Here is an 87122-nt window from a genome sequence, read left to right on the forward strand (position 1 = left end):
CGGGCCGCCGAAGGTCCAGATGCCGGCCGGGAACGCGGTCAGGCGGTCCTCCGCCACCGCGGGGAGCGAGGTCCAGGCGGGGTTGTCGGCGAGGGCGTCGACGAAGCTCTCCGAATCCGGATCCGCGGTGCCGGTGTAGAAGAGGTTCGCGTCGCCGACCGTGGTCATGCCCTCGACATCGGTCTGCCCGAGGCCGTACACGGGGTCGACCTCGCCGGTCCAGGCGTTCGTCAGCCCGAGCTCCTCGCCCACCTCGCCGACGAGCGAGCCCTGGCCGAACGGACGCAGCGCCACGTTGCCGCCGTCGACCCAGCCGTCGAAGAACACGAAGTCGGTCGTGGCGAGGTCGCGGTCGGCGAGCTCGGCCTTCGCGGTGTCGAGGTGCTCCTGGAACTCCTCGGTGACGACCTCGGCGCGCTCCTCGCGACCGGTGACCTGCGCGATGAGGTCGAAGGTGTTCAGCATCTTGGCGATCGGGTCCTTCGCATCGGCGCCGATCGTCGCGAGCACGGGCACGTCGTAGGCCTCCAGCTGCGCGACGATGGGGTCGTCCGCGGCCCTCACCTCGACGATCACGAGGTCCGGGTCGGTGCCGAACAGCGTCTCCAGGTTCGGCTCCTGACGGGTGCCCACGTCGACGACGCCCTCCGGCAGCTCCTCCGCGGTGACCCAGGTGCTGTAGCCCTCGGCGTCGGCCACCGCGACCGGCGTCACGCACAGCGACAGGGCGTCCTCGATCTGCTGCCACTCGAGCACCGCGATGCGCTCGGCCGGCTTGTCGAGCTCGACCGTGCGGCCGAGGTCGTCGGTGACGGAGACCGCCCCGGTCGAGGTGCTCGTGGCGTCGTCCGTGCAGCCCGCGCTCGTCGAGGTCGGGGAGTCCGATCCCTGGGCGGACGGCGTCTGCGTGGTGCCGCAGCCGGCGAGCGCGAGGGTGAGAGCGCCGCCGAGGGCGAGCACGGCGAGGGAGGTCTTCTTCATCGGTGGTTCCTTCAGAGGTCGGGATCAGGAGGCGGAAGGAGTGCGGAGGCGACCGTGGTGGCGGCCGCGCGGACGCACCCGCACCAGGCCGGTCTCCTCGTCGAGGGCGGTGTCGATGCACAGGCCGTACACGTGCGACAGGTTCTCGCCGGTGAGGACCTCGGCGGGCGCCCCCGCCGCGTGCACCCGGCCGCGGTGCATCAGCACGACGTCGTCGGCGACCGAGGCGGCGTGGTCGAGGTCGTGCAGCACGACGCCGAGCGCGGTGCCGTGGTCGTCGGCGAGCTCCCGCACCAGGTCGAGGGTCTCCACCTGGTAGCGCAGGTCGAGGTGGTTGGTCGGCTCGTCGAGCAGCAGCACCCCGGTGTCCTGGGCGAGTGCGGTCGCCAGCCAGACGCGCTGCAGCTCGCCGCCGGAGAGCTGGTCGACCGGACGGGCGGCCATCGCGGACAGCCCGGTGAGGGCGAGGGCACGCGCCACGGCGGAACGATCGGCGTCGCTCACGCCGGAGAAGCGTCCGCGGTGCGGGTGCCGGCCGTAGGCGACGACGTCGGAGACCTCGATCCCGGAGGGGTGCGGCCGGGACTGCGAGAGCATCGCGACGGTCTTCGCGAACTCCTTGGCGGAGAGCGTGGCGGCGTCGCGCGGCTCCGCGCCGCCGATGCGCACGGTCCCGGCCTCGATGCGGTGCAGCCGCGCGAGGGCGCGGAGGACGGTCGACTTGCCGCTGCCGTTCGGTCCGATCAGCGCGGTCACCCGGCCCGGCGCGAGGCGCAGGGAGACGTCGTGCACGACGCGCGTGCGGCCGTAGCCGAGAACGAGGGATTCCCCCGCGAGGCTGTGGCGATCGATGGCGTCGGTCATCTCAGCCCCGCATCGCGACGCCGCGGCGCCAGTAGCCCATGAACGCGACCTGCGCGCGGTCGATCCCGAGGTCCTTCACGAGGTGCCGACGCAGCGTCGTCACGACACCGCTCTCGCCCGCGATCCAGAAGTAGCGGCCGGCGGCGTCGTCGGGCGCGATCTCCTCCCCCAGGCTCGAGTACTCGGGGGTCTCCCAGAGGAGGTCCTCCCCCTCGATGTCGGTGACGCGGATCTCGTCCCCGGCATCATCGTCGCCCAGGTGCTCGAGCACCGCGGGGATGAGTCGGAGGCCGTGCGGCTCGCCGGCGTCGCGCGGCAGCCAGTGCACGTCCACCCCGTCCGGCGCGTCGATCGCGAGCACGTCGGCGGGCGACGGCACCTCGATGAACGCCGTGCCGCGGAGGTCGCGCGGGGCATCCTCCAGGATGCGGGCGATGGCGGGGGCCGCGGTCTCATCCCCGACGAGGACCACCGAGGTCGCCACCCCCGGCGCGTACTCGGCTCCTCCGTGCGCCACGACGCCCCGACGCGGGCCGACCAGCCACAGCTCCTGGCCCACCGCGGCCGTGCTCGCCCACCGAGAGGCCGGACCGGTGAGCCCCGGCTCCAGGTGCAGCACGAAGTCGATGTCGACCTCGGTGCGGCCGTCGCCGTCGACCCGCAGGTCCCGGACGGAGTAGGTGCGCATCGAGCCGCGCTCCTCCTCGGGGACGGCCAGGTACGAACCCCACCAGTCGTGCGTCGACCGGTCGATCTCGGCGAGCACGCCGGACGCGGGCGGGAAGACGAGCTTGACCCGGCTGTCGTACACCTCCCCTGGCGTCCCCAGCTCGCTGAGCTCCTCGCCGCCGAGCGTCACCCGCACGAACGACGGGGAGACGCGGGAGACGGCGCGCACCTCGGCGCGGGTGAGGATGTAGGTCGGGCGCTCGGTCGTGGTGGATTCAGCGGACATGATGCCTTCCGATGGGGGTGACCATCGGCTTGCCGGAGACCGGGTCGATGGTGATCTGGTTGGGGAGGCCGAAGACCTCCTGCACGAGCTCGGCGGTGACGATCTCCTGCGGGGCGCCGGTCGCGTGCACGCGGCCGTCCTTCATGGCGACCAGCTCGTCGGCGTAGCGCGCGGCGAGGTTGAGGTCGTGCAGCACCATGACGATCGTGGTGCCGCGGGCGACGCTGAGGTCGGTGAGCAGGTCGAGCACCTCGACCTGGTGGGCGACGTCGAGGAAGGTCGTCGGCTCGTCCAGCAGCAGGATGTCGGTCTCCTGCGCGAGGGCCATCGCGATCCAGACCCGCTGCCGCTGGCCGCCGGAGAGCTCGTCCACACTGCGGTCGGCGAGGTCGCTGATGCCGGTCGCGTCCAGGGCGTCGGCGACGACCTCGTAGTCATGCGCGCTCCACCTCGACAGCGCCCGCTGATGGGGATGACGCCCGCGACCGACGAGGTCGGCGACGGCGATGCCCTCGGGGGCGACGGGCGACTGGGGCAGGAGGCCGAGGATGCGCGCGACCTCCTTCGTCGGACGGGCGTGGATCGACTTCCCGTCGAGCACGACCTCCCCGTCCCCCGGGGACAGCAGGCGGGCGAGGGCGCGCAGCAGCGTCGACTTGCCGCAGCCGTTCGCGCCGACGATCGTCGTGATCTTCCCCGGCGCGATCTGCAGGTCGAGGCCCTCGACCACGGTGCGGTCGCCGTACGAGAGGGTGACCCCCTCGGCGGACAGGCGGTGGGCGGCGGTCACAGCGAGCCTCCGGTGCGGTTGGTGCGGATGAGCAGATAGATGAGGTACGGCGCGCCGACGACGCCGGTGACCACGCCGACCGGGTAGCGCGCGCCGAGCGCGAACTGGGCGATGAGGTCGCCGCTGAGCACGAGCACCGCCCCGACGAGACCGCTGGGCAGCAGCAGCGTGGCGCCGGGACCGGTGAGCCGCGCGGCGATGGGTCCGGCCATGAACGCGACGAACGCGATCGGCCCGGTGGCGGCGGTCGCGAAGGCGAGGAGGGCCACGGCGCCGAGGATGAAGACGAGGCGCGTGGCGGTGACCCGCACGCCGAGCCCCGCGGCCGAGTCGTCGCCGAGCTGGAGTGTTCCCAGCGCCCGCCCCTGCGAGAGCAGCAGCGGCACGAGGATCGCGGCGGCGATCGCCATCGGCAGCACCCGCTCCCAGGACGCGTTGTTGAGGCTGCCGGTGAGCCACTGCATCGCGGTCTGGATGTCCCAGTTCGCGGCCCGGGACAGCAGGTAGGAGATGACGCTCTGCAGCATCGCCGCGACGCCGATCCCGATCAGGATGAGGCGGGTGCCCGCGAAGCCGCCCTTGATGGCGAGGAGGTAGATCGCCAGCGCCGTCACGAGGGCGCCGACGAGCGCGAGGAGGGAGACGGCCGGGCCGTTGAGCGAGAGCACGACGATGCCGAACACCGCGGCGGCGCCGGCGCCGTTCGAGATGCCGATGATGTCCGGCGAGGCGAGCGGATTGCGCAGCATGGTCTGGAAGGTGACGCCCGCCATGCCGAACGCGAGGCCCGTGAGGATCGCGAGGACCGCACGGGGGAGCCGCAGGTCGCCGACCGTGAACGAGGCGCCGGGCACCGTCTCACCGAGGATCACGCGGATGACCTCGTCGAGCGGGTAGAACGTGTTGCCGACCATGAGCGCCACCGTGAACAGCACGATCACGACGGCCCCGAGGGCGAGGGTGACCACCGCGTGACGGCGGTGGCGTGCCCGGCGACCGGCGATGATGCGCGCGGTGCGGGCGGCGGCGGACTCGTCGCCGCGGACGAGGGTGTGCTCGGTCGTGCTCACAGCTCCCGCACCTTCTGCCGGCGGACGATCCAGATGAAGAACGGCGCCCCGATGATCGCGGTGATGATGCCGACCTGGATCTCCTCGGACGACGGCGAGATCACGCGTCCGACGATGTCGCTCGCGGTGAGCAGCGCGGCGCCGGCGAGGGCCGAGAAGGGCAGCAGCCACCGGTGGTCGGTCCCCACGAGCATCCGGCACATGTGCGGGACGATGAGCCCGACGAACCCGATCGGCCCCGCGATGGCCGTCGCCGCGCCGGCGAGGATGACCGCCCCGAGCGCCGACAGCATCCGGGTGCGCAGCACGTGCTCGCCGAGACCCTTGGCCATGTCGTCGCCGAGCGCGAGGGAGTTCATGCCCCGGGCGCACAGGAAGCAGATGAGGGCGCCGACCGCGAGGACGGGAGCGGTGATCGCGATCCGCGGCCACTCCGCCCCGCCGACGCCGCCGATCTGCCACGACTGGAACGTCTGCAGCAGGTCGACCCGCGGCAGCATGACCGCGCTGATGAGCGAGGCGAACGCCGCGGAGGTCGCCGCCCCCGCGAGGGCCAGCTTGAGCGGCGTGGCCCCGCCGCGGCCGAGGGAGCCGACGGTGTACACGAAGACGGCCGCCGCCGCGGCGCCCACGATCGCGAAGGCCATCTGCCCGTAGGGGTTGCTCAGCCCGAAGAACGCGATGCCGAGGACGACCGCGAACGAGGCGCCGTTCGAGACCCCGAGGATGCCGGGGTCGGCCACGGGGTTGCGCGTGACGGCCTGCATGGTCGCTCCGGCGAGGGCGAGGGCCGCCCCCACGAGGAGCGCGAGCACGGTGCGGGGGATGCGCTTGACGACCGCGGCCTGGGCGATCGTGTCGGTCTGGCCGGAGAGCGCCGCGAGGATGTCGTCGAGCGTGACCGCGCGCACCCCGAACGACACCGAGAGCACGACGAGCACGAGGATCACACCGACTCCGGCGAGCAGCCAGAGGGTGCGCACCACCGTCGGACGCCGCAGGGTGGCGGCGTCCGACGCGAGGACGGGTGCTGGGATCACGACGGCTCTCCGCTGGGGGGCGGACGCGGAGCTTACTTCGCGAGCGGCGCGGCGAGGATGGCCAGGTAGTCCTCGAGACCCCACGGGATCGACAGCGCCGACGGGTTCGCCGCTGCGGCGATGGGGGTGGCGTCCGGGAGGATCGCGACGCGGCCCTCCGCGATGGCGGGGATCTTCGACAGCAGCGGGTCGGCCTGCAGCGTGGCCAGGGTGGAGTCGTCGCCGTAGGTCACCAGCACGTCCACGTCGTCGAACTTCTGCGCCTCCTCGGCGCTCACCTGCAGGTAGAACTGGTCGCTGTCCGCGTTCTCCTCGACGATCGCGGGGAGCGGCAGGCCGAGGTCGTGCAGGTACCCGGGGCGCGTGTCGGCCGCGGTGTAGTAGCCGATCTGGCTCAGGTCGCTCGGGTCGAAGTAGGCGAAGAGCACCTTCTTGTCCTTCAGGATGCTGTACTTCTCCAGGGCGGCGTCGGCGTCGGCGTGCAGGTCCTCGATCAGGGACTCGCCCTCGGCCTCAAGCCCCAGGGCCTTGGCGTTCATCTCGACCATGTCGTCGACGGACGTGCCCCACGCGACATCGGGGTAGGCGACGACCGGCGCGATCTTGGAGAGCGTGTCGTACTCCTCCTGCGTGAGGCCGGAGTAGGCGGCGAGGATCACGTCGGGCTCGGTGTCGGCCACGGCCTCGTAGTCGATGCCGTCGGTCTCGTCGAAGAGCACCGGGGTCTCCCCGCCGAGCTCGTCGAGCTTCTCCTCGACCCACGGGAGGATGCCGTTGTCGTCGTCGTCGCCCCAGGTGGCCTTGCTCATGCCGACCGGGACGATGCCGAGGGCGAGCGGCACCTCGTGGTTCGCCCACGCGACGGTCGCCACGCGCTCGGGCTTCTCGTCGATGGTCGTCTCGCCGTAGACGTGCTCGATGGTCACGGGGAACGCGTCGTCGGAGGCCGGGTTGCCGCCGGTGGTCGCGGTCGACTCCGGCGCGGAGGACGAGCAGGCGGAGAGCGTCACGGCGAGCGCGGCGGCCGCGCCGAGGGCGAGGAGTCGAGAGGTGCGCACAGGCGTTCCCTTCGGGATGGGAGATGGGGTGTCGACGCGAGAGCGTCCGGCCTTTGGTAAGCCTCGCCTAATCTAACACGGAGGTTAGGGCGCCCTCACTCCCGTTTCGAATCGCTCACCTTGCCCCATCCGGCGCCCAGATGCCGCAAAGTGGGCGATTCGAAAGTGCCGGGGCAGCGAAAAGCCGGCCGGACCCGTACGGATCCGGCCGGCTTCAGGAAGTCAGCGCACGCTCAGAGAGCGCGGATGTTCGCCGCCTGCATGCCCTTGGGGCCACGCTCAGCGTCGAATTCGACCTTCTGGTTCTCGCGGAGCTCCTTGAAACCGGAGCCGGCGATAGCCGAGTAGTGGGCGAAGAGGTCTTCGGTGCCGTCATCGGGAGCGATGAAGCCGAAGCCCTTCTCTGCGTTGAACCATTTCACAGTGCCAGTGGCCATGTGTTTTCTACTTTCTGTTGACCGGCCGCTCACGCGGCCTGCACCATGCCGATGATCCGACATGCATGCTCGGTCACGCTACCACGGCGGACTGACGGGCCTCCCCTTCTTCGGCCGTGCGATGGGCGAGCGCCGCCTCGGTGCGCGTGCTCACGCCGAGCTTCCGCAGCACCGCCGAGACGTGGACGCTCACGGTCTTCACGCTGATGAACAGGCGCTCCCCGATCTGGCGGTTGCTCAGCCCCTCCGCGATGAGGGCGAGCACCTGCCGTTCTCTGGCCGTCAGCTGCTCCGTGGCGGCGACCTCGCGGGGCCCGGACGACCGCAGCCCGGCCGCCTCGCCGAACCGCGCCAACGTCTGCTGCAGCGGCACATGACCGAGCCCCTCTGCAGTCGTCGTCGCCGCGGCGAGCAGGGCAGCCGCCTCGGCGCGCTCTCCGGCGGCGACGTGCAGCCGGGCGCGCTCAAGCCGCAGCACCACGCGGAAGGTCGCCGGAACGTCGTCGCCGTCCGCGCACCGCAGCGCCTCGTCGACCCCGGCCGGACTCGGGTCGAGCAGGGCATGCAGCACCGCCGACCACGCGTCGTCCTGGAGTTCCGGCGGCTGCGCCTCCCACGCCTCCCGGACCGCCGCGACCGTCGCTCCGACGTCGACGCCGCCCGCCCGCAGCGCCGTCACGAGAGCACCCGCCTCCAGGAGCAGCCGCCGCTGATGCAGCAGTGCCGGCCTGTCGTCGCGCAGCATCTCCCCGATCACGTCGAGCGCGCCGCGCAGGTCGCCCCGGCTCTCTGCCACGGCGACCTGCATCGTGATCCGGTCGTACCAGATCTGCCGCTCCGAGACCCCGGTCTCCTCGAACGCCGGGAGCCACTCCTGCAGGGTCTCCGCCGCCTCCGCCGCTCGACCTCGCCAGGCGAGCACCCGCACCCTGGTCATGCTCACGTACATCCGGAACACCCGCAGCGTGCCCTGCAGGAAGTCCCGGGCGAGCATGTCCTCGACCTGACCGATCTCGCCGAGCTCGAGCAGCGGCACGATCATGTTCTGCGCCATGATCGAGCCCGAGGTGCGCTCGACGCGGAGCTCACGGGCTCGCCGCAGGCCCTCCTCCGCGACGGCGACCGCCTCCCGGTAGCGGCCCAGCAGCGTCAGCAGGTCGGAGTAGTTGACGCGGTAGCGCATCTCCGCGGTCGATCCGGCGGCGAGGTCGCGCGCCCGTCCGTACTCGCGCACCCCCTCCTCGACCCGGCCGAGGTGGGCCAGCGACCCGCCGCGGACGTTCGCGGCGATCGAGAGCTGATCCGTCGTGGACGCGCCCGCCGCGCGACGCTCGGCCTCGTCGGCGAGCCGGATAGCCTCTTCGCGGTCGCCCGCGATCATGCGGCGACTCGCGAGCTGGTTCAGCAGTTCGGCGCGGAACACGTCGTCGTCGACGCGCTCCGCGAGCGCGAGCGCCTCCTGGAGGAGCGGGATGGCCCCGAGGCGACCGAGGTTGACGAGGTACAGCGCCTTGTTCCGCAGCAGCCGCGCGTGCAGCCGCGGGTCGACCGCCGCCGGATCGACCTCACTCAGCGCGACGTTGGCGACCGCCAGGGCCCGCTCGCCGTCGCCGGCGTTGCGCAGGACGGAACCGAGCACATGGAGCAGGTCGAGGCGTGCGAACCCCGTCGCCTCCGTCGCGTCCGGCACGAGGGGCCAGAGTTCGAGGACGAGCTCGCCGAACCGCGCCGCGCTGGCGAAGGCGTACTGGGCCTTGGCCTGGCGCATGGCGTCGGCGGCGGCCGCGATGGCACGACGGTCGTCCTGTGCGAGCTGCCAGTGGTACGCCAGGGCCGCCGCGTCGTCGCCACCGCCCTCCTCCAGCGCCTCGGCGTACGCGCGATGCAGGCGGGCCCGCTCGCCCGGCAGCAGATCGTCGTGCACGGCCTCGCGCAGCAGCGCGTGCCGGAACCCGTAGTCGTCTTCGCCGACGACGATGATGCCGCTGCGCACGGCCTCGCGGACGGCGTTCTCGACGCGATCCTCCGGGAGTTCGACGAGGCGCAGCAGCAGAGGATCCGTGAGCGGTCGCTCCGCGCCGGACATGACCTGCACCACGCGGCGCGCGTCGTCCCCGAGGCGGTCGAAGCGGGCGAGCAGGAGGTCGCGCAGGCTCTCCGGCAGGGGACCCTGGGCGCACCCGGCGATCTCCTCGACGAAGAAGGGCACGCCCTCGGCACGCACCTGCAGCCGCTCCAGCGCCGTCGCCGTCGGTGCGCGGCCCGTGATCTGGGCCACGAGTTCGCGAACCGCATCGTCGTCGAGGCGCGACACCGTCATCCGCTCGAGCAGCCGCGCGCGCGTCGCCTCGCCGATGAAGCGACTCACCGCATCGCCCCGGCGTACGTCGTCGGTGCGGCACGTGATGAGCAGCAGGAGCCGGCCGTGGTCGAGCGTGCGGAGCAGGAAGGAGAGGATCGCGAGCGTGGAATCGTCGGCCCAGTGCAGGTCTTCGATGAGGACCACCTGCGGCGCCAGCTCCGTGGCGGCCTCGATGAGGGACGCGATCGCGTCGCGCAGGCGTTCGGGACTCGTGCGGTCGCGGGGCGCGGGTGCGTCGACGAGTTCGGGCAGCAGCATGCCGAGCGCCTCGACGCCCACGCCGACCGCCTCGCGCACGCGGTCCGCGCCCATGCGCTCCACGATGGAGCGGAGGATGCCGGCGAGCGGCCCGAACGGGGCACGCGAGGTGCCGAGGTCGAGGCACCACCCGACGTGCACGTCGGCAGCATCGGCGACCCCGGTGGCGAACTCCCGCACCAGCCGGGACTTGCCGATCCCCGCCTCCCCTTCGACCAGCAGCGCGGCGGGCACGCCGTCGCGCACGCCGTCGAACAGGCGGCGCATCTCGGCGAGCTCGGCGTCACGCCCGACCATCGCGGCGGTGGGGGCTGGGGCCATGGACCCATCGTGCCACTCCCCTCGGACATCCGAAGGGCCCGAGGGGAAGGACAGCACGACGCCGTCGGTCATCGCGCGAGAGCCGGATCGCATGCTCCCGTCTGGGAGGCCCGCGGTGCCGGCGTTCCGCGTCCGTGGCGGCGCAGCCACCGGCGCAGCGGACCCGCCGGTCGCGGCACGATCTGATCCGCGTGCTCCAGGAGCATCCGGCGCCGGGCGACCGCGCGTTCGATCTGCTCCTGCTCGAAGACGGTGACCTGGTGGCTGAGATAGGGGTGCTCGAACATGGTGTCTCCTCGACGGTTCGGTGTATCCCTACACTCCGCTCTGAGGTGTCCCCTCGGCATCGGACGGATGCCCTATCTTCCGCGCCCCCTCCGCCCCTTCTTCCTTAGGCTGACGCAGGCCTCCACGCCGCATCAGGCTCCTGGCGCGCGAACCCGCCTGAGCTCGCGCGACCGCCTGCCCTGCCAGAGCGAGGGCCGCGCGGACGGACGGGTCCCCTCCGGCACGAGGATCGCGAGCACCCGGACGAGCGTCGTGATCCACAGCAGCCCGAGCCCGACGACGACCGCCTCCACCGCGGTCACCGGGAAGAAGCCGAGCGGCCACCACAGCAGCACGGCCGCGACCACGAGCACCCCCACCGCGACGGAGGTCACCACGAGGGCCAGGGGTCGGCCGGGGACGGTCAGCGTCGTCGCGGCGGCAGCCCCGAGGAAGAGGAGTAGCGCCGCGACGGCCGCGATATCGTGCGGAACGGGGGCCCGATACAGCGGCAGGAGCCCGACGGCGGCGAGCGCGAGTCCGGCCGCGGCCCACAGCACGACCACGGTCGCGATCCTGGACAGCGCGTCGTCGCCGCGCAGCCGATGCAGGTCGCGGCCGATGTACGCGCCGACGGTGGCGACCAGCAGCCCGGCCACGACGAGGGTGCCGTTGAACGCCCAGCCCACCCCGAGCTGCGAGAAGTTCTCCGCCCACCACCGGGGGTCGACGGCGGTCACCATCGCGAACAGCGTGCCGATCACGAGGAACCCGAACAGGAGTCCGGCGAGATCGGCGGTCCGGAGACCGATCCCCGCACCGAACGCGAGTCGTCCGCCGACCGCCGCCGCGACCCCCGTGAGCAGCCCGCCGCCGATCGCTCCGAGCGCGAGACCGCGCAGGCCCGCCGCGAGCACCTCCGCGGTGAGCAGCACGCCCATCGCCGTCACGGCCCCGAGCGCCACGGTGAGAGCGGCGGCGGAGAGGCGGGACACGACCCGCTGCCAGCGCGGCATCCCCGTCGCCTCCCCCCGACGGTGCAGAAGCGTGCTGATGACGAAGGCCAGCGCCGCGATGCCGCCGGCGACTCCCGCGGCGGGCAACGCGAGACCTCCCTCACCGGTCAGCGGCCGCGGCGGACCGGCGAGGAGCAGCGCCCCGGCGAGGGCTCCCCCGACTAAGCAGACGACGGTCGCGAGGACGGCCCGCCCCTCGCCGCGCAGACGCTCCGTCGTGTCCATGCGCCCATGCAAGCACGCGCGTCCGACGTCCGCAGCCCCACACGCGACGAGGCCCGGGCCACAGACTGCGGTCCCGGGCCTCGAAGCAGAGGCGTCAGGCGTCCACGTCACCGCGCCAGGCGTCGGTCTCGACGCCGCGGCCCTCGATGAACTCCTTGAAGTTCTTCAGATCCTTCTTCACCGCGTGGGATCCCGCGCCGACCAGAGCGCCGACCTTCTCCAGCAGCCCCTCCGGCGCCCAGTCGAGCTGGACGGTCACCCGCGTGGTGTTGTCGTCGAGCTTGTGGAACGTCACGACGCCCGCGTGCTCGGTCTCCCCGCCGACGCTGTTCCACGCGACACGCTCATCCGGGTGCTGCTCGGTGATCTCGGCGTCGAACTCACGCTCCGCGCCCCCCACGTTCACCTTCCAGTGCGTGCGGGTCTCGTCGATCTGCGTGATGGAGACGACCTCGTCGAGGAACTTCGGGAAGCTCTCGAACTGCGTCCACTGGTTGTACGCCGTGCGGACGGGAACGTCGACGTCGATGGTCTCGATGATCTGCACCATGGGGATGCTCCTCACTTGTTCGTCGTTCGTGTGCCTCCATTCAGCCTGCTCCGCGCGAGAAGGGCGATGGGGTTGACATCGGCGCGACTACCGTGGAGGTCATGCGCATCCCCGCCGCGATCCGCGCCTCCCAGCGCTCCCCCCTGCTGCAGGTGGTGAAGTCGGCCGCGGCGACCATCGCCGCGTGGCTGATCGCGGGCTGGGTCTTCCCGGGGCAGCTGCCGGTGTTCGCCGCCATCGCCGCGCTCCTGGTCGTGCAGCCGAGCGTCAACCAGTCGCTGTCGAAGGCGCTCGAGCGCAGCATAGGCGTGATCGTCGGGGTCGTCATCGCGGTCGGTCTCGGCCTGCTCCTCGGCTCGCCGAGCTGGATCGTGCTGCTGGCGATCGTCGTCGCGATGCTCGTGGCGTGGATCTTCCGGGCGTCCCCCGGCACCGGCAATCAGGTCGCGATCTCGGCGATGCTCGTGCTGGCGCTCGGGTCGTCGAGTCCGGAGTATGCGGTCGCGCGGATCGGGGAGACCCTGATCGGGGTGGTCATCGGGATCGTCGTGAACGCGCTGATCGTGCCGCCGGTGCTCGTCGAGCCGGCGCGGCGGAACGTGGGGCTGCTGGGGCGGGAGCTCGCCGCGAGCCTCGACCGCCTGGCGGACGCCCTGCCCTCCCCGCAGACGCCGGCGCGGCTGCAGGAGCTCATGCTCGAGGTGCGGCTGCTGCGGCCCATGAAGGATGCCGCGGACGCCGCCATCGCCGCCGGAGAGGAATCGCTCACGCTGAATCCGCGGCGTTCGACCCATCGCGCCGACCTGCAGGAGCTGAAGGCGCTGCTCGACCGGCTCTCGCCCATCGTCACGCAGACCATCGGCATGACCCGCGCCTACTTCGACCACTACGACGACCGGCTCGGCGAGGAGCCCGCGGTGGCCGCCATCGCCGAGCAGCTCCGCCGGGCCGGACACGACGTGCGTCTCGCGGTGCAGACCACGGCGCCCTCCGCGGAGCCCGAGACGCTGACCTCTGCCATCCCCGCACTGACCGCTCCGCTCGTGATCCGTCCGCCGTCCTCGCAGCACTGGATCCTCGTCGGCTCCCTCATGGAAGACCTCCGTCGCATCCGCGGCGAACTGCTCGACGAGGACTGACCTCCCGCCGACCCACCCCTTTTCGCGCCTCCCGGCCCCGTAGGTGCGTCCGCAACGGGCCGGGACGCACCGAAAGGGGTGGGTCGACGGGGGTTACCCTGGCGGGATGACAGTGGAGGAGGCGCTGGCGGAGCTCGCGGCGCTGGAAGACCCGAAGCAGCGCGCGGCGAACGAGAAGCGCGGCGACGACCACGGCATCAACCTGAGTCGGATGCGCGCTCTCGCGAAGCGCATCAAGACCGACCAGCCCCTCGCCCGGGAGCTCTGGGCGACGGGCGAGACGTCCGCCCGGCTGCTGGCCCTGCTCGTGTGCCGCCCGGCCGATTTCACGGCCGACGAGCTCGACACGATGCTGCGCGAGACGCGTCCGCCCAAGGTGAACGACTGGTTCGTGAACTATGTGCTCAAGAAGTCGCCCCTCGCCGAGGAACTGCGCCGGCGCTGGTTCGACGACGCCGATCCCACCGTCGCCGCGGCCGCGTGGTCGCTCACGACGGTCCGGGTGACGAAGGACGCCGACGGCCTCGACCTGTCGCACCTCCTCGACCTCATCGAACGCGACCTGCAGCAGGCCCCACCGCGCCTGCAGTGGGCCATGAACGAGACCCTCGCGAACATCGGCATCTTCCATCCGGACCTGCGAGCGCGGGCGGTGGAGATCGGCGAGCGGCTCCAGGTCCTGGCCGACTACCCCACGGCCCCGGGCTGCACCTCCCCCTTCGCGCCCCTCTGGATCGGGGAGATCGTCCGCCGTCGCGAGGGCTGAGTACGCTGAGCGGATGAGCACCCACATCGCCGCGGAACCCGGTCAGATCGCCCCCATCGTGCTGTTCCCCGGCGACCCGCTGCGGGCGAGGTGGATCGCCGAGACCTTCCTCGACGACGCCGAGCTGTACTCCGAGACGCGCGGGATGCTGGGCTTCACCGGCACCTGGGAGGGGCACCGGGTCTCCGTCCAGGGCTCGGGCATGGGGCAGCCGTCGATGGCGATCTACGCGACGGAGCTGTTCACGGAGTACGACGTGCAGACGATCGTCCGCGTGGGGTCCTGCGGCGCGCTGACCGAGAGGCTCGCGGTGCGCGACATCATCATCGCGAACGGCGCGAGCACCGACTCCGGGATCAACCGCGTGCGCTTCCACGGCCTCGACTACGCCCCGCTCGCCGACTTCGCCCTGCTGCGCGCGGCGGTGGAGGCCAGCGAGACCGAGCCCCTCTCGTCCACCGTGCACGTGGGGCCGCTGTTCTCGAGCGATCAGTTCTACAGCACCCGGCCGGAGCTCACCGCGCCCTTCGTGCAGCACGGCATCCTCGGCGTGGAGATGGAGGCGGCAGGGCTCTACACGCTCGCCGCCTTCCACGGACGCCGCGCCCTCGCGATCTGCACCGTCAGCGACCACATCGTCACGGGTGAGGAGACCACGGCCCAGGAGCGCGAGCAGACGTTCGGCGACATGGTCCGCATCGCCCTCCGCGCGGCGACCTCGGTCTGAGATTGGCCCGCCCCCCAAGTAACGTTATACACTTCACAGGTCGCGCGGCGCTGGGGACGACCGCACAGGGCGGTCGCTGCTGCGCGCGACGAAGACGACTGGGGAGAACCATGGCCACGCAAGATCAGCTCAACGCGCTGCTGGCGGACATCGAACGCGACATCAACGGATTCATCGGGGCGTCGATCGTCGACCTCGAATCAGGGCTGCCGCTCGCCTCGAGCTCCGTCCGCCCGGACTTCGACCTCGAGGTCGCGAGCGCGTTCAACAGCGAGATCGTGAAGAACAAGAAGCGCACGATCGACGCCCTCGGCATCGACGGCGAGCTCGAGGACATGCTGCTGACGCTGAACACGCAGCTGCACCTGCTCAAGATGCTCGACGACGACCTGTTCATCTACCTGGCCGCCGATCGCCAGGCCACGAACCTCGCCCTGCTGCGCTCCTCGGTGAACCGCCGGGTCGCCGCCCTCGGCGCGTGATCCATGGGGCCGTGGGGAGCGGCCTCGGGAGAGGGCGACAGCGGAAGAGCGGTCCCGTGGAGCGGACGATGAGGCGCCCGCGTCGGCGACGGACCGACCTGCCTCAGCGGTACCGGGTGATCTTCGCCGGTCCGGTGGGCGCTGGCAAGACGACCGCGGTCCGCGCCCTGAGCGACGTGCCGCCGGTGGACACCGACGTGCCGATGTCGCTCGCGAGCGGGGACGGGAAGACCACCACGACCGTCGGGCTCGACTACGGGACGTGGCGGCCGACGCCGGAGGTCTCCATCGCACTCATCGGCATCCCGGGGCAGGAGCGGTTCGCCTCGGCACGACAGCGCGTCTCGATCCCCGGCACCCGGGTGCTGCTCTGGCTGCGCGGCGACCGCGACACCCTCGTCGCCGACGCCGAGGAGTGGCTCGGCGTGTTCGCGGGTGAGGAGCATCGCGTCGCGATCGCCGTCAGCCACGCGGCAGGACGCACGATCGGCGACATCCGCCGCGATCTCGCCCCCGTGCTCGCGCGACACGGCATCCCGGCCTCGCGCGTGCTCGCGGCCGACGCGCGCGACCGCGACAGCGTGATGCGCGTCGCCGGTGCCGCTCTCGATCTTCCGGAGGAGAAGCCATGACCGGACCCGCCGGGCGGCAGGACGCCGCCACGACGCCCGATCCGTCCCGCATGCACCCCGACGTCGCCGGCAACTGGGCGCTGTGGTCGCGGATCGTCGGCCCCTCGGCCCAGACCCGGCTGCAGCAGTTGGAGGAGCGCTTCCCGGAGCTGACGACCGCGGTCCTCGGCACCGCGGACGGCCTCCACATCGCCTCCCTCGGCGTCGACCAGGACGGCGGCGAGCAGCTCGCAGCGATGAACGGCTCGCTGTTCGGGGTCGCGCGGGCCGAAGCCGAGATCATCGCGGGAGGGACGGAGCCGACGCTGTCGGCCATCGTGTCGCTGTCCATCGGCGAGAACCAGATGGCCCTGCTGAGCTTCATCCTCGCGCCGTACGGCCAGCTCCTGCTCTCGGTGTCGGCCTCGTCGTCGCAGCTCGGCACCGTGATCGTGCATGCGCGTTCCACGGCGTACGAGCTGCTCACCGCGCTCGGGGTGACGGGATCGTCGACATGACGCAGATGGGATGATCGAAGGACCATGACTCCCTCGCCGCGGCTCGAACCCTCGCTCGTTCCCGACGCGGCGGACGCCGATGCGGTGTACCTGACCTTCGTGGAGTGGGCGGAGTCGACCGGCATCCGCCTCTACCCGGCGCAGGACGAGGCGCTCATCGAGATCGTCTCCGGCGCGAACGTCATCCTGTCCACGCCGACGGGCACCGGGAAGTCGCTCGTCGCGGTCGGCGCCCACTTCGCGGCGATGGTCGGCGGACGCCGCAGCTACTACACGGCGCCGATCAAGGCCCTCGTCAGCGAGAAGTTCTTCGCGCTGGCAGACGTGTTCGGCGCCGAGAACGTGGGGATGGTCACGGGAGACTCCGCCGTGAACGCCGATGCCCCCATCATCTGCTGCACCGCGGAGATCCTCGCGAACCTGGCCCTGCGCCAGGGCGATGCCGCCGACGTCGGCCTCGTCGTCATGGACGAGTTCCACTTCTACGCCGACCCCGACCGCGGCTGGGCCTGGCAGGTGCCGCTCCTCGAGCTCCCACAGGCGCAGTTCGTGCTGATGTCGGCCACCCTCGGCGACGTCACCACCCTCGCCGCCGACCTGACGCGCCGCACCGGACGGGAGACCGCCTCGGTCACGGGGGTCGAGCGCCCCGTCCCCTTGCACTTCTTCTACGAGACGACGCCCATCCACGAGACCATCGACGACCTGCTCAACACGGGACAGGCCCCGATCTACATCGTGCACTTCTCGCAGGCGGCGGCCATGGAGCGGGCGCAGGCCCTGTCGAGCACGAAGGTCGCCACGCGTGAACAGCGCGACGAGATCGCCGCCCTCATCGGCGGCTTCCGCTTCACGACGGCGTTCGGCAAGACGCTCTCGCGCTTCCTCCGGGCCGGCATCGGCGTGCACCACGCCGGCATGCTGCCGAAGTACCGCCGACTCGTGGAGCAGCTCGCCCAGCGCGGTCTCCTCCGGGTCATCTGCGGCACCGACACCCTGGGCGTGGGCATCAACGTCCCGATCCGGACCGTGCTGCTCACCGCGCTGACGAAGTTCGACGGCACGCGGATGCGGCAGCTCAACGCTCGGGAGTTCCACCAGATCGCGGGCCGGGCCGGGCGCGCCGGCTACGACACCGCTGGTACCGTCGTCGCCCAGGCCCCGGAGCACGAGACGGAGAACCTCGCCGCGATCCGCAAGGCCGGCGACGACCCGAAGAAGAAGCGGAAGATCATCCGCAAGAAGGCCCCCGACGGCTTCGTGTCGTGGGGCGAGCCGTCGTTCCGGAAGCTCATCGATGCGACGCCGGAGACCCTGACCTCGCACATGCAGATCACCAGCGCGATGCTGCTCAATGTGATCGCCCGGGGCGGGGATGTGTTCGGGAACGTCCGCCGGCTCGTCTTCGACAACCACGAGCCGCGCACCCGGCAGCGCGCGCTCGCCCTCCGCGCCCTCGCGATCTTCCGCACGCTCCGGGAATCGGGCGTCGTGGAGACGTTCGACACGGGCGTGCCCGGAGCGCCGAAGGGCGTCCGGCTCACGGTCGACCTGCAGCCCAACTTCGCGCTCAACCAGCCGCTGTCGCCGTTCGCCCTCGCGGCGTTCGACCTGCTGGACCCTTCGACAAGCTCAGGGACCCAGGCGCGTTCGGGAGACCAGGCGGGCTCGGGGGACCAGGGGGTCGGGACGGGGTCGTACGCGCTCGACATGATCTCGATCGTCGAGGCGACGCTCGACGATCCCCGCGCCGTGCTCAGCCAGCAGCAGTTCCTCGCGCGGGGCGAGGCCGTCGCCGCGATGAAGCGCGAGGGCATCGAGTACGACGAGCGCATGGAGCTCCTCGAGGCGATCACCTACCCGAAGCCCCTGGAGGAGCTCCTCGACGCGGCCTTCGAGACCTTCAGCGCCGCGCAGCCCTGGATCCGCGACTTCGCGCTGCACCCGAAGTCCGTCGTCCGCGACATGTACGAGCGGGCCATGTCGTTCGGCGAGTACGTCGCGTTCTACAAGATCGCCCGCTCCGAGGGCGTCGTCCTGCGCTACCTGTCGGACGCGTACCGCGCCGCCTCCCAGACGATCCCCGAGGAGCGGAAGGACGAGGACCTCCACGACCTCATCGCCTGGCTCGGCGAGCTCGTGCGCCAGATCGACTCCAGCCTGCTCGACGAGTGGAGCGAGCTGACCGCCGGGACCGCCGCCCGCGGCGAGACCGACGAGCCGATCGTGCCGCCGGCGCCGAAGCGCCTCACGAGCAACACCCGCGCCTTCCGCACGCTCGTCCGCAACGAGCTCTTCCGGCGGGTGCAGCTCGCCGCCCGCGAGGACGTGGACGCGCTGGCCGAGCTCGACCCGTCGTTCGGCGCCGCCGCCTGGTCGGACGCGCTGGACGCGTACTTCGCGGAGCACGACGACATCGGCACCGGCCCGGACGCCCGGAGCTCCCGCATGCTGCTGCTCACGGAGGGGCCGACCGCGTGGACGGCGCGGCAGATCATCGACGACCCTGCCGGCGACCACGACTGGGGCATCAGCGCCACGGTCGACCTCGCCGCGTCGGACGAGGCCGGCGAGGCGGTCGTGACGGTGACGGCGGTCGACCGGCTGTGAGCGAGGCGGGCCCCGTCAGGCCTGCATGACGGCGAGCACGTTGCCCGCCGGGTCGCGGAACCACGCGATGTCCGGTCCCTGCCCGTTCCCGCGGACGATGCCGCGGGAGTCCGACGGGAACTCGTCGTCGCCGTAGATCTTGGTCTGCACCCCGCGCTCGTTGAGCTCCTCGACGGCGGCATCGACGTCCGCCACCGGGAAGTTCAGGATCGTGAAGCTCGCCGGGGTGTGGTTCGGCTTCGCGTAGACGAGGACCGACCCGCCGCGGGGCAGACGCAGGTCGAGGAACCCCATCGCGTTGACCTCGACATCGAGCCCGAGGGTCGTGCCGTAGAACTCTCTCGCCGCGTCGATGTCGTCGACGCTGAAACCGCTGAACGCGTTCTCCGCTGTGAAGGCTGCCATGTCCCCAGCATCCGCCTCCGCGGGCGCCGTGTCGAGGCCTTCTCACACGGCCGCGCGCACGAGCCGGCCCACGAGGTCGACGTAGTCCACCCCGGTCGCCGCGAACATCCGCGGCACCTGGGAGGCCGCGGTCAGCCCCGGCATCGTGTTGACCTCGTTGAGCACGGGGCCGTCGTCCGTGAGGAAGAAGTCCATGCGGGCGACCCCGTCGCACCCCAGGGCGTCGAACATCGCGATCGCGGCTCTCTTGAGCGCCGACGTGGCGGCCGCATCGAGCTGCGCCGGGACCGTGAACCGGGCCGTGCCGTCGTACTTCGTCGCGGTGTCGAAGAGCCCGGGGGCGTGGATCTCCAGGGGCGGGGCGGCCCACCGCACCCCGCCCTTCTCCCGCAGCACGGCGACGTCGATCTCCCGCGCGTGCACGACCTCCTCGACCAGGATCCGCCGGTCGAAGCGCGCCGCCCCCCGCAGCGCCATGAGCAGGTCGCCCTCCTCCGTCACCAGGCTCACGCCGTGGCTCGAGCCGGCCGTCACCGGCTTGACCACGACGGCGCCCTCGAACTCCACGTCGCCGATGTCCTCCGCGGCGACCAGCCGCCCCCGGGCGGTGCGCAGCCCCACGGCCTCGGCCACGAGCTTCGTGGCCCACTTGTCCATGCCGATCGCCCCCGCCCCCAGCGCGGAGCCGACGACCGGCACCCCGGCGAGCGCACACAGCGCCGCGAGGGCGCCGTCCTCCCCCAGCGCACCGTGCACCGCGGGGAACACGACGTCGCTCGCCGCGAGCAGCGGCAGGGCCTGCTGCAACGATGCCGCCGGACTCACGCCGGGCGGGATGCCGTCGGCCCGCCACACGCCGTCGCGGTCGATCGTCGCGGTCGTGACGGCATGTCCCCCCAACCGCAGCGCCGCGGCGACCGCGGCCGCCGAGGCGAGCGACACCTCGTGCTCGGGATTCTGTCCCCCTCCGATGACCAGGACCTTCATCGTCATGCCACGCTCCTCTTCACCCGCGGGCCGATGCCCGTGACGACGGTGTGCGGGATGGTGCCCGCCCACCGTGCCCACTCCTGCACCGACGGCACCGCGCCGCCGTCCGGCCCGAACACCGTCGCGACCGCTCCTCGGGGGAACGCCCTCCCCCCGGTGTCGACGACGATCTGATCCATCGACACCCGGCCGACGATCGGATGCCGTTCCCCTCCGATCTCCACGCCCGCTCCCGGCGCGATCTCCCGCGGGATGCCGTCGGCGTATCCGACCCCCACCACGCTCAGGTGCGTGGCCGCTGCCGTCGTGTGCGTCCCGCCGTAGCCCACGACGGTGCCGGCCGGCACGGCGGCGCTGTGCACGACCGGGGCGGTGAAACGCGAAGCCCCGACCAGAGAGACCGTCTCGGACGGGTCGATCCCTACAAGCGCGGCCCCCACGCGCACCATGTCGAAGTGCGTCGCGGGATCGGTCAGGGCACCCGAGGTAGCCGCGAGGTGCACGAGCAGCGGTCCGAAGCCGGCGCGCAGGACCGCGTCCCTCCCCTGGCGCATCCGCAGCACCGCGGCCGCGTTCGCCCGCGGATCCGCGGCGTCGGCGCGGGGGAGGTGTCCCATCACCCCGACGACCTCGATCCGGCTCCGGGCCGCCCGCGCCGTGCGCAGCAGCGCATCCCAGTCCTCCACAGGGCACCCTCCCCGCGCCATCCCGGTGTCGAGATGCAGATGCACGCGCACCGGAGCCGCGGCATCGGCCGCGAGCTGACGCAGCTCCTCGACGGAACCCACGGCCACGTCGACCCCGGCGGCGGCCGCGCGCGGCGCGTCGATGCCCGCGGGGTGCAGCCAGGCGAGGATCGGCACGCGCAGTCCGGCCTCGCGCAGCGCGACCCCCTCGGCGACGTCGGTGACCCCGAGCCACTCGGCCCCCGCGGCCACGGCGGCGGTCGCCACGGCCACCATGCCATGACCGTAGGCGTCGGCCTTCACCACGGCCATGACGGGCACCGCGGCGGCGGTCCGCACACGACAGAGGTTCTCGGCCACGGCGGCCGGAAGGGTGGACAGTGTCGGTGCGTGGAGGCGGGACAGGGTCATCCCCTCCGCGAGCAGAGCCGTCATCGCTGCATCCTCGGGTCTTCGGTGGGGTCGGCGTACGGTGCGGGACAGCCGTCCTCGACGGCCTCCGGTCGCAGCTCGTAGTGCCAGGATTCGTTGCCGTAGGTCTGGCAGAGGCCGTAGCGCCATCCGCGCTGCGTGAGCCAGTCGAGGGTCGGGAGCGGACCGAGGTCGACCGCGTCACCGGAGACGTGCGCCGAGGTCTCGGCGGTCGCCACCCAGCGGCGCGCCTCCTCCTCCGAGCCGTAGTCGTCGATCGCGTCGCGCAGCAGCTGCTCCTGCAGCGCCGCCGAACGCCATCCGCTGTTCACGAGGAACGTCACCCCGTCGGCCTCCGCATCGGAGGCGGCGCGCTGGAGGGCGTCGAGCAGGGCGGGGTCGAGGTTGCCGACGGCGACCCTGTCGACGTCGAACACCGTGGGCTGGTCGCCGTCGCGGATCACGCCGTCGGCCTCGCTCGGGGCGAGCACCGACCCGGTCGGCGCGTGCGGCTCGGGATCGGAACCCGTGGTGGCGGGCGCGACGATCGGGGCGGTCTCGGCGAACGCGGCCGACAGCGACTGCTGCACGGCGAGGGCGGCGACCACGGCGAGCGCCAGCACGGACACCGTGGCGGCGATCCGCCGACGGCGCCGGGCGCGGACGGCTCGGGGGGTGTGGAGGTCGTTCATGCTTCCAGTGAAGAGAGGCCGCGGTTGCCACGGCGTATGGCCTTTTCCATACACCGGCGATATGCCGCACTGCGTAGGATCGCTGCCATGCGTGTGCTGATCGTCGAGGACGAGCCCTACCTCGCCGAGGCGGTCCGCGACGGACTGCGACTGGAGGCGATCGCAGCCGACATCGCCGGCGACGGCGACACCGCGCTCGAGCTCCTGAGCATCAACGCGTACGACATCGCGATCCTCGACCGCGACGTGCCCGGTCCGTCCGGTGACGACATCGCGCGGTGGATCGTCGCCTCGGGCAGCGGCATCCCCATCCTCATGCTCACGGCCGCCGACCGCCTCGACGACAAGGCCTCCGGGTTCGAGCTCGGTGCCGACGACTACCTCACCAAGCCCTTCGAGCTGCGGGAGCTGGTGCTGCGGCTGCGTGCCCTCGACCGCCGCCGACAGCGCGCGCGGCCGCCGGTGCTGGAGATCGCGGGGCTGCGCCTCGACCCGTTCCGCCGCGAGGTCTACCGCGACGGCCGCTACGTCGCCCTCACCCGCAAGCAGTTCGCCGTGCTGGAGGTGCTCGTCGATGCCGGGGGCGGGGTGGTCAGCGCCGAGGAGCTGCTGGAGCGGGCGTGGGACGAGAACGCCGACCCGTTCACGAACGCCGTCCGCATCACCGTCTCCTCGCTGCGCAAGCGCCTCGGCGAGCCGTGGCTGATCCTCACGGTGCCCGGCGTCGGCTACCGGATCGGGGCCGACGCGGATGCCTAGGCGGCGGGGGCTGAGCGTCCGCTTCAAGCTGACGCTGAGCTACGCGGGCATCGTCGTCGTCTCCGGGCTCCTGCTGCTCGGGGCCGTGGCGCTCTACCTCCTCAGGTACGTGCCGGATGTGCAGATCCCCGTCGTCGAGTTCTTCGTCCCCAACCGCTCGGATCTGATCCGGGCGTTCGTGCCGGTCGCCGTGCTGGTGATGGTCGCCCTGCTCGCGATCGGTCTCGGCGGCGGCTGGCTGCTCGCCGGACGGATGCTGGCGCCTCTCGACCGCATCGGCGACGCCGCACGGCTCGCGGCGCAGGGCTCCCTGTCGCACCGGATCCGCATGGAGGGCCCGAGCGACGAGTTCCGCGACCTCGCCGACGTCTTCGACACGATGCTGGAGCAGCTGGAGGCACACGTCGCCGAGCAGCAGCGCTTCGCCGCGAACGCCTCGCACGAACTGCGGACACCCTTGGCCATCTCGCAGACGCTCCTCGACGTGGCCCGCACCGATCCCGACCGCGACGTCGACGCCCTGATCGACCGGCTCCGCGAGGTGAACACACGCGCGATCGACCTCACCGAGGCGCTGCTGCTGCTGAGCAGAGCGGATCAGCGTACCTTCCCGCGGACGCTCGTGGATCTGTCGCTCCTGGCCGAGGAATCCGTCGAGGCCCTCCTCCCGCTCGCCGACCGCCGCGGGGTCGAGGTGGAGGTGTCCGGCGTGCCGGCGACCGTGCTCGGCTCCTCCGCCCTGCTGCCGCAGCTCGTCATGAACCTCGTCGCCAACGCGATCGTCCACAACCGCGCGGACGGCGGCGGATCCGTCGCGGTGCGCACGCATTCCCTGCCGCACGCGGTGGCCCTCGTCGTGGAGAACACCGGGGCGGAACTGCACGCCTCCCAGGTCGCGACGCTCGTCGAGCCCTTCCAGCGCGGCACCGAGCGCACGCGCGGGGCGGAGCACGCCGGGGTGGGCCTCGGCCTCGCGATCGTCCAGCGCATCACCCAGACCCACGGCGGCACCCTCGTGCTGACGCCCCGCACCGGCGGAGGTCTCATCGTGACGGTCTGGTTCCCGCACCCCTACCCCGGCTGACCGCTTTCGAATCGCCCGATTGGCCCCTTTCCGGCTCCGGATGGAACCATTCAGGCGATTCGAACGGGCGTCACCAGGGGCTGGGCTCGTAGTCCTTGAGGAAGACGCCGTGGATGTCCTCGCCGGCCTCGCCGCGCACGATGGGGTCGTACACCCGGGCGGCGCCGTCGACCAGGTCGAGCGGGGCGTGGAAGCCCTCCTCCGCCAGTCGCACCTTCGTGTAGTGCGGGCGCTCGTCGGTGATCCAGCCGGTATCGACCGCGGTCATGAGGATGCCGTCCTTCTCCAGCATCTCTCCCGCGCTCGTGCGGGTCAGCATGTTCAGCGCGGCCTTCGCCATGTTCGTGTGCGGGTGGCCCGGGCCCTTGTAACGGCGGGAGAACTGCCCCTCCATGGCGGAGACGTTCACGACGTACTTCCGGCGCGACGACGACGCGGCCATCGACGCCCGCAGCCTGCTGATGAGCAGGAACGGCGCGGTGGTGTTGGCGAGCTGCACCTCGAGCATCTCCAGCGGATCGACCTGATCCACGGACTGCACCCAGCTGTTGACGCGGTTCACGTCCGGCACGAGGCCGCCCGCATCGATCGCCGTGCCGTCCGCGTGCTTCTCGAGCGAGGAGGAGCCGGGGGCCATCGCGAGCCGGGCGAGGTCTTCGGCCGTGAGCGCCTGTCCGCCTTGCTCCGCGACCGTGCCGCCGAGCGCCGCGACCGAGAGCAGCGGGTGCGCGTCGACCGACGCCTGCAGCGCCTGCGGGTGCGGGTCGACGGTGTGCCCGAAGGTCTCCATCTCCGGCAGCGGACCGTCCGGCAGCGGCTGGAGCTCCGCGTCGGCGAGCAGCGAGTACGCCCCGGGCGAGCGGCGGACCGTCTGCGCGGCGTTGTTGATGAGGATGTCGAGCGGGCCCTGCGCGGCGACCGAGTCGGCGAGCCCGATCACCTGGGCGGGGTCGCGGAGGTCGATGCCGACCACGCGCAGCCGGTGCAGCCAGTCGCCCGCATCCGGCAGGGCCGAGAACCGGCGCACGGCGTCCCGCGGGAACCGGGTGGTGATCGTGGTGTGCGCACCATCACGGAGGAGGCGCAGCGCGATGTGCATGCCGATCTTCGCGCGGCCGCCCGTGAGCAGGGCGCGCTTGCCGGTGAGGTCGGTGCGGGCGGTGCGCTTGCCGTGACTGAAGCGGGCGCAGTCCGGGCAGAGCTGGTGGTAGAAGGCGTCGACGAGCGTGTACGGCTGCTTGCAGATGTAGCAGTTGCGGGGCTTCAGGAGCTCGCCGGCGATGGGCGCGTCCACCACGCTCGTGGCGAGGTCGTTGCCGCGGGTCTCGTCGTCGATGCGGTCGGGGGCACCGGTGGCGGTGCGGGCGACGACGGCCTTGTCCGCCTCGGCGATCGCATCCCGGATCTCCTTGCGCCGCACGCGCTTGACCGCCTTGAACATGGCCGCGGTCGCGTGACGCACGGCCACGAAGTCGGGGTGCTCGTTGTCGATCGTGTGCAGCTCGGCGAGGACGCGCAGCGTCGTGGCGAGGTCGTCGGGGTCGATGCCGGGGCCCAGGTCGGGGGTGGCGTCGGGCGCGTCGGTCATTAGGCCGATTTTACGCGACCGTCCTGGGGGTCTCCTGCCGTGTCCGATCCCCGGCGTAGGGTCGACGCATGAGCAGCGCAGAATCCTTCCCGCATCCCGGCGTCGTCCCCTCCTACCTGCTCGCGCGCCTGGCGGAGTCGGGTCGGTTCCCGAAGGCCGCCGCCGCCGCCCGGCAGACGCTCACCGCGGGCCGCCCGCCGTTCCGCGCCCGCATCGACCTCTCGATCGACGAGAACGGCGACCTCGTCGCGCAGCTCTCGGATGCGCCGAACCGCACGATCAGCGACGCCGGCAACACGCAGCAGCTCCCGGGGGCCGTGGTCCGCACGGAAGACGACGAGCCCGTCGCCGACACCGCGGTCAACGAGGCGTTCGACGGCCTGGGCGCGACGTTCGAGATGCTGCTGTCCGCGTTCGGCCGCAACTCGCTCGACGACGCCGGCGCTCCTCTCGACGCGACCGTCCACTACGGCGTCGACTACGACAACGCCTTCTGGGACGGCGAGCGCATGGTGTTCGGCGACGGCGACGGCGAGGTGTTCCAGCACTTCACCGGCTCGCTCACCGTGATCGGGCATGAGCTCGCCCACGGCGTCGTGCAGCACACGGCGAACCTGGAGTATCAGGGCCAGCCGGGCGCACTGAACGAGTCCGTGGCCGACGTGTTCGGCGCCCTCACCGAGCAGTACGCCCTGGGGCAGTCCGCCGACAAGGCGAGCTGGCTCATCGGGGCGGAGATCTTCACGGATGCGGTGGAGGGGTCGGCCCTGCGCTCCATGATCGCGCCGGGCACGGCCTACGACGACGATGAACTCGGGAAAGACCCGCAGCCCGACCACATGAGCGGATTCGTGCGCACCACCGAGGACAACGGAGGCGTGCACATCAACTCCGGCATCCCGAACCGCGCCTTCGCCCTCTTCGCCCTCGACCTCGGCGGCAACGCCTGGGAGCGCGCCGGCATGGTCTGGTACCGGGCACTCACCGGCGGGCTGTCGAGCACCGCGACCTTCACCGCCTTCGCCGACGCCACAGTCGCCGCGGCAGCCACGGTCGATCAGGAGACCGTCGCCGCCGCTCGACGCGCGTGGACGACCGTGGGAGTCTATGAGGATGACCGAGGACCCGACGCCGCCTGACGCCCCCGTCGTCATCGCCGTCGTGCGCTCGGGAGGTCTCGCCGGCATCCGTCGCCAGTGGCGTGTGGAGGCCGAGCCGCCGGACGCCGAGGAATGGATCGGCCTCATCGACAGCTGCCCCTGGGACGACGACGTCGACACGGAGCCCGGGGCCGACCGGTTCGTGTGGAGCATCCGCGCCCGCACCCCGTCCGAGCGCCGGGAGCGGGAGCTGCCCGACTCCGCCGTGGACGGTCCGTGGCGCACCCTCGTCGACGCCGTGCGGGAGGCCGCGCGCGCGGAGTGAGCCGCGGTCGCAGAGTCGCACCCCCGTCGCAGGATGCCGCCCGATCCCTGCGACCTCGGTGGGAAACCGCGACCTCGCGCCGCCCTGGGGTGACAATGGAGACATGGGACTCTTCCAGCAGCGACCGGAGGAAGAAGAGAAGCAGTGGGGACTCCCCTCTGAGCCTCTCGAGACTTCGGCCGCAGACACGCTCGACGCCGCGCCGACGGTCGACCCGCTGACCCTCGGCCTCGACACCCCGTCCTCGGTGAGTTCCATCGTGTTCCCCGTCGCCCCGCCCGCTCCCGAGGCCGCGAGCACCGAGAACGCCGACCCCGAGGACTGACGCCCGCACGGCATCGCTGTTTCGCACTCCCGTCGCAGGTTCCGCGGGAATCCGTGCGACCGCGGCGCGAAAGGGCGTCCGCGGCCAGCGATACGGTGGACGGATGACCATCACCGCCGCCGCAGACGGCTCCGCCCTGGGCAACCCCGGCCCGAACGGCTGGGCCTGGTACATCGACGACGCGAACTGGGCGGCCGGCGGCTCCCCGCACGGCACGAACAACCAGGGCGAGCTCCGCGCCGTCCTCGAACTGCTCCGGGCGACGGCCGGCACCGACGAGAAGCTGTTGATCGAGTGCGACAGCCGCTACGTGATCGACTCCGTGACGAAGTGGATGCCGGGCTGGAAGCGCCGCGGATGGCGGAAGTCCGACGGCGGGCCCGTGCTGAACCGCGACCTCCTCGAAGGGATCGACGAGGCCCTGCGCGGTCGCGACGTCGAGTTCTCCTGGGTCAAGGGCCACGCCGGGCACCCGCTGAACGAAGCCGCCGACGAGCGCGCGAACGCCGCCGCCAAGGCCTATCAGCAGAAGCAGGAGCCGCGTCGAGGCCCCGGGTTCACCCGCGCGACCGATGCCGGAGCCGCCGTCGCCGCCTCCGCCCCTGTCGCCGCTGCCGCCGCGGAAGCCCCGGCATCCTCCGCGACGGCAGCCTCGTCCCGCACCCCGAACCCCGTCGCGGAGGCGGAGTTCGCCGCGCCGCTGTGGGCCGAGACCTCCGATCTCCTCGACGGACTCGACCTCGCGCAGGACGACCCCATCGTGCTGCAGGTGCCGCTGTCCCCCGACGAGCACGCCCGTCTCCGCGACCGCGCCGAGGCACAGGGAATCGCCTTGGAAGAAGCGCTCCGCCGCCTGATCTGACGGAGACCGCGAGGCGTACACTCGCACCATGTCGACTCCCCGCACCATCGGCTGGATCTTCCTCGGCGCCGCGCTCGTGTTCGCCGGCGTCTCCCACCTCACGGTCGCCCGCGAGGAGTTCCAGGCGCAGGTTCCGGAATCGCTGCCGCTCGATCCGGACACCACGGTGCTCGCGTCCGGCGTCGCGGAGGTCGCGCTCGGATCCGCGCTCCTCTTCACCCGTCGCCGCCGTCGCACGGTCGGCACCGTCGCCGCGCTCTTCTTCGCGGCGGTCTTCCCCGGCAACGTGGCGCAGTGGATGCATCATCGCGACGGCTTCGGCCTCGACACCGACATGAAGCGCTTCGTGCGACTGTTCTTCCAGCCGGGGCTCATCGCGCTGGCCCTGTGGTCGACGCGCGCCCCGCGCCGCTGACCCCCTCCGCCGCAGCAGGCCCTCGCGCGAGAACAGGCCCCCACGCCCACCCGCGCCTGAACCCGCGCGACGGCCTGATGCGGCGTCACCCCGGGTCGGCTCCGTAGACTCGGCGGATGGCGGAAAGGACGAGGCGACGGTGAGCAGGCGCACCGTCTTCGGCCTGCTCCGGCTCACCGCCGCCGCCGTCTGCCTCATCGCGCTGATCCACCGCCTCGCGTGGGGACTCGCGTCGAACACCATCGCGAGCCAGAACTTCTTCGCGTACCTGACGAACCAGTCGAACATCGCCTTCGTCGTCCTCCTCACCGTCGCCGGAGTCCTCGCACTGCGTCGGGCCCGCGACCCGCGGTGGCTCACGGTGGCGCTCGCCCTCGTGCTCACCTGGACCATCACGGCGGGGCTCGTGTTCGCGATCCTCGTCTGGCAGGCCGGAGTCCGGGGGATCCGCATCGACGTGCCGTGGTCGGATCAGGTGCTGCACTTCTGGCTGCCCGCAGTGACGGTCGCCGCCTGGGCCCTGGCCCCGGGACATCGGGCGGTGCCGTGGCGGGTGATCCCGGTGACGCTGGCCTACCCGGTGCTGTGGGGCGTCGCGACGCTCATCCGCGGACCGCTGATCGGCTGGTACCCGTACTACTTCCTCGACCCGCGGCAGGTGAGCGGTCCCGTCGAGTTCACCGTCTCCTGCGCGATCGCGCTGGCCACCTTCGCCACCGTGGCGACCGCGCTCGTGCTCATCAGCCGCCTGCCGGACCCGTGGGATCGCGCACCCACCGAGCCTCCGCCCGAGGAGCGTGCCCCGGCCGAGGCCGCACGCGAGACGGTTCAGGCGTAGAGCGCCAGCGACGCGAGCGCCGCCTCGACGGCCTCCGCGTCCCCGAGCTCCGCGAAGTCCCGCGCCGCCGCACCGCCCACGATCCCGACGAGCACGTTCTCGCCGGTCGAGGGGCGGAGGTTGATCCACGTGGGGATCGCGATGTCGTCGCCGACCGCGTGCCAGATCGCCTCGTCACCGTCCCAGAAGGGCTCGTCCCATCGCAGCCACACCGTCTCGACGGCACCCATGCCGAGCGCGGAGACGGCGCCGCGGTTGTCGAACGGCAGCGGCGGATCGAACTCGATGGCCTGCTCCTGCAGCACCCCGAGCGGCACCGTCAGCAGCACCCGGTCGAAGGAGAGGGCTTCCCCGGTGCCGAGGCGCACACTCACCCCGGTGTCGTCCCACGCGAGGCGCGTGACCGGCGAGCTGAGCCCGACCTTCACCCCGTCCAGGGCACTCTCGATGAACGGGGTCAGGTCGTCGCCGACTCCCTGCAGCGCTGCATCGGGAAGCGGCGGGGCGAACCAGCTCGACAGGTCGGCGGCGTCCGCACCCGTCCGTGCCGCGAGGAGCGCGAGGAGCGCGGCGGTCGCGGGGTCCTCCGGGTCGATGCCGGCCGCCACCAGGGCGTCCGCCACGGAAGAGTCCTGCGGGGCGGACTGCGCCGTGGTCACCGCGGCTTCCACGGGCTGCGGATCCACGGGGTCGACGTCACCCTCGGCCGAGCGCCACCGCGCGCCGTCGAGGTCGACGAGGTCCATGTCCCCTTCGTCGATCGTCTCGAGCAGCTCCGCGTCGGCCTCGCCGAACAGCCACGCGCCGAGCTGCACCGGAACCGGCCAGTCGTCTTCCGCGCGGGAGAGGATCCGACCGCCGACGCGGTCGCGCGCTTCGAACACCGTCACCTGCAGGCCGTCCTCCGCGAGCTGCGCGGCGGCGGTCGCCCCGGCGATCCCGGCGCCGATCACGGCCACCCGCTCGCCGTCCTCGGCGGCGACGATGAGCTCCCGCGCGGCACGGCGGCCCGAGCGCAGGGCTCCCCGGACGGTACCCGGCGCCTCGTCGTCGGTCGCCTCGCCCGCGAAGAAGAGCCGGTCGTCGACGGACTGCGCGAGCGCCGCGCGGGTCGCGGCGAGCACCCCGACAGGAGTGAAGCTCGCGGCGCCCCGGGCGAAGGGGTCGGTGGTCCAGGTGCTGCGGACGCTCCCGCTCGGGGCGGGGACGCCGGGCGGCGGCTCCGGTTCGCGCGTGCGGGTGGGGGTCGGCGTCGGTTCCGGCTCCGGGGTGCAGGAGGCGAGAAGCACCGAGACGGCACCGGCTCCGGCGCCGAGGAGCAGGGTACGGCGCGTGATCCTCATCGTGCCGCCACTTTATCCCGCTTTCGCACAGGCAGAAGCGCCGGAACAGGCGGCTCTCCACGAGAACCGCCTGTTCCGGCGCGAGTGCCTGGGTGTCAGACGGACAGCAGCTCCCGCTCCAGTCGCGCGAACGAGGCCTCCATGCCGTCGGCCATGCCGGTGGCGAGGATCATGTCGCGCGTCTCCTTGTCGGGGTACTCGATGAGCACCGTGACGAGGGTCGCGCCGTCCTCCTCGTAGAGGTTGAGGTCGTTGAGCGTCTCGGTCGGCATGCCCTGCATCCGCTCGGTGGTGACGGCGCGCTTCGGGGCGTCGATCAGCAGCGCCTCCCCCTCGAATCCGAACGGCTCACCCTCCGTGTCGCCCACGGGCGCCCAGGAGTTCCGGTACGACTGGCCGACCTCGGTCGCCGACACGCACTCGGTCATCTCCCACCCGTCCGGGCCGAGCATCCACTGCCGGATGAGGTCGGGCTCGAAGTGGGCGCGCCACACCAGCTCGCGCGGACCCTCGACGAGCCGGGTGATGCGCACGTGCGTGTCGTCCAGCAGCTCCACCCGCGTGCCCTTGCCCTGCGCGTAGTCGCGGAGGTCCTGCAGCACGGCGTCGAGCTGGGCCATGGCCATCCGGGTGCCCTCCACGGCGCCCATCGCGACGACCTGCTCGAGCGCCTCGGCGGACGCGAAGTGGCTCGTGTTGACCATGCGCGTGCCCTCGGCCGTCGGCTCGAACGTGAAGGTCATGCGCATGGAGGGGAGGTTCGCGTCCGGCGTGCCGTCCTCGTCGGCGAACGAGTCGAGCACCGTGAAGCTGCGCGGCGCGTCGATCTCCAGGAACTCCCAGGTGCCGGAGGCCTTCTCCCCGCGAGGGCCGTTCATCGTGTACACGGCTCGGCCGCCGACGGTGTGGTCCCACTGGGTGAAGGTGGCCGGCCAGCCGGGAGGACCCCAGAACCGCTCGAGCTGCTGCGGGTCGGTGTAGGCGGCCCAGACGCGCTCGACGGGCGCGGCGAGGTCGGCGACGACGGTCATGGTGAGGTTCTCGGCATCCGTGATGATGTCCGTGACAGGCATGTCAGTCTCCTTGCGATTCGTTGCGTTGACTGCTGGTGGGGTCGGTGGAGGCCGGCTTCCCCGCGGGCGGGGACGGCTCGGCCAGGAGATCGTCGAGCCGGGCGATACGCGAACGCCACAGCTCTTCGTATCGGGCGAGGAGCGCCCTGGCGCGGGCGATCATCTCGGGGTTCGCGCGGACGAGCCGCTCGCGTCCCTCGGCGCGCTTGACGATGAGGTTCGCCGCCTCCAGCACGGCCACGTGCTTCTGGACCGCGGCGAACGACATTTCGTACTCGGAGGCGAGTGTCGAGACGGACTGCTCCCGCTCGATCGTCCGGCGCAGGATGTCCCGCCGGGTCGACGTCGCCAGTGCGTGGAACACACGGTCGACCTCCGCTTCGCTCAACTCCGTTTGTGCAACCATTTGGTTGTACGTTAGACCCGCGTCGCGGGCGTGTCAAGAGTGCTTCGCGGCACTCACGCCCCAGCCCTGCCCGGCACCCACCCGGTCGCCCGCGCCCAGGCCTCCATCTCCCCCTGCGCCCGGTCGAACCAGTGGTCCTTCGCCCGCGCGTAGTCGTCGAAGTCGCGGTCGTCCCGGTGCGCGGAGGCCAGCGCGGTCTTGAGCGCCGCGTACTCGTCGCGCGCCTCCGGGTCCGCCCGCAGCCAGTCCCGGAACAGGAGGGCGTACCGCGCGTTCGACGCCTCGACGCGCCGCACATGCACGATCGCCCGCGCCCTGGCGTCCACGCTCGCGAACAGGCGTTTCGCCCACTCGTCCTGGTTGCCGCCGCACCGCGCGTTGTCGCGGGAGACGCCCGGCGCGTCCGGCACGATGCGCTGCACGTTCACGAAGCCGGCGTCCCCGAGGCGCTGCTCCGCGGCATCCGCGTCCGCGAGGTCGCGCACCCCCACCTGGAGGTCGATGATCGGTTTGGCGCGCAGCCCTGGCACGGCCGTCGAGCCGATGTGATCGACCCGCACCGGGACGCCGTCGAACGCCGAGGCGACGCGGGCGCCGAGGCGAGCGGCATCCGCCGCCCAGCGCGGCGACCACGACTCGAGGATCGGCGGCGTGTCTGGAGGGAGTCGCCGAGCCCTCCGGCGCTCCTCGACCTCCGCCGCTCGGGCGAGGAAGCGGGACAGGCCTTCCTCGTCGCCGTCCGCGAGAAGCCCGTCGCACCAGGCGGGGCCAGACACATCGCCGACGCCGAGCACGAGATGAGCCGTTGCGGAGGCGTGCGCCAGTGCAGCCGCATCGACGGGCCCGAGTCCCGTCACGACCGCATCGGGCCGCGCCGCACGCAGGCGGCGCACGACCGCGCCATGACCCTCCCCGACGACGACCAGAGCGAGGGGCGAGAACACGTCGACCCTCGGAGAGCCTTCCGAATCATCTGCAAGCGGGTGCACTGGTCGCCTCCTCGGGATTCGTCCCGCCGGAATCGGTCCTCCCGCGGCAGACGGTTCCCACAGCGTAGCCAGGCGGCCGAGCATCTCCATTCACATGAATCCACACCGGTATTCCGGGCGTAGGCTGGAGGGAAGGACGGACCGTCCGAGAAGATCTCCCGGCACCGCGCCCGCCCGGGAAGGAGCCCGAAAGTGGCTCAGTACGACGTCTCGAACCGCTCGGCGATCGTGACGGGAGCGGGCAGCGGCATCGGCCGCGCGGTCGCCCTGCTGCTGGCGCAGAACGGCGCGGCGGTGGTGGTGAACGACCTGAACGCGGAGCACGCGAACGCGGTCGTCGAGGAGATCCGCGCCGCCGGCGGCACCGCGGAGGCGTCGGTCGGCGACGCGACGGACCCGGCCTGGATCGCCTCGTCGGTCGAGCTCGCCAACTCGCTCGCTCCGCTCCGCATCGGCGTCAACAACGCCGGCATCGGCGGCGCGACGGCACCCACCGCGGACTACGAGGAAGACGCGTGGGACAAGGTGATCGCCATCAACCTCAACGCCGTGTTCCGCAACATGAAGGCGCAGATCCCGTCGATCCTCGCCAACGGCGGCGGCTCGGTCGTGAACATCGCCTCGATCCTCGGCAGCGTCGGCTTCGCAGGCTCCCCCGCCTACGTCACCGCCAAGCACGGCGTCGTCGGCATGACGAAGACCGCCGCCCTCGAGTACTCGGCGCAGGGCGTCCGCGTGAACTCGGTCGGCCCCGGCTTCATCGACACCCCGCTGCTGGCGAACATGGGCGACGAGGCGAAGGACTTCCTCGTGTCGAAGCACCCGATCGGGCGCCTCGGCCAGGCCGAGGAGGTCGCGAACCTCGTGGTGTTCCTCGCGAGCGACGCCGCGAGCTTCATCACCGGCAGCTACCACCTGGTCGACGGCGGTTACACCGCCCTCTGACGAAGAAACGGCATCCGGCTGCCGGGAACCCGAATCCCGGCGGCCGGATGCCGCGGTCGGCGATCGAGAGCCCCCGCTCCGTTCTCGCCGTAGCCGTCACCGTCCGGGAATCCGAGAGCCCTTGAAGAGGATCCCGAGGCGGTGAGGCAGGTCTGCACCCCTCCGTGATCAGGCGGACAGCGCGTGCAGTTCGCGCGATACCGCATCGAGCGCGAGCTCGGGGTCGGTGAGGTCGAGCCCGCCGGTCGAACCCGCGGCCTGCATGAGACGGGCCAGCAGCGGCCGCTGGAGGGTGACCGGTGTCTCGACGACGAAGCGGATCGGGATGGACGCGTGGATCCACAGCGTCTCGGTGCGGTCGGCGCCCGTCTGTACCGTGAGCGCGAACGGCTCGTTGCGACGCAACTTGGTGACGGTGGCCGCGCGAAGGTGGGCGAGCAGCTCGTCGTCGATCTCGATCGGCTCGGCGAGGTTCGCGTAAGTGAGGGTTCCCATGATCTTCTCCTCGTGGCAGAAAAGCTGGACGAGGATAGTTTACTAGTTTAACTAGTTAAATCAAATCGATCAGGGGAGATCGCCGAGTTCGTCGGTCAGGCGGCGCAGGAAGCGGGAGATCACGGTCGCCTCCTCTGCGGTGAACTCGCCTTCGATGGCGGCCACGCGCTGCGCCAGCTCGTCGCCCTGTCCGTGCAGATCGCGAAGGGACGGCCGGAGGACCTTGGACCGCGCATCCAGGGGGTGCGGCGCGACGACGATCTGCCCACGCTCGGACATCCGTCGCACGACGCTCGTGACGGCGGCCGTGCTGATGCCGAGGTAGGTGGCGAGTTCACGGGGAGTGACGGGCTTCTCGACGGGCGCGGTGCTGATGAAGTGCATCGCCGCACGGTCGGTATCGTTGGGTTCGCGCCGTGCGGCGAGACGGCGGTTCAACTGCGCGTCGGCGCGACGGAAGTCATCGACATCGCGCGCGAGCGCTGAGGTCGTGACGTCGGTGCTCGTGTTTCCCATGCAGAGTTCCTCCTTCCCCGAACCCCCATGGTACCTCGACAACCTGACAGTAAGGCTGTCTAGCGATATCGGGTGCGACCAGGGACTTCCGGAGGTGCGATGATGGAAACCCTGCCCCCGAAAGGATGCCATGCCCGAGCCACTGAGTCTCGAGGAGGCGTCGTACATCCGCTACGCCGATCTGCTCGCACGTCTGGAGGAACTGTTCCCCTCCGTCCCGCGACGACGGATCGAGCAGATCATCGGCGCCGAGACCGATGCGATCACGGGCGGGCTTCTGCGCATCGTCCCAGCCGAGGTCGAGACCGGCGCGATGGAGATGCTCGAGCGGGAGGCCGGTTCCAGCGACGAAGGAGAGGTCGCGTGACCGACAGCACCGGCGAGTTCCACGCCTCCGGGTACTGGTACCCCGACAGCGAGCGCGCCACCACGGTCGACGTGCTCAACATGCTGCGGCGGTACCGCAGCGCCGAGACGGCGATGCGCGCCCGCACGCGCGCGTCCATGGGGATGAACGAGACCGACCTCGTCGCCCTCCGGTTCCTGTTGCGCGAGCAGAAGGCCGGGCGCATCGTGCGGCCCATCGATCTGGCGCGCATGCTCGACATCTCCACCGCGTCGACGACCACGCTCATCGACCGGCTGGAGAAGGGCGGGCACGCCCGCCGCGAACCGCACCCGACCGACCGCCGCGCCGGGATCGTCGTGCCCACTGTCAGCAGCGACGACGAGGTGCGCGCGACACTCGGTGCGATGCACCGTCGGATGCTCTCCCTCGTGGACGACCTCTCCGATGAGGAGCGTGTGGTCGTCATGCGGTTCCTCGTCGGGATGACCGCCGCGATCCAGGAGGCCGCCGAGGCGGACGCCGTGCACGGTGGCGCCGACCTCGTGGACGAGCCGGCCTAGTCCGACGCTTTCCGCGGACGACGCGTGTCCAGGAAGCCCGCGACCATGTCGTGACGGCGACGCTCCGGGGCGCAAGCCCGTACCGCATGTCGGCCCCGGGATCTACGCTCGGAGCATGAGCGAGCTCACCCAGCCCACCGGTCGCGAAGACGCCCTGCGGGCGGTCCCCCGCGACGACGGCTCCGCGCCCCGCGCCCTCGTGCTCGGCGCCACCGGATACATCGGCGGCCGTCTGACCCCGCGTCTGCTGAACGCCGGCTACCGGGTCCGGGTCCTCGCGCGGGACGCCGTCCGCGCCGCCTCCTTCGGCTGGGGCGAGGAGTGCGAGATCGTCGAGGGGTCCGCCGACGACGAGCACGCCGTGGCCTCCGCGATGGACGAGGTCGATGTCGTGTACTACCTCATCCACTCCATGTCGGCCGGCAAGGGTTTCGAGGAGAGCGACGAGCGCGCGGCGACCACCGTCGCCACCGCGGCCGCCCGGGCCGGGGTGCGGCGGATCGTGTATCTCGGCGGCCTGCATCCAGACGACGTGAAGCTCTCCCCGCACCTGCGCTCCCGGGTCCACGTCGGCGAGATCTTCCTGGAGTCCGGGGTACCCACCCTCGTCCTGCAGGCGGGCGTGGTGATCGGCTCCGGGTCGGCGTCCTTCGAGATGATCCGACACCTCACCGATGTGCTGCCCTACATGCCGGCGCCGAAGTGGGTGCGCAACCGCATCCAGCCCATCGCCGTGCGCGACGTGCTGCACTACCTGCTCGGTGCGGCACGGGTCGACGACCGGGTGAATCGCGCGGTCGACATCGGCGGCCCGGACGTGCTGCGCTACGGCCAGATGATGAACGGGTACGCGGTGGAGGCCGGACTGCGGCAGCGCGCCATCGCGGCCCTTCCGGTGCTGACCCCAGAGCTCGCCTCGCACTGGGTGAACCTCGTGACGCCGGTGCCGCGCTCCATCGCCCGGCCCCTCGTCGCCTCGCTGCAGAACGAGTGCATCATGAAGGACCACGCCGTCGACGCGCTCATCCCGCGGCCCGAGGGCGGACTCACGCCGTATCGCCGCTCCGTGGCGCTGGCCCTCGGCCGGGTGGACGCGGACGCCGTGGAGACGAGCTGGCAGGACGCCGAGGTGACCGGCGCCCCGAGCGACCCGCTGCCGAGCGACCCGGACTGGGCCGGACGCACCGTGTTCACGGACAAGCGCTCCGTCGCGACCCGCGCGTCCGTCGCGGAGCTGTGGCGCGTCATCCTCGGGATCGGCGGCGAAAACGGGTGGTACTCGTCGCCGCTGCTCTGGGCGGTCCGGGGACTCATGGACCGCGTGGTCGGCGGCGTGGGGCTCCGCCGCGGACGCCGCAGCCGCACCGCCGCCCGGGTCGGGGATGCGATCGACTTCTGGCGCGTCGAGGCGGTCGATCAGACCGAGGACGGCCATCTGCTGCGGCTCCGCGCCGAGATGAAGGTGCCGGGCGAGGCGTGGCTGGAACTGCGCGCGGTGCCCGAAGGCGACGGTGCCCGCTACGAGCAGCGTGCCGTGTTCTTCCCCCGCGGGCTCCTCGGCCGGCTGTACTGGCTCGCCGTGCTGCCCTTCCACGGGCTCATCTTCTCCGGCATGGCCGCCCGGATCACCGCGGCCGCCGAGACAGGCGACCACGCCGCTTCAGGCGTCCTCCGTGAGGGAGTGCCTGACCCGGCGTGAGCGCCTGAGCTCTCGCGTTCAGTCCTTGTCGGCAGGGGCGTCCATCGCGGCATCGACGGCGGCGTCCACCTCGGCCGGCGGGATGATGTCGATCGCCTCGGTCGCGGCCTCGTACACCTCGGCGAGGGTGTCATCGACAGTGTCCTCGTCGATCCAGGCGAGGTCGTCCTCCGAGTGGTCGTACTCGACGGGCACGAGGGCGAAGTCGTCGCCGTACTCCTCGAGCCCGGCCATGACGCTGTGGCGGACGGCGGCCCGGGCGTAGCGGTCGCGCAGGATCAGCGGATCGCGTCGCAGGTCCTTCATGAACGCGATCATCATGAACGTCATGATGATCGCGAACGGCAGCGCCGCGATGATCGTGGCGTTCTGCAGCGACTGCAGTCCGCTGCCCTCGGCGCCGCTGACGAGCAGCACCGCCGCGATCACACCGACCAGCACACCCCAGACCACCGCGACCCAGCGGGACGGCTCCGGGCGGCCCTGCTGGGACAGCGTGCCCATGACGAGCGAGGCCGAGTCGGCGCCCGTGATGAAGAAGATCGCGATGAGGAGGATGAGGACGATGCTGGTGATGAGCGGGAACGGCAGGTTCTCCAACACCCCGAACAGCACCTCCTCCGGCGGGTCGACGGTGAGCCCTGCGCCGTCCATCTGCTGCTGGATCGCCGTGGTCCCGAAGATCGCGAACCACACGAGCGAGATGGCGGACGGCACCACGATGACGACCGACACGAACTGACGGAGGGTGCGTCCGCGGGAGATCTTCGCGATGAACATGCCGACGAACGGCGACCAGGAGATCCACCACGCCCAGTAGAAGATCGTCCAGCTCGACAGGAAGGCCTGCGCGGCCTCGCCCTGCGATGCGGAGCGGCCGATCATGGTCGGCAGATCGCCGAGGAACTGCACGGCGACCGACGGGATCACATTGAGGATCAGCAGCGTCGGACCGACGAAGAACACGAAGAACGCGAGCAGGATCGCGACGACGGCGTTGATGTTCGACAGCGCCCGGATGCCCTTGGAGACGCCGGAGACAGCGGAGGCGATGAAGCACGCCGTGAGCACCGCGATCACCGCGATGAGGATGCCGTTGCCGAGCGGGCCGATGCCGCTGACGAGCTCGACACCGTGGCCGATCTGCAGCGCCCCGAGACCGAGGGAGGCGGCCGTGCCGAACAGCGTCACGATGATGGAGAAGATGTCGATCGTGCGGCCGACCGGGCCCGTCGTGCGGTTCTCGCCGAGCAGCGGGGCGAAGATCGAGGAGATCAGCGGCGTGCGCCCGCGGCGGTAGGCGCCGTAGGCGATGGCGCCACCGACGAGCGCGTAGAACGCCCAGGCCTGCGGACCCCAGTGGTAGAGCACCTGGGCCTGCGCCGTGTGCATGGCCTCGAGGGTGTTCGCCTCGACGGTGCCCGGTGGCGGGTTCTCGAAGAACGTCAGCGGCTCGGCGGCGCCCCAGAACACCAGGCCGATGCCCATGCCCGCCGCGAAGAGCATGGAGATCCACGAGAACATCGAGAACTCGGGCTCCTCGTCGTCGCGGCCGAGCGGGATGCGCCCGTACTTGCTGAAGCCGACGAACAGCATGAATACGAGGATGATCGTGGCGATCGTCGTGAAGAAGAAGCCGAAGTACTCGACCACCCAGGCGAGGACCGTGCTCGTGGTGCCGGCGAGGTTGTCCCCCGCGAACACGCCCCACGCGATGAAGGCGAGGGCGAAGGCGGCGGCGACGCCGAAGACGAGCGGATCGGTGCGGTAGGTGCGTCCCGTCTCCTCGACCGACACCCCGGGAACCAGCGCCGGGTGCACGCTGCGCGGCGGGACCGTCGTGATGTCGCGGACGATCTTGCGCGCCGTCTCGGAGGCCTTCGCGGCTTGGCGGTGCGTCCCGGTCACGACGGCGTCGGTGCGCGGACGGGTCGGGGATCCTGCGGAGCGTTCGGTGGGCTTCTCGTCAGGCGTGTCCATGAGAGACCATCTTTCCACCTGCGCGGGCTCAGGCGAACGCGGCAGATCAGGCGCTCCCGCGCAGGAGCGCCTGATTCCGCGCGTTCGCCTGTTCCGGCGGGGCCGCCGGGCGGGGCCTGGCGGGGGTCAGCGGGGGCGGCGGCGGCCCAGGAAGAGGGCACCGAGGAGCGGGAGCACCGAGACCCACAGCAGGGTGATGCCCAGCGGCGGGAGCGGACCGACGAGCAGCGCCCCGCCGATGAGCATCGCGGCGAACAGCACGCCGGAGGCGATCCGCCGTGCGATGCCCTCCAGCCGGTCGAGGCGGCGCTCCAGACGCGAGGTGTCGAAGGAGACGTTGCCGTCGTCGACGCGGGTGATGATGTCGTCGATGCGCTTCGGGAGCCGCCAGGTCGTGGCCGCGTTCGCCATCGCCTGCTGCGCCATGTCCTGCATGAGGGTGCCGGACTCGTCGCGGAGCAGCCGCGCGGCATACGGCTCGGCCGCGTCCCACACGTTGAACGCGGGATCGAGGCTGCTGCACATGCCGGACGTGAGGGACACGGCCCGGATGAGGAGCAGCATGTCCTCGGGGAGCTGCAGCGGAAGCCGCCGCACCATGTCGCCGAACTCCTCGGCGAAGTCGGTGAACTCCCGCGGGTCGACCCGGCTCAGTTCCGCGAACCCCATCCCGCCGAAGCGCGCGAAGAGGGCGGTCAGCGCCCGCTCCAGCTCGCCCGTGTCGGCCGTGGGGAGCAGCACGCCGATCTCCTTCGCAGCGCGGACGAGGCCGCGGCTGTCCCGCGCTGTCACCGCGATGAGGAGGGTCCGCAGTCCCTGCCGGAGGTTGTCGGAGACCTCGGCCATCATGCCGAAGTCGATGAACGTCAGACGGAAGCCCCCCGGGGTCCCTGAGCCTGTCGAAGGGACGGGCGTGACGAAGATGTTGCCGGGGTGCGGGTCGGCGTGCACGAACCGGTGCGTGAAGACCTGGTCGAACATGACCTCGGCGAAGGCATCGGCGACCGCGGAGGGGTCGATGCCCGCCGCCCGGAGCGCCGCGGTGTCGTTGATCTTGATCGCCGTCACGTCGGACAGCGTGAGCACCCGGCGGGTCGTGCGCTCCCAGACGATCTCCGGAGCGGCCACGCGCGGGTCGTCGGCGAAGTTCTCGCGGAACCGCTCGGCACTGCGGGCTTCGTGGAGGTAATCGATCTCCTCGAGGCTCGTGACGGCGAACTCCTCCACGAGGGCGGGGGCGTCCACGCGGTCGGCCACGATCCGGACCCGCGTGAGCCATCGCGCGACCCGGCGGAGGGCGGCGAGGTCGACGGCGACGATCTCGTCGATGCCCGGGCGCTGCACCTTGACCACGACCTCGTCGAGCCCGGTGTCCTCCGCGTCGAGCGCGGAGAGGCGGGCACGGTGCACCTGGCCGAGGGAGGCGGCCGCGACGGGGGTGTCGTCGAACCAGGTGTACACACGCTCGAGCGGCATGCCCAGTTCGGCCTCCGCGAGCGCCCGGATCTGCGGGGTGGGCACGGCGGGAACCTCGTCCTGCAGCCCCTCCAGCTCGGCCGTGATCTCCGGCGGGAGCACATCGAGGCGCGAGGACATGAACTGCCCGACCTTGATCATGAGGCCGCCGAGCTCGATCGCGAGCGTGTGGAATCGGCGCGCGAACCGCTGCATGCGGCGGGCGCGCGTGCGATCCGCGACGGACGACAGCCCGAACCGCGGAAGGACGAGCTCGAACCACCAGATCTTGAGGAACTCACGGCTCGCGAACGACAGGATGCGGCGGTACCGGGCTCGGTGAGGACCCTGTGCCGCCGCTGCCGTCATCGCGTCATCCTTCCGCCGTTCCGCGCCGGAGACCGCACGACGCGGTCAGTCCTGAGCGAGGATCGTGTACAGCCTACGGCGGGCCTCGTCGAGCACCTCGATGGCCTGCTGCACCTGCTCCGGCGAGCCGCTGCGCCCGACCTGCGCGGCCGCGGCGGCAAGGTCGACCCCGGCCTTGGGCAGAGCGCTGTACCGGGCGTCGCGGCTGCGGTCCTTGTCGGAGGACGGCACCCACGGCGGGGTCTCGGTGCTCTCCGCGGCGACGGCCCGGCCGGCCTCGGTGAGGGCGTAGGTCTTGCGGCCGTTCTGCTCCTCGGCCTCGATCAGGCCCTCGTCGGCGAGGAGCTGGAGCGTCGGGTAGACGGAGCCGGCGCTCGGCTTCCAGGTGCCGCCGCTGCGCTCGGCGATCTCGTTGATGATCTGGTAGCCGTGCATCGGTCGCTCGGCGAGGAGCGAGAGGACGGCGGCGCGCACGTCGCCGCGGGCCATCCGGGACCCGCCGGACGGACGCGACTCGAACGACTTGCGGAGCTGGTCCATCGCCTCGAACAGCGCTCCGGCCGGACCCTGCGAGCCGCCGAAGAGGTTGCCGAGGCCGCCGGCGAAGTCGCCGCCGTTGCTGCCGTTGCCGCTGCCGCCGAACGGGGTGGAGGGGAATGCGTTGTTCATGATGACCTCCCAGTCGTGAACGATACTCAACGATATATCGTTAACGCTGAATGCGGGGTGGGAACCCGGACTCAGACCGGTGCCAGCACCGCGGCCCCGGTGACGGTCGCATCGACCCCGAGCTCCGCGGATCGCACCCTGGCTGTCGACGGCCCCGGCATCGCCGCCGCGCGGTAGGCGCGGGCGACCCCGGCGAGATACCGCTCCCCGATGGCCGCCACGCCGCCGCCGACGGCGACGACCTCCACGTCCAGGAGCGCCTGCGCCCCGGCGAGCGAGCGGCCGAGGAACGCCGCACCCTCCGCGATCACCTCCTCGGCGACCGCATCCCCGGCACGAGCGGCCGCGTCCACCTCCCGCAATGTGCGCGCCACGCCGGTGCGCTCGCGGTACGTCTGCTCCAATGCCGGACCGGAGGCCACGGCCTCGACGTGCCCGACCCCTCCGCAGCCGCAGCGACGCCCGGCCAGCTCCGGAGGGAGGGAGAGCTCGGTGTGCCCGACCGATCCCGCCGTGCCGGTCACACCCGCGCGGAGACCGTCCGGCAGGACGACGGCTCCCCCGATACCGGTGCCGACTGTGACCATCAGCAGACCGCGCGCTCCCCGACCCGCCCCTGCCGTGGCCTCCGCGACCGCCGCCGCGTGCACGTCGTTGACGACCGCCACCGGGGCATCGAGGGCTCGGACGAGCGCCGCACGCAGCGGGAAGCCCGCCCAGCCGCTGATCGCATCGGTCGCGGAGGTGATGCCGCCGTCCTGATCGACCACGCCCGCGGTGCCCACGCCGACCGCCGCGAGCCGCTCCCCGCCGCGGATCGCATCGATCGCCTCGACGACCGCCCGCACGATGGCCTCGCCACCCTCCCGGGCCGGCGTCGGCAGGGTGTGCACGGCGGTGGCGCGACGGCGCGCCCCGCCCGGCTCCGCACGGAACCCGGCGACGGCGATCTTCGTGCCGCCGATGTCGACCCCGACGATCACACCCGCTCCCGGGCGGCCGGCGTCGCCGCGACGAACCGACGCGTGAGGGCGATCGGGTCGGTGATCGCTCCGCCGACGACGACCGCGAAGGCCCCGGCGTCGAAGGCCGCGCGCACCTGCGCAGGGGTCTGGTAGCGCCCCTCGGCGATGGTCGGGATCCCCGCGGCGACGAGCGCGGCCACGAGGTCGAGGTCAGGGTCGTCCTGACGCGGCGAATGCGGGGTGTAGCCGGACAGGGTCGTGCCGACGACCGCCGCCCCCGCCGCCCAGGCGCGCTCGCCCTCCGCGACCGTCGACACGTCGGCCATCACCGGTCGCCCCGTCGCCGCGGCGACCTCCCCGATGAGCCGGAAGTCCGTGCCGAGCTGCTCCGTCGTGGCGTCCACCGCGATGATGTCGGCCCCGGCCTCTGCCAGCCCCGCGGCGAGCGCGCGTTCCGGGGTGATGACGTTGCGGACGCCGTTCCAGACCTTGTGAAGCCCGATGATCGGCGCATCGGTCACCGGTCGCACCCGACGGATGTCCTCCGGCCCGTTCAGCCGCAGGCCGCTCGCGCCGCCGAGCAGCGCCGACTCGGCGAGCGCGCCGATGACGTGGGTGTCTCTCGCGGGGGCACCAGCGGAGGCCTGGACCGAGGCGACGAGCCGGCCGCGGAGGAGGGCGAGGGATTCATGGGTCACTTGAGGGCTCCTGCACTGGCACCGCCGATGAAGAACTTCTGTCCGAGGAGGAAGATCGCCACGGCCGGGAGGGTGAACATCACGCACGCAGCCATGAGGGGCCCCCAGGCCACGTCGTTCTCCCCGAAGAAGGCGTACAGACCGATCGACAGCGTGTACGTGGACTGGTCGTTGAGGTAGATGAGGGGATTGAGGAAGTCGGTCCACGCCCAGACGAACTGGAAGATCGCGGCGGTCACGATGGCCGGACGCGCCAGCGGGAGCACGATCGTCGCGTAGGTGCGGAACTCGGAGGCACCGTCCAGACGGGCGGCCTCGATGAGCTCGTCCGGCACCGCGAGGAGGAACTGCCGGATCATGAAGATGAAGAACGGCGTGCCCAGGAACGCGGGGACGATGAGCGGGAGGTAGGTGTTCGTCGCCTCCAGCCCGTTCCACACGAGGAACAGCGGGATCAGCGTGACCTGCGGCGGCAGCATCATCGTGGCGAGCACGAGGATCAGGAGCGGACGGGCACCGCGCCACTTCACCTTCGCCAGCGCGTAGGCGACGAGGGGGCAGGAGATGACCGTGCCGAGGATGCTCATGCCCGAGACGAAGAGCGTGTTGGCGAGGTAGCGCCACACCGGGATCTGCGCGAACGCCTCGGCGAAGTTGGCCGTGGTCCACTCCGCGGGAAGCAGGGTGGGCGGGGAGGAGAAGACGTCGCCTGGTGTCTTGAACGCGGTCGACAGCATCACCAGCAGCGGGAACAGGAACAGCAGCGCGAGCAGCGTCACCGCGATCTGCTGCCGGACGCGGCGGAGCGTGCGCCGGGTGCGGCGGGGCCGGCGCACCGGTGCGGAGATGTCAGCGTGCACCATCGTGGACCCACTTCCTCGAGGTCGCGAGCACGATGAGGCTCACGGCGAGCGTGATGATGAACAGCGTCCACGCCATGGCGGAGGCGTAGCCCATCTTCAGGAACACGAACGCGTTCTGGTACAGGTACATCGCGTAGGAGAGCATCGACTGCCCCGGCCCCGAGCCCGCCTGGTTGAGGCGCTCCTGCGACAGGATGTAGGGCTGCGTGAAGATCTGCAGGAACCCGATGATGCTCACGATCACCTGGAACAGGGTGACCGGGGAGACCGTGGGCCAGGTGACGTTCGTGAAGCGACGCCAGGCCCCCGCGCCGTCGAGCTCGGCTGCCTCGTACAGCTCCTTCGGCACCTCCTGCAGGGCGGCGAGGTAGATGATCATGGTGCCGCCGACGGTCCACAGCGACATGAGGATGATGGCGGGCTTCGTCCACTCCGGCTGCTGCAGCCAGGCCGGCCCCTCGATGCCGAACCACGACAGGAAGTGGTTGATGAAGCCGTACTGGGCGTTCAGCAGCCAGCGCCACAGGTAGCCGCCGACGACGACCGGCACGATCGACGGGAGATACACGAGCGCGCGATAGAGCGGCTGGCCCCGCACGGGGGTGTTCAGCAGGTGCGCGCCGGCGAGCGCGATGCCGATCGCGAGCGGCACGCCGAACACCGTGAGCACGGCTGTGTTGGCGAGGGACTTCCAGAAGACCCCGTCGGCGAACATCTGGGTGTAGTTGTCCAGCCCCACCCACTCCGGCGCCTGGAACAGGTTGAAGTCCGTGAAGCTGTAGTACGCCGACGCCGCGATCGGATAGGCGAACAGGAACAGGAAGCCGACGATGAACGGCGACGCGAAGGCCAGGCCGATCAGCGTGGTCCGGCGGCTGCGGCGCCGCCGGACGGGAGCGCCGGGTCCGGCAGGAGCGTTCTCCTGCCGGACCCGGGGTGCTGTTGCCGTGGTCACGAGGACCGGCTCACTTCGAGGCGTAGGAGGCCATGCGCTCCTCGACGGTCGCGATCGCCTCCTCCGGGGTGGCGGTCAGTCGCACGACCTCGTCGAACGCGGTCGCGAGGTCGGTCGCGTACTCGGCGCTGTACGGACGGCTCGCCAGGGACTTCGCGTTCGGGGAGGACGCGGCCTCCGCCCAGACACCGAAGTCCTGCAGCTCGTCGAACGCGGCGCTGCCGGCGAGAGAGGAGCGGCCGGGGAGGTTGCCGAGGGCGACGGCGAACTTCTCCATGGGCTCGTCGCTCACGAGGTAGGCGAGGAAGGTGGCCGCCTCCTCCTTGTGCTTCGAGTTCGCGGGGATGAAGAGGGTGCTCGCGGTGACCTGCGTGCTGTTCTCCAGGTCGGGTGAGGCGGCGGGGATCGCGGTCACACCCCACTCGAAGTCGGGGGCGATCTTGGCGGCGCTGGCCGACCGCCACTCGCCGTCGATGATCATGGCGACCTGGCCGCTGAAGAAGGGGTCCTGCGCGGAGAGGTACTCGCCCTGACCGGACACGAACGTGGCCATGGCGTCGGCACCGACCGGCTCGATCACGTTGTCCTGATACCACTGCAGGGCCTCGATGTTCCCGTCTTCCGCGGGGGTCGGGCCGTCGTCGCCGTCCCAGCTCCCGCCGAACGCGTAGCCGAGGGTCGTGAGGGTGGTGCTGTCGTTCGCCGAGCCGAGTCCGAGCTGCGTGATCTTGCCCGACGCGTCCTTCTTGGTGAGCTTCGGGATGGCGGCGGCGAGCTCGTCCATCGTGGTCGGCGGGGTGACCCCGGCCTCCTCCAGGAGCTGCGGGTTGTAGAGCAGCTGGAAGCTGTGGATGGCGATCGGCAGCGAGTAGACCTTGCCGTCGTAGGTCATCTGCTCCATGGCGCTGGGGACGAAGTCGTCGACATCGATGTCCTCGGCGGCGATCGCCTCGTCGAGCGGTGCGAGGATGCCCTTCGAAGCCCAGGCGCCGACGGTGTTGCCGAAGTTGTCGGAGATGTCGAAGGAACCGTTCGACGACGACATCGACGTGAGCTGCTTCTGGGTGTCGGGGCTGGAGACACCCGTGACGACGATGTCGTCCTGGCTGGCGTTGAAGTCGGCGATGATCGCCTCCAGCGCCTTCGCCTCCTCCCCTCCCCACAGGTACGAGAACGTGATCTCGGTGGGGCCGTCCGCGTCACCGCCGCCGCCGGCGCAGCCGCTCAGGGCGACGATCGTCGCCGTGCCCACCGCCCCGGCGACCAGGACGCGTCGGCGCATGTTGTGCTTCACGTGCATGGGGATTCTCCGCTCATCGTTGACCGTGCAAAGGATTGGAATAGACCAATTAAGAACCGCTGAGAGGAGACATTGACACAATCCCGCGTGATCGTCAAGATTGGGTTAGTCCAAACGAGGGGGAACCATGGCGGCGATCGAGGGCGTCACGAAGCACGAACGCGTGAGGCGGCATCTGGAGGAGGTCATCGACCAGGGGCTCGCACCCCACGAGAAGCTGCCCACGGAGCGCGAGCTCGCGGAGTCGCTCGAGGTGAACCGGCAGACGGTGCGTCGCGCCCTCGACGAGCTCGAACGGGACGGCCTCGTGTACCGGCTTCAGGGGGCGGGCACCTTCGTGAGCGCCTCGCGGATCAGCAAGGCGTTCGAGCTGACCTCGTTCTCGGAGGACATGCTCGCCCGGAACATGAGACCAGGCTCCCTCTCCGTCGACGTCGGCACCGCGGCGGCCGGGCAGACCGCAGGATACGCCTTGAACCTCAGCCCGCAGTCGCCCGTCGTCCGGATCCGCCGGGTGCGGACCGCCGACGACATCCCGATCTGCCTGGAGGTGTGCTCGATCGCGGCCGACGCGGTGCCGGGCCTGGAGGACGGCATCGAGGGCGACTCGCTCTACGACGACCTGCGCACCCGTTTCGGCATCACCGCCGTGCGCGCCGACCAGGAGATCCACGCGGTCGTCCTCGACGAGGAGCAGGCTGCCGCGCTGCAGACGCCGCCGTTCTCCCCCGCCTTCCTCGTGAAGCGCACGACCTACGACGCCCGCAGCCGTCCGATCGAGTACGCCGAGTCGGTGTACCGCGGCGACCGCTACTCGTATCTCGTCTCCATCGCCCGCCCCTGATCCCCGATCTGCGACCCCTTCACCGACGAAAGGCTCCTCGTGTCCGACCCGATCCTCCGCCCGCGCATCGCGCTGCTGCCCCTCGACGACCGCCCAGTGAACGTCAAGCTCCCGGGAGACGTCGCGGCCGTTGCCGGGGTGACCCTCGACGTTCCGCCTGCCGCGATCCTCCCCTCCTACCGGACCACGGGCGACGCCGACGGGCTGGGTGCCTGGCTGCGCGAGCGTGCCGCGGACCCGGCCACGGTGCACCTGGTGGTGTCGGTGGACATGCTGCTCTACGGGGGACTCATCGCGAGCCGCACGAGTCACGACACCACCCGCGACGTGCTGGCGCGCCTGGACGTGCTGCGCGAGGTGCGGCGGATGCGTCCCGACCTGCCGATCTCGGCGGTGTCGCTGGTGACCCGGGCGAGCAACTCCTACTCCGCGGCCGAGGAGCCGACCTATTGGACGGAGCACGGCAAGGAGATCCACGCGCTCGGCGGCGACGCGCACCGGCTGCTCGGCGAGACCGAGGTGCTGCCGCTCGACGAACTGACCCCGGTGCCGGCCGATGTGGTCTCCGACTACTCGTCGCGGCGGCTGCGCAACCACATCGTGAACCTCTCCACGCTCGGCCTCGTGGAGGATGAGACCCTCGACTTCCTGGCGATCACCGCCGATGACACCGCGCCCTTCGCGGCGGGCAGTGCAGAGCAGGTATGGCTCCGGCACTGGATGCGGATGCTGCCGTCGGGCCGCCAGGTGCTGATGTACCCGGGGGCGGACGAAGTGGGCGCGGCGCTGGTCGCCCGGGCCCTCGCGGCGAACGCCGGGGTGACCGCCTCGTTCTCGGTCGCCTGCGCGGACGCCGCCGGCATGGAGCGCATCCCGCCCTACGAGAACATGTCGCTCGCGGCGTCGGCGAGCCGGCAGATCCGCGCGGCAGGCGCCGAGGAGGTCGCCGCGGGAGGCGATGTCACCCTCGTGCTGCACGCCCCGGACCCCGACCGGCACGACATGTTCCGCGGGCGCCCGGAGGTCGTCGACGCGGAGGCCGTCGCGGGGACGGTCGCGCTCGTGCGGGAGCGTCTGGACGCCGGGGAGCATGTGGCCCTGGCCGACGTGCGCTACCCGAACGGCGCGGATGAGGCGCTCGTGCGCGCGCTGTCCGAGGCCGGACTGCTCGGGCGCCTGGAGGCCTTCGGCGGGTGGAACACCGCCGGGAACACGCTCGGCAGCGTCGTCGCGGTGGCCGCCGCCGGAGTGGTGGGCCGGGCCACCGGCTCCTTCGACGAGCGCGCCGCGCGGATCGCCCTGCTCACGCGGCTGCTCGACGATTTCGCCTACCAGGCCGTGGTGCGCACCGATGCGGGCCCCTCCCTCTTCCCCGACATCTACCCGATGGCCGAGGATGCGCAGGTCGCGACGGCGGAGCGCGTCATCCGTGCGGAGCTCACGGCCCTGCTGGAGTCGATGCTGCCCGCCGATGACGTGCGGATCGCGGAGCTGACCCTCCCCTGGCGGCGCTCGTTCGAGATCGGCCTCACCCTGCACTGATCCTCCGCGGCGTCGGCATACACCCGGGACCACCGCGAGCCTGGCGCGCTCCACAGGAAGGGATGGTTGGCTGGAACCTCCGGCGGGGGAGATTCGGGCCAGCCATGATCACAGGGGGACGACGTCCATGAGCAGTGCGACCGGGGACGAGGCGGCCGGCGGCCGCGTGCGGGTGAGCGTGGTGGTGCCGGTGTTCCGGCCGAAGGCCTCGTTCGACGACCTGATCGCATCTCTCGACGCGCAGACACTGCCCGCGGGATCCTTCGAGGTCCTGCTCTGCGACGACGGCTCCGGGGAGGAGACGGCCGCGCGGCTCGAGAGCATCGCGAAGGATCGCCCCCATGTTCGCGTGCTCTCGCTGCCGCACTCCGGATGGCCGGGCACTCCGCGCAACCGAGGCGTCGAAGAGGCCAGGGGGACGTACGTGCAGTTCGTCGATCAGGACGACTGGCTCTACCCGCGGGCACTGGAGCGGCTGTGCGACTATGCGGATCAGCACGGATCCGATGTCGTGGCCGGCAAAGAGGTGGGCATCGGACGCAAGCTGCCCGCCAAGATCTTCCAGCGCGACATCCCGCACGCCGTGCTCGGGGAAGACCCGATCCTGGAGATGCTGACGCCGCACAAGATGTTCCGGACGGCGTTCCTGCGGGAGAACGGCATCCGCTTCCCCGACGGGAAGGTGCGACTCGAAGACCATCTCTTCGTGATGCAGGCGTACTTCGCCGCCGACACGATCTCGGTCCTGGCGAGCGAGCCCTGCTACGCATGGGTGAAGGAGCCGGGGAGCGCGAGCTCGGCCCGCATCGAGCCGGAGTCGTACTTCCCGCATCTGGAGACCGTGCTCGACGTGGTCGAGGCGAACACCGAACCGGGGAAGGTGCGGGATCGACTGCTCCGGCACTGGTTCCGCGGCAAGATCCTCAACCGGATCGCCGGGCGACGGATGGTGAAGTATCCGGCGGAGTACCGCGACCGCCTCCTGGACGTGGTGGTGCCGCTTGCGCAGCGCCGCTTCGGACCCGGCGTGGACGCGGGGCTGTCGTTCCCGCAGCGCATCCGCGCCGCTCTGCTGCGCGCCGATCGCCGAGATGACCTTCTCGCCTTCGCCGCCTTCGAAGCGGAGACGACCTGCACCGCCACCGTGACCGCGGCGCGCTGGTCGCGCGGCGGCCTGCAGCTCACGGTGCGCGTCCGTCTGCTCCGGGACGGCAAGGAGGCGTTCGTGTTCGAGACCGTCGGTTCCGCCGACCGGCTGGTGTCCCTCCCACTGTCGACGACGGAGGATCTTCCGCCTGGCCGCCTGAACGCCCGCAAGGAGCGTCGCGCCGACCGGGTCGACGTGGTCGCGCAGGACACCCCGGAGCCGGGCCAGGCCGCGGAGTCCACCGCGGGTTCGGAGCGCAAGGTCGGCGGGCGCCGACCGAAGCGCCTCGACGCGGTGCCGATCGCCGTGGACCCGATGAAGGTGTTCCGTGAGGACGGTGCGCGCGAAGCCGACCTCACCGTCGCCGTACGCTACGCCGGCTGGATGTTCACCGCTCCGCTGACAGCGGCTCCCGACGTGACGGCACACCTCGGCAGGTCGCCGCTCCTCGCGGGCCGGCGGGTCGAACTCGTGCGTAACGAGGACGGCAGTCTCCGGCTGCGCCGCGAGTGGCCGGGCGGCGCGTGGCGCGACGCCCTGGCGCGTGCCGCCCGCCGCGTCCGCTCCCGACTTCGCCGCTGACAGGCGAGCGCAGCGCACCCCTCCCCCTTCGGGCGCCGTTCGCCCGAGACCCCGACGCCCGGCATCGCGAGCAGCCGCTACCCACTCACGCCGCGACATCGAAGCGCGCCCGTCCGCCCAGCCGCGGCGTGCGCCGCGGGTCGACCCACCGCGGCGGAAGGAACCACGGCCGGCCGGCCACACCGGAACCCTCGATGACGATCTCCCACCCGTTGTCGTGGATGCGGTGATGGCAGGTCTCGCAGAGCAGGATCCCGTTCGCGAGATCGGTCGGACCTCGGTCGCGCTGCCACCAACGGAGGTGGTGAGCCTTCGTCATCCCCGGGGGAAGCCCGCACATCGCGCACCCGCCGTCCCGCTCGACCAGCGCCAGGCGTTGGGCTCGCGTGAAGAGGCGCTTCTCGCGACCCCAGTCGAGGACCTCGCTCGCCCCGCCGAGGACGCAGGGGATGACGCCGCCGCTGGCCGCCATCCGCCGCGCAGCGCCGATGTCGATCACCTGGTCGAGCCCGTCGATCGTCGCCGACCCGGTGCCGGCCTGCAGGTCCTCGAGGGACACGCGCACGACCACCGTCGCCCCGGCGAGCGGCACGCGATCGCCCTCGCACCCGAGCACATGCCCGCAGAAGAGGGCCAGCGCATCGGCCTGGATCATCGCGACAGTCCGCCGATCCGCGTCCGGCGCACCGGCGTCCGAGGCGTCGAGGCGGGCCGCGAAGACGGCGGACACGTGCCCCCGGATCGCGGTGACGACCGGCGCCGCGGTCTCGGCATCGAGCTGCGCGTGCAGGTGCACCATGCCGTCCCGTTCGAAGATGCGCAGTCCGCGCCGAGCGCGCTGCTCCTCCGCCCGTGGCGCCACGCCGTCGGGGTCGAGCCACGCTTCGGCGCGGAGAACGAGCTTGCGCACTGCATCGAGCTCAAGGCCCTCGGCTGCACCGGTCAGCACGCGCTCCGCCTCGGTGATGCGCTCCATCCCGGCGGCCACGCGGCAGCGATCCAGAAGGGCGACGAGGAGTGCCGCCGCCGGCGCACCGAGGGCACCTGACGCGAGCGCTTCCCGGAGGAGCGGGTACCGCGCGGGCAGCGGCGCTCCGAGCAGATCGCTCCGCGGTGACGTCGCCTCTCCCACCTTCACCAAGCGCTGAGCCTCTCCCGCCGAGATGCCCGTCACCGCGGCGATGAGCTTCGCCGCCGTGCGATACCCGCGCTGCTTGGCCAGGCTGTCGGCCCTGAGCTCCGCGCGCGACTCCCGAGCGATGCCGGCGGCCACGTCGACGTGCATCGCGTCGAGCCGGCGCTGCAGACGCCCGATCGCGTCGACGACGTCGACGAGTTGCGCGCGGGAGAGCTCTGTCGCCTCGTCCGCGGCGCCCCACGCCTCGTCGAGGCGATCCATCGCCTCGCGCAACCCGGACATTTTCGACATGCTTCATTATATCTCCGAGAGGCTCGACTTTCGAAGATTTGTTCTAATGAATGCCGGCATTCCGCGGGGTGGCAAAGGCCCTCGCGCCCGCACCGGGACTGCCCACGCCCGGTCACCTGGGCGTAAGCGGTCAGGAGGTCGCCGTCGATGTCGTCTCGACGTCGATCGAGCCGAACGGAAACGGACTGAAGACGGCCCAGGAGTCGCCGGTGAACTGATCGATCGGGATCAACGCGAACCACACGTGCGAGACGACGACCGCGACCACGACGGACAGTCCGACTCCGCGCAGCATCCACTCCAGTGTCCTCAGCGCCGCGCGCTCGCCGGCCACCTCATCACGCGACCGAGCGCGAGCAGCACCGTCATGAACACGGGGTAGAGGAACGCGGTGACCAGCCACCAGAGGAGGACGCGGCGGATCGCGGCGATGACCACGGCCCCGGGAAGTGCGGTGGATGCCATGTCCGGGGAGGCGGACGGGGCGAGCGTCGATGTGCGCGGCTCCTAGCGGGCGGTCGCGTTCATCCTGAGGGACGTGGGGGTGGGACGGAAAGCTCACAGGGTGACGACGCCTACGGCGTGAGCACTCTCGTCTTCGACTCGTCGTAGAGATAGCTCTTTCCGGATTCGATCTCGACCAGGGCGCCTCGCGTATCGCGGAACCACCACGCTCCCGCCGAGTCGCAGAACGTGAGCTCCACATACGGCGCGAGCTTCCGCGCGGGACCCTTTGCCCAGGTGAGCCAGCGCTCGAGCCCCCGCTCGGTGAGCCGGACCTCCATCGGGTTCCGCCCGCTCGGCGGAACCACTCGCGTCTTCGCCGCGTAAGAGCAGACGCTGCCGAGCTGTATGCCGAGCGTCACCTCGTACACCGGCGCGGACCCGAGGTTCTGAACCCGCAGTTCGACGTAGTTCTCACCATCCTCGTTCCGGCGGACCACGGTCCACGCCGAGACCATCTCAGCCTGCTGACGTTTCATCGCCGCTGACGCGCGATCCTCGCGGGCCCGCTCCAGCCTGTACGCGCGCCAAGCGGCCCAGCCCGCGAAGAATGCGGCCACTGACGCGAGCACCGTCATCATCGCCGCGAACGAGTCCGGATTCCAACCCCACTGCATGCTGAACACTCCTCCGATTTCGTAGCCGCCCGTTTCGAGGCTAGCGACGATGGCGCGGACGGCTTGCATCGGAGCGATATCTCGCAGGGGGTGCTGCTTTCAGCCGCATCGAGTGCGGCGGCGGGCCCTCCAACAACGGAGAGGACACCCGCCCGGAGCCCACCGCGCATATGGGTGGCATGTCGACCACATGGTTCCGCTTCCACCACATCATCACCTTCGTCGCCCCGCATGCTGAGCTGCTGTTCGACATCGGCATCGGGCTTCTTGAACTCACGTCACCTTCCGGACGCACGCTGGAGAGCTGCATTCCACTCGGCCTCGACATCCTGAAGCTGCTCTGCGAGATCGCGAAGGAAGCTCTCCCCGGCTATCAGCCGCCAGCGATGCCCTCGCCCCGTCGAGGCCGGACCGCCTGAACAACCACTCCCACGTCATGGAACGCCGCGTGCATGGCATCCGCATCGATACCCACCCCGATAAGCATGCTCGCGAACGGCGCCTCTCCCCGCGCCGTCGGTGCGGCGCCTCTCCCGGGCTCGAACCGCAGGCGGCCCGTCAGCTCGACCCGGGGATACCCGCGTTCGGTGAGATTCGCCACATACTCGGCGCCGAGACGGGCGGGCAAGAGAACGACGGCCCGTTCGACACGACCGGCATCGACCTCACGCAGAAGCCGCCGGACGAAGTGGGACGCTTTCGCCCAGGGCGGGTTCATCCAGAGTCGCGACGGAGAGACATCATCATTCGCTCCGTCCGTAGGCCCTAGCGTCGAGGCTGTCGGCGGATTGGCCCACGAGGCGACCGAGAGCGCATCATCCTCGGCCGTCAGATGCCACCGGGCGGGAACACTCCGCCCCGGTTCGGCCGCCACGTCTCCGTCGATCTGCCCCAGTACCGACTCCACGCGGCCGATGAGCCACGCTGGTGTGAGCCACTCATCCGTCGCTGACGTGCGGATGGTCTCCAATCGTGCTGCCGTTACGCCCGCACGGTCACGTCGGGCGCGCCGGCTGGCTTCCGTGACGGTCAGGTTCCCATCGAGAACCTCGCGGGTGAGCTCGGCATCGGCGAGGAAGGTCCGCGCCGCACGCACCAGCCGGACGCTCACGCCTGCCGCACGCGCCGCGGCGTCCTGGGTCATGCCGAGGCCTGCAGCATTGCCTTGCTGGCCGGTGGTTCGCGTCGCCAGAGCCGCGGCGACGGCCGCCCGCTGACTTGTGGAGAGATGGCGCCGAGTGACGTTGTTGGCGAGCACGAACGCTCGCGCCGCAGCTTCGTCACCTGCGAGCTTCTCCACCACGAGAGGGATTCCCAACCGCTCGCACGCGCGTGCGCGATGGCGACCGTCGATGAGGTACTCGACCCCATCGGCAGCGACCCAGGACGTCGCAGGCACGTACTGGCCGTTCTCGGCGATGCTCCGCGACAGTGCCTCGAACTCTTCCGCGGGAATCTCAGGAAGGAGTAGCGCGAGGTCGTGCAGCGGGAGGGTGGGAGCCGAGGCGCGCATCACACCAAAGTACAGAGACGCGTCGCCATCTCCTCTCATACCTCCGTCCGAACACGCGCCGAGAGGGTGAACAAGCAGGGCCACAGCCGAGGCCTTGAGGGCGCGCTCGACCGTCAACTCGGCGACGACGTAGAGGAGCGACGCCACCGCATTCAGGAGGTGTTCGTGGCTCAGGTCCAGGATGGCGCCTAGCATCCTTCTGCCTGACGATGTGTAGCAGCGTACCGGCCGGCCGGGTAGTAGCGGTCCAAGCGAGCGCAGGCTGGACGCGCGCTCTCCCCGACTCGCCACATCTAGCGCGAACCGGCGAACACCTCCGGTCTTCACGCCTAAGCCCCTCACCCTGCGCACTCGTGCGTTGTCTCTGCTCGATGGCCTTTCTGACCGAAGCGCCTTGAGCTCAGAATCCCGCCGGAGCGACACGGCAGTGTCTCGTTGGATAGCGCTCTTCGATGCGTAACTCTTCGAGCACCTTTCCACGAACGTAGCTACAGCAAGCGAGCTTCTTGATTTGGCACGCGAACCCCAAACCGCTCCCCCGAACTCACCTGCTGCGCCACCCGCCGCAACGCCAGCAACAACGGCTCCACCAACACCGACCCCAGCACCACGTACCGCACGGCCGCCTCCGCAGACTCCTCCGGCACCCCCGCGATCTCCGCATCCGCTATCCGCCGTGCACTTGCGAGGTACTCCGTCATCGCCGCCTCCGGAACCGTGAACCCGACGCGCTCCAGCCCCTGCAACGCTCGCGCGACCGCATGCAGCACCGCCGGGTCACACATCCCCGGCTTCCACCCGAGCCGGGTGGCGAGCGCCTCGGCGCCGGCGAGGTCCAACGAGTCATCGGCCGGCGGGGTGATCGCGGCGTGCGCGGTCCCCAGCAGCTCGTGTGGGTTCGAGGGCGGATCATCCAGCGCCGCGACCACCCGTCGCGTCTCGGCAATGCTCACGCCCGCGTCGAGCAGTGCTCGGATGACGCGCAGCCGCTCCACGTGCTTCTCGCCATAGACGGCCTGCGTCGCGGAGGTGCGCTCTCCCTCGGGCAGCAGGCCCTCGCGCAGGTAGTACTTGATCGTCGGCACGGTCACGCCGGTCTGCGCTGACAGTTCGGAAATCCTCATGGCCACCTCTTGACTTCGATAGTAGCGCTATCCATTATGGATAGCATCGCTATCTAGTTGAGGAGTCGCCATGTCGAAAGCCGTCACGGGCCGCATGACCCACCACCACGAGGGCGAGCTCGTCGTGTTCCACATCGGGATGCAGATCAACCGGTGGTGGCGCCCCGACCTGTGGCTGCCTGCGTTCGTGGCCATGCCGCGTATGCTCCGCGAGCTCAGCACCGAACCCGACTCGGGCCTGCTCGGCTACCAGCTCCTCCTCGGATCGGGCGGGCCCTACGTCGTGCAGTTCTGGTCGTCCGTCGACAAGCTCTACGCCTATGCGTCGAACCCGGACCAGCAGCATCGTCCGGCGTGGACCGCCTTCAACCGCGCCGCCCGCAAGGCTCCGGGAGCGGTCGGCGTGTGGCACGAGACGTTCCTCGTCGACACCGCCGAGAGCGTGTACGTCTCGACGAAGCGCATGGGCCTCGCAGCCGCGACGGAGCACGTTCCCGTACCGCGACGCCACCACCGTGCGCAGGCGCGATTCACGGATGGGCGGACGGCGGCCCCCGCGGCAGCGCCCGCGCACGACCCAACGGCGTGAGGCAGGTCGCGCTCAACGTCCGGACGGACGGCGAGGTGCGGATGGCATGCGCCCCCGGCCACGGCTCCGGCGACGCGCGATCACTCGCGCCACCGCGCGCACGAGCAGGAACGCGAGCACGAGGATCACGACCGCGACCGCTGCGGTGATGGCGAACCCGGTCCAGCTGAAGAACGACGCGTCCATGCCTGGATCCTAGCGCTCCGCATGCTCCTGGGCAGGCCCCTCGAATATATTGCATACGTCGTCGTATGAGGTCTTCAATTGGTCACAGGCGGGCAATTGATCTGATCGGAGAGAACGTGCGCAAACACCTCAGACTCGCCAGCCTGCTCACCGCTGCGATCGTCGGCTCATCATCCCTCGCAACCGTCCCGGCCGCCTCCGCGGATACCGGTGCGGACGGAACCGACCTCGCGACCGAGGAGATCGTCGCGCTGGTCACGGAGGTCGCGCCCGTGCCCATCACCGCTGCCCAAACGACCGAGAGTTCCGAGCAGATCGTGGCCACCCTCGACGGCGGCGGAAAGGCCACGATTGCCGCGGCACCGGACGACGGGATCTCCGTCCTCTTGCCCGACGGTGAGGAAACGATGTCCGTGTCGCTTCCCGGCGCTGGCCACCTTGATGACGCGACCGTCGGAGAGGACGGGTCAGTGACCTATCTCGGCGACGCGAACACGCCATCGATCAACGTCATCGCCGGCGAGGAGGAGATTCGCGCGAGCGCGATCATTAGCGATGCCTCGCAGACCGAGCGCTTCGAGTACGACTTCGGCGGAGGGGTGTCGGTCGAGGTCCAGCAGGACGGTAGTGCGATCGCCTATATGGCCGAAGAGGTCACCGACCCGGACACGGGCGCGACGTCCCTTGTCGAGAAGATCATCGCCGACGTCGCGGTGCCATGGGCGCGGGATGCCGCCGGCGTCAACGTGCCGACACGATACGAGTCATCCGGATCGGCTCTGATCCAGGTCGTCGAGCACCGCGGCGGCGACTACGCGTACCCGATCGTCGCGGACCCGACGTTCGACCGCCCCAACTTCTTCCAGTACCGCATGCGATTCAACCGAGCGGAGACGGCCATCATCTATGACAAAGGCCTTGGCGCACTCGGAGGGCTCGCGTGCGGGACCATGGCACCCGTCTGCCTCCTCGCCGCGGGATCACTGGTGTGGAACGCCGGCATCGCTGAGAAGTCCCGACCGAAGAAGTGTGTGCAGGTGACGGCGACCCAGCCCTATGTCGTCCCCGGTCTCGTCTGGTGGGTCGATACCTACCGCGGCGGACCTTGCCGGTGAGGAACAGACGATGAAGCCCACGTGGTTCTCAACGATCACACGCCCTCGAAGCCATCTCATCGCGACCCTGTGCGTATGGGGCTGGTTCCTTGCGGTGCTCGTGGGAGCGAACTCCGTGCCCCAGCTCGCTCCGGCGCTCGAAGCGACTGCGGCGGCGGGCGCCGCTGTGTGGTTCGGCGCGATGATGAAGCGATATCGCAACGCGCGCCGTCATACCTCTCCGCCCGGGCCCACACCGTGAGCCACGGCCGGGGCTCCTGTCAGAGAGCGCGACGATGCCGGACAGCCGCTCGCCCGCGCCGGTCATGGAACCTCGACGCTTGGCGGCCTGACGTAAGGTACAGCGACGTCTTAACGGCAGGATGCAACCCGTAGGAGCGATTGTGAAGCAACCAACGAGACGAGCGATGGTCAGCATAGGATTCGTCGGCGCTGGCGTCATCGTCCTCGCCATCGTCATGGCGATTGCTGAGGGCTACATTTCAGACGCGGAGCACACGACTGGCAACCTCGCACCTGCTGCTCTGACTGGCCTGCTCGGCGCATGCCTCATGCTCGTCGGCTTCGGAAGCATCCTCCTCCGAAAGGAGTGACCAAGGGTCTACAGCTCTGCTCGATCGGCCCCGCTACCCATCAGGGTGGCGGGTCGCCCATACCCGCACACCGCTCGTTGATTCCACGCATCCCGAGCGCAGCCGTGTAGTCCCGGACCCGCGAGTTTTCAGGAACATGAGCTTCATGCCCCAGATGGGGCCGTTCCAAATCCAGCTCGGATCAGCCGCCCTTGGGTACGCGGCGGTCTGGCTCGGGGCCACAACCTGGAACAGCTCATCCCCTCGCACCTGACACCGCGTTTGCACCCAGTCTCGCGGGCTGGTCTGCTCGCAGGTGGCGGAGGGCGACCTCTCAGCCCGCGCAGGTCAGACCGCGGCCGGCGGCTCCGTCAAGACGTCACCGCCACACTCGTCGCCGGCATCACACGCCGAGCGGGTCATGGCTTCCATCGTGAATTGCGCACGGACACGGAGCGATCGGCGAGGTTGACGCCGGTCATAAAGGCAAGGAGCCCGATCACGAGGTACACGGCAAGCGCATCTCCAGCCGGGCTGTCGAGGTTGCCCGACGAGCCGAACCACGCAAGGACCCCGAACCACACCAGAACGGGAACGATGGCGAGAAGAGTGCCGAGCCTGCTGCCGACCCGCCCCACCAACGCCCCCCAGAGGAGAAGAGCCACGCCCACCGCGACAAAAAGCATGATGTCCACCTCTAGCAGTTCCTCACCCACGGCCACCACACGCCCGCCGGCCCCGACACGATGCCGCGGGATCGGGTTCGCTGTGTCATGCGACACATGGAAGCATACATATGAGGTCACAACCGATATTCTCGCCTCGAGGTACCCGACGAGTGCAGCGTGGAGAACCGCAACCGTCGCGCCGCACAGCAATCCAGCGAGAGACTCAGCCCGCCGCAATCCCCCGCAGCAACCGCACCACCGTCTCCTCCACCCGCTCCGCACTCAACGGCTGCCCGATCAGGGCGGAGTACGAGGCGATCGCGATGAACTCGTCGGCGACTGCGGCGGCATCCACGTCGGCCCGTACGTCTCCGTCCGTGCGTCCGCGGGAGATCCGCTCCGCCACCCACTCCCGGATCGGCGCCGCCAGCCGCTCGTTCAAGACGAGCCCCAGCTCCGGATCAGCCGCCGTCACCTCGATGAGCGCCCGCGCGAGCGACACGCCCTCGGGTCGAGCGAGCCCCGCGGACACCGCTGTGAACCACGAACGCAGGTCCGCGCCGAGGTCGTCCGTTATCGGCACGACGACATCTGAACCGGGGATCGCCCCCTCGAGCAGCGCCTCCCCGAGGATCGTGGCCTTCGACGGCCACCACCGGTAGATCGTCTGCTTCGACACCTCCGCCTCCGCCGCGAGGCCCTCGATCGTCACGGCCTCATATCCGTCTGCGGCGAGCGCGCGACGCATCGCCTCCAGCACGGACTGGCGGGCCTTTTCACTGCGAGGACGGGGCACCTTTCGAGCGTACTCAGGCGTACACTGGAACATAAGTAGACGCATCGTTGCGAAACTACGACGGCACCCGAGCAAGGAGAAAGAGCATGGCCCTCACCGCACACTCCACCATCGGCGACTGGATGAACGACCCCACCGGCGGCCCGCTCATCCGGGGCCTCTTCGAGCAGACGGGCGCCGACCCCGAGCTCCTCACCCCCGTGCTCGGACTCCCCCTGCAGCAGCTCGTCGCCATGAGCCAGGGCCAGCTCCCGCAGTCGGTCGTCGACGACCTCGTGCGCGCCGCGAACAACGGCGAGATCCCCGAAGACGACGCCTCCGCGGGCTGGACCGAGAAGGTCACGGGGGGCCGCTTCGCCGGTAAGACCGTCATCGTCACGGGCGCCGCCTCCGGCATCGGCAAGGCCACCGCCTCGCGCATCGCCCGCGAAGGCGGACGCGTGATCGCCAGCGACATCGCGGCCGAGAAGCTCGATGCCCTCAAGGCCGAGCTGCCGGACGCCGACATCGTCACGGTCGCGGGCGACCTGACGAAGCAGGACGCGATCGACGCCGTCGTCGCCGCGGCGGGCGACCGCATCGACGGGCTCGCGAACGTCGCCGGCATCAACGACGACTTCTCACCCGCGGGCGAGACTCCCGATGCGGTGTGGGACCGCGTCATCGCGATCAACCTCACCGCGCCGTTCAAGCTCATGCGCGCGGTCATCCCCGTCATGGAGAAGGCCGGTCGCGGCGCGATCCTCAACGTGTCGAGCGAGGCGGGCCTGCGCGGCAACGCCTCGGGCAACGCCTACACGGCCAGCAAGCACGGCATCATCGGCGTCACCAAGTCGGCCGCGTTCATGTACGGGCCGAAGGGTATCCGCGTGAACTCCGTCGCCCCGGGCGGCGTCGCCACCGGCATCCCGATGCCCCCGCACATGTCCGAGTACGGCTCCGGCCGCCTCGCCCCGTTCCAGCAGGCCATCCCGACCGTCGCGACCGCTGAGCACCTGGCCGCATCGATCACGTTCCTGCTGTCGGACGACGCCGTGAACATCAACGGCGCCATCCTCGCCTCCGACGGCGGCTGGTCCGTGCAGTAACGCGACTCCATGGAACCGACGCCCCCGCCGACCCGAACGGCGGGGGCGTTCTCGGTCTGGGGTCAGCGCTTCTGCGTGAGGACCGTGGTGGCGAGGGCGGTGGCGATGACGCCGAGCGCACCGACGCCGAGGAGCACGAGACCCGCAGGCCAGACCTCGCGCCGGAAGACGTCGTAGCTGTCGCTGTACTCGACGATGTGCTCGGCCGTACCGACTCCCGTGAGGCTGATGCCGACGATCAGGGCGACGACGGACACACCCCACGCGACGATCCATCCGAAGCGGTTCGCAGCCAGCCGGCGCCGCTCCGCGCGCTCGGCCTCCTCCGCCTCGGGCGCGATCCCCGACCGCGCGTCGTCACCGGTGTCGTGGGTCACCTCGGATGTGGTCTCCATGGCCGCACCATATCGGACGGGATCGGTTCCCGCGGGATGCCGGTCACACGACTCCGCCACGGCGCCCACGGAGTGGGCTGCGGTCGCCCAGGGCGCTCGTGGCGCCGTCACCTCCACCGACCAGCACGGGCACGCCTCGGAGCGGGTGCTCGCGCCCCATGGCCCCGTTCCGGGAGCTGATCCCCCGCGGCGGCGCAAGCCCCTGCCCGGACACCCTCCCTCGCCGTACCCTCGCCGCATGTTGAAGATCGTGTCGATCGTGATCCGCGTGAACGACCTCGCCGCCCAGACCGCGTTCTGGAAGGCCGCCCTCGACTACGTCGAGCGAGACCCTGCGGAGGACGACTGGGTCGTCCTCACACCCCGCGACGCCGAAGCACCGTGCATCGCGCTGGACGCGCACCACTCGGAGCGTGTGCTGCCGCCGCGCATCCACCTCGACATCTACGCCGACGACCAGTCCGCCGAGGTGGAACGCCTCGCTGAGCTCGGTGCGCGCGAGGTGCACTGGGACGGCCGCCCCGACGACGCGGACTTCATCATCATGGAAGACCCCGAGGGCAACCGCTTCTGCATCGTGGACCGACCTGACTGGCGCGGGTGGAGTGCCGGGTGAGTCCGGGGCGCTCGCGTGGGATCCCGGGGGTGCGGATGCGGGTGCGGAGTGCGGAACGCTCCGGGGTGGGCGGTGGGAGGGACGTTTCTGCGCCCGCACCGGGGCAGAGTGGCGCGCACGCCGTTGGCGAGTTCGAGAACGCTCCGGGGTGGGCGAGACCAGGCACGTTTCTGCGCCCGCACCGGGGTCCGGGGCGCGACCCAGGCACGGAAGCGCAGAAACGTGCCGGAGCCGCGCCAGCGTGAGGAGCGGTTCTGCACCGGCACCCGGCGCCAGGGCGAGGCATGCGGCGCGCGGTCGCTGGAAGCGCAGGATCAGGGAGTATCCGGCGCGGTGGTGCGCTCCGCGGCGAGGGCGCGGCGATGCGCCGTCAGTGCCGCCCGGACCGCCGAGTAGATGATCAACCACAGGAGCAGCAGCGCGAGGAGCGGGACGACCACGTAGACGAGCAGGAAGTAGACGGAGGCACCGGCGAACATCGCTCCAGCGTAGGGGCGCTCGTACTCGCCGGGAAGGCCCTGACACGGTTCGGACCGCCGCCTCCCGAACAGAATGCGAGAACGCCCCGGAACCGGCGACGGGGGGTGCGGTTATGCACTATCACTCGAGGGGCAGGGGCAGCTCCGGCGGTGTGGAGTGCGAAAAGGGACCGGGAACCGCGGAAAGAGGGACGAATCTGCACCCGCACCGGTGCCATGCGACGGCAGGCGGGGTGGGGCGACGGGGCTAGGAACGGGGGAGGCGGGAGCGGGCGGCGCGGACGAGGGCGGCGTTGCTCGGAGCGGCGGCGCCGTCCGGCAGGAGGAGCGTGTCCTCCAGGCCGATGCGCGTGTCGAGTCCGCGCTCTGCGGCCAGATCGAGGGCGGGCCAGGCCGACAGGTCCTCCCCGTGCAGGAGGATCGGCAGGTCGGCCTCTTCGCGCGCCACGTGGGCGATCAGCCCCTCGGCGTGCGGGCGAACGATGTCGGCGGCCTCCGCCGGAAGCTCCACGAGCACGCGCAGGCACGCGCCGCGGACTGGGGAGACCCGCCACGCCTCGAGCCCCGCCGCGTCCCAGATGCCCGCTTCCACGCCGATCCCCCGTCGATGCAGCGCCGCGGCAACCCCGTCCGCTCCGGCCTCGTGCCAGTTCACGGAGGCGTAGTCGGGGAGTTCCGTCCAGCCCTCGATGGCCTCGATCCGGCGAGCCACATCGGGCTCGGCCCATGCTCCGGTCGTCACGCCCACGGGCACGCCCGGCGCCGCGGCCCGGACGGCACCCAGCCAGCGCTGCACGTCTTCGGGGGCGAGGGAATCGCGGCCGCCGCCATCCTTCGGGTGCACATGGATCTCGGTCGCGCCGGCGTCGACGGCCGCCGCGGCATCCTGGGCCACCACCGTCTCGTCGGCGCTCAGCCATGGATGCTCCGCGACGTCCCTGGCACCGTTCACGCAGGCCTGCAGGATCATCCGCGACTCACCACATGAGGTCGCGCGGGTGCGCCTCGTTCGGGGCCACGTCGTCGGACGGCCCCTCTTCCGTGCGCACGAAATGCTGCACCTGACGCGCCGTCGCCGCGCCACGGCCGACCTTCACCGCCTCCTCCATCGACTCGAAGCTGCTGCCCAGCGTGTGCGACTCGCCCTGGATCCGGTTGAACCAGATGCCGTTGCGCGAGAAGGTCTCGATGTCTCCTGCGGCCATGCCCTGCCTTTCGTCTCCTCCTTTCTACGGGAGGCACCCGACGACCAAGACCCCCTTGACATGCCGTGTCCCGCCACGCGGCGGCGCCGATCCACCCCCTTGCGTGCAGCCCGGCCCGTTGCGGACGAGCGCAGAGGGCCGGGTCGACCGCAAGGAGCCGGGTCGGCTGCAGGAGGCGCGCCGTTCGTTGACCCACCCCCTTCGGTGCAGCCCGGCCCGTTGCGGACGAGCGCAGAGGGCCGGGTCGACCGCAAGGGGGTGGGTCGAGCTTCCGACGGGATCAGGCGACGTCGAGGACCCAGGTCACGCCGAAGCGGTCGGTGAGCATGCCGAAACCGGCGGACCACGCGGAGGCGGCGAGAGGCTCGATCACGGTCGCACCCTCGGCGAGGACGTCCCAGACGGGGTGCAGCTCATCCAGGGAGTCCGCCCGCAGCGACTGGAAGAAGGAGCGGTCCGTGATCGTCATCCCGTTCTCGCGACGGGTGGTGCCGGCAGTCGCGGCGGCGTCGTCCGCGCCCGGGATGTCGTACGCCATCAGCCGCACGGGTCCGTCGAGCTGCCCGAAAACGAGCGTGTCGAACCCGGGGACCCCGTCCGGCATCCCGAACTGCCCGTAGGTCGCCGCGGTCACCTCGCCGCCGAAGACCGAGCGGTAGAAGTCGAGTGCCTGTCGAGCCGTGCCGTGGAAGTTGAGGTGGGTGGTGGTCGTGAGAGTCATGGTGTCCTCCGTGTCCCGGTCCGCCGATCGGACCGTGTGACCCCACCCTCACAGCAGTAGAGGTCGGCTTTTGTCCTCTTTCCGTCGCAGAATGGAGCCATGACCGGAAGCTCGTCGCGCATGCTCGCGCTGCTGTCGCTGCTGCAGGCGACGCGCGACTGGCCGGGCGGGGAACTCGCCGACCGTCTCGGCGTCACACCGCGCACGGTGCGCCGCGACGTCGATCGCCTGCGCGCGCTCGGCTACCGCATCGGATCGAGCAAGGGCCCGTACGGCGGCTACCGCCTCGAAGCGGGGTCGGATATGCCGCCGCTCCTGTTCGACGACGCGCAGGCCGTGGCGATCGCCGTGGCCCTGCAGAGTGCGAGCGCGACCGGGGTCGAGGTCACCGAGGCCGCCCAGCGCGCTCTCGCGACCGTCCGTCAGGTCATGCCCTCACGCCTGCGCCACCGCATCGACGGGATCCGCTTCACCGGAGCGCCCGCCGAGGTCCGCGCCGACCCGGCCGTGCTGGAGGCGGCGAGCGCGGCGGTACGCGACCGGAAGGTGCTCCGCTTCGACTACGGCTCCGAGCGGGACCGCCCGCCACGGCGCACCGAGCCCCATGCCGTCGTGGCGCGCGAGGGCCGCTGGTACCTGCTGGCCTGGGACCTCGACGCGGCCGACTGGCGCACGTATCGCCTCGATCGACTGCGACCACGGACACCGACCGGCCCCTCCTTCACGCCGCGACCTCTGCCCGCCGCGGATGCGCAGACCTTCCTCGCCGCCCGCGCCAAGGGCTCGACGACCGAGGACCGCTGGCCGTGCACGGGCGTGGTGGACATCGCCCTGCCCGCGCGGGACGTGGCGCCGTGGGCCGGAGACGGCGCCGTGGTGCCGCTGTCGGACGACTCGTGCCGCATCACGGTCGGCTCCTGGTCGTGGACGGGTGTGCTCGCCGCGGTGGCCCGGTTCGACGCACCGTTCACGGTCGTCGGGCCCGAGGCGCTGCGCGAAGCGGCGGGGATGCTGGCGCAGCGGTTCGCGGCAGCGCACTCCTCCTCCTGACGCCGCCCTGCGGGGGAGTTATCCAGAGTCTTCGGGGAGCTCCGTCCGTGCGGCCCCGCAATGTCGCCGAGCGATGGTTCACTGGACCCACTAATCCGAAAACTAGTAGTTCTACTACTTTGGATCTACCCTGAGGAGATGGGCACCGTGTCGAAGACCGAACTGAACCAGCAGACCGCGCGAGTGCTGGCGCGTGTCACCGCCGGCGAGCACCTGACGGTGACAGACCGCGGGCGCCCGATCGCCGAGCTGTCGCCGCCCGCCGAGACAGCCTGGACGCGCATGATCGCCAACGGGCGGGTGACGCTGCCCCGCGCCAGCGGTCCGCTCCGCCACGCCCCCGTGCCGGACCCGCCGTCCGTGACAGAGATCCTCGGCGACCTTCGGGCCGACCGGTCGTGATCTACCTCGACACCTCAGCGGCCGCGAAGGCACTCATCGAGGAAGAGGGGTCGGAAGCGGTCGTCCGCGCCTTCGCGAACGGCAGCGAGTTCGTCTCCTCGCGCCTGCTCGCCGTCGAGCTGCACGCGATCGCCGACCCCCGTTCCCTCGACCGCGAAGCCGTCGTCGACCTCCTCGACCGCGTCGCGCTCGTCTCCCTCGACGACGAGACGCTGACCGGGGCCATCCGGGCAGGCTCAGGGCTCCGCACTCTGGACGCTCTCCACCTCGCCGCCGCGCTCGAACTCGGCGACGTGGTCACTGCGCTCCTCACCTTCGACCGCGAGCTGGCCGCTGCCGCACGCGCGCAGGGCCTGACCATCGCCGAGCTGCCATGACGCCGCCGCCTCCCCGCCCCGACAACGTCCGACGGCACGCACGAGAGAACGGCCCCGACCGCGCCGGTAGACTGAAGACGCCCCGCCGGCCCCTTCCTTTGGAGTGCGCGTGACCACCGCCCCTGCACCTTCCCCCCAGCACGTCCCCGACTCCGTCGAGAACGCGATCGCGACGCCCGAGAAGGAGCAGCCGTACGGCGCCCTCGGGCTCAAGGACGACGAGTACGCGCGCATCAAGGAGATCCTCGGCCGCCGCCCCACCTCGGGCGAGCTGGCGATGTACTCGGTGATGTGGTCGGAGCACTGCTCCTACAAGTCGAGCAAGAACTACCTGCGCCGGTTCGGCCAGAAGGTCTCCGACGAGATGAAGGAACGCCTCATGGTGGGCATGGGCCAGAACGCGGGCGTCGTCGACGTCGGCGAGGGCTGGGCCGTCACCTTCAAGGCCGAGTCGCACAATCACCCGTCGTTCATCGAGCCCTTCCAGGGTGCGGCGACCGGTGTCGGCGGCATCGTCCGCGACATCATCTCGATGGGCGCCCGCCCGGTCGCCGTCATGGACGCGCTGCGCTTCGGCGCCATCGACCACCCGGACACCGCCCGCGTCGTGCACGGCGTGACCAGCGGCATCAGCTTCTACGGCAACTGCCTCGGCCTTCCGAACATCGGCGGCGAGACGGTCTTCGACAGCGTCTATCAGGCGAACCCGCTGGTCAACGCGCTCGCGGTGGGCGTGCTGCGGCACGAAGACCTCAAGCTCGCCAACGCGACCGGCGTCGGCAACAAGGTCGTGCTGTTCGGCGCCCGCACGGGTGGCGACGGCATCGGCGGTGCGAGCATCCTGGCCTCCGACACGTTCGCCGACGGCGGCCCGACCAAGCGCCCGGCGGTGCAGGTGGGCGACCCGTTCGCCGAGAAGGTGCTCATCGAGTGCTGCCTGGAGCTGTACCGCGGCGAGCTCGTCGAGGCGATCCAGGACCTCGGCGCCGCCGGCATCTCCTGCGCGACCAGCGAGCTCGCGGCCAACGGCAACAGCGGCATGCACGTCTCGCTCGACAACGTGCTGCTGCGCGACCCCACGCTCACGGCCGAGGAGATCCTCATGTCGGAGTCGCAGGAGCGCATGATGGCGATCGTCGCCCCCGAGAAGCTCGACGCCTTCCTGGCCGTCGTGAACAAGTGGGAGGTCGAGACCTCCGTGCTCGGCGAGGTCACCGGCGACGGACGACTCATCATCGACTGGCAGGGCGAGCGCATCGTCGACGTCGACCCGTCGACCGTCGCGGTCGACGGTCCCGTCTACGACCGCCCGGTCGCCTACCCGACCTGGATCGACGCCCTGCAGGCCGACGCCGCGGAGAACCTGCCGCGCGCGAACGACGCGGAGACGCTGCGCGAGCAGTTCCTCGCCCTCGTCGCCTCCCCGAACCTCGCCGACACGAGCTGGATCACCAACCAGTACGACTACTACGTGCTCGGCAACACGGCGCTGAGCTTCCCCGACGACGCCGGCATGATCCGCGTCGACGAGGAGTCCGGCCTGGGCTTCTCCATCGCGACCGACGCCAACGGCCGCTACTGCCAGCTCGATCCGTACGCCGGCGCACAGCTCGCGCTCGCCGAGGCCTACCGCAACGTCGCCGTCACGGGTGCCGTGCCGACCGCGATCACCGACTGCCTGAACTTCGGCTCTCCCGAGAACCCCGAGGTCATGTGGCAGTTCGGCCAGACCGTCGACGGCCTCGCTGACGGCTGCTACGAGCTGGGCACCCCCGTCACCGGCGGCAACGTCTCGTTCTACAACCAGACCGGCGACGTGCCGATCCACCCGACCCCGCTCGTCGGCGTGCTCGGCATCATCGACGACGTCTCCCGCCGCATCCCGTCCGGCTGGCAGGACGAGGGGCAGAACATCTACCTGCTCGGCACCACGTCGACCGAGCTCTCCGGCTCGGCATGGGCCGAGGTCGTGCACCAGCACCTCGGCGGCCGCCCGCCGAAGGTCGACCTCGCGGGCGAGAAGCGCCTCGCCGGACTGCTCGCCGCGGCCCGTGACGAGTGGCTCATCTCCTCCGCACACGATCTCTCCGAAGGTGGTCTCGCGCAGGCCCTCGCCGAGGGCGTCATGCGCTTCGGCGTCGGCGCCCGCGTCTGGCTCAACGAGATCATCGAGCGCGATGGCGTGGACGCCGCGACCGCTCTGTTCTCCGAGTCGACCGGCCGCGTGATCGTGACCGTGCCGCGCGAGGACGACGTGAAGTTCCGGGGCCTCTGCGAGGGACGCGGCTACCCCGTCGCCCGCATCGGCGTCACGGACAGCGAGCCGCAGCTCGAGGTGCAGGACGTCTTCACCGTCTCGGCCGCCGAGCTCCGCGAGCGCTCCCGGGCCACGCTGCCGTCGTACTTCGGTCCGACCGTCACCGAGCCGGTGGCCTGATGAGCAACGACGGCCTCAGCGAGGACTACGGCGACCTCGGCGAGAAGCGCAACCGGCGCATCCGCATCATCGCGTGGACCGTCATCGTGGCGCTGATCCTCGGCGGCGGCGGCGCGACCGTGCTCACTCTGCTCCTCGGCTGATCCGGGCCGCGTCGCAGATTCGCGCCCGGGTCGCGGGGATTCCCTGAATCCGTGCGACCTCGTGCGAATCCGCGACCTCAGTGAGCGAAGAGGTAGCGGGTCAGGGCCACGACGGAGCCCGGATCGTGGGCCTCGCGGCCGAGGGACTCCACGATGATGGCCCCGAGGATGGCGCGACCGAGCTGATCGACCGGGGCGTCCTCCGGCAGCTGACCGTCGCGGATGCCGCCGCGGAGACGCTCCGACAGGTACTTCTCCACCCCCAGGCTCTCGCCGAGGTGCGCGCCGACCGAGGCATCCTCCGTGGCCGCGGCCACGAGAGACCGCAGCAGCACACCGCCCTGGGGCTTCTCGAGGATCGACAGGACGCTCCGCAGCCAGGTCTCCACGTCGGCGGAGAGGTCTCCGGTGTCCGGCACGACGAAGTCCACGGGGATGAGGCGTCCCTCGGCCAGGCACTCCCCGATGAGGGCGCCGCGCGACGGCCACCAGCGGTAGATGGTCTGCTTGCCGACCTTGGCCTCCTTGGCGATGCCCTCGATCGTGAGCCGGTCGTATCCCTGATTGTGGAAGAGCCGGGCCGTCGCGTCGAGGATCGCCTCGCGGGCCGCCGTGCTGCGCACCGGGCCGCTGCGATGCTCGTTCACCATGCGTTCAGGATAGCCACAGATCCCTAGACGAGACGTGCCGTATGCTCTTTTCGTCTGAAGGAGATCACGTGGCTTCATTGCTGTTCCGTCTGGGTTCTTTCGCTGCGCGCAAGGCGTGGACGGTGATCGTCTCCTGGGTGCTGATCCTCGGGCTCGGCGTCGGCGCCTTCCTCACCTTCGGCGGCACGCTGAGCAACAGCTTCGACATCCCTGGCACCGCCTCCGGCGAGGTCACCGATCAGCTTGCCGACAAGCTGCCGGACACCGCCGGCGGCACCGGGACGGTGGTCTATCGGACGGACGACGGCGAGCCCTTCACCGACGAGCAGAAGCAGGCGATCTCCGACCTCGCCGCGAGCGCGGAAGACCTCGACGGCGTCGCCTCCGTCGTCGACCCGTTCGACGCCCAGCGGCAGCAGGACGAGCAGGCGAAGAAGCTGACCGACGGCCAGGCCCAGCTCCAGAACGGGCAGGCCCAGCTCGACGCCGGCCAGGCGCAGCTCGACGACGGTCGGACACAGCTCGAGGCCGGGATCACCCAGCTCGAAGGCGCGCGGGCTCAGGCCGAGGCCGCCGGCGCGCCGCCGGAGCAGACCGCCGCGCTCGACGCGCAGCTCGCGGAGCTGAACGCCCAGCTCGCGCAGCTCGAGGCCCAGCAGGCCACCATCGACGCGAACCGCGACGAGCTCGCCGACAACGCGGAGCAGCTCGAGCTCGGTACATCCCTCCTCGACCTCGCGGACGGCATCGGCGTCGTCTCGGAGGACGGCTCCACGGCCATCGTCAACGTCTCCTTCGTCGACCCGCGCCTGGAGCTCGCCGAGGAGACCAAGCAGAGCACCATCGCCCACTTCCAGGACGAGGAGATCGACGGCGTCACGGTCGACTTCGGCACCGACATCGCCCAGGGCGTGCCGGAGATCTTCGGTGTCGGCGAGGCCATCGGTCTCGCGTTCGCCGCGGTCGTGCTCATCGTCATGCTCGGTTCGCTGATCGGTGCGGCCCTGCCCATCGTCACCGCCGTGGTCGGCGTCGGCGTGGGCGTCACGGCGTCCCTCGCGTTCTCCGGCGTCGTCGACATGGCCTCGGTCACTCCCGTCCTCGGCGTGATGCTGGGGCTCGCGGTCGGCATCGACTACTCCCTCTTCATCGTGAACCGGCACCGCAAGCAGCTGCTGGCGGGGTCGCCCGTGCGCGAGTCCATCGGTCTCGCCACCGGCACCTCCGGGACCGCGGTGGTGTTCGCGGGGACCACGGTCATCGTCGCGCTCCTCGCGCTCAACGTGACGGGCGTGCCGTTCCTCGGCCTCATGGGCACGGTGGGCGCGGTCTGCGTCGCGGTCGCCGTGCTCGTGGCCGTGACCCTCGCCCCGGCGATCCTCGGCCTCGTCGGCACCCGTCTGATCGGCCGCACGGCGCGGGCGACCATCGGCCAGGAGCACGCGGCCGGGAAGCCCGTGCGCCGGATGTCGACGCTGCGCGCAGTCGTCACCGCCCTCGTCAGCGTCGTCGCGCTGCTCGTGATCGCGATCCCCGCGATGTCGATGCGCCTCGGCCTCCCGGACGGGTCGAGCGAACCCGCCGACTCCACCAGCTACCGCGCGTTCCAGACCGTCGACGAGCAGTTCGGCGAGGGCGCGAACGGGCCGCTCCTGGTGACCGCGACCCTCGACGACGCCGTGAGCGACGACGACCTGCTGGCCACGCAGGTGACCGTGGCGGAGAAGATCGCCGAGCAGGACGACGTGGTCGCGGTGGCCCCCGTCGCGACGTCGGACGACAACACGCTCCTCGCCTTCCAGGTGCTGCCCGCCGAAGGCCCGAACAGCACCTCCACCGAGAAGCTGGTGCAGGATCTGCGGGGTCTCCCCGAGATCGACGGCGGCATCACCCTCGGCGTCGCCGGTCAGGCCGCCACCAACATCGACATCTCCGAGGCTCTGGCGAGCGTGCTCCCGCTGTACCTCGTGGTCGTCGTGGGCCTGTCGCTGCTCATCATGATCGTCGTGTTCCGCTCGCTGCTCGTGCCGCTCATCGCCACGGGAGGGTTCGTGCTGTCACTCTTCGCGACGTACGGGCTCATCGTCGCGGTGTTCCAGTGGGGGTGGGGCGCCGACCTCATCGGGTTGCACAGCACCGGTCCGATCCTGAGCTTCCTGCCGGTGATCCTCGTCGGCATCCTGTTCGGGCTCGCGATGGACTACCAGCTCTTCCTCGCCTCGGGGATGCGGGAGGCCTATGTGCACGGCGCCTCCGCGCGCGATGCCGTGGCACAGGGCTTCCGGGCCGGGCGCTCGGTGGTCATCGCGGCCGCGCTCATCATGGTGTCGGTGTTCGGCGGGTTCGTGTTCTCGGAGTCGACCATCATCCGCTCCATCGGGTTCGGTCTCGCGTTCGGCGTGCTGCTCGACGCGTTCGTGGTACGGATGCTGCTGATGCCCGCGCTCATGCACCTGCTCGGACGCTCGGCCTGGTGGCTGCCGACCTGGCTCGACCGCATCATCCCGAACGTCGACATGGAGGGCGCGGCGCTGGAGCGGGACCACCCCAGCGTGCACACCGACTCCGTGCCCACCGTGGAGGCTCCGCGCACCCGCGGCTGAGTCTGGTTCGCGCGGGACAGGCATTCGCGCGGGTTCAGGCACCTGACACCAGGGTCGCCTGATCCCGCGCGGATGCCTGATCCTGCGCGAGCGGTCGCGGGGGCAGGCTGTCTGGCGAGGACAGGCAGGCGCGGGAGTTCAGGCACCTGCTGCCGATGTCGCCTGAATCCGCGGGGATGCCTGATCGGGGGGCGACGCCAGTGTCGCAGGGCGGGCCTAGAGTGGGCGGATGGATCTGCGAGCGCTGTTGGAAGAGCGCCGCGCCGAGGCCGAAGCCCGCGTCACGGCGACGGCGGCCACGCTCGCGGAGCTCATGCACGACCGCGAGGGCTCGAACGACGACGACGAGCACGACCCGGAAGGGGTGACGCTCTCGTCGGAGTGGTCCCGGCTGTCGGGGCTCGCCGAGGCGGCACAGGCGGAGCTCCGCCAGGTGGACGAGGCGCTGGTGCGGATGGACGCCGGGACCTACGGCATCTGCGCGAACTGCGGGCGACCTATCCCCCCGGAACGCCTGGAGGTGCGCCCGTTCGCGGAGTACTGCGTGGCCTGCGCCGAAAAGCGGGGTCGCTGACGCCGGAGTAGCATCGCGGACATGGCCATCGCCCTCGAGAACATCGGGATCGCCGTGCGCGACCTCGACGCCACCATCGCCTTCTTCACCGACCTGGGGCTCTCCGTGGTCGGACGGGACGAGGTCAGCGGCGAGTGGGCGTCCACCGCGGTCGGTCTCGACGGGAACCACGCGCGGATCGCCGTGCTGCAGACCCCGGACGGGCACGGGCAGATCGAGCTGTTCGAGTACATCCACCCCGAGGCGATCGAGACGGAGCCGACGCGGCCGAACGAGATCGGCATGCACCGGATCGCCTTCTCCGTCGACGACATCGACGCCTCCCTCGCCATCGCCGCCCGGCACGGATTCCATCCCCTGCGCGGCGTCGCGAACTACCGGGACATCTACCGGCTGACCTACCTCCGCGGCCCCAGCGGAATCATCCTCATGCTCGCGCAGGACCTCACGACGGCCTGATTCCGACCCCGGCACGGCTTCGGAGACCCGGAGGCGACACGCCGCCGCCCAGGGCCCGTCGACGGCGCGCCGGGCCCGATCTCCGAAGCTGTGCCCGGATCAGCGGGAGGCGAGGCCCTCAGCGACCTTCTCGAGCACGGCGATCGAAGCGCGCATCTCGGACCCGGGAACCGGAGGCTCGCCGGTCTCCAGCATCCGGGCGAAGGCGCGGACGCCGGGTCGTACATACCCGGGGCCGATCGGGATCTCCCGGCTCGCGATGCCCCGGCGGCCGACGACGGTCGCCCGGAACGGCACCTGCCGGTCGTCCTCCGGCCGGACGAACTCCAACGTCACCGGCACGCCGCCGACCCGGTAGCGGGCGACGACGCCGGCCGGCAGGAACTGCACCTCGACGTCCTCCGCGGTGCCGGGCCGCAGCACCTGGGCGAGATCGGCGAGGTGGATGCCGTAGAAGAAGATGCCGCTGTACGGGCCGTCCGGATCGGCCGGCCCCGTGACGGTGACCGCCTGGACTTCGCCGATGCGGTCCGCCTCCGCCACGAGTTCCGCGGTGTCGGCGAGCCAGCGGAGCGTGGACGAGGAGGTGACGGGCGCCCGCCCACGCTCCGCGGCGGCGAGGATCGCGTCGGCATCGGCAACGGTCGCCGCGAGCGGCTTGTCGACCCAGACCGGCACCCCGGCTTCCAGGAAGGGAACGGCGAGGGCGCGGTGATCGGCACCGTCGCGGGCGGTCACGATGAGCGCGTCCACCGTGCCGAGGAGCGCGGCCGCCTCGTCGACGACGCGGTCGATGCCGCCGAGTGCCGCCAGCTCCCGCGTGCGCTCCGGCTCCCCTGCCACGAGGGCGGTGATCCGCACCGGCACGTCCGTGGCCTCGGCGTTCAGGAAGCGGACGATCTCCGTGGCATGGCTGTTCTCGATCCCGACGATGCCGACGCTCTTCATGCGGCCGTCCTCCCTCTCGTGCGGGCCCCCGGCGACCCGCGGTCGCGCAGTAGGCTGAACCCATCATGGACGAGTTCATCCGGGGCTTCTGGAACTTCGCGGGTGACTACTGGTGGCTCGTCTTCCCGATCATGGGCATGGCCGGCGGGGTCGCCAAGGCCTGGGAGCGCGGCTCCAAGCGTCGGCACGAGCGCCGGCTGGAGGCCCTGCGTATGAAGGCGCAGGTCAAGACCGCCGAGATCGAGGCGCGCGCGGCCGCCCGGCAGGCGAAGCACGGGGGTCCTACCGTCGTCGACACCACGGCCTCCGCGGCGCCCGACGACCTGCTCGCCCGCCTCTTCGCCGAGCACGACGAGATCACCGCACGGTGGCTGGACTACGAGCTCGACGTCGCCAAGCTCATCGCCTTCCCTGCGATGAGCGACGGCCGCCAGCCGCTCACGGCCGCCTTCCTCCGCGCGAAGAAGACCGCGGACGCGCTGCGTCCGGCCTCCGCCGACGCGAAGCTCACGGAGCAGCAGATCGCAGAGTACCTGCAGGCCGTCGGCGACTACGCGGTCGCGTTCGAGATCGCGGAGAAGGACGCCCGGCGGCTGCGCGACTCGACGTTCACCGAGGCCGAGCGCAAGCGCCTCGACCGTGCGCAGCAGCTCCTCAAGGTCGCCGTGGACGAGTCGGCGACACAGTCCGAGCGGAACGTCGCGTACAAGCGGGTGCGCGAGGAACTCGACGGCCTCATCCTGCTCTCCGACGAGGCCGTGACCGTGCTGGAGAAGCAGGTGGCGAAGGAGCTCCCGTCCGCCCCTGCCGCCTCGGCGGATCATGCCGACCCCGTTCCGGAGCCGCTGCCCGTGACCGACCCGCGGCGGACGGCGGAGGGCGCATGACTCCCGAGAACGTGACCGGCCCGGTCGCCGTCCACGCCGAGGCCCCGGTCTGGTGGCCCGGGTGGGGTGGCCTGCGCTGGGTCGACGGCGACGCGGGCGACCTGCTCACCCTCCGCGGCGACGAGATCGTCCGCCAGCACGTCGACGACGAGTACCTCGCGTTCTTCCGTCCGCGGATGTCCGGGGGCTTCGTGGCGGTGGGCGCGCGCACTCTGTACCTTGCCGACGGCTCCGACGCGGAGGCCCGTCCCGTCGCGACCCTGCTCGATGACGGCCCGGTGCGCATGAACGACGGCTGCTGCGACCCTCGAGGGCGGCTCCTGGCCGGATCGATGTCCACGGACTCCACCGAAGGCGCCGGGACCGTGTTGCGCATCGACGCCGCCCTCGACGTGACCACGGTGCTCCCCCGGGTGACCTCGTCCAACGGCGTCAGCTACTCCCCGGACGGCCGCCGCGTCTACTACGTGGACACCGACACCGGCCGGATCGACGTGTTCGACGTGACCGAGGGCGACCTCCGCGGGCGCCGGGTGTTCGCGCACATCCCCGAAGACGACGGCGTGCCCGACGGCCTCACGGTCGCCGCAGACGGCAGTGTCTGGGTCGCCCTGTGGGGCGGGAGCCGCGTGCGGGGGTTCGAGCCGTCCGGGGCCGTGCGCGAGGACATCGTGCTGCCGGTGCCCCAGGTCAGTGCCTGTACGTTCGGTGGCGACGACCTCGGCACGCTCTTCATCACGACCTCCGCGCAGGGACTGCCGTCCGATCACGGCACCGCCGCGGGCTCGGTCTTCGCGGTGCGTCCCGGGGTGCACGGCCTCCCGGTCCTCCCCTTCGCCGGCTGACCCGCCCGCGGGTTCAGGCGCTCGCGCGGCATCAGGCACCTTTCCCCTCCCCTCGCCTGAGCCCGCGCGAATGCCTGAGTTCACGGGGAAGCCTGAGCCGCCGGGCGCTCGCGGCACCAGGCGCTCGCGCGAAAGCAGGCACCTTTCCCCTCCCCTCGCCTGAGCCCGCGCGGATGCCTGAGTTCGCGGACGACAGCGGTGGGAGAGGCCTCTACCCGGGACACGGTTGCACTCAGCGAAAGGAACCGTGCCCCGGGCACAGGCCTCACCCGAGACGGACCCGCTCCGTGCGCTGGTGCTGGCGGCCGAGCCGCTCGATCTCGATGGTCATCTCGTCGCCGTCCTGCAGGTACGGGAAGCGTCCGGACAGCGCGACACCCTGCGGGGTGCCGGTGTTGATGACGTCGCCGGGTTCGAGCACGAGGTAGTGACTGAGCTCGTGCACCAGCTGCAGCACGGGGAAGATCATGTCGGCGGTGGAGGAGTCCTGCCGCGGCTCGCCGTTCACGAAGGACCGGAGGCGCAGCGCCTGAGGGTCGACCTCGTCCGCGGGGACCAGTGCCGGGCCGAGGGGGTTGAACGTCTCGGAGCACTTCCCCTTCGACCACTGCCCGCCGGAGACCTCGAGCTGATACGCCCGCTCGGACACATCGTTCGAGATGGTGTAGCCGGCGATCACATCGCGCGCGGCCTCGACGGAGGGCAGGTACCGCGCGGTGCGGCCGATGACGACCGCGAGTTCGACCTCCCAGTCGACCTTCTCAGCTCCCGGCGGCAGGAGCACGACATCGTCCGGACCCACGACCGTGTTCGGGTGCTTGAAGAACACCACCGGGTGTGCGGGCGGCTCGGCGCCGGACTCCGCCGCGTGCGCCGCGTAGTTCTGGCCGATGCACATCACCGCGGTCGGCCGCGCCACAGGGGCACCGACGCGCAGCCCCGTGGTCTCCCCCTGCGGCAGGGAGCCGTCGGCGAGTGCCGCGCGCACGCGGGCGATGCCGTCCGCGGCGAGGAATGCGCCGTCGATGTCGCGGGTCAGGGAGCTGAGATCACGCACCACGCCCTGGTCATCGCGGACGTAGGGACGCTCCTGGCCGATCGCGCCGAGTCGCAGCAGTTCCATGGGAGTCCTCTCAGCGCGCGGCGGCGAAGGCCGGGTTGACGATGGGCACGGCCTCGCCGGCGAGCGAGCGGATCACGTTCTCGGCGGCGTGCACGGGAAGATCCGCCAGAGCCTCCGGGGAGTACCAGGCGGCGTGCGGCGTGAGCAGCACGGTGTCGAGCGCGCGCAGCGGGGAGCTGCCGGGGAGGGGCTCCTCCGCGAAGACGTCGAGAGCGGCACCGGCGAGCCGGTCGTCGCGGAGCGCCGCAGCCAGGGCGTCCTCGTCGATGAGCGGTCCCCGGCAGGTGTTCACGATCACGGCATCCCGCTTCATCGTCGCCAGGGCCGCCGCGTTGATCAGGTGGCGGGTCTCGTCCGTCAGCGGCACGTGCAGCGTGAGGACGTCGGCGCGGGCGATCGCCGACGGGATATCGACGGGCTCGCAGCCCGCGTCGCGCACGGCGTCGTCGGAGGCATACGGGTCGGCGACGAGCACGCGGAAGCCGAGCGCCCGGCACCCGCGGGCGACGATCGATCCGATGCGCCCGAACCCGAGCACGGACACCGTGGTGGAGGACGGCCGCACGGCGAGCGGCCGGGCGTCGACGGCCTTCCAGACGCCCTCCCGCACGGCCCGGTCGTAGGCGGAGAGGCCGCGGGCCTGGGTCATGATCATCGCGACCGTGTGTGCGGCGACCTCTTCGATGCAGTAGCTCGGCGTGTTCGCGACGGCGATGCCGCGGGCCGTGGCGGCCTCGACGTCGATCATGTCGTAGCCGATGCCGACGCGGCTGATGAAGCGGAGGTTCGGCAGGCGGTCCATGAGGGGGCCGTCGATGCGCGCCCACTGCACGACCAGCGCCTCGGCGTCGGCTCCGGCGGCGGCGATGTCGTCCGCACTCCCGGAGGCGGCCCGTTCGGCACGGAGGCCGGCGGCGCGGAGGGTGTCTTCGATGACGGTTCCCGGAAGGTCGCAGTCGGTGACGAGGATGAGCGGCGCGGTCATGGATGCGATGCTATAGCATCTAGCAAGCTCGCGTACAGCGCTGTCGCGAGACCGCTTCTTGCTATAGCGTTTAGGCATGACTGTTCGCCGCGCACTCGTCACGGGCGCCAGTTCCGGCATCGGAACCGCCGCCGCCCTCGAACTCGCCCGCGAGGGCGTCGCCCTCTGGATCACCTACGCCGGACGCGAGGCCGAAGCCGTCCGCGCGGCGGAGGAGTGCCGCGCGGCGGGCTCCCCGGACGTCCACGTGTCGCGCCTCGACCTCCGCGATCCCGACTCCATCGCGGCGCTCATCACCGAGATCACGGCGGCGTGGGACGACCTGCACGTCCTCGTCAACAACGGCGGCGTCTGCCCCTACACCCCGTACCCCGAGATCGACATCGAGGAGTGGGACTTCGTCCTGGAGACCAACGCCCGCGGCACCTTCCTGCTCACCCGCGCGGCGCTCCCCCTGCTCCGCGCCGCGGGCGGCGACCGCTCGGTCATCAACATCGCCTCGATCGCCGGGCAGGTCGGCGCACTGCAGACGGGCATCCACTACGCGGCCAGCAAGGGGGCGATCCTCGCGATCACCCGCAGCTTCGCCCGGCACCTCGCCGCCGAGGGCATCCGCGTCAACGCCGTCACGCCCGGCCCGGTCGCCAGCGCGATCACGGATCAGCTCCAGGGCGAGGGCCGCGCGAAGCTCGAGTCGGGCATCCCGCTCGGTGCGTTCGGGCAGCCGGAGGACGTCGCCTGGATCATCGCGTCGCTCGCCTCGGAGCGGGCCCGCTTCATCACCGGAGCCACCTACGACGTCAACGGAGGAGTTCGCATTGACTGACCGCACCGCCCAGGACCGTTCTGCCCTCGACACCGTGCAGGCGCAGCTCGACGCCTTCAACGCCCACGACCTCGACGCCTTCGTCGCGACCTATGCCGAGGATGCCGTGGTCACCGGGGTCGCGCCGGAGCCCCTCGTCGGGTCGGCCGCGATCCGCGCCTTCTACGAACCGCGGCTGCAGAACCCCGAGCTCTCCTGCGTGATCGACACGAGCGTCCTGTTCGGCTCCCGCTGGCTCGTCGCACAGGAGCGGGTCATCAACGCCGGCGTCGCCACGGAGACGATCGCGACCTTCGACGTGGTCGACGGCGTGATCTCGCGGGCGTCGATGCTCAAGGCCTGACCCGCTTCGAATCGCCCGATTGGCTGTGTTTCCGGCCGAAATGGGACCAGTCAAGCGATTCGAAAGGGGTCAATGGTGCTCCGGGAGGACCGGGGACGACCAACCGGGGTCGCGGCCGAGGTGGGTGGCACGGGAGACCGAGGCGGAGCCGTAGCGGTCGCGGAGCGTGTCGAGCACGGTGTCGAGGCGGGACTCGTCGCCCCAGTCGATCGGCAGCTCGGGCGGGACGCTGTCCGCCGCGTCGAGCTGGGTGAACGAGAGGCCGAGCAGGGTGATGCCGCGACCGCTGATCTCGGGCTGTGCCGCGGCGAGGAGCGTGCGGGCGACGGCGAGCAGCAGCGCGGTGCGATCGGTCGGCGCCCGCAGCGACCGGGAACGGGTGGCCTTCGTGAAGTCGCCGAAGCGCAGCCGCAGCACCACCGTGCGGCACACGCGGTCACCGTCGCGGAGACGCCGCGCGAGCCGGTCGACGATCTGGGTGAGGATCACGTCGAGCTCCTCCGGCGACCGCGGACGGACGCCGAGCGCTCTCTGCGACCCGATCGATCCCCGCCGCCTGGTCGTGTCCACGGGGCGGGGGTCCCGCAGGCGGGCGAGAGCATGGACGTGCGCTCCGGTCGCCTTTCCGAGCATGCGCTCCGCGGTCGCGGCCTCGAGCTCCGCGAGCTGTCCGACCGTGCGGATGCCGTAACGGTGCAGCTTCTCCGCCGTCACCGCGCCGACTCCCCACAGCCGCTCGACGGGAAGCGGCAGCAGGAACTCCTCCTCCCGGTCGGGCTCGACGACGAGGAGTCCGTCGGGCTTGCTCACCGCACTCGCCACCTTGGCGAGGAACTTCGTGCGGGCGACGCCGACCGAGATCGCGAGGCCCGCCTCGGCGCGCACGCGCTCCCGCAGCCCGACGGCGATGGCCTCGGGAGTGCCGGCGATGCGTCGCAGCCCGCCGACCTCGAGGAACGCCTCGTCGATGGAGAGCCCTTCCACCAGCGGGGTGGTGTCGCGGAAGATGCGGAAGACATCCCTGCTGGCCGCGGAGTAGGCCTCCATCCGCGGCGGCACGACGACGGCGTCGGGGCACAGTTCCCGCGCCTGCCGGCCGCCCATCGCGGTGCGGACGCCCCGCGCCTTCGCCTCGTAGCTCGCGGCCAGCACGACCCCGCCGCCGACGATCACCGGACGCCCGCGGAGCTCCGGCGCATCACGCTGCTCGACCGAGGCGTAGAACGCATCGAGATCGGCGTGCAGAACCGTCGCTTCCCCGCGCATCCCGTTCTCCCGTCGACGAGCGGATCGTCGCACGGACCGGGGACATCGGCGTGGCAGGCGCTCAGGAAGCGGGCGGCGCCGCAAACCGCTCCCGCAGCGCGGGGTCGAGGGTGATGTCCCCGAACGACGCCGTCCAGGCGCCGTCGACCGCGATGGACTGGCCCGAGAGGTAGGGGGCCTCGTCGGAGAGCAGGAACGCCGTCACCGCGGCGACCTCCTCCGCCCGGGCGATGCGTCCCATGGGCGGGCCCTCCGCGAGCAGGCGCTCCTCCGCCGCAGGATCGGCCGCCCGCGCGATCTGCGCCTCCAGATGCGGAGTGCGCACGCCGCCCGGTGCGACGGTGTTGGCCCGTATGCCCACTCCGCCATATGTCACGGCGACGCTGCGGCTGAGGGCATCGATGCCGCCCTTCGTGAACTCGTACGCGGCGTGATCGACGAAGCTCGAGCGACCGTGGATCGACCCGATGTTGACGATCGCCCCGGCCACGCCCTGATCGAGGAACGCGGACACGGCGGTCGAGCAGCCCCAGAGGTAGCCGAAGCCGTTGATGTCGACGATCTCGCGCACGACGGTCTCGTCGAGCTCGTGCAGCGGCGTGCGCTTCGTGATGCCGGCGTTGTTGACCCAGCCGGCCAGCGGAGCCCGGGCACGCGCCGCGGCCGCCGCGCGTTGATGGGCCGTGCGGTCCGAGGCGTCGCCGAGCACGACCTCGGCGACGATGCCCTCCTCCACGGTCCCGGAGCCGGGCGAGCGTTCGAGCCCGACCACGATCCAGCCGTCGGCGGTGAGCCGCGCGGCCACCGCGCGGCCGATGCCCTTGCCGCTGCCGGTGACGACGACGCTGCGCGGGGAAGGTGTCATGTCAGTCCCTCTCGAATCGGAAGACGGCGGGATCGAGGCCGAAGCCGAGCCCCGGAGCCGTGGGGGGCGTGACGGTGCCGGCGAACTGCGGCCCGCCGGTGACGAACGAGGGTGCGGGGTCGTAGGGATTCACCCCGCGGGCGAAGGTCTCCACCTGGATGCCGAGGTGGACCGTGACCTCGGGGTACACGTGTCCGGACACCGGGACGCCACGCTCCGCCGCCCAGGCGATGAGCTCGCGCGCGGGGGTGATGCCGCCGATCGCCACGACGTCGAGGCGCAGCGCGTCGACCTCGCCGACCTCGACGAGAGCCCGGAGCACCGCGGGGTCGGTCACCTCGTCGCCCACCGCCACCGGCAGCCCGGTCTCCCGGCGGATCCGGGCCACGCCCGCCGCGTCCTCCGGGAGCAGCGGATCCTCCAGCCAGGCCAGGCGCGGGTCGCCCCACTGCGCGACCTCCGCGACGGCGGCCTCCGCGTCGGGCCAGCCGAAGCCGACATCCACCACGAGTCCGGTCGACGACGGCAGCTCCGCGGTGAGGATCGCGAGCAGTTCGCGCATGTATGCCGGATCGAGAATGCGCGAGATCTTCACCTGCGCCCAGCCCTCCGCCTGTGCGAGCACCTCGTCCGCGACCTCCCGCGGAGTGCGCTGCGGAGACGGATACGCGGCGACGAGCATCCCCTCCCGCGGGGCGTCCCCCGTGCCGAGCAAGGCCCACAGCGGCACGCCGGCTCGACGGGCCGCGACGTCCCACAGGGCGATGTCGACGAGACCGATCGCCCGCCGCACGAGTCCCACCCGTCCGACGATCGCACTGCCGCGGAGCATCCGGTCCCACGCGGCCGCCGGGTCGTCGGCGTCGAGTCCCACGGCGTGCGGAGCCACCAGGCGTTCGACGATCTCCGCCATCGGCGCTTCGCGCGACAGGCAGTAGGCGACCCCGGTGGCGCCGTCGTCCGCCGTCACCCGAACCGCGGAATACTCCCGCCGCGTGACCGTCATCGCGCCGAGCTGCAGCGGCGCGGGAAGGGGGAGGACCGCCGTGGCCGTGTCGATCCGGGCGACGGCGGTCATTCGGGCTTCTTCGCGAGGGGCACGCCGTAGTCCACCATGAACCCGCCGTCGACGTACAGGGTCTGCCCGTTCATGTAGCGCGACTGGTCCGACACGAGGAAGCTCACGGCCGCGGCGATCTCACTCGCGTCGGCGAGGCGCTTCGCGGGGATGCGGGACAGGATCGTGTCGAGGCTCAGCGTGCCCTGCTCGACGCCTTGCCGGAACACCCCGGTGTCGACGTAGCCCGGGGCCACCGCGTTGACTCGGACACCGCGCGACGCCCACTCCGCTCCCGCCGTGGAGGTGAGTCCGATGACGGCGGCCTTGGTCGTGGCATACGGCGCCCGCCCCGCGGAGCCGCGCGAGGAGATGGAGGAGATGTTGACGATGCGGCCCTCGCCCCGGTCGAGCATGCGCTTCCCGGCGGCCTGGAGCGCGGAGAACACCCCGTGCAGGTTCACGTCCACGACCGCGGACCACTCGTCCCACGTGAGGTCTTCGATCCCGCGGTGCCGCTGGATGCCGGCGTTGTTCACGAGCACCTCGATGGGCCCGAGCTCCGCCTCGATCTCGCCGAAGACCCGGTCCACGGCGGCATGGTCGGTGACGTCGAGCTCCCGCCACAGGATCCCGGCGGGGTTCTCGCCCGCAGTGAGCCCGGGGACGCGGTCGGTCGCGACGACGAGGTAGCCGTCCGCGGAGAGTCGCTGTCCGATCTCCCAGCCGATGCCGGCCGAGCCTCCGGTGACGATGGCGACGGGGCGCGTGGTCATGTCTCTCCTCTACCTCGGGGATTTGCTATAGCAACTCTAGCCCGTTCGAATCGCGCAACTGGTTCGATTTCGGCCGGGAATGGAGCAAAGTGGGCGATTCGAACGGGGCTACCCGAGCAACCCGGCCACGACCGACACGGCGTGGGACTCCAGGAGCTCCAGGGCGCCGGGAGCCAAGGGCGTCTGCCAGGACTGATAGGCACCGCGGTCGTAGGCTTCGCGCGTCGGGAGATACACGAAGCCCGGGCCGTTCGTGAGGTTCATCACCACGATCGGCGTCTGGGGGAACCGCTCCCGCAGCGTCGTCTGCAGCCGCGAGTACGCCTCGCCCGGATGCCCCACGATCACGGCGTCTCCGAGCCGCCAGGCCCACACCGGATGCGACACGGTCGGACCGTCGATGTAGCCGTCACGGAGATTCCGCGCCCGTCCGAGGCGCTCCTCCCGCGACCGGGGGTCGATGTCCTTCCACTCCTCCGCGAGCTCGTCCAGGGTGGGCAGGTCGCGCAGCGGCAGCTCGACCGCCGAGACGAGTCCCGCCGCCCCGTCGCCGCCGTCCGCCGGGGTCCCGGTCCAGATCGCGAGCGGAGCCCCCGACTCCACGACCCCGTCCAGCGTCAGCTCCTCGCCGGGTACCGGGAGCCCGTCCAGCGCCGCGAGCACCGCGTGCCCGAGTGAGCGTCCGTGCCGGTCGGCCACCGCGACGTCGCCGGTGTACTGCTCCCGAGGGGCCAGCTCGCCCGAGGCCCCCTGCACGAAGAGGCACGGTGCGCCGGTCGCGGCCTCCACGATCTCGCGCATGGCGCCGACGTAGTCCGGAGACACCTCGCGGTGCTGCCAGGCCAGGGTGGTCGGGTGGCAGGCGTAGTTCACCAGCGTCGCCCGCACCTCCCCGTCGATGCTGATCCGGCCGATGGTCACCGTGTCGTCGGCGGTGCCCTGGGGGTTGTAGCCGACGAGCGCGCGGCCGTCGAGGTCGAGCTCGCGCTCCGCCGCGAGGGTGCAGGTGCCCGTGGTCCACTCGATCAGTCCCGGTCGCGCAGCCTCCAGCGCCTCCCGCCCGGCGGCGATGCCCGCGGCAGCAAGAGCCTCCAGGTACCCGGGGATGAGTTCGCCGCCCGGCAGATGCGCATCCGCGGCGCAGAGCACGGCCCCGGCGTGGGTGTGCGAGAGGGAGAGCATGAGCTGATCGGGCTCGAGGCCCAGACCGTCGAGGATCGCCCCGCGCACGCCCTGCTCATCGGCGACTCGGCGCCACCACGTGCCGTCCACGGCGAGCAGCACCCGGGGCCGCTCGTCCGCGGCCACCACCGCGAGCGCGGTCAGCGCGAACGGCCGATGCGCCCCCTCGGACCGCTCCCAGTCGGCCGGGCCCCAGTTCTTGGCGCGGATGCCGACGGGCGGGGTGATGTCGCGCCGGGCGACGCCGATGCGCGCCCGCGTGCGGGGGATGCGGATGCGGTCTCCGAGGTGCGTCGCCGCTGCGGTGTCGTTCACGCGTGGTCCTCCCTGATGTCCATGATGCCGTCCGTCACGCGCTCGCCAGCACGTCCGCGATGACGACGCGCGGTCCGGCTTCCGGCAGTGCGGTCTCGACGCCGCGCTCGACGGTGTCGCTGTACAGCAGCGTCGACGGCTCGGCGAACCCGTCCGCCAGCCGCAGTCCTCCGCCGACGAACTGGCTGCCGGTGACGCGGGCGTGGTTGATGCCGGTCCCGATATCGAGGTGCGCCGCGCCCTTCGGCACGGTCGAGGTCACCCCGCTCACCCGCCAGGTGACGACCCCGGCACCGGCAGCCCTGCTCAGCAGCGCGCCGTCCGTCCGCTCCGTGGAGAGGTCGACCCCGTCCAGGGCGACGAGCTGATCGCGCACCGCGGTCGCGGTCAGGCGCACGTCGCGCACGGAACCGCCGCGGATGGTGACCGTGGCAGCGCCGAGCTCGAAGGGCGCACCCGCCGCCGGGCCGCTGAGGCGGCAGTCCACGAACTCGACCGGCCCGGACCCACGGGCCTTGACCCCGTCGATCCCGGTGATCGTGCAGTCCACGAAGCGCACGGGAGCCGTGACCGGAGTCTGCACGAGCACCTGGTCCTTCGGCAGCGCGAAGGTGGAGTCCGCGATCACGGTCGGCCGCGACGAGCGCTGCGACCGCTGTCCGATCGCCAGAAGTCCCGCAGTGCAGCCGCGCACCTGGGCGCCGTCGGCGTTGATGGTCATGGTCGCCTGCGGGTCGAAGGTCGAGCGGCCGATGACCCGCACGTTCTCCAGCGTCAGATCGCTGATCTTGGTGCCGGCGACGAACCAGGAGCAGACGTGGTCGCGCACCGTGATGCGCTTGGCGGCGGTGCCCCACTGCGCCCCGGAGTTGGCGATGTCCATGAGCCCGGAGTTGCCGATGAAGGTGAGGTCGTGCTCGTACTGGCCGTGCGTGGTGAAGGGGTTGCCGCCCTGGTCGTCGCCGTCGCCGTGGCAGTTCTCGACGAGGCAGTAGGCGCTGGCAGTGAGGTCGTTCAGGTGCCGGGCGTTCGACGAGGTGCAGTCGCTCACGCGCCCGTAGAGGCTGTAGATCTGCTGCGTGAGGTAGCCCGCGCCGCCGTAGAACACGGTCGGCGGGTTCTCGACCGAGCAGCGTTCCGTCGTGAAGTGCGTGTTCCAGCGCCGCATGATGACGGGCCACCAGGTGCGGCTCGCGTGCACGTCGGCCACGTCGCAGTGGATCGCGTACTCGAAGGCGATGGGGTGGGAGCCGGTGAGCTCCCGAGAGTCGGGGAAGGAACCGTCGGTGGGACCGTCGAAGGGCCCGGCGCCGAGGAACCGCATGTTCGCGATGCGCACGCCCGCGACCGGTTCCATCTGCCGCCAGAGAAGCTTCCGTCCCTTGTCGAGCGGCCAGCCGTTGAGGTAGTCGATGCGGATGTGGGTGCCGTCGATCTGCTGCGTCACCTGCACGAAGCGCTGCAGCTCGCGCTCATCCGCCCCTCCTCCGGCGACGGGGTCGCACTGCACCGCCCACCAGGAGTCGACGGGGAACCGGGACGCATCCGGCACCGGCACCGCGTCGGTCAGCTCCGGCCAGGGTTCGGCCAGCGCGTGCTCGACCGTGACGTCTTTCGGCACTCCGGTGAAGAACATCACGGCGCCGAACGGGTTGTCGTGCGTGTTCTTCTCGATGCCGTCGGTCGTGATGAGGTGTCCGCCGAAGTCGATCTCGACGTACGACCGGGTGAAGCGGTGTCGGCGCCGGAACAGGAGATCGGTGCTCGCCTCGATCCGGCGGATGCGGGGATCGTTCACCATCGCGGCGAGCGCATCGTCGGCCGGCTTCTCCGGTCCCGTGATGCCGAAGACACGGAAGTCGACCGTCCCGTCGTGCTGCAGGACCCAGCGGGTGTCGTGCTTCCCCGCGATCACGGTGCCGCCATTGGGCGCGGTCTTCGCGTTCTCGCTGCCCACGTACACGAGCAGCCCGGCGTCGCCGGGCTTCCGGTACCCGGCGACGACCGCCAGCTCGCCGTCACGGGCCCGCAGGCGGCCGAGGTCGGCGACGGACTCCGCCCGCGTGACGTCCTTGGCGCCGGCGGCGACCGGGGCGGCCTGCGCCGGTGCCGTGCTCGCGA

At 71.1% G+C, this 87122-nt stretch carries 96 protein-coding genes; 41 read left to right on the plus strand and 55 right to left on the minus strand.

What is annotated here, in order from left to right; genetic code table 11:
* The 12 genes from B2W79_RS14135 to B2W79_RS14190 all read right to left on the minus strand — a co-directional run.
* Positions 1–981, minus strand: a 981-nt coding sequence (locus B2W79_RS14135; protein ID WP_292790371.1) for an iron-siderophore ABC transporter substrate-binding protein, incomplete at its 3' end; no start/stop codon positions are given.
* Between the two features lie 24 nt (positions 982–1005).
* On the minus strand, positions 1006–1845 hold the full coding sequence (locus B2W79_RS14140; RefSeq protein WP_292790373.1) for an ABC transporter ATP-binding protein: 840 nt from the start codon (positions 1843–1845) through the stop codon (positions 1006–1008).
* A gap of 1 nt (position 1846) precedes the next feature.
* Entirely contained in the window at positions 1847–2800 is a 954-nt protein-coding gene (locus B2W79_RS14145; protein WP_292790375.1) for a siderophore-interacting protein, read from the minus strand.
* Positions 2790–3590 (minus strand): ABC transporter ATP-binding protein, encoded by an 801-nt coding sequence (locus B2W79_RS14150; protein WP_071327850.1) that lies wholly within the window; start codon positions 3588–3590, stop codon positions 2790–2792. The genes B2W79_RS14145 and B2W79_RS14150 overlap by 11 nt, the downstream gene beginning before the upstream one ends.
* On the minus strand, positions 3587–4660 hold the full coding sequence (locus tag B2W79_RS14155; protein WP_292790377.1) for a FecCD family ABC transporter permease: 1074 nt from the start codon (positions 4658–4660) through the stop codon (positions 3587–3589). The genes B2W79_RS14150 and B2W79_RS14155 overlap by 4 nt, the downstream gene beginning before the upstream one ends.
* Positions 4657–5700, minus strand: coding sequence for a FecCD family ABC transporter permease (locus tag B2W79_RS14160; RefSeq protein ID WP_071327852.1), 1044 nt, complete (start codon positions 5698–5700; stop codon positions 4657–4659). The genes B2W79_RS14155 and B2W79_RS14160 overlap by 4 nt, the downstream gene beginning before the upstream one ends.
* Before the next feature lie 32 nt (positions 5701–5732).
* Positions 5733–6758: an iron-siderophore ABC transporter substrate-binding protein gene (locus tag B2W79_RS14165; RefSeq protein ID WP_292790382.1), complete on the minus strand. Its 1026-nt coding sequence runs from the start codon at positions 6756–6758 to the stop codon at positions 5733–5735.
* 233 nt (positions 6759–6991) lie between these two features.
* Positions 6992–7195 (minus strand): cold-shock protein, encoded by a 204-nt coding sequence (locus B2W79_RS14170; protein ID WP_025104028.1) that lies wholly within the window; start codon positions 7193–7195, stop codon positions 6992–6994.
* Between the two features lie 73 nt (positions 7196–7268).
* Positions 7269–10136, minus strand: a complete 2868-nt coding sequence (locus tag B2W79_RS14175) for a helix-turn-helix transcriptional regulator (protein WP_292790387.1) — start codon at positions 10134–10136, stop codon at positions 7269–7271.
* Positions 10137–10204: 68 nt separating this feature from the next.
* A complete protein-coding gene (locus B2W79_RS14180; protein WP_071327854.1) occupies positions 10205–10423 on the minus strand; it encodes a hypothetical protein in 219 nt (72 codons plus the stop codon).
* 132 nt (positions 10424–10555) lie between these two features.
* Positions 10556–11644: a hypothetical protein gene (locus tag B2W79_RS14185; protein ID WP_292790394.1), complete on the minus strand. Its 1089-nt coding sequence runs from the start codon at positions 11642–11644 to the stop codon at positions 10556–10558.
* Between the two features lie 94 nt (positions 11645–11738).
* The gene (locus B2W79_RS14190; protein ID WP_292790396.1) at positions 11739–12194 is read right to left on the minus strand and encodes an SRPBCC family protein; all 456 of its coding nucleotides are present in this window, start codon (positions 12192–12194) and stop codon (positions 11739–11741) included.
* A gap of 101 nt (positions 12195–12295) precedes the next feature.
* Here B2W79_RS14190 and B2W79_RS14195 point away from each other — a divergent pair, with 101 nt between their 5' ends.
* The 7 genes from B2W79_RS14195 to B2W79_RS14225 all read left to right on the plus strand — a co-directional run bounded on the left by B2W79_RS14195 (position 12296) and on the right by B2W79_RS14225 (position 19047).
* The gene (locus B2W79_RS14195) at positions 12296–13333 is read left to right on the plus strand and encodes an FUSC family protein (RefSeq protein WP_292790399.1); all 1038 of its coding nucleotides are present in this window, start codon (positions 12296–12298) and stop codon (positions 13331–13333) included.
* Positions 13334–13439: 106 nt separating this feature from the next.
* Positions 13440–14099, plus strand: coding sequence for a DNA alkylation repair protein (locus B2W79_RS14200; RefSeq protein ID WP_292790402.1), 660 nt, complete (start codon positions 13440–13442; stop codon positions 14097–14099).
* 13 nt (positions 14100–14112) lie between these two features.
* Positions 14113–14826, plus strand: a complete 714-nt coding sequence (deoD, locus tag B2W79_RS14205) for a purine-nucleoside phosphorylase (RefSeq protein WP_136051017.1) — start codon at positions 14113–14115, stop codon at positions 14824–14826.
* A gap of 110 nt (positions 14827–14936) precedes the next feature.
* Positions 14937–15308, plus strand: coding sequence for a hypothetical protein (locus tag B2W79_RS14210; RefSeq protein ID WP_071327859.1), 372 nt, complete (start codon positions 14937–14939; stop codon positions 15306–15308).
* Positions 15309–15376: 68 nt separating this feature from the next.
* Positions 15377–15940 carry a hypothetical protein gene (locus B2W79_RS14215; RefSeq protein ID WP_292790411.1) on the plus strand — a complete coding sequence of 188 codons (564 nt, stop codon included), beginning with the start codon at positions 15377–15379 and terminating at the stop codon, positions 15938–15940.
* Positions 15937–16437: a hypothetical protein gene (locus B2W79_RS14220; RefSeq protein ID WP_071327860.1), complete on the plus strand. Its 501-nt coding sequence runs from the start codon at positions 15937–15939 to the stop codon at positions 16435–16437. The genes B2W79_RS14215 and B2W79_RS14220 overlap by 4 nt, the downstream gene beginning before the upstream one ends.
* A 24-nt stretch (positions 16438–16461) precedes the next feature.
* Positions 16462–19047, plus strand: a complete 2586-nt coding sequence (locus B2W79_RS14225; protein WP_292790416.1) for a DEAD/DEAH box helicase — start codon at positions 16462–16464, stop codon at positions 19045–19047.
* 15 nt (positions 19048–19062) lie between these two features.
* Here B2W79_RS14225 and B2W79_RS14230 read toward each other — a convergent pair whose 3' ends face one another.
* From B2W79_RS14230 to B2W79_RS14245, 4 genes are read right to left on the minus strand one after another with little or no spacing between them, the layout of a single operon-like run.
* Positions 19063–19452 (minus strand): VOC family protein, encoded by a 390-nt coding sequence (locus B2W79_RS14230; RefSeq protein ID WP_025104040.1) that lies wholly within the window; start codon positions 19450–19452, stop codon positions 19063–19065.
* A 42-nt stretch (positions 19453–19494) separates the two neighbouring features.
* Positions 19495–20445 (minus strand): D-alanine--D-alanine ligase family protein, encoded by a 951-nt coding sequence (locus B2W79_RS14235; RefSeq protein WP_292790420.1) that lies wholly within the window; start codon positions 20443–20445, stop codon positions 19495–19497.
* Complete coding sequence (gene alr / locus B2W79_RS14240) at positions 20442–21563, minus strand: alanine racemase (protein ID WP_292790423.1); 1122 nt, start codon at positions 21561–21563, stop codon at positions 20442–20444. Before alr ends, B2W79_RS14235 begins: the two co-directional genes overlap by 4 nt.
* Complete coding sequence (locus B2W79_RS14245) at positions 21560–22231, minus strand: M15 family metallopeptidase (protein WP_292790426.1); 672 nt, start codon at positions 22229–22231, stop codon at positions 21560–21562. The genes alr and B2W79_RS14245 overlap by 4 nt, the downstream gene beginning before the upstream one ends.
* 87 nt (positions 22232–22318) lie before the next feature.
* Between B2W79_RS14245 and B2W79_RS14250 the strand changes: the two genes are divergently transcribed.
* Entirely contained in the window at positions 22319–22990 is a 672-nt protein-coding gene (locus B2W79_RS14250) for a response regulator transcription factor (RefSeq protein WP_292790429.1), read from the plus strand.
* Positions 22983–24074, plus strand: a complete 1092-nt coding sequence (locus tag B2W79_RS14255) for a sensor histidine kinase (protein ID WP_292790432.1) — start codon at positions 22983–22985, stop codon at positions 24072–24074. The genes B2W79_RS14250 and B2W79_RS14255 overlap by 8 nt, the downstream gene beginning before the upstream one ends.
* Before the next feature lie 70 nt (positions 24075–24144).
* On the opposite strand, the gene B2W79_RS14260 is transcribed toward B2W79_RS14255, so the two are convergent.
* Entirely contained in the window at positions 24145–25662 is a 1518-nt protein-coding gene (locus B2W79_RS14260; RefSeq protein WP_071327866.1) for an SDR family oxidoreductase, read from the minus strand.
* 68 nt (positions 25663–25730) lie between these two features.
* On the opposite strand from B2W79_RS14260, the gene B2W79_RS14265 reads away from it, so the two are divergent.
* The 6 genes from B2W79_RS14265 (at position 25731) to B2W79_RS14290 (ending at position 29527) form a co-directional block, all read left to right on the plus strand.
* Positions 25731–26801: a M4 family metallopeptidase gene (locus B2W79_RS14265; RefSeq protein WP_071327867.1), complete on the plus strand. Its 1071-nt coding sequence runs from the start codon at positions 25731–25733 to the stop codon at positions 26799–26801.
* On the plus strand, positions 26776–27087 hold the full coding sequence (locus B2W79_RS14270) for a protealysin inhibitor emfourin (RefSeq protein ID WP_071327868.1): 312 nt from the start codon (positions 26776–26778) through the stop codon (positions 27085–27087). The genes B2W79_RS14265 and B2W79_RS14270 overlap by 26 nt, the downstream gene beginning before the upstream one ends.
* Positions 27088–27190: 103 nt before the next feature.
* Positions 27191–27412, plus strand: a complete 222-nt coding sequence (locus tag B2W79_RS14275) for a hypothetical protein (protein ID WP_060923029.1) — start codon at positions 27191–27193, stop codon at positions 27410–27412.
* Positions 27413–27515: 103 nt separating this feature from the next.
* Entirely contained in the window at positions 27516–28274 is a 759-nt protein-coding gene (locus tag B2W79_RS14280; protein WP_071327870.1) for a ribonuclease H family protein, read from the plus strand.
* A 28-nt stretch (positions 28275–28302) separates the two neighbouring features.
* Positions 28303–28689, plus strand: a complete 387-nt coding sequence (locus tag B2W79_RS14285) for a DoxX family protein (RefSeq protein ID WP_292790439.1) — start codon at positions 28303–28305, stop codon at positions 28687–28689.
* Positions 28690–28828: 139 nt separating this feature from the next.
* Positions 28829–29527 (plus strand): Pr6Pr family membrane protein, encoded by a 699-nt coding sequence (locus B2W79_RS14290; protein WP_292790442.1) that lies wholly within the window; start codon positions 28829–28831, stop codon positions 29525–29527.
* Here the strand turns inward: B2W79_RS14290 and B2W79_RS14295 are convergent.
* The 4 genes from B2W79_RS14295 to B2W79_RS14310 all read right to left on the minus strand — a co-directional run bounded on the left by B2W79_RS14295 (position 29518) and on the right by B2W79_RS14310 (position 33293).
* Positions 29518–30870, minus strand: coding sequence for a flavin monoamine oxidase family protein (locus B2W79_RS14295; RefSeq protein WP_292790445.1), 1353 nt, complete (start codon positions 30868–30870; stop codon positions 29518–29520). The two genes, B2W79_RS14290 and B2W79_RS14295, sit on opposite strands and share 10 nt — an antisense overlap.
* Positions 30871–30965: 95 nt before the next feature.
* The gene (locus B2W79_RS14300; protein ID WP_292790448.1) at positions 30966–31943 is read right to left on the minus strand and encodes an SRPBCC family protein; all 978 of its coding nucleotides are present in this window, start codon (positions 31941–31943) and stop codon (positions 30966–30968) included.
* Between the two features lies 1 nt (position 31944).
* A complete protein-coding gene (locus tag B2W79_RS14305; RefSeq protein WP_060921761.1) occupies positions 31945–32349 on the minus strand; it encodes an ArsR/SmtB family transcription factor in 405 nt (134 codons plus the stop codon).
* A gap of 53 nt (positions 32350–32402) precedes the next feature.
* The gene (locus B2W79_RS14310) at positions 32403–33293 is read right to left on the minus strand and encodes a GrpB family protein (protein ID WP_256209355.1); all 891 of its coding nucleotides are present in this window, start codon (positions 33291–33293) and stop codon (positions 32403–32405) included.
* Between the two features lie 237 nt (positions 33294–33530).
* Here B2W79_RS14310 and B2W79_RS14315 point away from each other — a divergent pair, with 237 nt between their 5' ends.
* On the plus strand, positions 33531–34283 hold the full coding sequence (locus B2W79_RS14315) for an SDR family NAD(P)-dependent oxidoreductase (RefSeq protein WP_062633228.1): 753 nt from the start codon (positions 33531–33533) through the stop codon (positions 34281–34283).
* Positions 34284–34451: 168 nt separating this feature from the next.
* Here the strand turns inward: B2W79_RS14315 and B2W79_RS14320 are convergent, their stop codons facing one another.
* Positions 34452–34778: a hypothetical protein gene (locus B2W79_RS14320; protein ID WP_071327876.1), complete on the minus strand. Its 327-nt coding sequence runs from the start codon at positions 34776–34778 to the stop codon at positions 34452–34454.
* A 69-nt stretch (positions 34779–34847) separates the two neighbouring features.
* Positions 34848–35294 carry a MarR family winged helix-turn-helix transcriptional regulator gene (locus tag B2W79_RS14325; RefSeq protein ID WP_071327877.1) on the minus strand — a complete coding sequence of 149 codons (447 nt, stop codon included), beginning with the start codon at positions 35292–35294 and terminating at the stop codon, positions 34848–34850.
* Between the two features lie 130 nt (positions 35295–35424).
* Between B2W79_RS14325 and B2W79_RS14330 the strand changes: the two genes are divergently transcribed.
* The 3 genes from B2W79_RS14330 to B2W79_RS14340 all read left to right on the plus strand — a co-directional run bounded on the left by B2W79_RS14330 (position 35425) and on the right by B2W79_RS14340 (position 37902).
* On the plus strand, positions 35425–35661 hold the full coding sequence (locus tag B2W79_RS14330) for a hypothetical protein (RefSeq protein WP_071327878.1): 237 nt from the start codon (positions 35425–35427) through the stop codon (positions 35659–35661).
* Positions 35658–36203: a MarR family winged helix-turn-helix transcriptional regulator gene (locus tag B2W79_RS14335; RefSeq protein WP_292790458.1), complete on the plus strand. Its 546-nt coding sequence runs from the start codon at positions 35658–35660 to the stop codon at positions 36201–36203. Before B2W79_RS14330 ends, B2W79_RS14335 begins: the two co-directional genes overlap by 4 nt.
* Before the next feature lie 115 nt (positions 36204–36318).
* On the plus strand, positions 36319–37902 hold the full coding sequence (locus tag B2W79_RS14340; RefSeq protein WP_292790461.1) for an SDR family oxidoreductase: 1584 nt from the start codon (positions 36319–36321) through the stop codon (positions 37900–37902).
* A gap of 18 nt (positions 37903–37920) precedes the next feature.
* Here the strand turns inward: B2W79_RS14340 and B2W79_RS14345 are convergent, their stop codons facing one another.
* The 8 genes from B2W79_RS14345 to B2W79_RS14380 all read right to left on the minus strand — a co-directional run bounded on the left by B2W79_RS14345 (position 37921) and on the right by B2W79_RS14380 (position 47156).
* Positions 37921–39882, minus strand: coding sequence for a BCCT family transporter (locus B2W79_RS14345; RefSeq protein WP_071327881.1), 1962 nt, complete (start codon positions 39880–39882; stop codon positions 37921–37923).
* 126 nt (positions 39883–40008) lie between these two features.
* Positions 40009–41706, minus strand: a complete 1698-nt coding sequence (locus B2W79_RS14350) for an ABC1 kinase family protein (RefSeq protein ID WP_292790466.1) — start codon at positions 41704–41706, stop codon at positions 40009–40011.
* A 45-nt stretch (positions 41707–41751) separates the two neighbouring features.
* Complete coding sequence (locus tag B2W79_RS14355) at positions 41752–42375, minus strand: PadR family transcriptional regulator (RefSeq protein WP_071328078.1); 624 nt, start codon at positions 42373–42375, stop codon at positions 41752–41754.
* Between the two features lie 71 nt (positions 42376–42446).
* Entirely contained in the window at positions 42447–43358 is a 912-nt protein-coding gene (locus B2W79_RS14360) for an ROK family protein (RefSeq protein ID WP_292790469.1), read from the minus strand.
* Entirely contained in the window at positions 43355–44038 is a 684-nt protein-coding gene (locus B2W79_RS14365) for an N-acetylmannosamine-6-phosphate 2-epimerase (protein WP_292790472.1), read from the minus strand. Before B2W79_RS14365 ends, B2W79_RS14360 begins: the two co-directional genes overlap by 4 nt.
* Positions 44035–44901 carry a carbohydrate ABC transporter permease gene (locus tag B2W79_RS14370; RefSeq protein WP_025104068.1) on the minus strand — a complete coding sequence of 289 codons (867 nt, stop codon included), beginning with the start codon at positions 44899–44901 and terminating at the stop codon, positions 44035–44037. Before B2W79_RS14370 ends, B2W79_RS14365 begins: the two co-directional genes overlap by 4 nt.
* The gene (locus tag B2W79_RS14375) at positions 44888–45856 is read right to left on the minus strand and encodes a carbohydrate ABC transporter permease (protein WP_083391638.1); all 969 of its coding nucleotides are present in this window, start codon (positions 45854–45856) and stop codon (positions 44888–44890) included. The genes B2W79_RS14370 and B2W79_RS14375 overlap by 14 nt, the downstream gene beginning before the upstream one ends.
* A 10-nt stretch (positions 45857–45866) precedes the next feature.
* Positions 45867–47156, minus strand: a complete 1290-nt coding sequence (locus B2W79_RS14380; protein WP_292790477.1) for an ABC transporter substrate-binding protein — start codon at positions 47154–47156, stop codon at positions 45867–45869.
* 127 nt (positions 47157–47283) lie between these two features.
* Between B2W79_RS14380 and B2W79_RS14385 the strand changes: the two genes are divergently transcribed.
* From B2W79_RS14385 to B2W79_RS14395, 3 genes are all read left to right on the plus strand, one after another.
* Positions 47284–48000 (plus strand): GntR family transcriptional regulator, encoded by a 717-nt coding sequence (locus B2W79_RS14385; RefSeq protein WP_071327886.1) that lies wholly within the window; start codon positions 47284–47286, stop codon positions 47998–48000.
* A 39-nt stretch (positions 48001–48039) separates the two neighbouring features.
* Positions 48040–49542 (plus strand): DUF4127 family protein, encoded by a 1503-nt coding sequence (locus B2W79_RS14390; RefSeq protein WP_292790480.1) that lies wholly within the window; start codon positions 48040–48042, stop codon positions 49540–49542.
* Between the two features lie 127 nt (positions 49543–49669).
* Positions 49670–51271 (plus strand): glycosyltransferase family 2 protein, encoded by a 1602-nt coding sequence (locus B2W79_RS14395; protein WP_292790483.1) that lies wholly within the window; start codon positions 49670–49672, stop codon positions 51269–51271.
* A gap of 85 nt (positions 51272–51356) precedes the next feature.
* Here the strand turns inward: B2W79_RS14395 and B2W79_RS14400 are convergent, their stop codons facing one another.
* The 4 genes from B2W79_RS14400 to B2W79_RS14415 form a co-directional block, all read right to left on the minus strand.
* Complete coding sequence (locus B2W79_RS14400) at positions 51357–52700, minus strand: HNH endonuclease signature motif containing protein (protein ID WP_292790486.1); 1344 nt, start codon at positions 52698–52700, stop codon at positions 51357–51359.
* 130 nt (positions 52701–52830) lie between these two features.
* The gene (locus B2W79_RS14405; protein ID WP_292790489.1) at positions 52831–52995 is read right to left on the minus strand and encodes a hypothetical protein; all 165 of its coding nucleotides are present in this window, start codon (positions 52993–52995) and stop codon (positions 52831–52833) included.
* 14 nt (positions 52996–53009) lie between these two features.
* Positions 53010–53165 carry a hypothetical protein gene (locus tag B2W79_RS14410; protein ID WP_177173782.1) on the minus strand — a complete coding sequence of 52 codons (156 nt, stop codon included), beginning with the start codon at positions 53163–53165 and terminating at the stop codon, positions 53010–53012.
* A 110-nt stretch (positions 53166–53275) separates the two neighbouring features.
* Positions 53276–53890 carry a hypothetical protein gene (locus B2W79_RS14415; protein WP_292790492.1) on the minus strand — a complete coding sequence of 205 codons (615 nt, stop codon included), beginning with the start codon at positions 53888–53890 and terminating at the stop codon, positions 53276–53278.
* A gap of 110 nt (positions 53891–54000) precedes the next feature.
* On the opposite strand from B2W79_RS14415, the gene B2W79_RS14420 reads away from it, so the two are divergent.
* Entirely contained in the window at positions 54001–54240 is a 240-nt protein-coding gene (locus B2W79_RS14420; protein WP_292790495.1) for a hypothetical protein, read from the plus strand.
* Here B2W79_RS14420 and B2W79_RS14425 read toward each other — a convergent pair.
* Together B2W79_RS14425 and B2W79_RS14430 are read right to left on the minus strand one after the other, a co-directional pair.
* Positions 54195–55529: a ParB N-terminal domain-containing protein gene (locus B2W79_RS14425; RefSeq protein WP_292790498.1), complete on the minus strand. Its 1335-nt coding sequence runs from the start codon at positions 55527–55529 to the stop codon at positions 54195–54197. The genes B2W79_RS14420 and B2W79_RS14425 overlap by 46 nt on opposite strands.
* A gap of 293 nt (positions 55530–55822) precedes the next feature.
* Complete coding sequence (locus B2W79_RS14430) at positions 55823–56458, minus strand: MerR family transcriptional regulator (protein WP_292790500.1); 636 nt, start codon at positions 56456–56458, stop codon at positions 55823–55825.
* Between the two features lie 70 nt (positions 56459–56528).
* Between B2W79_RS14430 and B2W79_RS14435 the strand changes: the two genes are divergently transcribed.
* On the plus strand, positions 56529–57047 hold the full coding sequence (locus B2W79_RS14435) for a monooxygenase family protein (protein WP_292790503.1): 519 nt from the start codon (positions 56529–56531) through the stop codon (positions 57045–57047).
* 12 nt (positions 57048–57059) lie between these two features.
* Here B2W79_RS14435 and B2W79_RS14440 read toward each other — a convergent pair whose 3' ends face one another.
* Positions 57060–57233 (minus strand): hypothetical protein, encoded by a 174-nt coding sequence (locus B2W79_RS14440; protein ID WP_157544415.1) that lies wholly within the window; start codon positions 57231–57233, stop codon positions 57060–57062.
* A gap of 116 nt (positions 57234–57349) precedes the next feature.
* Between B2W79_RS14440 and B2W79_RS14445 the strand changes: the two genes are divergently transcribed.
* From B2W79_RS14445 to B2W79_RS14450, 3 genes are all read left to right on the plus strand, one after another.
* Complete coding sequence (locus tag B2W79_RS14445) at positions 57350–58348, plus strand: hypothetical protein (protein WP_292790509.1); 999 nt, start codon at positions 57350–57352, stop codon at positions 58346–58348.
* Between the two features lie 75 nt (positions 58349–58423).
* A complete protein-coding gene (locus tag B2W79_RS17670; RefSeq protein ID WP_081811583.1) occupies positions 58424–58723 on the plus strand; it encodes a DUF2599 domain-containing protein in 300 nt (99 codons plus the stop codon).
* Between the two features lie 32 nt (positions 58724–58755).
* Complete coding sequence (locus tag B2W79_RS14450) at positions 58756–58941, plus strand: hypothetical protein (RefSeq protein WP_025104093.1); 186 nt, start codon at positions 58756–58758, stop codon at positions 58939–58941.
* Positions 58942–59339: 398 nt separating this feature from the next.
* Here B2W79_RS14450 and B2W79_RS14455 read toward each other — a convergent pair whose 3' ends face one another.
* Positions 59340–59615 carry a hypothetical protein gene (locus B2W79_RS14455; RefSeq protein ID WP_162817552.1) on the minus strand — a complete coding sequence of 92 codons (276 nt, stop codon included), beginning with the start codon at positions 59613–59615 and terminating at the stop codon, positions 59340–59342.
* A gap of 196 nt (positions 59616–59811) precedes the next feature.
* A complete protein-coding gene (locus B2W79_RS14460) occupies positions 59812–60384 on the minus strand; it encodes a TetR/AcrR family transcriptional regulator (protein ID WP_292790517.1) in 573 nt (190 codons plus the stop codon).
* A gap of 86 nt (positions 60385–60470) precedes the next feature.
* On the opposite strand from B2W79_RS14460, the gene B2W79_RS14465 reads away from it, so the two are divergent.
* Positions 60471–61472 carry an SDR family NAD(P)-dependent oxidoreductase gene (locus B2W79_RS14465; RefSeq protein WP_292790520.1) on the plus strand — a complete coding sequence of 334 codons (1002 nt, stop codon included), beginning with the start codon at positions 60471–60473 and terminating at the stop codon, positions 61470–61472.
* Positions 61473–61534: 62 nt separating this feature from the next.
* On the opposite strand, the gene B2W79_RS14470 is transcribed toward B2W79_RS14465, so the two are convergent.
* A complete protein-coding gene (locus B2W79_RS14470; protein WP_292790523.1) occupies positions 61535–61867 on the minus strand; it encodes a hypothetical protein in 333 nt (110 codons plus the stop codon).
* 238 nt (positions 61868–62105) lie between these two features.
* Between B2W79_RS14470 and B2W79_RS14475 the strand changes: the two genes are divergently transcribed.
* Positions 62106–62483: a VOC family protein gene (locus B2W79_RS14475; RefSeq protein WP_292790526.1), complete on the plus strand. Its 378-nt coding sequence runs from the start codon at positions 62106–62108 to the stop codon at positions 62481–62483.
* Between the two features lie 314 nt (positions 62484–62797).
* On the opposite strand, the gene B2W79_RS14480 is transcribed toward B2W79_RS14475, so the two are convergent.
* The 4 genes from B2W79_RS14480 to B2W79_RS14495 form a co-directional block, all read right to left on the minus strand.
* Positions 62798–62962, minus strand: a complete 165-nt coding sequence (locus tag B2W79_RS14480) for a hypothetical protein (protein ID WP_158698493.1) — start codon at positions 62960–62962, stop codon at positions 62798–62800.
* Positions 62963–63209: 247 nt separating this feature from the next.
* Positions 63210–63932 (minus strand): 3-keto-5-aminohexanoate cleavage protein, encoded by a 723-nt coding sequence (locus B2W79_RS14485; RefSeq protein ID WP_292790532.1) that lies wholly within the window; start codon positions 63930–63932, stop codon positions 63210–63212.
* Between the two features lie 7 nt (positions 63933–63939).
* Positions 63940–64167: a hypothetical protein gene (locus tag B2W79_RS14490; RefSeq protein WP_025104100.1), complete on the minus strand. Its 228-nt coding sequence runs from the start codon at positions 64165–64167 to the stop codon at positions 63940–63942.
* A 280-nt stretch (positions 64168–64447) separates the two neighbouring features.
* Positions 64448–64888: a VOC family protein gene (locus B2W79_RS14495; RefSeq protein WP_292790537.1), complete on the minus strand. Its 441-nt coding sequence runs from the start codon at positions 64886–64888 to the stop codon at positions 64448–64450.
* A gap of 99 nt (positions 64889–64987) precedes the next feature.
* Between B2W79_RS14495 and B2W79_RS14500 the strand changes: the two genes are divergently transcribed.
* The 5 genes from B2W79_RS14500 to B2W79_RS14520 all read left to right on the plus strand — a co-directional run bounded on the left by B2W79_RS14500 (position 64988) and on the right by B2W79_RS14520 (position 69297).
* Positions 64988–65938: a helix-turn-helix transcriptional regulator gene (locus B2W79_RS14500; RefSeq protein WP_292790539.1), complete on the plus strand. Its 951-nt coding sequence runs from the start codon at positions 64988–64990 to the stop codon at positions 65936–65938.
* Between the two features lie 138 nt (positions 65939–66076).
* A complete protein-coding gene (locus tag B2W79_RS14505; protein ID WP_292790541.1) occupies positions 66077–66340 on the plus strand; it encodes a type II toxin-antitoxin system Phd/YefM family antitoxin in 264 nt (87 codons plus the stop codon).
* Complete coding sequence (locus B2W79_RS14510; RefSeq protein WP_292790544.1) at positions 66337–66717, plus strand: PIN domain-containing protein; 381 nt, start codon at positions 66337–66339, stop codon at positions 66715–66717. The genes B2W79_RS14505 and B2W79_RS14510 overlap by 4 nt, the downstream gene beginning before the upstream one ends.
* Before the next feature lie 109 nt (positions 66718–66826).
* Positions 66827–69154 carry a phosphoribosylformylglycinamidine synthase subunit PurL gene (gene purL, locus B2W79_RS14515; protein ID WP_292790547.1) on the plus strand — a complete coding sequence of 776 codons (2328 nt, stop codon included), beginning with the start codon at positions 66827–66829 and terminating at the stop codon, positions 69152–69154.
* Positions 69154–69297 (plus strand): hypothetical protein, encoded by a 144-nt coding sequence (locus tag B2W79_RS14520; RefSeq protein ID WP_168428964.1) that lies wholly within the window; start codon positions 69154–69156, stop codon positions 69295–69297. Before purL ends, B2W79_RS14520 begins: the two co-directional genes overlap by 1 nt.
* A gap of 77 nt (positions 69298–69374) precedes the next feature.
* Here the strand turns inward: B2W79_RS14520 and B2W79_RS14525 are convergent, their stop codons facing one another.
* Positions 69375–69947 carry a TetR/AcrR family transcriptional regulator gene (locus B2W79_RS14525; protein ID WP_292790555.1) on the minus strand — a complete coding sequence of 191 codons (573 nt, stop codon included), beginning with the start codon at positions 69945–69947 and terminating at the stop codon, positions 69375–69377.
* 68 nt (positions 69948–70015) lie between these two features.
* Here B2W79_RS14525 and B2W79_RS14530 point away from each other — a divergent pair, with 68 nt between their 5' ends.
* The 3 genes from B2W79_RS14530 (at position 70016) to B2W79_RS14540 (ending at position 73583) form a co-directional block, all read left to right on the plus strand.
* Positions 70016–72550: an MMPL family transporter gene (locus tag B2W79_RS14530; protein ID WP_292790558.1), complete on the plus strand. Its 2535-nt coding sequence runs from the start codon at positions 70016–70018 to the stop codon at positions 72548–72550.
* A gap of 229 nt (positions 72551–72779) precedes the next feature.
* Positions 72780–73124 (plus strand): TraR/DksA family transcriptional regulator, encoded by a 345-nt coding sequence (locus B2W79_RS14535; RefSeq protein WP_292790561.1) that lies wholly within the window; start codon positions 72780–72782, stop codon positions 73122–73124.
* A 21-nt stretch (positions 73125–73145) separates the two neighbouring features.
* Positions 73146–73583, plus strand: coding sequence for a VOC family protein (locus tag B2W79_RS14540; protein ID WP_292790564.1), 438 nt, complete (start codon positions 73146–73148; stop codon positions 73581–73583).
* A gap of 99 nt (positions 73584–73682) precedes the next feature.
* Here B2W79_RS14540 and B2W79_RS14545 read toward each other — a convergent pair whose 3' ends face one another.
* The gene (locus B2W79_RS14545) at positions 73683–74531 is read right to left on the minus strand and encodes a Gfo/Idh/MocA family oxidoreductase (RefSeq protein WP_292790567.1); all 849 of its coding nucleotides are present in this window, start codon (positions 74529–74531) and stop codon (positions 73683–73685) included.
* 65 nt (positions 74532–74596) lie between these two features.
* Here B2W79_RS14545 and B2W79_RS14550 point away from each other — a divergent pair, with 65 nt between their 5' ends.
* Together B2W79_RS14550 and B2W79_RS14555 are read left to right on the plus strand one after the other, a co-directional pair.
* The gene (locus tag B2W79_RS14550; RefSeq protein ID WP_292790570.1) at positions 74597–75418 is read left to right on the plus strand and encodes a hypothetical protein; all 822 of its coding nucleotides are present in this window, start codon (positions 74597–74599) and stop codon (positions 75416–75418) included.
* On the plus strand, positions 75415–76263 hold the full coding sequence (locus tag B2W79_RS14555; RefSeq protein WP_292790572.1) for an SMP-30/gluconolactonase/LRE family protein: 849 nt from the start codon (positions 75415–75417) through the stop codon (positions 76261–76263). The genes B2W79_RS14550 and B2W79_RS14555 overlap by 4 nt, the downstream gene beginning before the upstream one ends.
* Positions 76264–76528: 265 nt before the next feature.
* On the opposite strand, the gene B2W79_RS14560 is transcribed toward B2W79_RS14555, so the two are convergent.
* Together B2W79_RS14560 and B2W79_RS14565 are read right to left on the minus strand one after the other, a co-directional pair.
* On the minus strand, positions 76529–77386 hold the full coding sequence (locus tag B2W79_RS14560; protein WP_292790575.1) for a fumarylacetoacetate hydrolase family protein: 858 nt from the start codon (positions 77384–77386) through the stop codon (positions 76529–76531).
* Positions 77387–77396: 10 nt separating this feature from the next.
* Positions 77397–78371: a C-terminal binding protein gene (locus B2W79_RS14565; protein WP_292790578.1), complete on the minus strand. Its 975-nt coding sequence runs from the start codon at positions 78369–78371 to the stop codon at positions 77397–77399.
* Between the two features lie 76 nt (positions 78372–78447).
* On the opposite strand from B2W79_RS14565, the gene B2W79_RS14570 reads away from it, so the two are divergent.
* The gene (locus B2W79_RS14570) at positions 78448–79197 is read left to right on the plus strand and encodes an SDR family NAD(P)-dependent oxidoreductase (RefSeq protein WP_071327908.1); all 750 of its coding nucleotides are present in this window, start codon (positions 78448–78450) and stop codon (positions 79195–79197) included.
* Positions 79190–79540 carry a nuclear transport factor 2 family protein gene (locus B2W79_RS14575; RefSeq protein WP_071327909.1) on the plus strand — a complete coding sequence of 117 codons (351 nt, stop codon included), beginning with the start codon at positions 79190–79192 and terminating at the stop codon, positions 79538–79540. The genes B2W79_RS14570 and B2W79_RS14575 overlap by 8 nt, the downstream gene beginning before the upstream one ends.
* A 69-nt stretch (positions 79541–79609) precedes the next feature.
* Here B2W79_RS14575 and dinB read toward each other — a convergent pair whose 3' ends face one another.
* From dinB to B2W79_RS14605, 6 genes are all read right to left on the minus strand, one after another.
* A complete protein-coding gene (dinB, locus tag B2W79_RS14580) occupies positions 79610–80806 on the minus strand; it encodes a DNA polymerase IV (protein ID WP_292790584.1) in 1197 nt (398 codons plus the stop codon).
* A gap of 61 nt (positions 80807–80867) precedes the next feature.
* Positions 80868–81671 carry an SDR family NAD(P)-dependent oxidoreductase gene (locus B2W79_RS14585; protein ID WP_292790587.1) on the minus strand — a complete coding sequence of 268 codons (804 nt, stop codon included), beginning with the start codon at positions 81669–81671 and terminating at the stop codon, positions 80868–80870.
* Between the two features lies 1 nt (position 81672).
* Positions 81673–82749 carry an enolase C-terminal domain-like protein gene (locus tag B2W79_RS14590; protein ID WP_292790590.1) on the minus strand — a complete coding sequence of 359 codons (1077 nt, stop codon included), beginning with the start codon at positions 82747–82749 and terminating at the stop codon, positions 81673–81675.
* Positions 82746–83504, minus strand: a complete 759-nt coding sequence (locus tag B2W79_RS14595; protein ID WP_292790593.1) for an SDR family NAD(P)-dependent oxidoreductase — start codon at positions 83502–83504, stop codon at positions 82746–82748. Before B2W79_RS14595 ends, B2W79_RS14590 begins: the two co-directional genes overlap by 4 nt.
* Positions 83505–83612: 108 nt before the next feature.
* Positions 83613–85001 (minus strand): hypothetical protein, encoded by a 1389-nt coding sequence (locus B2W79_RS14600; protein WP_292790596.1) that lies wholly within the window; start codon positions 84999–85001, stop codon positions 83613–83615.
* Positions 85002–85035: 34 nt separating this feature from the next.
* Positions 85036–87122, minus strand: a 2087-nt coding sequence (locus tag B2W79_RS14605) for a peptidase C14 (protein WP_292790599.1), incomplete at its 5' end; no start/stop codon positions are given.

The sequence above is a fragment of the Microbacterium sp. UBA7513 genome, from assembly GCF_002478345.1.
Taxonomy (GTDB): domain Bacteria; phylum Actinomycetota; class Actinomycetes; order Actinomycetales; family Microbacteriaceae; genus Microbacterium.

What these genes read in the sequence shown, in the direction of transcription:
- B2W79_RS14140 (WP_292790373.1), bottom strand. Translation starts at nt 1,845, where the DNA reads ATGACCGACGCCATCGATCGCCACAGCCTCGCGGGGGAATCCCTCGTT.
- B2W79_RS14145 (WP_292790375.1), bottom strand. Translation starts at nt 2,800, where the DNA reads ATGTCCGCTGAATCCACCACGACCGAGCGCCCGACCTACATCCTCACC.
- B2W79_RS14170 (WP_025104028.1), bottom strand. Translation starts at nt 7,195, where the DNA reads ATGGCCACTGGCACTGTGAAATGGTTCAACGCAGAGAAGGGCTTCGGC.
- B2W79_RS14175 (WP_292790387.1), bottom strand. Translation starts at nt 10,136, where the DNA reads ATGGCCCCAGCCCCCACCGCCGCGATGGTCGGGCGTGACGCCGAGCTC.
- B2W79_RS14180 (WP_071327854.1), bottom strand. Translation starts at nt 10,423, where the DNA reads ATGTTCGAGCACCCCTATCTCAGCCACCAGGTCACCGTCTTCGAGCAG.
- B2W79_RS14185 (WP_292790394.1), bottom strand. Translation starts at nt 11,644, where the DNA reads ATGGACACGACGGAGCGTCTGCGCGGCGAGGGGCGGGCCGTCCTCGCG.
- B2W79_RS14190 (WP_292790396.1), bottom strand. Translation starts at nt 12,194, where the DNA reads ATGGTGCAGATCATCGAGACCATCGACGTCGACGTTCCCGTCCGCACG.
- B2W79_RS14195 (WP_292790399.1), top strand. Translation starts at nt 12,296, where the DNA reads ATGCGCATCCCCGCCGCGATCCGCGCCTCCCAGCGCTCCCCCCTGCTG.
- B2W79_RS14200 (WP_292790402.1), top strand. Translation starts at nt 13,440, where the DNA reads ATGACAGTGGAGGAGGCGCTGGCGGAGCTCGCGGCGCTGGAAGACCCG.
- deoD (WP_136051017.1), top strand. Translation starts at nt 14,113, where the DNA reads ATGAGCACCCACATCGCCGCGGAACCCGGTCAGATCGCCCCCATCGTG.
- B2W79_RS14210 (WP_071327859.1), top strand. Translation starts at nt 14,937, where the DNA reads ATGGCCACGCAAGATCAGCTCAACGCGCTGCTGGCGGACATCGAACGC.
- B2W79_RS14215 (WP_292790411.1), top strand. Translation starts at nt 15,377, where the DNA reads ATGAGGCGCCCGCGTCGGCGACGGACCGACCTGCCTCAGCGGTACCGG.
- B2W79_RS14220 (WP_071327860.1), top strand. Translation starts at nt 15,937, where the DNA reads ATGACCGGACCCGCCGGGCGGCAGGACGCCGCCACGACGCCCGATCCG.
- B2W79_RS14225 (WP_292790416.1), top strand. Translation starts at nt 16,462, where the DNA reads ATGACTCCCTCGCCGCGGCTCGAACCCTCGCTCGTTCCCGACGCGGCG.
- B2W79_RS14230 (WP_025104040.1), bottom strand. Translation starts at nt 19,452, where the DNA reads ATGGCAGCCTTCACAGCGGAGAACGCGTTCAGCGGTTTCAGCGTCGAC.
- B2W79_RS14235 (WP_292790420.1), bottom strand. Translation starts at nt 20,445, where the DNA reads ATGACGATGAAGGTCCTGGTCATCGGAGGGGGACAGAATCCCGAGCAC.
- alr (WP_292790423.1), bottom strand. Translation starts at nt 21,563, where the DNA reads ATGACGGCTCTGCTCGCGGAGGGGATGACCCTGTCCCGCCTCCACGCA.
- B2W79_RS14245 (WP_292790426.1), bottom strand. Translation starts at nt 22,231, where the DNA reads ATGAACGACCTCCACACCCCCCGAGCCGTCCGCGCCCGGCGCCGTCGG.
- B2W79_RS14250 (WP_292790429.1), top strand. Translation starts at nt 22,319, where the DNA reads ATGCGTGTGCTGATCGTCGAGGACGAGCCCTACCTCGCCGAGGCGGTC.
- B2W79_RS14255 (WP_292790432.1), top strand. Translation starts at nt 22,983, where the DNA reads ATGCCTAGGCGGCGGGGGCTGAGCGTCCGCTTCAAGCTGACGCTGAGC.
- B2W79_RS14260 (WP_071327866.1), bottom strand. Translation starts at nt 25,662, where the DNA reads ATGACCGACGCGCCCGACGCCACCCCCGACCTGGGCCCCGGCATCGAC.
- B2W79_RS14265 (WP_071327867.1), top strand. Translation starts at nt 25,731, where the DNA reads ATGAGCAGCGCAGAATCCTTCCCGCATCCCGGCGTCGTCCCCTCCTAC.
- B2W79_RS14270 (WP_071327868.1), top strand. Translation starts at nt 26,776, where the DNA reads ATGACCGAGGACCCGACGCCGCCTGACGCCCCCGTCGTCATCGCCGTC.
- B2W79_RS14275 (WP_060923029.1), top strand. Translation starts at nt 27,191, where the DNA reads ATGGGACTCTTCCAGCAGCGACCGGAGGAAGAAGAGAAGCAGTGGGGA.
- B2W79_RS14280 (WP_071327870.1), top strand. Translation starts at nt 27,516, where the DNA reads ATGACCATCACCGCCGCCGCAGACGGCTCCGCCCTGGGCAACCCCGGC.
- B2W79_RS14285 (WP_292790439.1), top strand. Translation starts at nt 28,303, where the DNA reads ATGTCGACTCCCCGCACCATCGGCTGGATCTTCCTCGGCGCCGCGCTC.
- B2W79_RS14295 (WP_292790445.1), bottom strand. Translation starts at nt 30,870, where the DNA reads ATGAGGATCACGCGCCGTACCCTGCTCCTCGGCGCCGGAGCCGGTGCC.
- B2W79_RS14300 (WP_292790448.1), bottom strand. Translation starts at nt 31,943, where the DNA reads ATGCCTGTCACGGACATCATCACGGATGCCGAGAACCTCACCATGACC.
- B2W79_RS14305 (WP_060921761.1), bottom strand. Translation starts at nt 32,349, where the DNA reads ATGGTTGCACAAACGGAGTTGAGCGAAGCGGAGGTCGACCGTGTGTTC.
- B2W79_RS14320 (WP_071327876.1), bottom strand. Translation starts at nt 34,778, where the DNA reads ATGGGAACCCTCACTTACGCGAACCTCGCCGAGCCGATCGAGATCGAC.
- B2W79_RS14325 (WP_071327877.1), bottom strand. Translation starts at nt 35,294, where the DNA reads ATGGGAAACACGAGCACCGACGTCACGACCTCAGCGCTCGCGCGCGAT.
- B2W79_RS14330 (WP_071327878.1), top strand. Translation starts at nt 35,425, where the DNA reads ATGCCCGAGCCACTGAGTCTCGAGGAGGCGTCGTACATCCGCTACGCC.
- B2W79_RS14340 (WP_292790461.1), top strand. Translation starts at nt 36,319, where the DNA reads ATGAGCGAGCTCACCCAGCCCACCGGTCGCGAAGACGCCCTGCGGGCG.
- B2W79_RS14345 (WP_071327881.1), bottom strand. Translation starts at nt 39,882, where the DNA reads ATGGACACGCCTGACGAGAAGCCCACCGAACGCTCCGCAGGATCCCCG.
- B2W79_RS14350 (WP_292790466.1), bottom strand. Translation starts at nt 41,706, where the DNA reads ATGACGGCAGCGGCGGCACAGGGTCCTCACCGAGCCCGGTACCGCCGC.
- B2W79_RS14355 (WP_071328078.1), bottom strand. Translation starts at nt 42,375, where the DNA reads ATGAACAACGCATTCCCCTCCACCCCGTTCGGCGGCAGCGGCAACGGC.
- B2W79_RS14370 (WP_025104068.1), bottom strand. Translation starts at nt 44,901, where the DNA reads ATGGTGCACGCTGACATCTCCGCACCGGTGCGCCGGCCCCGCCGCACC.
- B2W79_RS14380 (WP_292790477.1), bottom strand. Translation starts at nt 47,156, where the DNA reads ATGCACGTGAAGCACAACATGCGCCGACGCGTCCTGGTCGCCGGGGCG.
- B2W79_RS14385 (WP_071327886.1), top strand. Translation starts at nt 47,284, where the DNA reads ATGGCGGCGATCGAGGGCGTCACGAAGCACGAACGCGTGAGGCGGCAT.
- B2W79_RS14395 (WP_292790483.1), top strand. Translation starts at nt 49,670, where the DNA reads ATGAGCAGTGCGACCGGGGACGAGGCGGCCGGCGGCCGCGTGCGGGTG.
- B2W79_RS14400 (WP_292790486.1), bottom strand. Translation starts at nt 52,700, where the DNA reads ATGTCGAAAATGTCCGGGTTGCGCGAGGCGATGGATCGCCTCGACGAG.
- B2W79_RS14405 (WP_292790489.1), bottom strand. Translation starts at nt 52,995, where the DNA reads ATGCTGCGCGGAGTCGGACTGTCCGTCGTGGTCGCGGTCGTCGTCTCG.
- B2W79_RS14410 (WP_177173782.1), bottom strand. Translation starts at nt 53,165, where the DNA reads ATGGCATCCACCGCACTTCCCGGGGCCGTGGTCATCGCCGCGATCCGC.
- B2W79_RS14415 (WP_292790492.1), bottom strand. Translation starts at nt 53,890, where the DNA reads ATGCAAGCCGTCCGCGCCATCGTCGCTAGCCTCGAAACGGGCGGCTAC.
- B2W79_RS14420 (WP_292790495.1), top strand. Translation starts at nt 54,001, where the DNA reads ATGTCGACCACATGGTTCCGCTTCCACCACATCATCACCTTCGTCGCC.
- B2W79_RS14425 (WP_292790498.1), bottom strand. Translation starts at nt 55,529, where the DNA reads ATGCTAGGCGCCATCCTGGACCTGAGCCACGAACACCTCCTGAATGCG.
- B2W79_RS14430 (WP_292790500.1), bottom strand. Translation starts at nt 56,458, where the DNA reads ATGAGGATTTCCGAACTGTCAGCGCAGACCGGCGTGACCGTGCCGACG.
- B2W79_RS14435 (WP_292790503.1), top strand. Translation starts at nt 56,529, where the DNA reads ATGTCGAAAGCCGTCACGGGCCGCATGACCCACCACCACGAGGGCGAG.
- B2W79_RS14440 (WP_157544415.1), bottom strand. Translation starts at nt 57,233, where the DNA reads ATGGACGCGTCGTTCTTCAGCTGGACCGGGTTCGCCATCACCGCAGCG.
- B2W79_RS17670 (WP_081811583.1), top strand. Translation starts at nt 58,424, where the DNA reads ATGGGGCTGGTTCCTTGCGGTGCTCGTGGGAGCGAACTCCGTGCCCCA.
- B2W79_RS14450 (WP_025104093.1), top strand. Translation starts at nt 58,756, where the DNA reads ATGGTCAGCATAGGATTCGTCGGCGCTGGCGTCATCGTCCTCGCCATC.
- B2W79_RS14465 (WP_292790520.1), top strand. Translation starts at nt 60,471, where the DNA reads ATGGCCCTCACCGCACACTCCACCATCGGCGACTGGATGAACGACCCC.
- B2W79_RS14470 (WP_292790523.1), bottom strand. Translation starts at nt 61,867, where the DNA reads ATGGAGACCACATCCGAGGTGACCCACGACACCGGTGACGACGCGCGG.
- B2W79_RS14475 (WP_292790526.1), top strand. Translation starts at nt 62,106, where the DNA reads ATGTTGAAGATCGTGTCGATCGTGATCCGCGTGAACGACCTCGCCGCC.
- B2W79_RS14480 (WP_158698493.1), bottom strand. Translation starts at nt 62,962, where the DNA reads ATGTTCGCCGGTGCCTCCGTCTACTTCCTGCTCGTCTACGTGGTCGTC.
- B2W79_RS14485 (WP_292790532.1), bottom strand. Translation starts at nt 63,932, where the DNA reads ATGATCCTGCAGGCCTGCGTGAACGGTGCCAGGGACGTCGCGGAGCAT.
- B2W79_RS14490 (WP_025104100.1), bottom strand. Translation starts at nt 64,167, where the DNA reads ATGGCCGCAGGAGACATCGAGACCTTCTCGCGCAACGGCATCTGGTTC.
- B2W79_RS14495 (WP_292790537.1), bottom strand. Translation starts at nt 64,888, where the DNA reads ATGACTCTCACGACCACCACCCACCTCAACTTCCACGGCACGGCTCGA.
- B2W79_RS14500 (WP_292790539.1), top strand. Translation starts at nt 64,988, where the DNA reads ATGACCGGAAGCTCGTCGCGCATGCTCGCGCTGCTGTCGCTGCTGCAG.
- B2W79_RS14505 (WP_292790541.1), top strand. Translation starts at nt 66,077, where the DNA reads ATGGGCACCGTGTCGAAGACCGAACTGAACCAGCAGACCGCGCGAGTG.
- B2W79_RS14520 (WP_168428964.1), top strand. Translation starts at nt 69,154, where the DNA reads ATGAGCAACGACGGCCTCAGCGAGGACTACGGCGACCTCGGCGAGAAG.
- B2W79_RS14525 (WP_292790555.1), bottom strand. Translation starts at nt 69,947, where the DNA reads ATGGTGAACGAGCATCGCAGCGGCCCGGTGCGCAGCACGGCGGCCCGC.
- B2W79_RS14535 (WP_292790561.1), top strand. Translation starts at nt 72,780, where the DNA reads ATGGATCTGCGAGCGCTGTTGGAAGAGCGCCGCGCCGAGGCCGAAGCC.
- B2W79_RS14540 (WP_292790564.1), top strand. Translation starts at nt 73,146, where the DNA reads ATGGCCATCGCCCTCGAGAACATCGGGATCGCCGTGCGCGACCTCGAC.
- B2W79_RS14545 (WP_292790567.1), bottom strand. Translation starts at nt 74,531, where the DNA reads ATGAAGAGCGTCGGCATCGTCGGGATCGAGAACAGCCATGCCACGGAG.
- B2W79_RS14550 (WP_292790570.1), top strand. Translation starts at nt 74,597, where the DNA reads ATGGACGAGTTCATCCGGGGCTTCTGGAACTTCGCGGGTGACTACTGG.
- B2W79_RS14555 (WP_292790572.1), top strand. Translation starts at nt 75,415, where the DNA reads ATGACTCCCGAGAACGTGACCGGCCCGGTCGCCGTCCACGCCGAGGCC.
- B2W79_RS14560 (WP_292790575.1), bottom strand. Translation starts at nt 77,386, where the DNA reads ATGGAACTGCTGCGACTCGGCGCGATCGGCCAGGAGCGTCCCTACGTC.
- B2W79_RS14565 (WP_292790578.1), bottom strand. Translation starts at nt 78,371, where the DNA reads ATGACCGCGCCGCTCATCCTCGTCACCGACTGCGACCTTCCGGGAACC.
- B2W79_RS14570 (WP_071327908.1), top strand. Translation starts at nt 78,448, where the DNA reads ATGACTGTTCGCCGCGCACTCGTCACGGGCGCCAGTTCCGGCATCGGA.
- dinB (WP_292790584.1), bottom strand. Translation starts at nt 80,806, where the DNA reads ATGCGCGGGGAAGCGACGGTTCTGCACGCCGATCTCGATGCGTTCTAC.
- B2W79_RS14585 (WP_292790587.1), bottom strand. Translation starts at nt 81,671, where the DNA reads ATGACACCTTCCCCGCGCAGCGTCGTCGTCACCGGCAGCGGCAAGGGC.
- B2W79_RS14590 (WP_292790590.1), bottom strand. Translation starts at nt 82,749, where the DNA reads ATGACCGCCGTCGCCCGGATCGACACGGCCACGGCGGTCCTCCCCCTT.
- B2W79_RS14595 (WP_292790593.1), bottom strand. Translation starts at nt 83,504, where the DNA reads ATGACCACGCGCCCCGTCGCCATCGTCACCGGAGGCTCGGCCGGCATC.